Source organism: Terriglobus albidus, from assembly GCF_025685425.1.
Lineage (GTDB): Bacteria > Acidobacteriota > Terriglobia > Terriglobales > Acidobacteriaceae > Terriglobus > Terriglobus albidus.
Map to the genome: position 1 here is coordinate 1 of NZ_JAGTAS010000021.1, position 115,343 is coordinate 115,343.

99 protein-coding genes and 1 riboswitch (1 of these 100 running past the window's edge) are annotated in these 115,343 nt (G+C 59.0%); of the genes, 59 read left to right on the forward strand and 40 right to left on the reverse strand.

The genetic code is table 11. From position 1 onward, the window contains the following. The first annotated feature begins 465 nt into the window (after positions 1-465). From OHL21_RS01510 to OHL21_RS01545, 8 genes are all read left to right on the forward strand, one after another. On the forward strand, positions 466-804 hold the full coding sequence (locus OHL21_RS01510; protein WP_263415483.1) for a PadR family transcriptional regulator: 339 nt from the start codon (positions 466-468) through the stop codon (positions 802-804). Between the two features lie 33 nt (positions 805-837). Then, the gene (locus tag OHL21_RS01515; protein WP_263415484.1) at positions 838-3,690 is read left to right on the forward strand and encodes an ABC transporter permease; all 2,853 of its coding nucleotides are present in this window, start codon (positions 838-840) and stop codon (positions 3,688-3,690) included. 541 nt (positions 3,691-4,231) lie between these two features. Continuing rightward, the gene (locus OHL21_RS01520; protein WP_263415485.1) at positions 4,232-5,116 is read left to right on the forward strand and encodes an STAS domain-containing protein; all 885 of its coding nucleotides are present in this window, start codon (positions 4,232-4,234) and stop codon (positions 5,114-5,116) included. Further along, entirely contained in the window at positions 5,116-5,508 is a 393-nt protein-coding gene (locus tag OHL21_RS01525) for an STAS domain-containing protein (RefSeq protein WP_263415486.1), read from the forward strand. Before OHL21_RS01520 ends, OHL21_RS01525 begins: the two co-directional genes overlap by 1 nt. Beyond that, positions 5,480-5,893 carry an anti-sigma regulatory factor gene (locus tag OHL21_RS01530; RefSeq protein ID WP_263415487.1) on the forward strand — a complete coding sequence of 138 codons (414 nt, stop codon included), beginning with the start codon at positions 5,480-5,482 and terminating at the stop codon, positions 5,891-5,893. The genes OHL21_RS01525 and OHL21_RS01530 overlap by 29 nt, the downstream gene beginning before the upstream one ends. Before the next feature lie 3 nt (positions 5,894-5,896). Beyond that, positions 5,897-6,910 (forward strand): ATP-binding SpoIIE family protein phosphatase, encoded by a 1,014-nt coding sequence (locus OHL21_RS01535; RefSeq protein ID WP_263415488.1) that lies wholly within the window; start codon positions 5,897-5,899, stop codon positions 6,908-6,910. 5 nt (positions 6,911-6,915) lie between these two features. Continuing rightward, entirely contained in the window at positions 6,916-8,037 is a 1,122-nt protein-coding gene (locus OHL21_RS01540; protein WP_263415489.1) for a GGDEF domain-containing protein, read from the forward strand. Positions 8,038-8,133: 96 nt separating this feature from the next. After that, positions 8,134-9,414, forward strand: a complete 1,281-nt coding sequence (locus OHL21_RS01545; protein ID WP_263415490.1) for an NRAMP family divalent metal transporter — start codon at positions 8,134-8,136, stop codon at positions 9,412-9,414. 116 nt (positions 9,415-9,530) lie between these two features. Here the strand turns inward: OHL21_RS01545 and OHL21_RS01550 are convergent, their stop codons facing one another. The 8 genes from OHL21_RS01550 to OHL21_RS01585 all read right to left on the reverse strand — a co-directional run bounded on the left by OHL21_RS01550 (position 9,531) and on the right by OHL21_RS01585 (position 20,421). Beyond that, positions 9,531-11,795, reverse strand: coding sequence for a xanthine dehydrogenase family protein molybdopterin-binding subunit (locus OHL21_RS01550; protein ID WP_263415491.1), 2,265 nt, complete (start codon positions 11,793-11,795; stop codon positions 9,531-9,533). Positions 11,796-11,806: 11 nt separating this feature from the next. After that, complete coding sequence (locus OHL21_RS01555; RefSeq protein WP_263415492.1) at positions 11,807-12,811, reverse strand: FAD binding domain-containing protein; 1,005 nt, start codon at positions 12,809-12,811, stop codon at positions 11,807-11,809. 13 nt (positions 12,812-12,824) lie between these two features. Beyond that, positions 12,825-13,481: a (2Fe-2S)-binding protein gene (locus OHL21_RS01560; protein ID WP_263415493.1), complete on the reverse strand. Its 657-nt coding sequence runs from the start codon at positions 13,479-13,481 to the stop codon at positions 12,825-12,827. A 272-nt stretch (positions 13,482-13,753) separates the two neighbouring features. Next, positions 13,754-16,477, reverse strand: coding sequence for an ABC transporter permease (locus tag OHL21_RS01565; RefSeq protein WP_263415494.1), 2,724 nt, complete (start codon positions 16,475-16,477; stop codon positions 13,754-13,756). Between the two features lie 29 nt (positions 16,478-16,506). After that, positions 16,507-16,836 (reverse strand): PadR family transcriptional regulator, encoded by a 330-nt coding sequence (locus OHL21_RS01570; protein WP_263415495.1) that lies wholly within the window; start codon positions 16,834-16,836, stop codon positions 16,507-16,509. Between the two features lie 584 nt (positions 16,837-17,420). Further along, a complete protein-coding gene (locus tag OHL21_RS01575; RefSeq protein ID WP_263415496.1) occupies positions 17,421-18,482 on the reverse strand; it encodes a threonine aldolase family protein in 1,062 nt (353 codons plus the stop codon). Between the two features lie 48 nt (positions 18,483-18,530). Beyond that, positions 18,531-18,634, reverse strand: a riboswitch (SAM-I-IV-variant riboswitch). Positions 18,635-18,682: 48 nt separating this feature from the next. Beyond that, positions 18,683-19,444 (reverse strand): TIGR03435 family protein, encoded by a 762-nt coding sequence (locus OHL21_RS01580; RefSeq protein ID WP_263415497.1) that lies wholly within the window; start codon positions 19,442-19,444, stop codon positions 18,683-18,685. Positions 19,445-19,539: 95 nt separating this feature from the next. Then, entirely contained in the window at positions 19,540-20,421 is an 882-nt protein-coding gene (locus tag OHL21_RS01585) for a LysR family transcriptional regulator (RefSeq protein WP_263415498.1), read from the reverse strand. Positions 20,422-20,531: 110 nt separating this feature from the next. Between OHL21_RS01585 and OHL21_RS01590 the strand changes: the two genes are divergently transcribed. From OHL21_RS01590 to OHL21_RS01605, 4 genes are all read left to right on the forward strand, one after another. Continuing rightward, entirely contained in the window at positions 20,532-21,944 is a 1,413-nt protein-coding gene (locus OHL21_RS01590; protein ID WP_263415499.1) for a dihydrolipoyl dehydrogenase family protein, read from the forward strand. A gap of 34 nt (positions 21,945-21,978) precedes the next feature. Then, positions 21,979-22,824 carry an MIP/aquaporin family protein gene (locus OHL21_RS01595; protein ID WP_263415500.1) on the forward strand — a complete coding sequence of 282 codons (846 nt, stop codon included), beginning with the start codon at positions 21,979-21,981 and terminating at the stop codon, positions 22,822-22,824. 48 nt (positions 22,825-22,872) lie between these two features. After that, on the forward strand, positions 22,873-23,910 hold the full coding sequence (locus OHL21_RS01600; RefSeq protein WP_263415501.1) for a ThuA domain-containing protein: 1,038 nt from the start codon (positions 22,873-22,875) through the stop codon (positions 23,908-23,910). A 150-nt stretch (positions 23,911-24,060) separates the two neighbouring features. After that, positions 24,061-24,405, forward strand: a complete 345-nt coding sequence (locus OHL21_RS01605) for a histidine triad nucleotide-binding protein (protein WP_263415502.1) — start codon at positions 24,061-24,063, stop codon at positions 24,403-24,405. Positions 24,406-24,591: 186 nt separating this feature from the next. Here OHL21_RS01605 and OHL21_RS01610 read toward each other — a convergent pair whose 3' ends face one another. Both OHL21_RS01610 and OHL21_RS01615 read right to left on the reverse strand, forming a co-directional pair. Then, positions 24,592-25,653 (reverse strand): SurA N-terminal domain-containing protein, encoded by a 1,062-nt coding sequence (locus OHL21_RS01610; protein ID WP_263415503.1) that lies wholly within the window; start codon positions 25,651-25,653, stop codon positions 24,592-24,594. A 20-nt stretch (positions 25,654-25,673) separates the two neighbouring features. Beyond that, the gene (locus OHL21_RS01615; RefSeq protein WP_263415504.1) at positions 25,674-26,648 is read right to left on the reverse strand and encodes a DsbA family protein; all 975 of its coding nucleotides are present in this window, start codon (positions 26,646-26,648) and stop codon (positions 25,674-25,676) included. 504 nt (positions 26,649-27,152) lie between these two features. Between OHL21_RS01615 and OHL21_RS01620 the strand changes: the two genes are divergently transcribed. Beyond that, complete coding sequence (locus OHL21_RS01620; RefSeq protein WP_263415505.1) at positions 27,153-29,249, forward strand: radical SAM protein; 2,097 nt, start codon at positions 27,153-27,155, stop codon at positions 29,247-29,249. A gap of 421 nt (positions 29,250-29,670) precedes the next feature. Beyond that, positions 29,671-32,532, forward strand: coding sequence for an outer membrane protein assembly factor BamA (bamA, locus tag OHL21_RS01625; protein ID WP_263415588.1), 2,862 nt, complete (start codon positions 29,671-29,673; stop codon positions 32,530-32,532). A 149-nt stretch (positions 32,533-32,681) separates the two neighbouring features. Here bamA and OHL21_RS01630 read toward each other — a convergent pair whose 3' ends face one another. Then, positions 32,682-33,938: an RDD family protein gene (locus OHL21_RS01630; protein ID WP_263415506.1), complete on the reverse strand. Its 1,257-nt coding sequence runs from the start codon at positions 33,936-33,938 to the stop codon at positions 32,682-32,684. Between the two features lie 173 nt (positions 33,939-34,111). Between OHL21_RS01630 and OHL21_RS01635 the strand changes: the two genes are divergently transcribed. The 3 genes from OHL21_RS01635 (at position 34,112) to OHL21_RS01645 (ending at position 37,774) form a co-directional block, all read left to right on the forward strand. Continuing rightward, on the forward strand, positions 34,112-36,547 hold the full coding sequence (locus OHL21_RS01635; protein ID WP_263415507.1) for an LPS-assembly protein LptD: 2,436 nt from the start codon (positions 34,112-34,114) through the stop codon (positions 36,545-36,547). Between the two features lie 265 nt (positions 36,548-36,812). Continuing rightward, a complete protein-coding gene (locus tag OHL21_RS01640; RefSeq protein WP_263415508.1) occupies positions 36,813-37,007 on the forward strand; it encodes a hypothetical protein in 195 nt (64 codons plus the stop codon). After that, complete coding sequence (locus OHL21_RS01645) at positions 37,004-37,774, forward strand: septal ring lytic transglycosylase RlpA family protein (RefSeq protein ID WP_263415509.1); 771 nt, start codon at positions 37,004-37,006, stop codon at positions 37,772-37,774. The genes OHL21_RS01640 and OHL21_RS01645 overlap by 4 nt, the downstream gene beginning before the upstream one ends. 71 nt (positions 37,775-37,845) lie before the next feature. Here OHL21_RS01645 and OHL21_RS01650 read toward each other — a convergent pair whose 3' ends face one another. The 5 genes from OHL21_RS01650 to OHL21_RS01670 form a co-directional block, all read right to left on the reverse strand. Continuing rightward, positions 37,846-38,637 (reverse strand): TIGR03435 family protein, encoded by a 792-nt coding sequence (locus OHL21_RS01650; RefSeq protein ID WP_263415510.1) that lies wholly within the window; start codon positions 38,635-38,637, stop codon positions 37,846-37,848. A gap of 309 nt (positions 38,638-38,946) precedes the next feature. After that, entirely contained in the window at positions 38,947-40,083 is a 1,137-nt protein-coding gene (locus OHL21_RS01655; RefSeq protein WP_263415511.1) for a TIGR03435 family protein, read from the reverse strand. Between the two features lie 63 nt (positions 40,084-40,146). Beyond that, positions 40,147-40,650: a hypothetical protein gene (locus OHL21_RS01660; protein WP_263415512.1), complete on the reverse strand. Its 504-nt coding sequence runs from the start codon at positions 40,648-40,650 to the stop codon at positions 40,147-40,149. Between the two features lie 130 nt (positions 40,651-40,780). After that, positions 40,781-42,478, reverse strand: a complete 1,698-nt coding sequence (locus tag OHL21_RS01665) for a metallopeptidase TldD-related protein (protein ID WP_263415513.1) — start codon at positions 42,476-42,478, stop codon at positions 40,781-40,783. Next, positions 42,479-44,185 carry a TldD/PmbA family protein gene (locus OHL21_RS01670; RefSeq protein WP_263415514.1) on the reverse strand — a complete coding sequence of 569 codons (1,707 nt, stop codon included), beginning with the start codon at positions 44,183-44,185 and terminating at the stop codon, positions 42,479-42,481. A gap of 109 nt (positions 44,186-44,294) precedes the next feature. On the opposite strand from OHL21_RS01670, the gene OHL21_RS01675 reads away from it, so the two are divergent. Next, entirely contained in the window at positions 44,295-45,620 is a 1,326-nt protein-coding gene (locus OHL21_RS01675; protein ID WP_263415515.1) for a M48 family metalloprotease, read from the forward strand. 205 nt (positions 45,621-45,825) lie between these two features. Here the strand turns inward: OHL21_RS01675 and OHL21_RS01680 are convergent, their stop codons facing one another. The 4 genes from OHL21_RS01680 to OHL21_RS01695 form a co-directional block, all read right to left on the reverse strand. Then, complete coding sequence (locus OHL21_RS01680) at positions 45,826-46,308, reverse strand: cupin domain-containing protein (protein ID WP_263415516.1); 483 nt, start codon at positions 46,306-46,308, stop codon at positions 45,826-45,828. Then, positions 46,305-47,141: a 3-mercaptopyruvate sulfurtransferase gene (gene sseA, locus OHL21_RS01685; RefSeq protein WP_263415517.1), complete on the reverse strand. Its 837-nt coding sequence runs from the start codon at positions 47,139-47,141 to the stop codon at positions 46,305-46,307. The genes OHL21_RS01680 and sseA overlap by 4 nt, the downstream gene beginning before the upstream one ends. 244 nt (positions 47,142-47,385) lie before the next feature. Continuing rightward, positions 47,386-49,953, reverse strand: coding sequence for a DUF3536 domain-containing protein (locus OHL21_RS01690; RefSeq protein WP_263415518.1), 2,568 nt, complete (start codon positions 49,951-49,953; stop codon positions 47,386-47,388). Between the two features lie 71 nt (positions 49,954-50,024). Further along, the gene (locus OHL21_RS01695; protein ID WP_263415519.1) at positions 50,025-50,423 is read right to left on the reverse strand and encodes a ribosomal maturation YjgA family protein; all 399 of its coding nucleotides are present in this window, start codon (positions 50,421-50,423) and stop codon (positions 50,025-50,027) included. A gap of 316 nt (positions 50,424-50,739) precedes the next feature. Between OHL21_RS01695 and OHL21_RS01700 the strand changes: the two genes are divergently transcribed. After that, positions 50,740-51,501, forward strand: a complete 762-nt coding sequence (locus OHL21_RS01700) for a hypothetical protein (RefSeq protein ID WP_263415520.1) — start codon at positions 50,740-50,742, stop codon at positions 51,499-51,501. A gap of 346 nt (positions 51,502-51,847) precedes the next feature. Here the strand turns inward: OHL21_RS01700 and OHL21_RS01705 are convergent, their stop codons facing one another. Continuing rightward, positions 51,848-52,126: a DUF4242 domain-containing protein gene (locus OHL21_RS01705; RefSeq protein WP_263415521.1), complete on the reverse strand. Its 279-nt coding sequence runs from the start codon at positions 52,124-52,126 to the stop codon at positions 51,848-51,850. A gap of 67 nt (positions 52,127-52,193) precedes the next feature. Here OHL21_RS01705 and OHL21_RS01710 point away from each other — a divergent pair, with 67 nt between their 5' ends. Next, a complete protein-coding gene (locus OHL21_RS01710; protein WP_263415522.1) occupies positions 52,194-53,213 on the forward strand; it encodes a GlxA family transcriptional regulator in 1,020 nt (339 codons plus the stop codon). A 78-nt stretch (positions 53,214-53,291) separates the two neighbouring features. On the opposite strand, the gene OHL21_RS01715 is transcribed toward OHL21_RS01710, so the two are convergent. The 3 genes from OHL21_RS01715 to OHL21_RS01725 all read right to left on the reverse strand — a co-directional run bounded on the left by OHL21_RS01715 (position 53,292) and on the right by OHL21_RS01725 (position 55,056). Then, positions 53,292-53,726: an Rrf2 family transcriptional regulator gene (locus OHL21_RS01715; protein ID WP_263415523.1), complete on the reverse strand. Its 435-nt coding sequence runs from the start codon at positions 53,724-53,726 to the stop codon at positions 53,292-53,294. Between the two features lie 161 nt (positions 53,727-53,887). Beyond that, on the reverse strand, positions 53,888-54,364 hold the full coding sequence (locus OHL21_RS01720) for a globin domain-containing protein (RefSeq protein ID WP_263415524.1): 477 nt from the start codon (positions 54,362-54,364) through the stop codon (positions 53,888-53,890). Between the two features lie 101 nt (positions 54,365-54,465). Then, positions 54,466-55,056, reverse strand: coding sequence for a TetR/AcrR family transcriptional regulator (locus OHL21_RS01725; protein WP_263415525.1), 591 nt, complete (start codon positions 55,054-55,056; stop codon positions 54,466-54,468). Between the two features lie 115 nt (positions 55,057-55,171). On the opposite strand from OHL21_RS01725, the gene OHL21_RS01730 reads away from it, so the two are divergent. Continuing rightward, a complete protein-coding gene (locus OHL21_RS01730) occupies positions 55,172-55,798 on the forward strand; it encodes an FMN-dependent NADH-azoreductase (RefSeq protein WP_263415526.1) in 627 nt (208 codons plus the stop codon). Between the two features lie 129 nt (positions 55,799-55,927). Then, positions 55,928-56,314, forward strand: coding sequence for a hypothetical protein (locus OHL21_RS01735; RefSeq protein ID WP_263415527.1), 387 nt, complete (start codon positions 55,928-55,930; stop codon positions 56,312-56,314). Positions 56,315-56,467: 153 nt separating this feature from the next. Here OHL21_RS01735 and OHL21_RS01740 read toward each other — a convergent pair whose 3' ends face one another. Next, a complete protein-coding gene (locus OHL21_RS01740; protein WP_399256946.1) occupies positions 56,468-57,205 on the reverse strand; it encodes a DNA-3-methyladenine glycosylase family protein in 738 nt (245 codons plus the stop codon). A 637-nt stretch (positions 57,206-57,842) separates the two neighbouring features. On the opposite strand from OHL21_RS01740, the gene OHL21_RS01745 reads away from it, so the two are divergent. The 16 genes from OHL21_RS01745 to OHL21_RS01820 all read left to right on the forward strand — a co-directional run bounded on the left by OHL21_RS01745 (position 57,843) and on the right by OHL21_RS01820 (position 77,814). Further along, positions 57,843-58,754: a cytochrome c3 family protein gene (locus OHL21_RS01745; protein ID WP_263415528.1), complete on the forward strand. Its 912-nt coding sequence runs from the start codon at positions 57,843-57,845 to the stop codon at positions 58,752-58,754. After that, the gene (locus OHL21_RS01750; protein ID WP_263415529.1) at positions 58,751-61,867 is read left to right on the forward strand and encodes a TAT-variant-translocated molybdopterin oxidoreductase; all 3,117 of its coding nucleotides are present in this window, start codon (positions 58,751-58,753) and stop codon (positions 61,865-61,867) included. The genes OHL21_RS01745 and OHL21_RS01750 overlap by 4 nt, the downstream gene beginning before the upstream one ends. After that, the gene (gene nrfD / locus OHL21_RS01755) at positions 61,868-63,292 is read left to right on the forward strand and encodes an NrfD/PsrC family molybdoenzyme membrane anchor subunit (RefSeq protein WP_263415530.1); all 1,425 of its coding nucleotides are present in this window, start codon (positions 61,868-61,870) and stop codon (positions 63,290-63,292) included. After that, positions 63,292-63,834: a DUF3341 domain-containing protein gene (locus tag OHL21_RS01760; RefSeq protein ID WP_263415531.1), complete on the forward strand. Its 543-nt coding sequence runs from the start codon at positions 63,292-63,294 to the stop codon at positions 63,832-63,834. Before nrfD ends, OHL21_RS01760 begins: the two co-directional genes overlap by 1 nt. Further along, complete coding sequence (locus OHL21_RS01765) at positions 63,834-64,910, forward strand: c-type cytochrome (protein WP_263415532.1); 1,077 nt, start codon at positions 63,834-63,836, stop codon at positions 64,908-64,910. Before OHL21_RS01760 ends, OHL21_RS01765 begins: the two co-directional genes overlap by 1 nt. Positions 64,911-64,946: 36 nt before the next feature. Continuing rightward, entirely contained in the window at positions 64,947-66,269 is a 1,323-nt protein-coding gene (locus OHL21_RS01770; protein WP_263415533.1) for a hypothetical protein, read from the forward strand. Further along, positions 66,259-66,930, forward strand: a complete 672-nt coding sequence (locus OHL21_RS01775) for a hypothetical protein (protein ID WP_263415534.1) — start codon at positions 66,259-66,261, stop codon at positions 66,928-66,930. The genes OHL21_RS01770 and OHL21_RS01775 overlap by 11 nt, the downstream gene beginning before the upstream one ends. Before the next feature lie 2 nt (positions 66,931-66,932). Next, a complete protein-coding gene (locus OHL21_RS01780; RefSeq protein WP_263415535.1) occupies positions 66,933-67,835 on the forward strand; it encodes an SCO family protein in 903 nt (300 codons plus the stop codon). A 9-nt stretch (positions 67,836-67,844) separates the two neighbouring features. Next, positions 67,845-68,888, forward strand: a complete 1,044-nt coding sequence (gene coxB / locus OHL21_RS01785) for a cytochrome c oxidase subunit II (protein ID WP_263415536.1) — start codon at positions 67,845-67,847, stop codon at positions 68,886-68,888. Then, the gene (locus tag OHL21_RS01790) at positions 68,885-70,546 is read left to right on the forward strand and encodes a cytochrome c oxidase subunit I (RefSeq protein ID WP_263415537.1); all 1,662 of its coding nucleotides are present in this window, start codon (positions 68,885-68,887) and stop codon (positions 70,544-70,546) included. Before coxB ends, OHL21_RS01790 begins: the two co-directional genes overlap by 4 nt. 4 nt (positions 70,547-70,550) lie before the next feature. After that, positions 70,551-71,264, forward strand: coding sequence for a cytochrome c oxidase subunit 3 family protein (locus OHL21_RS01795; protein ID WP_263415538.1), 714 nt, complete (start codon positions 70,551-70,553; stop codon positions 71,262-71,264). After that, positions 71,264-71,605, forward strand: a complete 342-nt coding sequence (locus tag OHL21_RS01800) for a cytochrome C oxidase subunit IV family protein (protein ID WP_263415539.1) — start codon at positions 71,264-71,266, stop codon at positions 71,603-71,605. The genes OHL21_RS01795 and OHL21_RS01800 overlap by 1 nt, the downstream gene beginning before the upstream one ends. A gap of 173 nt (positions 71,606-71,778) precedes the next feature. Further along, a complete protein-coding gene (locus OHL21_RS01805; RefSeq protein WP_263415540.1) occupies positions 71,779-72,753 on the forward strand; it encodes an SDR family oxidoreductase in 975 nt (324 codons plus the stop codon). 14 nt (positions 72,754-72,767) lie between these two features. Next, positions 72,768-74,171, forward strand: coding sequence for a nucleotide sugar dehydrogenase (locus OHL21_RS01810; protein ID WP_317889950.1), 1,404 nt, complete (start codon positions 72,768-72,770; stop codon positions 74,169-74,171). A 679-nt stretch (positions 74,172-74,850) separates the two neighbouring features. Beyond that, positions 74,851-75,186, forward strand: a complete 336-nt coding sequence (locus OHL21_RS01815; protein WP_263415541.1) for a PadR family transcriptional regulator — start codon at positions 74,851-74,853, stop codon at positions 75,184-75,186. Between the two features lie 3 nt (positions 75,187-75,189). Beyond that, positions 75,190-77,814, forward strand: a complete 2,625-nt coding sequence (locus OHL21_RS01820) for an ABC transporter permease (RefSeq protein WP_263415542.1) — start codon at positions 75,190-75,192, stop codon at positions 77,812-77,814. 311 nt (positions 77,815-78,125) lie between these two features. Here the strand turns inward: OHL21_RS01820 and OHL21_RS01825 are convergent, their stop codons facing one another. From OHL21_RS01825 to OHL21_RS01840, 4 genes are all read right to left on the reverse strand, one after another. Next, positions 78,126-78,845: a M15 family metallopeptidase gene (locus tag OHL21_RS01825; RefSeq protein WP_263415543.1), complete on the reverse strand. Its 720-nt coding sequence runs from the start codon at positions 78,843-78,845 to the stop codon at positions 78,126-78,128. Positions 78,846-78,889: 44 nt separating this feature from the next. Then, on the reverse strand, positions 78,890-80,035 hold the full coding sequence (locus tag OHL21_RS01830) for an acyltransferase family protein (protein WP_263415544.1): 1,146 nt from the start codon (positions 80,033-80,035) through the stop codon (positions 78,890-78,892). A gap of 258 nt (positions 80,036-80,293) precedes the next feature. Then, positions 80,294-81,493, reverse strand: a complete 1,200-nt coding sequence (locus tag OHL21_RS01835; protein WP_317889951.1) for a BaiN/RdsA family NAD(P)/FAD-dependent oxidoreductase — start codon at positions 81,491-81,493, stop codon at positions 80,294-80,296. Next, on the reverse strand, positions 81,454-83,136 hold the full coding sequence (locus OHL21_RS01840) for an NAD-dependent malic enzyme (RefSeq protein WP_263415545.1): 1,683 nt from the start codon (positions 83,134-83,136) through the stop codon (positions 81,454-81,456). Before OHL21_RS01840 ends, OHL21_RS01835 begins: the two co-directional genes overlap by 40 nt. A gap of 151 nt (positions 83,137-83,287) precedes the next feature. On the opposite strand from OHL21_RS01840, the gene OHL21_RS01845 reads away from it, so the two are divergent. From OHL21_RS01845 to OHL21_RS01860, 4 genes are all read left to right on the forward strand, one after another. Then, complete coding sequence (locus OHL21_RS01845) at positions 83,288-84,481, forward strand: class I SAM-dependent rRNA methyltransferase (protein ID WP_263415546.1); 1,194 nt, start codon at positions 83,288-83,290, stop codon at positions 84,479-84,481. Between the two features lie 235 nt (positions 84,482-84,716). Further along, positions 84,717-85,100 (forward strand): BlaI/MecI/CopY family transcriptional regulator, encoded by a 384-nt coding sequence (locus OHL21_RS01850; RefSeq protein WP_263415547.1) that lies wholly within the window; start codon positions 84,717-84,719, stop codon positions 85,098-85,100. A 27-nt stretch (positions 85,101-85,127) separates the two neighbouring features. Beyond that, entirely contained in the window at positions 85,128-87,383 is a 2,256-nt protein-coding gene (locus OHL21_RS01855) for a M56 family metallopeptidase (protein WP_263415548.1), read from the forward strand. Between the two features lie 122 nt (positions 87,384-87,505). Then, complete coding sequence (locus OHL21_RS01860) at positions 87,506-88,273, forward strand: hypothetical protein (protein ID WP_263415549.1); 768 nt, start codon at positions 87,506-87,508, stop codon at positions 88,271-88,273. Positions 88,274-88,590: 317 nt separating this feature from the next. Here OHL21_RS01860 and OHL21_RS01865 read toward each other — a convergent pair whose 3' ends face one another. Then, the gene (locus OHL21_RS01865; protein ID WP_263415550.1) at positions 88,591-89,106 is read right to left on the reverse strand and encodes a GNAT family N-acetyltransferase; all 516 of its coding nucleotides are present in this window, start codon (positions 89,104-89,106) and stop codon (positions 88,591-88,593) included. An 84-nt stretch (positions 89,107-89,190) separates the two neighbouring features. Here OHL21_RS01865 and OHL21_RS01870 point away from each other — a divergent pair, with 84 nt between their 5' ends. Next, positions 89,191-90,090, forward strand: a complete 900-nt coding sequence (locus OHL21_RS01870) for a LysR substrate-binding domain-containing protein (protein WP_263415551.1) — start codon at positions 89,191-89,193, stop codon at positions 90,088-90,090. A gap of 138 nt (positions 90,091-90,228) precedes the next feature. On the opposite strand, the gene OHL21_RS01875 is transcribed toward OHL21_RS01870, so the two are convergent. Continuing rightward, on the reverse strand, positions 90,229-90,819 hold the full coding sequence (locus OHL21_RS01875; RefSeq protein WP_263415552.1) for a YceH family protein: 591 nt from the start codon (positions 90,817-90,819) through the stop codon (positions 90,229-90,231). Between the two features lie 97 nt (positions 90,820-90,916). Between OHL21_RS01875 and OHL21_RS01880 the strand changes: the two genes are divergently transcribed. From OHL21_RS01880 to OHL21_RS01895, 4 genes are all read left to right on the forward strand, one after another. Then, positions 90,917-94,063 carry a ligand-binding sensor domain-containing diguanylate cyclase gene (locus OHL21_RS01880; RefSeq protein ID WP_263415553.1) on the forward strand — a complete coding sequence of 1,049 codons (3,147 nt, stop codon included), beginning with the start codon at positions 90,917-90,919 and terminating at the stop codon, positions 94,061-94,063. A 221-nt stretch (positions 94,064-94,284) separates the two neighbouring features. Beyond that, positions 94,285-94,764, forward strand: a complete 480-nt coding sequence (locus tag OHL21_RS01885) for a MarR family winged helix-turn-helix transcriptional regulator (RefSeq protein WP_263415554.1) — start codon at positions 94,285-94,287, stop codon at positions 94,762-94,764. After that, positions 94,761-95,468, forward strand: coding sequence for a pirin family protein (locus tag OHL21_RS01890; RefSeq protein WP_263415555.1), 708 nt, complete (start codon positions 94,761-94,763; stop codon positions 95,466-95,468). Before OHL21_RS01885 ends, OHL21_RS01890 begins: the two co-directional genes overlap by 4 nt. A gap of 107 nt (positions 95,469-95,575) precedes the next feature. Then, complete coding sequence (locus OHL21_RS01895; RefSeq protein ID WP_263415556.1) at positions 95,576-96,163, forward strand: YceI family protein; 588 nt, start codon at positions 95,576-95,578, stop codon at positions 96,161-96,163. Positions 96,164-96,233: 70 nt separating this feature from the next. On the opposite strand, the gene OHL21_RS01900 is transcribed toward OHL21_RS01895, so the two are convergent. From OHL21_RS01900 to OHL21_RS01910, 3 genes are all read right to left on the reverse strand, one after another. Beyond that, the gene (locus OHL21_RS01900) at positions 96,234-96,503 is read right to left on the reverse strand and encodes a hypothetical protein (protein WP_263415557.1); all 270 of its coding nucleotides are present in this window, start codon (positions 96,501-96,503) and stop codon (positions 96,234-96,236) included. Positions 96,504-96,759: 256 nt separating this feature from the next. Further along, positions 96,760-97,995, reverse strand: coding sequence for a threonine ammonia-lyase (locus OHL21_RS01905; RefSeq protein WP_263415558.1), 1,236 nt, complete (start codon positions 97,993-97,995; stop codon positions 96,760-96,762). 275 nt (positions 97,996-98,270) lie between these two features. Further along, entirely contained in the window at positions 98,271-98,729 is a 459-nt protein-coding gene (locus tag OHL21_RS01910) for a MarR family winged helix-turn-helix transcriptional regulator (protein WP_263415559.1), read from the reverse strand. 41 nt (positions 98,730-98,770) lie between these two features. Between OHL21_RS01910 and OHL21_RS01915 the strand changes: the two genes are divergently transcribed. Beyond that, positions 98,771-100,357 (forward strand): DHA2 family efflux MFS transporter permease subunit, encoded by a 1,587-nt coding sequence (locus tag OHL21_RS01915; RefSeq protein ID WP_263415560.1) that lies wholly within the window; start codon positions 98,771-98,773, stop codon positions 100,355-100,357. Positions 100,358-100,507: 150 nt separating this feature from the next. On the opposite strand, the gene OHL21_RS01920 is transcribed toward OHL21_RS01915, so the two are convergent. Both OHL21_RS01920 and OHL21_RS01925 read right to left on the reverse strand, forming a co-directional pair. Further along, positions 100,508-100,663: a hypothetical protein gene (locus OHL21_RS01920; protein WP_263415561.1), complete on the reverse strand. Its 156-nt coding sequence runs from the start codon at positions 100,661-100,663 to the stop codon at positions 100,508-100,510. Positions 100,664-100,805: 142 nt separating this feature from the next. Then, entirely contained in the window at positions 100,806-101,174 is a 369-nt protein-coding gene (locus OHL21_RS01925) for a hypothetical protein (protein ID WP_263415562.1), read from the reverse strand. Positions 101,175-101,501: 327 nt separating this feature from the next. On the opposite strand from OHL21_RS01925, the gene trpB reads away from it, so the two are divergent. From trpB to OHL21_RS01970, 9 genes are all read left to right on the forward strand, one after another. Continuing rightward, the gene (gene trpB, locus OHL21_RS01930) at positions 101,502-102,722 is read left to right on the forward strand and encodes a tryptophan synthase subunit beta (RefSeq protein ID WP_263415563.1); all 1,221 of its coding nucleotides are present in this window, start codon (positions 101,502-101,504) and stop codon (positions 102,720-102,722) included. Continuing rightward, positions 102,722-103,483, forward strand: a complete 762-nt coding sequence (trpA, locus tag OHL21_RS01935; protein ID WP_263415564.1) for a tryptophan synthase subunit alpha — start codon at positions 102,722-102,724, stop codon at positions 103,481-103,483. The genes trpB and trpA overlap by 1 nt, the downstream gene beginning before the upstream one ends. Positions 103,484-103,528: 45 nt before the next feature. Continuing rightward, complete coding sequence (pheA, locus tag OHL21_RS01940; RefSeq protein WP_263415565.1) at positions 103,529-103,792, forward strand: chorismate mutase; 264 nt, start codon at positions 103,529-103,531, stop codon at positions 103,790-103,792. Positions 103,793-103,824: 32 nt separating this feature from the next. Next, positions 103,825-104,841, forward strand: a complete 1,017-nt coding sequence (gene aroF / locus OHL21_RS01945; RefSeq protein ID WP_263415566.1) for a 3-deoxy-7-phosphoheptulonate synthase — start codon at positions 103,825-103,827, stop codon at positions 104,839-104,841. 648 nt (positions 104,842-105,489) lie between these two features. Further along, on the forward strand, positions 105,490-106,095 hold the full coding sequence (locus OHL21_RS01950; RefSeq protein ID WP_263415567.1) for an RNA polymerase sigma factor: 606 nt from the start codon (positions 105,490-105,492) through the stop codon (positions 106,093-106,095). Beyond that, positions 106,092-106,568 (forward strand): hypothetical protein, encoded by a 477-nt coding sequence (locus OHL21_RS01955; RefSeq protein ID WP_263415568.1) that lies wholly within the window; start codon positions 106,092-106,094, stop codon positions 106,566-106,568. Before OHL21_RS01950 ends, OHL21_RS01955 begins: the two co-directional genes overlap by 4 nt. Positions 106,569-106,622: 54 nt before the next feature. Then, positions 106,623-107,174, forward strand: a complete 552-nt coding sequence (locus OHL21_RS01960; protein WP_263415569.1) for a Spy/CpxP family protein refolding chaperone — start codon at positions 106,623-106,625, stop codon at positions 107,172-107,174. Positions 107,175-107,494: 320 nt separating this feature from the next. Further along, positions 107,495-109,105, forward strand: a complete 1,611-nt coding sequence (locus OHL21_RS01965) for a PQQ-like beta-propeller repeat protein (protein ID WP_263415570.1) — start codon at positions 107,495-107,497, stop codon at positions 109,103-109,105. 24 nt (positions 109,106-109,129) lie between these two features. Next, positions 109,130-110,731: an outer membrane protein assembly factor BamB family protein gene (locus OHL21_RS01970; RefSeq protein ID WP_263415571.1), complete on the forward strand. Its 1,602-nt coding sequence runs from the start codon at positions 109,130-109,132 to the stop codon at positions 110,729-110,731. 369 nt (positions 110,732-111,100) lie between these two features. Here the strand turns inward: OHL21_RS01970 and murJ are convergent, their stop codons facing one another. The 3 genes from murJ to OHL21_RS01985 form a co-directional block, all read right to left on the reverse strand. Further along, a complete protein-coding gene (gene murJ / locus OHL21_RS01975) occupies positions 111,101-112,717 on the reverse strand; it encodes a murein biosynthesis integral membrane protein MurJ (protein WP_263415572.1) in 1,617 nt (538 codons plus the stop codon). A 118-nt stretch (positions 112,718-112,835) separates the two neighbouring features. Further along, positions 112,836-113,306, reverse strand: a complete 471-nt coding sequence (locus tag OHL21_RS01980; RefSeq protein ID WP_263415573.1) for a hypothetical protein — start codon at positions 113,304-113,306, stop codon at positions 112,836-112,838. Positions 113,307-113,312: 6 nt separating this feature from the next. Next, positions 113,313-113,816: a MerR family transcriptional regulator gene (locus OHL21_RS01985; protein WP_263415574.1), complete on the reverse strand. Its 504-nt coding sequence runs from the start codon at positions 113,814-113,816 to the stop codon at positions 113,313-113,315. Between the two features lie 187 nt (positions 113,817-114,003). Between OHL21_RS01985 and iscX the strand changes: the two genes are divergently transcribed. Then, positions 114,004-114,219: a Fe-S cluster assembly protein IscX gene (iscX, locus tag OHL21_RS01990; RefSeq protein ID WP_147645973.1), complete on the forward strand. Its 216-nt coding sequence runs from the start codon at positions 114,004-114,006 to the stop codon at positions 114,217-114,219. Further along, on the forward strand, positions 114,220-115,074 hold the full coding sequence (locus OHL21_RS01995) for a prephenate dehydrogenase (protein ID WP_263415575.1): 855 nt from the start codon (positions 114,220-114,222) through the stop codon (positions 115,072-115,074). 8 nt (positions 115,075-115,082) lie between these two features. On the opposite strand, the gene OHL21_RS02000 is transcribed toward OHL21_RS01995, so the two are convergent. Further along, positions 115,083-115,343: the 3' end of a hypothetical protein gene (locus OHL21_RS02000; RefSeq protein WP_263415576.1), read on the reverse strand. It continues 2,028 nt past the right edge of the window; 261 of the gene's 2,289 nt are visible here — the last part of the coding sequence; the start codon falls outside the window, past its right edge; its stop codon occupies positions 115,083-115,085.

Below are 115,343 nucleotides of genomic sequence, written 5' to 3' on the forward strand. Positions count from 1 at the left end.
TCAGGCCAAGACTTGCACTCCACTCCATCATCCAGCAATGGAATCAAATCGCTCACGCCCTTAGCGAACCAGCCCGAAAGCGAACACTTCAGCTTCGATTGCTAGGTTAGTTAGCGCTTATGGGGCAACGCCCCAGGTAACCTGCGTAATAGAGATAAAGGGCTGAAGGCCCGCTCTATATTTCTGGCGATATCGGTGCGATACATTTCTCTTTTATGGATGTCTGCCGAAGTGCGTCGATCACGCCGGCTCATCGACACCCAATGCCTTGAAGGTGCACGGGTTCTCGTCTCTGCAGAAATATAGATCGGGCCTTCAGCCCTCAGCCTCTCGTTGGCCGAAAACCTGGGGCGTTGCCCCAAGCTGGTATAGAACGCGCCTTCAGCGCTTTATTCTCTCCTCCTCTTGACGAACTAGAGGAAAGGTGTATCTTTATCCTCTAGACGAACTAGAGGAGAGAGCTTCATGTCCGTACTGAAACCGGAGCCAGATGAGCTTGTCCAGGGAACACTCGAGATGCTGATTCTGAAGACACTCGCGCTTGAGCCCATGCATGGCTACGGTGTTGGGTTACGCATTGAGCAGATGAGTGACGGTGTTTTCCGTGTGAATGCAGGCTCTCTGCTGCCTGCTCTGAGCCGTATGGAACGTAGCGGCTATGTGAAGACCCAGTGGCGCCATACGGAGAACAACCGGCGCGCGAAGTTCTACGAGATCACGGCGAAGGGCCGGAAGGCGCTGCAGCAGGAGAAAGAGCAGTGGGGACGCAGGATCTCCGCCATTGCACGCATTCTTGAGGCGTAGTGGGTGAACGTAATTCCATTCAAAGGACTCTCTATGAGTTGGCTGACGAATCTCGGGATGGGAATCAGGGCTCTGTTGCAACGGAGTCGCGTGGAACGCGAGCTGGACGATGAGTTGCAGGCTTATGTCGAGGCCGCGATCCAGGACAAACTGCGCAAGGGAATGAGTGTGGATACGGCACGACGTGCGGCGATGGCGGAGCTGGGCAGCAGCAACGCCGTGAAGCACAAGGTCTGGTCGTCGCGGTGGGAGTCATCTCTCGACAATCTCTTTCAGGATCTGCGTCTCGGTCTGCGCTCCTTGATGCGGAGGCCGGGGTTTACTGCTGTAGCTGTTGTGTCACTTGCTCTCGGCATTGGAGCCAACAGCGCGATCTTTACGCTGATCGATCAGGTTCTTCTCAAGAAGCTGCCGGTAAAGGATCCGCAGCAATTGGTCGCATTCGGCAACTCGATATACGGCGGAGTCGCGGGAGGCATCGATCTTGGGGCCTTCGGAGGCTTCTTCCCGTGGGATTTCTCTCGGCATTTGGAGATGAATCCCGGGCCATTCCAGGGAATTGCGGCCTATGGAAGTTTTTCGAACAAGACGAGTGTTCGTCTTTCAGGTACAGCGAATTCTGGTGCTCCTGCCACCCTTGCCCAGGCGACGCTCGTATCCGGCAACTACTTTCAGGTGCTTGGCGCGCAGCCGCTGCTTGGACGGGCGATTCTTCCCGTGGACGATGCCGTTCCAGGCAGCGGCGCAGTTGTGGTTGTCAGTCATCATTTCTGGCAAAGCGTACTATCATCCGACCCCGCCGCTATTGGCAGGACGCTCACCCTGAATGGCACGCCGTTTGAAGTCGTTGGCGTGATGCCTAAGGCCTTTCACGGATTCCGGCAGGAGCTGGAACCAACCGACCTATGGACCCCGATCAGCATGCAGGTGGTGGTGGTGCAGCATCCATCGATGCTGGCGCCGCAGTCAGGTCTGTACTTCCTACACCTCTTCGGGCGATTGAACGAACGAGCAGCGGCAAGTAAAGCCGGAGTTCTCGAAAGCCAGAACTGGCTGAATCAGCAGGTCCGCCTCGGTATTCTCGCCAGGGAGGGAGGCGTCATTACTCCGGAGCGCCGCAAGGAAATCGAGCAGACCAATGTGCCCCTGGTGCCGTCGGCGACTGGAGTCTCGCCGGTTCGAAGCCGGTATGGCGACTCTCTTAAGATCCTGATGGCCGTGGTCGTCGTTGTGCTTCTGATTGCGTGTGCGAATCTGGCTAACTTTCTGCTCGCGCGCGGAGCTGCGCGGCAGCGTGAGGTTGCAACCCGGCTGGCCCTGGGATCCAGCAGGGCACGCATCGTCAGGCAGAGTCTCCTGGAGGCGATGCTGTTGTCCATGATCGGTGGCGCCATGGGACTTGGCCTGTCGTTCGCGGCAACGCGCGCGCTGATCGCGTTTGTAAGCCAGGGGAGCGGAACAACTGCCATGTGCGCGACGCCAAATATGGCTGTGCTTGGGTTCACCTTCGGCATCTCAATGGCTACGGCACTGTTATTTGGGCTCGCGCCTTCCATCGTTGCGGCGCGCCTTGGGGAGACGGGTTCCCTCAACACGGCGGTACGGACCGTTCAAGGCAGCGGGGGGAGAGCTTCACGATTCTGGCCCAAGATGCTGATTACCGCGCAGGTGATGTTGTCGCTGATTCTCCTTGTGGGGGCCGGGCTGCTGGTCCGTACGTTGCGCAATCTGCAGCAACAGGATTATGGGTTTGAGCGAACGCATCTATTGCTCGCAACCATCGACCCAAAGGTTGCCGGATATCAACCTCATCAGGTACCAGCGCTGCATCAACGTCTTCTCGAGCGGCTCTCCGCAATCCCCGGTGTTCGTTCCGCTGCGTTATCGGCGACACCGCCGATCAGTGAAGATACGTGGAGCTCGAATATCTCGCCGGCGGGCTACACGCCTGCTCCCAAGGAGAATATGGTTTCGGTGCTGAACCGAGTTTCAGGCAGATACTTCGAGACCGCCGGAATTGCGACCATCGCTGGAAGGCCGATTACACCGGAGGATACCGCCGGCGGCCTTAAGGTTGCGGTGATCAGCGAATCGATTGCAAAACGCTACTTTCCGAAGGGCGAGGCGATTGGCCGCACGCTGACCTTGGGGATTGATAGCGTCCGCGGCCCATGGCAGATCGTCGGCATCGTGCGTGATACGAAGTCAGGAAATCCGCGAGAGACCGAACCGGTACGCATGACCTACATCCCGTTGGCGCAGATCGATCCGTATGCGCCTGTCCTATCTGGCGGAACAACAGCTACAGACGCGAGCACTCCCGCTCGGGAGGAGAACCAGGACCGCTACGCCTATACCATCCTGCTTCGAACGACCGCCGATCCGGCAAAGACAATTGCCGATCTCAGAGGCGCGGTTGCATCCATCGATTCCAAACTGCCGCTGGTGAGAGTTACAACGATGGAAGAGCAGGTATCGAGCCTGATGGCGAACGATCAGTTGATCTCAATGCTTACGGGCGCTTTTTCCATTCTTGCGTTGCTGCTGGCTGCGATTGGCCTGTATGGCGTGATGAGTTATCACGTTGTTCAACGCACGACAGAGATTGGCGTTCGCATTGCGCTCGGTGCACAGCTTAAGGCGGTGTTGTGGATGATCCTGCGAGAATCGCTCAGCTTACTGGCGGTAGGCGTGTGTCTCGGATTGCCGCTCACGTTGCTGGCGACCAGAAGCATCCGCAGCCAACTCTTTGGTCTGAGTGCGCTCGACCCACTCACGTTCGCGATCTCGATTGCGGTCGTTACCGGAATGACCGTGTTTGCAACCTGGTTTCCGGCGAGGCGGGCAGCCAGAATCGATCCCTTGACGGCTCTTCGATATGAATAGGGAAGATACCGCCGGGTAACGCGCGTAGTAGAGATAAGCCGAATTGAATAAATGATTGAATAAATTCCTTGCCCCATTCTTGTCTAAGACAAAGTGTGGGGTCTCCAGCGAACTGCGTTCGCTCCATCGCGCTATGCGCGACTGCGTTGATCATGCGTTTCCCTGGGACCCGGGCTTCAGCGCTTCATTCGCGGTTTGATGCAAGGTTGCGGTTGTGGCATGCTTGCTGCGGCCGCTGAAGCGAAAACTCTGGCTGCTGTGCGGGGTTGAACGTGGAGTGCGGAGTTGCGAAGGCTTTTTGTATACCGGTGTATGACACGCAGGTGAATCACTCGTCTTATGCTGGTGTATGGTAGCGGCGGCAGACGAATGGATGCCTTCGAGGTGCTGGTATATCAAACAGATAGCTATGCATTTTCCCCGAAAAATAAGGTAACCTGAAAATCCTTCCGATGAAATGAGTTGTACCAGCGGAACCTTTCATCCACCGCAGCACATAGGCAGAGCAAACATAGACTCCCCTTATTTCGATAGGAACGACATGGTCAAACTTTTGAAGATGATGCGCGAAAATCAGGAGCGACTCCTGACGGACTGGTTAAACGGACTCAAGGCGATCGCACAGCGGCGTGATCTGATAAGCGATGTGGAGGTCAGGGAGCAGGCGAGAAAGATTTTGACCCTGATTTCAAATCCCCCTCCGGACACTGTGCTGGAAGATTTCTCCTCCGAAGGCTGGCAGACGGTGCGAGATCAGTTGATGGCGATCTCCATCTCGCGCGTAGCCCATGGCTCCTCACCTTCTGAGACGGCGCAGTTCCTGTTTTCGCTGAAGCCGCCGATGTTCAAGCTCATCCGTGAGCAACTGACCACGACGCCGGACGAGCTTTTTCGCGAGATTGATGTCACCAATAATTTTATTGACGCCATGGCACTCCATATTGCGGAGAGCTACATCGAGAGCCGGGACAAGGTGATCGCGCGCCAGCAGGAGGAGATGCTTGAGCTATCGACGCCGGTTGTGACGTTATGGGACGGCATTTTGGCCTTGCCTGTTATCGGTACGCTGGACAGTACGCGGGCACAGATGGTGATGGAGTCGCTTTTGCAGGCAATTGTGCAGACAAATTCGCGTTTTGCCATTCTCGACATCACCGGCGTGCCGACCGTGGATACGCTGGTGGCGCAGCATCTGCTGAAGACGATTACGGCCGCCCGGCTGATGGGCGCTGAGTGTATTCTGAGCGGCATCCGTCCGCAGATTGCGCAGACGATCGTGCACCTGGGCATCAACCTGAACGATATAGTTACGCGTTCCAAGCTGGCGGATGCCTTCCGTCTGGCGCTGGACCGTAGCGGACGCACGGTGACGCAAAAGCCCGGCAACCACACGCCGGTTACCGCTCCCGCCGCAGGGGTGTCGTAATGGAACGCATTCCGATTCTTCGTATCGGCACTCTGCTGCTGGTGACGATCCAGGTCGACCTTTATGACGACCTGGCGCTGCGGTTGCAGGACGACCTTTCGAATCGCATTGCGGAACTGGAGGCGACGGGGGTGTTAATCGATATCTCTGGGCTGGAGATTGTCGATTCCTTCATCGGGCGAACGCTTGCTAATATTGCTGCAATTGCGCGCGTTCTGGATGCGGAGACGGTTGTCGTCGGCATGCAGCCTGCGGTCGCAATTACGCTTGTGGAGCTGGGGATGTCATTGCCTGGCATTCGCACAGCCTTGAACGTCGACCTGGGAATGGAGTATCTGCGGCAGGCGGCGACGGGTGAGAACGGTGTCGGAACAGATCATTACGCGGAGTGAGGTCCTGCCGATCAGGACTCAGATCGATCTGGTTCACGTGCGGCAGCGGGTGCGAACCTGGCTGTCGGAAGAGCGTTTTACTCTGATCGATCAGACCAAGATCGTGACGGCCGCCAGCGAGCTGGCGCGGAATGCACTGGAGCATGGCGGGGGCGGTGAGATGGAGATGTCGCTGCTCGCCGTCGGTGCGCGGAAGGGGATACGGCTTAAGTTCTCCGACCATGGGCCCGGAATCGCGGATATCTCCAAGGCCATGAAGGATGGTTACACCACGGCAGGGGGGATGGGGCTCGGCCTGAGCGGCAGCAGGCGGTTGATGAGCGAGTTCGAGATCCAGTCGTCCCCTGAGTCTGGGACGGTCGTGACTGTCACCCGATGGAAATAAGCTATGTCCGTGTTACACCGACGGATTCCGATTCTGATCAATGACCAGAGTTGCATCGGGCACGCACGGCGACAGGCGGCGGCGATCGCGGAGTCGCTCGCCTTCAGTGAAACCGCCGCCGGGAATCTGGGAATTATCGTTACCGAAGCTGCCCGTAACATTGCACTGCACGCCGGCAGTGGGGAGATCGTCCTGGCCCCATGGACGATGGACGGGCATGTAGGGGTGGATGTGCTGGCTCTGGACCGAGGCCCTGGAATCGCCGATATCGCGAGGGCCCTGGAAGATGGTTTCTCCACCGCGGGTACTGCCGGAACGGGACTGGGGGCGATGCGGCGGCTAGCGCAGGAGTTCCAGGTCTACTCCATACTTCGAGCGGGAACGGTTGTCTTTGCTCGCGTCTTTGCCAGACAGAATACGAATATAGCTGCGGTCCGCGGCATCAGCCGTGTAGGTGTCGTGAACCTCGCAATGCAGGGAGAGGAGCATTGCGGCGACGCCTGGAAGGTTGTCCACTCGGGCGGGAGAAGCCTTTACATGGTCGCCGACGGCCTGGGACACGGGAAAGACGCTGCCCTGGCTTCGAGCCGTGCGTGCGAGGTGCTGGAGCAGAATCCGAGCCTTTTTCCGGAACAGCTTCTGGATGAGATGCATCGGGCATTGCGAAAGACACGAGGAGCAGCGATCTCGATTGCGACGCTCAATGTCGGTCAGCGCACCCTGCACTACGCCGGTGCTGGCAATATTGCGGGAGTGCTCCATGCCGGCAGGTTGCACCATAATCTGGTCTCGATGAATGGAACGGTCGGACATGTGGTAGGCCGTGTGCGAGAGTTCCTGTATACATGGGAAGGAGAGGCAATTCTCATTCTGTCTTCCGACGGTCTTAGCTCCCGCTGGACCCCAGAGCAATATCCAGGTCTGCTCGGAAAACACCCTGCCCTGATTGCCGCGGTGCTCTATCGCGATCATTGCAGGGGCCGTGATGATGTCACGGTCCTCGTTGTACGTATTTGACCTGCATGGAAAAAAGTCAGCGGCTACCTATTTATGCCATCCACCTGCGCTATGACCGCAACGTAATGCACGCGCGGCAGTATGCCCGCGATGTTGCAGCACTGCTGGGGTTCAGCTACCAGGAGCAGGTGCGGTTGGCGACTGCAACCTCCGAGCTGTCGCGAAACGCCTTTCGCTATGCCGGGGGAGGGACGGTCACGTTTCTGCTGACCCGGCGGCAGCCACAGATCCTGATGGTGGTGGTGGAAGACAATGGGCCGGGAATTCCGAACCTGGATGAGATTCTGGATGGCCGCTACCAGTCAATGACCGGCCTGGGCAAGGGGATTACAGGGACGAAAAACCTGATGGACCACTTCCGGATCACCTCATCGCGCTCCGGCACCGTGGCGGAGGCCGGCAAGCTGCTGCCTGGACTACAGCCCCTCTATGACGAGGCCGCAGTGCTGAAGATTGCGGGCGAACTGATCCGTAAAAGTATTGCTGACCCGTTCCAGGAGCTGGAACAGAGAAACCAGGAGCTGTTGCGAGCACTTGCAGAACTCCGTGAGAAGCAGACGCAGTTTGTCGAGTTGAACCGCAAGCTGGAAGAGCTTTCGCTACAGGACCCATTGACCGGTGTCGCCAACCGGCGTTCCTTCGACCGCGGACTCGATCGCGAGTGGAGCGGCGCCATGCGTACGCAGCAACCGCTCGCGCTGTTGATGATCGATGTCGATTTCTTCAAGTTATTGAACGATCGGCACGGCCATCGTTATGGAGATGAAGCCCTGATGCTGCTGGCGGAGGCATTGCAAAAGGGTCTGCCGCGCAGCAGCGATCTGGTTGCCCGCTATGGCGGTGAGGAGTTTGCTGCAGTGTTGCCCTTCACCAGCGCCAGCGAGGCTGCCGAAGTGGCTGCCAGAATGCACGCAGCGGTTGCAGCGCAGAAGATCGCACACGAAACTCTAATCGGACCCTTCGTGACCATCAGCATTGGAGCCGCGGTCTGTGAGCCGCCGTATGACGAATCGATTGCGCGGCTGGGATACGGCGTACTGGTAGAGGCTGCTGACCGGGCACTTTATCTGGCGAAGGAGAGAGGCCGTAACCGGACTGAGTTCGGTGAGGTTGTCGCTCCCGCCTGAGGCGGTGTGCACGAGTCCTTCCAGACGGGCTCCAATGTCTCTCAGTCACAAGATGACGCATCATGAAACAGTAGATCGCCTGCATCTAATGCCAGCGTGACGGAGCAGCAGCAAAGGTCAGATCGTCAGCATACTGTTATCAGATCGCTCGGGCTTGGGCTGATTACAGGGGCGGCTGATGACGACTGTTCCGCCATCGGGACTTATGCCCAGGCAGGAGCGCAACTGGGCTACAAAGCCTTGTGGACTGCACCGGTTACCTTCCCCATGATGGTGGCGGTGGTCTACCTTTCGGGCAAGCTGGGACAGGTCACCGGGCAAGGACTCTTTAATGTTCTGCGAACTCATTACTCGCACCGGTTTGTCTACGTGGTGCTTGCAGGGGTAGTGGCAGGGAACACGATTGAAGCCGGGGCTGATATCGGCGGCATGGCTGCAGCGATGGGAATCCTTCTGCATTGGCCTCAGTGGGTTCTGGTTCTTTGTATTACTGCGGCAACGCTCGTTCTTCAGATATGGGGTTCTTATCGGGTCATCCGCAATATCTTCCGCGTGATCGCCCTATCGTTGACCGCCTACATCTTCTCGGCATTTCTGGCTCACCCGCAGGTTGGCGAAGCGGTGCGCGGGACTCTGGTGCCATCGCTTCGCTTCAACAAAGAGACGCTTTCCATTCTCGTCGCCATTGTTGGGACATCGCTCTCTGCCTATCTGTACACCTGGCAGTCGAACCAGGAGGTCGAAGAAAAAGAAGAAGCCGGAAAGCACACCGTTCGCGAGCGCCGGGGCGCATCAGAGGGTGAACTTCGAAGCGGCCTATGGGACGTTGTGTTTGGAATGCTGTTTTCGAATGTCGTTATGTACTTCATCATTCTGGCGACGGCCGCGACACTGTATGCCTCAGGGAAGCACGACATCACAACGGCGGCGGAGGCGGCGCAGTCCCTGACGCCATTGGCGGGACGTGCCGCTGGTCTGTTGTTTACGCTTGGAATTATCGGTGTCGGATTTCTGGCTATCCCGGTGATGACGACCGGAGCCGCGTACGACATCTGCCAGTCGCTTGGCTGGAAGAATGGCCTCGCCTATCCGCCTTCCAAAGCAAAGGGATTCTATGGTGTCATTACGGCGCTGACCCTGGTGGCCATGTCTTTGAACTTCCTCGGGATCAATCCAATGCGGGCGCTGGTCATCTCGGGCATTGTGCAGGGCTTCTCAACGCCTCCCCTGATGATGTTGATCATGATCATGACCAACAAGCCTTCCATCATGGGAGAGCAGGTGAATGGGCGAGTGGCGAATATCTTTGGGTGGGCAACGACACTTGCAATCTTCTCTGCCAGCGCGGGACTCGTTGTCACCTGGTTTCTGCAATAGAGATTTCTCCGCTCCGCTACGAAATGACAAAACGAAAGATTCGCCCTTTTGCGCGAATCCAAAAAGCGTGTCCTTCGCGTTGTCAACAACCAGCAAAGCTGGCTGCGACCGTTCGCTCAGGATGTTTTGTTGCCCGGTGCGACAAGCAGATCCTCGATGCGAACAGGCAGATTTCTGACGCGAATGCCCGTGGCGTGGTGGACGGCGTTGGTGATGGCGGCAGCGATACCGGCGAGACCGATCTCACCGACGCCACGGGCGCCGAGCGGGTTGAGGTTGAAGTCTGGGTAATCGAGGAAGGTTACGTCGATGTTGGGGCAGTCGGCGTTAACGGCGACGATGTAGTCCGCAAGGCTGGCGTTGATGGGGCCGCCGGAGCGGTGATCGTACTCCGTGGCCTCCAGCATGGCCATGCCCACGCCCATCACCACGGCGCCTTCGATCTGGTTGCGTGCGGCACGCGGATTGATCATGCGTCCGGCATCGATGACCGTGACGACACGGCTGACATGCAGGCGAGCGATTTCCGGCTGCCAGGTGACCTCGGCGAACTGCGCGCCGAAGCTATGGAAGGAGAACTTCTGGTTGGGGTCACCGAAAAGGCCTGTGGATTTTCCTGTACCGCTGACGGATCGGACATTGGCCGTTTTGAGAATCTCGGCGAAGGGAACTCCGCCTGAGCTTTGGCCCTTGATGCGGACCACTCCGTCAACGAACTCAAGCTCATCAACGCTCTTGTCTTTGAAGGGGCAGCCATCCGTTTTGGTAGAGAGCGAGAGCAATTGCTTGCGCGCCTGCTGCGCGGCCTGCAAAGCGGCCGGCACAACGGAAGCGGTTGCCCAGGATCCACCGCTGATGGGTCCGGGCGGAAGCCCGGAGTCGCCGATCACGACATCGATCCGTTGCAGGGGCAGCCCGGTTTCGTGAGCAACCATCTGTGCAACGGCGGTGTAGGTGCCGGTGCCGATGTCCTGCGTACCGCAGGCGACGCGTGCGGCGCCATCCTGGCGAAGTTCGACGTTCACTTCAGCGTCGGTGCGGGTAGCGATCCAGGTGCATGCCGCAACGCCCCAACCCAGGGTTCTGCCTTCCGCATCTTTCATGGAGCCAACAGCCGGGTTGCGTTTCGCCCAGCCGAATTTCTCCGCGCCGACGGTGAGGCACTCCTTCAGGTGACGCGAGGAGAAGGGCTGGCCGGTGCTCTCGTCCTTCTCCGGCTCATTAAGAAGGCGAAGCTGTACGGGATCGATGTTGAGCTTGGTGGCGAGCTCGTCCATGGCGGACTCAAGCGCATAGAGGCCGGGCACCGCGCCGGGACCGCGCATGGAAGTAGGCGTACCGACGTTACGGCGGACCAGGCCGGAGGTGGCAAGGACATTCGGGCAGGAATACATGAAGCCCGTGGATTCGGCGCAGCCCTCGTCGTAGTCGTCCAGCATGGAGGTGTGGTTGACGTAGTCGTGCTGGATCGCGAGCAGCTTGCCTGACTTGTCCGCGGCGAGCTGGACGCGCTGGTCGATGGCGGGTCGATGGCCGACGCTCTGGAACATCATCGAGCGGCCGACGACAAGCTTGACCGGGCGATTGAGGTTGCGGGCACTTGCTGCGGCAAGCAGGGCATGCGGCCACGGCCACAGCTTTCCGCCGAAACCGGAGCCGAGGAAGCGAGTGATCACCTGCACATTTTCCGGAGGAACGCCAAGCATGGCGGCCATAACATCGCGATGATTCACGACCGCCTGCGAGGTCTCGTAAAGGGTGAACTTGCCATCCTTGTAGACCGCTACCGATGCGTGCAGCTCGATCGGGTTATGCGTCTCGGTTGGAGTGGAGTAGACGGCATCATGCTTATAAGCCGCGCCGGCCAGAGCCGCGGCGGTGTCGCCGCGCTTGGTCACTTCCTTTAGTTTGCCCGCGATCGTCGGAGTGTCGAGAAGCTTATCGCTGGTATCGTGCGGTGTCTTGTTATAAGTGACCTTTACCGCCTCCGCTGCGGCGCGCGCCTGTTCCACCGTGTGTGCGATGGCGACGGCGACGTACTGACCGTAGTAACGGACGATCTCATCTTCGAGCGGAGGGCGCCGCTCGTCCAGAATCATGCTGAACCCTGCCGACGGTGGTGTGCGATAGAGAGGGCCAATGTTCTTGTGGGTGTAGATGGCCAGAACGCCGGGCATCTTTTCCGCGGAAGATGAGTCGATGCCGCTGATGGTTCCGCTGGCGATTGTTGCAGTGACCGGCCACGCGTAAACCAGACCGGGGAAGTGATGGTCAGAGGAGTACATGGCCGTGCCGGTGGTCTTCAGCGGTCCATCGATGCGCGGCGTGGGTACACCGACGATCTTGCTCTCAGTAATGGGTTGCGGCGTCTGCTGTTCCATCGGGTTCCTCCTTATGCCTGGCGGGTAACTTCGGCGAGTGCGTGGGTGAGGCAGCGTTTTGCAAGCTCTACCTTGAACCCGTTCTGCGACTGTGGGCGAGCCCCGTGCAATGCAGCTTCAGCCGCCGTGCGGAAGTTGGCCGGTGTTGCCACTTTGCCCTGTAGTGCTTTCTCCGCTTCATGGCTACGCCACGGTACGGTACCGACACCGCCCATGGCGACACGGACGAAGTCGATGCGGCCGCCGCTCTGTTTGATCACGACGGCAGCGGAGGCGAGGGCGAACTCGTAGGAGGTGCGATCACGAAGCTTGAGATAGTAGCTCTTCGCGCCCGAGGGCAAAGCTGGAATGGTGATGTGAGTGACGAGGTCGCCGGGCTCGAGAACCGTCTCTCGTTCAGGAGTATTGCCGGGCAGCAGATAGAACTGCGCGATGGGAATGGTGTGCTCGCCCTTTGCTCCGGTGACGTGGATGGTGGCGTCCAGCGCGGCCAGGGCGACGTTCTGATCAGAGGGGTTGGAGGCGATGCATTTATCGCTGGTTCCGAGGATCGCCATTATGCGGTTATGACCGCCAATGGCAGAGCAACCGGTGCCGGGTTGGCGTTTGTTACAGCCGTAGGCGGTGTCGCGATAGTAGACGCAGCGTGTCTTCTGCAGCAGGTTGCCGGCGGTAGTGGCCATGTTGCGAAGCTGGGTGGAGGCTCCGCTGAGAATGGCGAGGGAGAGCACCGGGAACTGGGTCTTTACTGTGTCGTGATAGGCAACGTCAGTGTTGCGGGCGAGCGCGCCGATCTTCAGGCCGCCGTTCGCGGCGGGCTCGATGGCGGTGAGATTGAGTCCGTTGATGTCGACGAGCTTCGCCGGGGTCTCGACATTCAGCTTCATGTAGTCGATGAGGTTAGTGCCGCCGGCGATGTAACGGACAGACGCGCCCTGTTGCGCGGTGGGGGAAGAGGACTGAGCTTTGACCGCGTCCTGAATGCTATCGACAGAGATGAGATCGAAGGGATGCATGCCTGGTTCCTCCTTATGCGTGGCGCCGGACGGACTGTACGGCCGCGACGATGTTGGGGTAAGCGCCGCAGCGGCAGATGTTGCCGCTGAGTGCCTCCTTCACGTCGGTGTCGGCATCGCCCCAGGGTTCGTGCAACATGGCCACGGCGGACATGATCTGTCCGCTGGTGCAGTAGCCGCATTGATAGCCATCGTGCTCGACGAAAGCAGCCTGCATGGGGTGCATCTTCTCCGGTGTGCCCAAGCCCTCGATCGTAGTGATCTCAGCTTTCTGGTGCATGGCGGCAAGCAGAAGACAGCTATTCGCGCGGCGGCCGTCGACGTGGACCGTGCATGCACCACACTGGCCGTGGTCGCAGCCCTTCTTGGTGCCAGTCAGATGCAGTGTCTCGCGCAGGGTGTCGAGCACGGTGGCGCGGGGATCGATTCGGAGTTGATGGGTTTCTCCGTTCACCTTGAGGGTGATGGGAATGGTTCCTGGAATCTCGGGCATGGCGGCTGGGTCGCCCGACGGCTGAGGCCGCTCGGGTTCCGCAGATGCAACCACGGGAGCGACGGTTGCCGCAGCAGTGGCAACGCCCATGGCGCCCGCGCGCGAGAGGAAAGAACGCCGGCTGAGTTTTTCAAGTGAGGTAAGGGGTTTGGATGCGTCATCGGTGTGCTCTGCCATCGTGTGCCTCCTTGGGTGTAATCGTACGGATGGATTCCGCGAACGTATGCTGGACGCCGAGGGAACAGCAGCGACGGCGAGAGCCTCTGCGACGGAAGCCCTTCCTGAACACCGACGACGTACGCGGAGGAACTTTGAGCTGCACCCAGATAGATGCCGTTAAAGTCTCCCAGGGATCGAGGCTATGCCAGAAAAAGCGAAGAGTGTTATCCCGATTCTGCCGTTTCTTTGCCTATTTCTCCGAGGCAGAGCCGTGACCAAGAGCAGTGCTCCTACTCGTAACGCAGAGCCTCCATGGGACTGATGCGGGCTGCGCGGCGGGCGGGTAACCAGGCCGCGGGCAGGGCGATGGCAAGCAGGGCAACAATGGCCAGCAACAGGCTTAGCGGTTCGGTCGGCTTCAGGCCGTAGAGCAGGCTCTGCACAAGCTGATTCGTGGCGAGTGTGAGTGCACCTCCCAAGGCGATGCCGGAGACAACGAGCAGGACGATCTCGCGCATGATCATCCAGCCGACGCTGGAGCGCGCGGCGCCCAGAGCCATGCGGATACCGATCTCGTTGGTGCGGCGGCTGACGAGATAGCTCATCAGGCCGTAGATACCGATGGCGGAGAGAAAGACGGCCAGAAGAGCGAAGAAGGTTGAGAGCTGGGCAACAAGGGTCTGGTTGGTGATGCTGCGTTCGATCACGCGGTCGAGCGTGGTGACGCGATTGATGGGAATGTTGCGGTTGATGGAGTGAATCGTGTTCTGGACATCTTTGGAGACGGCGCCGAACTCACCGGTGTAACGCACGGCGAGTGTGCCGTAGCCCCACGGGTGTTGAGGATTGGGGATGTAATCGATGTATTGATGGTGCTCCTGCAAATTGCCGAATTTCACATCTTTTACTACGCCGATCACTTCGTGATCGTTTCTGGGGCCGGGATCTTTCCCGATGTAGATGTGACGGCCGATGGGATTGACGCCCGGGGGGAAGAGATCGCGGACCATGCTCTCACTCAGGATGATGACCTTGTGCGAGGTCGCGGTGTCCTGCGGGCCGAAGCTGCGGCCTGCGAGCACCCGGATCTGCATGGTATTGAAGTAACCGTTGCTGATTACATTGTGCTTGATGTTGACCGCGTCGTTGTAAGCGGTTCCCGGGATATTGATTGAGGTGTTCCAACTGCCCTGATGAAACGTGAAGGAGGCAAAGCCGGCGCCGTGTACTCCGGGCAAAGCGGCGACGCGCTCCTCAATCTCAGAGAACATCGCGACCATCCGCGGGTCTTCGCCCTTGAGGCCGAGGACCGAGGAATCCATGTTGATCAGCATCACACCGTTGCGGGGGAAGCCGGTATCGACGTGTGTGAGATTGACGAGGCTGCGAAGAAAGAGCACAGAGGCGATGGCAAGCACGAAAGAGATAGCGACCTGCGTGACGATGAGGACCTTACCAAGGACGTTGCGCGTGGCAACGTTGGCGTTGCTGCGACCATCTTTGAGCGCTCCGGTCACTTCGGCATGCGACGCGCGCAGTGCAGGCACGATGCCGAAGAGCACTGCTGTACCGACGGTGACGGCCAGCGAGAAGCCAAGCAAGGGCAGATTGAGCGAGACATCGATGGGGATAAGGTCCGCGTCAGGACCGCCGGAGATCATACGCAGCAACATGCGGTCGGCCACCACGGCAAAGGCGATGCTGAGCAGGCCGCCTGCAAGTGCGAGGATGAGGCTTTCGGTAAGGAGCTGACGAACCAGGCGCAGACGCTGCGCTCCGAGAGCCTGACGTACCGCGAACTCGCGGGCACGTGCGGTGGAACGCGCGAGAAGAAGATTGGCGATATTGGCGCATGCGATCAGCAGCACCAGCGCGGTGACGCCCATCAGGAGCTTCAACGGGTCGGAGAACTGGTGACGAAGCCCGGAGATACCAGTGGCGATCGGTGTGATCGCAACATGGGCCTGCTGTAGGTGTGACAGATTGTAGTCATTGAGTCTGGCGTCTGGAAAGCCGCGAGTGATCTGCTGATAGAGGACGTTGATCTCGGCTTCAGCCCGCGCGTGTGTGACTCCGGGTTTTAAACGGCCGAAGATGAGGTTTGATTGATAGAAGTTGTCTTTGTAGCCGTTGTAATGAGCGGGCAACGACTTCATCATTGCCATCGGTATCCACATATCGGGCGCATGGCCGACGGTGATGCCGAAGAAGCCGGGAGGAGCGACGCCGATGATGGTGAAGGTTGTATCGGCAAATTTGACGGTGTGGTTGAGGACGTCGGGCGATCCGGCAAGGGCGGTCTGCCAGAAGGCGTAGCTGATGACGGTGACGGGATGTGCGCCTTCGGTGTTGTCGTCGTCGGCGGTGAAGAGCCGGCCAACGACGGGTTCTACACCGAGAGTGGAGAAGAAACTGCCGGAGACAAGGTCGGGAGAGAGGTTCTCCATCTGATCGCGGTGATCGATGGTGCCGTGAGCTTCGCCGTTGAAGCTGAGGACAGTGGCGATCTCACAGAAGACGGTATTCTTGGCGCGGAGCTGGGAGAAGAAGGGATAGGAGTAGAGAGTCGTGGACCCGTACCGGTCGGTAACTCCGTCTTCGTCACCATCTCCCAGAATGAAAAGCTGCGAAGGAGCTTTGACGGGCAGCGAGCGCAGCACGATGGCGTCGAGAAAGCTGAAGATCGCGGTATTGGCGCCGATACCGAGAGCCAGCGAGAGCAGGGCGACGCAGGTCAGACCAGGAGAGCGCAGCAGGGAGCGCAGGCCGTAGAGCGTGTCCTGCACGAAGGATTCGAGCCAACCCCATCCCCAGGCGGCGAAGCTTCGTTCGCGCAGATTAGTGTTGTTTCCAAAGCGCCGGCGGGCTTCGCGATGTGCCTGCTCGGGGGCAAGACCTGTGGCGACCTGCTGCTGCTCACGCAGCTCAAGGTGGAGACGCATCTCCTCTTCGAGGTCGGCGTTAAAGCGGGAGCGATGGAAGAGCATGCTGAGGCGGCGGAGAAGCTGGCGCATGGTGGTCTCCTTGCGAGGAAGAGGCACAATCAGGCCGGTTGCAGCACGGCAGTAATTGCACCGTAGATGCGGTGAAAGTGCGAGAGCTCAGCGGTGAGCTGTTTGCGGCCCGCGGCAGTGAGCCGGTAGTAGCGTGCGCGACGATTGCCGGCGGTCGTACCCCACTCGGCGGAGACCCATCCCTGAACCAGAAGCCGCTGCAGTGCGGGATACAGGGAGCCTTCTTCCACCTGCAGCACATCGCCGGAGGCATGCAGGATCGACTCGGCGATCTCATAGCCATGCAATTCGCCGTGGCGCGAAAGTGTGTTGAGGATCAGGAGGGAAAGAGATCCGGGGGGAATGTCGTTGGGCTTCACGAAATGCTCCTTGTTGCCATAGACAAGCTATGGCAGTAAGGATGAATGACATAGGCTGTCTATGTCAACCCCAGTTCCAGGCAAAACATTCGAGCGAAGCTCCAATCGGTGGGAGCCGTGGGCTTCAGCCGACTCCTTAAGACATTCGGACCTTCGATGCGAAATGGTTGCGCGTATGCGCAACGGATGATTCAGCAATCCACAGAACCTTCCATCGCTGTTAGGTCGTATTTCTTACCAATTTCACGGATGGTATTGCTTAAGGGTACGGCTTCAGCCGTGCCGTAAAAAGCCCCGCAATATGCCGGCTTTAGCCGCTGAGGGCAAATTTTATTGGAACCTGACCTCAGCGGCTGAAGCCGCCGTCTTTATGGCCTCTATATGGGACGGCTGAAGCCGTCCCCTTAAGCAAGGCATTCGCACCTCCGGTGCGAAACGGTTGCGCGTACGCGTGACGGATGATTCAGCAATCTCCAGAACCTCTCCATCGCTGTTAGGTCGTACTTCTTATCAATTTCACGGATGGTTTTGCTCAAGGCACGGCTGAAGCCCGCTTCTCCCACCCATTTCGCAATCGGTGGCGGTTACGTCAGAACTGGTGCGCCCGTCTGCTCTGCGCTTACGCTGCGGAAGTCCTCGACCAGTGACTCGAGGCAATCGAGTGCGGTATCCCAGGCAAACATGAAGCGTGCGCCGCCGCCGATGAAGGTGTAGAACTTCCAGTCACGGGCGCGCAATGCTTCGGCGACAGTCGGAGGCATCTTCACAAAGACCCCGTTCGCCTCGACCGGGAACATAAGTTCGATGTTGGGCAGGCCGGCGATCTTCTCCGCAAATGTTCTGGCGCAGGTGTTGGCGTGGGCTGCGCGGTGCAGCCAGGCTCCGGTTTCGAGCATGCGCACCCAGGGAGCAGCGAGGAAGCGCATCTTGGACGCGAGCTGGCCTGCCTGTTTGCAGCGATAATCGAAATCCTGCGAGAGGGCGCGGTCGAAGAAGATTACGGCTTCACCGACAGCCATGCCGTTTTTGGTTCCACCGAAGCAGAGAACATCGACTCCGGCCTCCCAGGTCATGGCCGCGGGGGTACAGCCGAGCGTCGCACAGGCATTGGCAAAGCGCGCTCCATCCATGTGAAGGCGAAGGCCGAGCTCGCGGCAGGCGGCCGCGATGGCGCGGATCTCTTCGAGGGTATAGACCAGGCCGGTCTCTGTCGGCTGGGTGATGGTGACGACGCGCGGCTTGGGATAATGGATATCGGTACGTCGAGATGCGATCAGGCGGATGGCTTCGGGAGTGAGCTTGCCATTTGACGAAGGGGCGACGAGAAGCTTGGCGCCATTGGAGAAGAATTCAGGAGCACCGCACTCGTCGGTCTCGACGTGCGCCAGCTCTGAACAGATGACGCTGTGATAGCTCTGGCTCAGAGCAGCAAGCGCGAGAGAGTTGGCCGCTGTTCCATTGAAGGCGAAGAAGACATCGCAGTCAGTGTTGAAGAGCGTACGAAAGGCGTCGGCCGCCTGGGCCGTCCATGAGTCCGCACCATAGGCGCTTTCATGTCCGATGTTGGCTTCGGCCATGGCGGCCCATGCCTCAGGACAGATTCCGGCGTAGTTATCACTGGCGAACTGCTGTTTTGGTGCACACATGCGTCTCGAACCCTTTCTTACTGGTCCATCAAGAAATCACGGATGTGCGGCTTTTCCCGAAGTTGCCGGACAGGCCACATCTCCCAGACGGGACGCCACCTTGCTCGGGGCAGGTTGGCGTTGAGCAGTGAGCTCAACTCTTGATGTCGCTTTTGATCATAAATGCTGCGGGGGCTGGGAGCAATTCGATGTACCAGGTTCTAGTTCTCTGACGGCTTCTCAGCGCGATCGATCACTAGCACATCGACCGGGGTCTTCTCCGACGAGAGCTTCAAGCCCAACTGCTCACGAAGTGCGGTGATGAGCGAAGGACCCGCGTTCTCGCCGGCCTCCCATTGCAGCGTGAAGTCGTAGTAGCCATTGAGGCCAGTCTTGTTCAGAACCATGCTGCCGCGAAAGGCTTGTTGTTGTGCGATCCGATAGGCAAGAGCGGGCATGTCGACGCCGGAGCCAGTCATGGTTGCCGTGCCAGTGGTACCGCGCTGATTGGTTCCGCTCATGGATTTCTCTGGTGTGCCGGAGGTCTCGTGCAGCTTTGGGCCGCCCTTGTCAACGACGAGAACATAAGCCTTCATCTCGCGGCTCTCATGATGGACCGTGAGATGGAAGCGGTCAGCGAGAAGGCGTTGCAGCATGAGTGGTAGATCCGCAGGCGCGATGGGTTCCCCGTTCTCCGTCGTCGCCTGCAGATCGAACCGGGCGGTCGAAAGCCAGTTTGGGCCGCCGGTCACTTGGAAATCGAGAACACCATAGGCCTGAAGGATGAGCGTGCGCAGCGAGAGGTTCGTGGCGCTGATGCGTGAACCGGAGAGATTCACGCCGCTATCACGATCAAGGCCGCTGAGGTTCTCACGGACGGAGGTGATCTCAAAGGTCTTCTCAGCATGTTGTGCGAAGCCGGGCATCGCGGCGAAGAACACCGCCGTAGTACCTAAGAACAGACAAAGCTGCTTGATGGACATAGCTTTCTCTCCTGGTGAAGCGCTGCATTGGCCAGAATCAGGAATAACTACGCAGAGGAGGAGGTGTTGGTTCTCTGATTCAGCGATTCTTCGCTTCAGCCGATTAGGCGTTGAAACCAGAGAGCGAACGTTCTTGCCTTCGTGCTTGTCAGCCGTCCCGAGGGATACACGATCCAGAGGTCGATCTGCGGCAGCTCCCACTCAGTGAGAATGGGGACGACTTCGCCCGAGGCGATCTCGGGTTGGAACATCCAACGAGAGGCGACGGTGAAGCCCTGGCCGGCGATGACAGCGGCACGCACCCCCTCGGCAGCAGTGAGCGCGAGACGTCCCTGGATGCGTACGCGATGGCTGGAGGAGTGTCGCGTAAACAGCCACTCCTCGCCGCCGGTGCCATGGTTGTAGATCACGGCTTCATGTCTGCGCAAATCGAACGGACGAGAGGGGATACCTCTGCGGCGCAGGTAATCAGGGCTGGCCAGCACCAGGCGATCACCGCTGGCAATCTTCTTGGCCTTGAGTGCGGAGTCGGCGAGCGCACCCATACGAATGGCTACATCGATATTCTCTGCCAGGAGATCGATCGACCGGTCATCCATCACGACTTCGAGATCGAGTTTGGGATGAGCTCCGAGAAATTCGTGGAGCCTGGGAACAAGGTGCAGCCGGGCGAAGGTCACCGGCGCGTACAGGCGAAGCCTTCCGCTTAGTCCTTTGCCCGCGCTCTGTGCCGCAGCCTCTGCTTCATTGGCTTCAGCGAGAGCGCGAAAGGCACGCTCATAAAAGGCCTTGCCCGCTTCGGTCGGCGTAAGCCGGCGGGTGGATCGCGCCAGAAGGCGGATGCCAAGCCGCGTTTCGAGCGAGGTGATGCTCTTTGAGATTGCGGGTTGGCCAACCTTGAAATCGCGTGCGGCGGCGGAGAACGACCCCGTCTCCACGACGCGCACAAATACTTCCATCTCCCGCAGGCGGCTCATATTTATTCCATTCCGGAATAGATGATATTGCCTGAAGCGGTCTATTCGCGAGAGGAACGGCTCCACTAGATTCATCCGTGGACCCCATTTCCCTAAGGAATCAAAGAGCTATGAGCAGCCCTTCCTCGCAACAGCCTGAAGCGTACGACCTGGTGATCATTGGAAGCGGCGCTGGAACAAAGCTATCCGCGTGGACGTTTGCCGGCCGCGGACAACGCGTTGCCGTGATTGAGCGGAAGTACGTCGGCGGGGCGTGCCCGAACATTGCGTGTCTTCCCAGCAAGAACATCATCCACACCGCACAAGTGGTTGCGTATGCGCGAAGAGGCGAAGAGTTCGGCATTCGCATGCGCGGAATGGAAGTCGACATGCCGGCGGTGCGAGAGCGCAAGCGCAGCATGGTCGCGGGCCTTGTGGAGACACATCTCGACTTATACCGGCAGAGCGGCGCTGAGTTAATCATGGGCAACGCCAGTTTTATCGGGCCAAAGACGGTCGAGGTAACTCTGCAGGACGGACGCAAGCGGGTGCTGGTGGGAAAGAACGTCATCATCGGCACCGGGACGCATGCCGCGGTCGATCGTACTCCAGGGCTTGCGGAAGCACAGCCACTCACCCATGTCGAAGCGCTGGAGCTGGATTATGTGCCGGAGCGGCTGATCATCCTTGGCGGCGGATACGTAGGTCTGGAGTTTGCGCAGGCTATGCGCCGGTTTGGCAGCAAGGTGACGGTGATCGACCGCAACAGCCGGGTGCTCCATCGTGAGGATGAGGATGTGACTGAGGCGATCCACGGTATTCTTCGCGATGAGGGAATCGAGTTTGCTCTCGGGACGCCGATTCAAAAAGTGACGGGAGTCTCGGGACAAACGGTAAAGGTCTTTCTCCATCGGCCGGATGGGGAAGCGGTCGTGGAAGGCACACATCTGCTGGTGGCCACGGGAAGAGTTCCTAATACGCAGGGGCTCGGGCTTGAAGCAACCGGTGTGCAGCTTACAAAGAGCGGCTACATCCAGGTGAATGAACGGCTGGAGACAACGGCTCCCGGCGTATGGGCTGTGGGTGAGATCGCCGGAAGTCCGCAGTTTACTCACGTCAGCGAAGACGATTTCCGGGTAGTGAAAGATAATCTCGATGGCCGCAACCGTGTCACCACGGGAAGGCTGGTTCCATTCTGCCTCTTTACCGACCCCGAGTTCGCACGCGTTGGCTTGAGCGAGACCCAGGCGAAGGCGAGCGGTATACGCTACCGCCTCTTCCGGGCGCCGATGGCAGCGGTACTGCGTGCAAGAGCGCTGATGGAGACACAGGGATTCATGAAGGCTCTGGTCGGGGATGACGATCGCATCCTGGGTTTCTCTGGATTAGGGACAGGCGCAGGAGAGGTGATGTCGGCGGTTCAGATCGCGATGCTGGCAGGTCTACCCTATACCGCGCTTCGTGATGCGATGCTGGCGCACCCCACCCTTGTCGAGGGAGTGCACATGCTCTTCGAGTCAGAGCCCACTACTCAAACGCGCTGATCATGCGTTGTTCCCCGTAATGGATCCGCAACGGTTGCCACGTTTTCGGGTTACGGCGTTGCCGCCTGGCGCATCGATCGCGGAGGCGTGGAGGACTCACTGGCGGGAATATCTGATGGAGGCAGCGCAGACCGGGGCACTGCTGTTCTGCATTGGGTTGCTTGCAGCGCTGCTCTATAGCGGAGCGGCATTCCAGCTGCCACAGGCTATACGGCCGTTTGCGATGGGTGCAGGCGTCTCGGCCGCGACCGTTCTGCTGATCCGTTCCCGCTTTGGCCGGCGAACAGGTGCGCATCTCAATCCGGCGGTGACCCTGGCGTACTACTATCTGGGCCGGGTACATCGCTGGGATGCCGTCTTCTATGTGACATTCCAGTTCCTTGGTGCAGTGTCAGGGATGTGGCTCGCGCGCGGTGTGCTGGGCGGTCGGCTTGCGCGCCCTCCTGTCTGTTATGCGGTGACAACGCCGGGAAGTGGAGGCGAGGTCCTTGCCTTTCTTGCGGAGTGGAGCTTATCGGCACTGCTGATGGGTATCGTTCTCTTTACAGCGAACCATAAGACTTTGATTCGGTACGCTCCATTCGCTGTGGGGGTATTGACGATCTTTTACTACGGGTTCTGCGCATCGCTCTCAGGGTTCAGCGTGAACCCGGCACGATCGTTTGCGTCTGCCCTGTTCGCCTGGATATGGAATGGACTATGGATCTACTTTGTCGCTCCGGTGGGTGGTGCGGTAAGTGCCGCGGCGTTGTATGCCGGATGGACAGGAAGGGACCATATCTACTGCGCCAAGGTCTTTCATGACACCCGGTCGACGTGTCCGTTCCGCTGTAATTTTCTGGAGTTGCTACGGAGTGAAGACAACGGGAGCGGAAGATGACACGGAGCTAATGGTAGATTGGGTTGCGAGCAAAGGTGGCTCTTTCTAATGAATTGGAGAATGGCTGGAGCGGGTTTATTGCTCGCACTCCCCTGCATGCTGCACGCACAGACGGTAACGCCGCAAACGGATCGCGGCCTGAAAGATCCACCGCCCGCGAAGCCCCTGTCGGGTGACCGCCCGCAGGCGATCGCCGATGGACGGCAGCTTGAGACACCGAACGCCGGAGATGTAGTAGCGGTGCTGGATGCGCTGCCGGAGCACGCCATTGTGCCGCCGAAGAAACCGCGGCGCATTCTCGTCTACGCCTATGCCGACGGTTGGGTGCATTCGTCGATTCCGCTGGCGGCCCGCATGGTAGAGGAGATGGGAAAGAAGACCGGCGCATGGAGCACCACCATCACCTATAACCCGGTCGACATCACTCCTGAGAACCTGGCGTACTTCGACGGCATCTTCCTGGACCAGACGACTGGCGCTTTTCTCGATGACAAGAATGATCCTGCAGTGACGGAAGCCCGCCGCAAGGCGCTGTTGGAATTTGTGCGCAGCGGAAAGGGAATTGTTGGCGTGCATGCCGCATCGGACTCGTATCACGGCCATGCAGCCGGCGATGGCGGCGCCCCAGCGAAGCTGATCGGCACATGGCCTGAGTGGAATAAGACAATCGGTGGATTCTTCAAGTTCCACTGGCTGTATCCGCAGATGGTGACGGTGAAGATTGACGACCCGAAGAGTCCGTTGACAGCGATGTTTCACGGGAAAGAGTTCACTATCCACGACGAGATCTATACCTACGCGCAGGACTCGTTTTCGCGGAAGAACGTGCATGTACTGACCAGCATCGACTACGCCAAAATGAGCGATGCGGACAAGGCGAAGGAGCCGGCGGCGACGAAGCGCACAGACGGGGACTATGCGCTGAGCTGGATTCGACGCGAGGGCAAAGGCCGCGTGTTCTATGAGGCCCTTGGTCACAACGAACATGTCTACGCCATGCCGGTGTACCTGCAGCACATGTTGGCCGGCATCCAGTATGCGCTGGGAGATCTTGAAGCTGATGACCGGCCGAGTGTAGCGAAGTAAGGGAGCTCTGGGGGAACTCGTTAAAAGTTGAAAGTTAAAAGTTGAGAGGTACTGCATGGGTGAGGTGATCGTTATGCCTCACCCATGCTTATGTCGGGTTTCGCTTTGTCGTACGTTCCTTCCCCTGCTATGCCCGTTACAATTTCCTCCATGGCTTCCGATTGCCTCTTCTGCAAGATCGCCGCCGGCGAGATTCCCGCAAAGAAGGTTTACGAAGATGCGAACCTTCTCGCCTTCCACGACATCGACCCTAAAGCGCCTACTCATGTTCTGCTGATTCCGCGCCGCCATATCAGCTCGCTCGCTGCCGTTTGCGGTGAAGACGCCGGAATTTTAGCCGAGCTGCTCTGTACCGCGCCCACGATCGCCGCGCAGCTTGGACTCGCCAATGGCTTCCGCACCGTAATCAATACAGGCCCCGATGGCGGCCAGACCGTTGGCCATCTCCATCTGCATATCCTCGGCGGCCGTTCGATGCACTGGCCCCCAGGCTAAGGATTATCGATCGCGCCAAGCGCGACGCTATACAGCACAGGTGAGGCACGGACAACGACCCCTCACCGTCGTATCTCTTTAACTTTCAACTTTTAACTTTTAACGAGCAGAACGATCGCTCGGGTGGGGCATGAAGCTCACAAAACAAAAGCCCGGCCATTTGGCCGGGCTTTGTCGTGATCCGATTTACTTCGATTCGTTCTTGAAGACCTGTTCGGCGAAGTAGTTTCTTACCTTGGCTTCGTCGCGCAGCATTTCGAAGTACGCATTCTTCAGGAGCTGGGAGCGGCCGTCTTTCAACTGCTGGCGGATGGCCTGCTGGACAGCGGGGTCGTTCACGTTGCGTTGCCCGGCGGGCTCACGGGAGACCAGTTTGAAGATGGCGTAGCCAATGATCCGCTTCGATCCCTGGCCCTCCGGGACCGGGATGATGTCGGTCATGTGACCCGGCGTCAGCTTCGAGATAGCGTTGAAGAGCTCAGGGTCGGACCTGAGTTGCGATTCGGAGAAGAAGCCCATGTCGCCGCCGTTCGGTGCAGTCTGCGGGCTCTCAGAGAAGTTCATCGCCAGTGTTCCGAAGTCCTCGCCGGAGTCGAGCCGGTTCTTCAGCGCCTGGATCTTCTTCTTGGCCTCAGTGTCGTTAGCGGCCTTGCTGGCCTGCAGGTTCGAGACCTGCTGCGGCTGCTGGGCGGGCTGCGAGGTTACGATGATCTGTGCCAGGTGGTAGTTGGTCTCCACCAGGTTAAATTCGGCCTTGTGCTGGTTGTAGTAGCTGGAGACATCGCTGTCGGAGACGTTAATGCGGGAGTTGATCTCCTTGTTCAGCAGCTTCTCAGAGGTGAGGGAGCGGCGGACATCGCGCTTCAGGTCATCCAGCGTCAGGCCGGAGTCCTTGAGGTGCTGATTGAACTGCTCTTCGCTGACCGGCGCTTTCATCTCGGCCACCTTCGCATCCACCTCTTCATTGGTGGCGGTCAGGTTCATCTTGGCCGCGCGCTGCTGAAAGATCTCCTCGTCAATCAGGCCGCGGAGCACGTTCAGGCGCATGGAGTCGGCCTGTTCCTGTGACGGCGTCTGCTGCGAGTCGCCGAGCTGGCCCTTGTAATATTTCTCCAGTTCAGACTTGGCGATCGGTTTGCCGTTGACGGTGGCGACGACATCGGCCGCCGGCTGACGGTTGCAGCCAACAGCGACGAACGTGAGCAGAAGCATTCCGGCGAGCGTATGTTGCGTGGTAAGACGTGGCACGTTAGACCTTGATCTCCAGCTTAGTTGCCGGCCGGCTTCTGCGCGGCAGGCGGATCGGCAGGCGCCGGAGGCGGAGTGATTCCCGCAGCCAGCAACGCGCCATCGATCATTTTATAGACATATTTGAGAGGAAGCGCGCCGGCAAGACGTTCTCCGTTGATGAATAGTTGCGGTGTCGCGTCGACTCCGAGGGAGTCTCCCTCCTTAACAGAAGCGGTCACGGCAGAGTCGTCCTGTTTTGCGATGCAGGCATTCAGCTTCTCGAGGTTGACCTTCTGCTTCACCGCTTCGTCACGGGTCCACTTGTCGAGGAGTTCAGTTGCAGGCTTCACAGCATCTGCCGCTTTGGCGTCCTTGTCGGCAGAGGGCTTGAGCGGTGGGACGTCGGCGTAGTGCGCATGGACGTTATCAACCAGTGACCAGTAGCCAGGCGTGGACTGCTCGGCCAGGCAGTTGGCGTCAACGGCGGCATGTACGGCCCAGGGATGCTGGCCCAGAGGGAAGTCTTTATAGACGATGTGCACCTTGTCGCCGTAGCGCTCCAGGATGGCGGGGAAGAGTTGCGCATGCATGCGGGCGCAGAAGGGGCACTGCAGATCGTCGTAGATCACGATGTGAACCGGGGCCGATGCCGGGCCGCCGCGCGAGGGCCGATTGCCGTCGCTGATTCCGGCGCCTGGATCTTGCGGGATGTCATAGCGGTTGAGCTGCGCAAACGTCTTGCCATCCTGCGAGATCAGGAAGTCGAAGTTCTTGGTTGCGGCCGCATTCTGTTCCGCCTCGAGATTCGTGAAGGTGACCGTTACCGTATCGAAACCCGGCATCTCCGACTTCCTGCGCTCCCCGATGGTGACGTCGTAATAAGGGGGGACGTTGAACTTGTTGCGGATCAGCACCTCGACGCGCCGGGCGTCGGCAGGCGAGAGCTTCTGCGCGTGACAGCCGAGAGCACCGGCCAGCAGAACGAAGGTGGAGAGGAGACGGAGACGGTTCATAAACGTAGGTATCAGTGTATTGGACGCACGAAGGGTGCGCTTGCGAGTCACGAAGAATCGGTTGAGCCCAGAAGTCAGGGGCAAGCCAGTTAAAAGTTGAAAGTTAAAAGTTGAAGACGTACCGCATGGGAGCGATTGGGTATCGTGCCCCATCCATGTGATGGGTGTCCCGGTTCGGAGGGGTTCCTCCTATATAGGTTGGTCCCTTCAGGGTCGGGAGGATGACTGTTTTTGCCTCCCCATTTCGCCCCTCCATTTCCCCGTTCGCTGCACGATTCTGCCATTCGGGGCAGAAACCTATGCTTCCGGTTCCACAGGTCGTAGCCTGATCGTGCTGTAAACCGCTCAGTGGAAAGGGCCTTGGCCCGGAGCGGAACCAGCTGACGCACTCGCGCGGGATGCGCATTGCGTCTAGACTCAAGGAATTCGCGTCTGGAGAGAGGAAACGCCTCATCCAACGCAGTTTTACCAAGACCAAACCGACCCAATCCGAGAGGGAGCGAAATGGCAAGAGCCACGAAACTGGCAGAAAAGACAATCACTTACGCCGCCAAAGGCGCGTGGGCGATCTTTGAGAAGCTGAACAGCATCAGCCCCAACCCGTCGTTTACACCGAAGTGGAGCGACAAGCCGCTGCTGAAGAGCTACCAGAAGGAGAAGCCCCCCCTAGGCTGGCCTCGTACGACCGATTCTCTCTGCCCGAAGTGCGTTCCTGAGATCCGCCAGCAGATCCTGGACGGCAAGCTGCCCCACGAGATCCTGCTGAACGAGAAGGTGGGCGAGATCAAGGCCCAGATCATCGAGCGCGACGGCAAGATCCTGATGGTGAAGGACTGCCCGAAGCACGGCCACTTTGAAGACGTCATGTCCATTGACCCGGCCATGATGAAGCACCTTGAGGACGTCTTCCCGGGCCGTGACATCCGCGCCCACAATGACGCCAAGCTGCACAATCACGGTACCTCGACCGTGACGCACGGCCGCGGTTCGGTTCTGACCATCGACCTGACAAACCGCTGCAACATGATGTGCGACCCCTGCTTCATGGACGCCAACCAGGTGGGCTTCGTTCACGAACTGACGTGGGACGAGATCAAGACCATGCTGGACAACGCCATCACCATCAAGCCGCGCCGCCAGATGTCGGTGCAGTTCTCCGGTGGTGAGCCGACGCTGTCGCCCTACTTCCTCGACGCGGTCGCCTATGCCCGTAAGGTTGGCTACAACTCGGTGCAGGCCGCGACCAACGGCATCGAGTTCGCCAAGTCCAAGGAGTTCGCCAAGGCTGCCGCCGAGGCCGGTCTGCGTTATGCCTACCTGCAGTTCGACGGTATCGGCAACGCTGCCAACTCGCACCGCAAGGTGGGCAACGCGTTCGACGTAAAGCTCCAGGCCATTCATAACCTGCACGAGGCCGGCGTGGACATCGTTCCCGTAACGACCATTGTCAACGGCATCAACAACGAGCAGGTTGGCCGCATCATCCAGTTCGCCCTGGATAACCCGAAGAAGATCAACTTCCTCTCCTTCCAGCCGGTTTCGTTCACCGGCCGTGACGAAGAGGTCTCCGATGAGCGTCGTCACGCGCAGCGTTATACGCTGAGCCACCTGGCGCACGACATCCGCAACCAGACCGGTCTGGGTGAGAGCACCCGCGACTGGTTCCCGATCAGCTTCATGTCGACCTTCTCGGACTGGGCCGACCTGGTGCACGGACCGGAGCATGAGTGGGGCCAGCTCTCCTGCGGCTGCCACCCGAACTGCGGTATCGGTATGGCGCTGATGATCGACAAGGAAACGAAGGAAGCCGTTCCGGTGACCTCGTTCCTCGATGCGGTTCAGCTCGCTAAGGACGTTGCGAAGGTGAACGACGCCGCACGCGGCAAGTTCCTCTCGATCGTGGGTGTGTCGCTTGCGCTGCTGCGCAACTACGACCCGACTAAGTCGCCCACGCACTTCCGCATCCTTGACCTGCTGCAAAAGTTCGACAAGTGCTTCGGCGCTACCGGCCGCAACTATGGCAAGGTGACCGGCGACCGCACCATGGCCGACATCGAGAAGCGCCGCGCCGACCGCTGGAACTTCCTGTTCATCGCCGGCATGTGGTTCCAGGATCTGTTCAACTACGACTTCCGCCGCACCGAGCAGTGCATCATCCCGTACGCCACCCAGGAAGGCGAGATCTCCTTCTGCGCGTACAACACGGGTATCGGCTGGCGCAACATCATCGAGAAGATGCACATGACCTCCACCCTCACCAAGTGGTACGAGGAGCATGGCCGTCACGAGATCTTCGCCGGTGGTAAGAAGGTCGGTCTGGAGCGTCAGGACAAGTACGATCTGGTCCTGAACCAGGCTCACGTTGACTCTGCCGCGAACGACACCTTCGACAAGCTGGGCATCGCCAAGAACGCCCGCGAAGAGAAGATCCGCGCTCGCGACGCCAAGCTGAAGCAGGATGCGCACAACGCGCAGATGGCTAAGCTCTACCGCAAGGAGATCCTCAAGGAGCAGGAACAGCCCGGCTTCATCTCCCTGGGTGAGATCAAGCCCGCCGCTCCGGTAAAGGTGCAGGACGAAGAAACCGTCGCCGGGGACTAGGACTAGCCGTCCAGGCGTAGGCGCCTTCGGCGCAAAAGTAAAGGCCGCTCGTGAGAGCGGCCTTTGTTCTTCCGGTTACTCCTCGTTCAATGGATGAGTTGTAACCGGAACGGTCGATGCGCCGTCCCATTACTACGTCTGAGGGACAAGTGTGTCGGGTGTGAGGAGTTTTTGGGGGAGCACCAGATATGGTGCAGCTACATTTGTTCTCTGCTTCTGAAACAGGTTCCGCTCTCTTCAGAAGGGAGCGCCCGTCCCATATAATGAAACTTTCCCCTACATGCATTTGGGGAGGTATTTTCCGAGCAGTGAGGACGCGCGTATCTTTTCCGCTAAGTTTCTGAATCAAGCTTTCTCGGATGTGCGTTCGCACTCTGGCCGGAACCGCGCGATTGCTTTTGGCAACCGTGTTCGCGCGGGTATGTTGCTGTTGAGCCTGGGCGCTGTTGCCGCCGGCTCGGCTGCTGCACAAAATGCTGGTTCGACCTTTACCACCGGGCCGGTAGCACAAGGCAATCCAAGGGCGCTTTGCTCGATCCAGGTGATCGGCAACCGTCGCATTCCGAAAGAATCCGTTCTGGCCCGCCTGTTCTCGCATGAGGGCGATATCTACGACGAGTCGATGATCGAGCGCGACTATAACTCGTTGTGGAACACGGGCTACTTTGAAGATCTCCGTGCCGAGAAGCAGGACAAGCCGAACTGCACCCAGATCATCTGGTACGTGCGCGAAAAGCCCACGGTCAACGACATCAACTACAAGGGTGTGAACGCGGTCACCACTTCAGACATCCTGGAGCGTTTCAAGAAGGCCAAGGTTGGCCTGACGGTGGAGAGCCAGTATGACCCCACCAAGGTGAAGCGCGCCGAGGTTGTGCTGAAGGAGTTGCTGGCCGAGCATGGCCACCAGTTCGCCACTATCCGCACGGTAGTGAAGAACCTGCCTCCGGCACGCGTCTCCCTCACCTTCGAGGTGAAGGAAGGCCCAACGGTGAAGGTGGGTCATATCGATTTTGTCGGCAACGACAACGTGAGCTCGCGTACGCTGCGCCAGGCGATGCGCAACCTGCGGCCGATCGGTATTCCGAAGTCGATCATCCTGGAGAACATCTTTGCCCGCACCTTCGACGCATCCAAGCTCGACGAGGATGCGCAGCGCGTTCAGATGGCCTACCGTGACCGCGGCTACTTCAAGGCACTCACCTCGGAGCCCAAGACCCGCGTACGCGACGCCGGCGGCATCAATATCTTCACGCTGCGCCCGTCGAAGGGTAAGCGCATCGACATCCTGATGCCGGTGGAAGAGGGCAAGCGTTACCGTCTGGGCGGCATCACCTTTACCGGCAATAAAGCCATCACCAATATGAAGGCTCTGCGTGCGCAGTTTGCGCAGAAGGATGGCGAGTGGTTTTCGGCGACCCTCTTCGGCAAGGGCCTCGAGAATCTGCGTAAGGCGTACGGCGGGCTTGGCTACATCAACTTCGTCGGATCGCCGACACCGCGCTTTGACGAAGCGAAGAACCTCATCTTCCTGGACATCGATATCGACGAGGGCAAGCAGTTCAAGGTCTCGCGTATCGAGTTTTCCGGCAACAGCATTACCCGCGACCGCGTGATCCGCCGTGAGCTGATGCTGGAAGAAGGCGCGGTGTACAACGCTCAGGCATGGGAGCTGTCACTGCTCCGCCTAAACCAGTTGAACTACTTCGAGGCGCTGAAGGTCGAGCAGGACTCTGAGACCCGCACCAATAACGATGCCGGCACTGTGGATCTGCTCCTGAAGCTGAAGGAGAAGGGCAAGAACTCCATCGGTCTGAACGGCGGTATCTCGGGCGCTTCTGGAAGCTTTATCGGTCTGAACTACGAGACCAACAACTTCCTCGGTCTGGGTGAGACGCTTTCGGTACAGGCGAACGCGGGCGATCTGTCGCGCAATCTGAGTTTCGGCTTTACGGAACCTTACTTCCGCAACAAGCCGCTGTCGCTTGGTTTGCAGGTCTTCCAATCCAAGTTCGACTACAACCCGTCCAAGGCGTACGGCGCTGCCGGCGGTTCGATCTCGCAGAACCTTTCGCAGGCGCAACAGTCGCTTCTGACCAACTACAACCAGGCATCGACAGGTCTGTCGATCTCGGCCAGCTATCCGCTGCGTAAGCTCTTCAACCGCTCGGGTGTGACGCGCGTGGGTATCTCGTACTCGCTGCAGCGGTCGACGATTTCAACCTTCAACGACAACACCCGCAACCTATTCCAGTCGCTGGCTTTCCGTTCCGGTATCCAGGGATCGAACCAGCTTTCGGGCATCATCAGTTCGGTCGTCACCCCGAGCTTCACCTTTTCGTCGATCGACCGTGCAGTCGGACCGCATTCCGGTAAGGACTTCAACGTCGCAATCCAGGTTGCCGGCGCGGGTGGCAACGTGAAGTACTTCTCGCCGGTCGCTACCTGGCGTCAGTTCTTCCCGATGAAGGGCCTGCACATCGACCGCGACGGTCACAATGTGCTCGGCTATCGTATCCAGGTCTCGCACGTTGAGGGCTTCGGCGGCCAGGTGGCGCCGCCCTTCAACCGTGTCTATGGCGGCGGTGAGTCTGACGTTCGCGGCTTCGACATTCGTTCGTCTTCGCCCTATACCTACATTCCGACGAAGGTGGAGTTCAATCTCACCAATCCGGATGGAACGACGGTGCCGCGCGATCCCACAAACCAGGATCTGGGAGCCATCAAGGTTCCACTGCCGGTCTATCGTCTGGTCTCGGTGGGCGCCGATACTGGAGTTACCGCAAACGTGGAGTACCGTATCCCGATCATCAATCAGGTGGTCTTCGCGTTCTTCACGGACTTCGGCTACAACGGCAACGTCCGCGAGTCTCAGCTCCGCCAGTCGGTGCTGGGACAGGCGACCTTCAACAGCACGCTCTATGGTTGCCCCACGATCATCAACGGCTCCTGCTTCGGCGGACAGAAGGTTACCTTCCCGCAGATCCTGAAGGCAGTGCCGGGCACGAACTTCGTACCACGCATGTCGAATGGTGCGGAACTGCAGGTGATTCTGCCGATCGTGAACGCTCCACTGCGTCTCTACTACGCCTATAACCCGCTGCGCCTGTACAAGGACCTGCCGCAGGAACTGGCCGTAGACCAGGCGACCTACCGCAGTATGTTCCCGAACAATGGCGCCGGTTTGTACAGCTATGCGCAGGCAATCCAGTTCTACGGAGCTGCCTATCAGCTTCGGGAACCGAGAAAGACCTTCCGCTTGAGCGTATCGACAACCTTCTAGAAAAAGCCCGGCGAAAGCCGGGCTTTTTCAGTTGCTGGTTGCTAGTTCCTAGTTGCTGGTTTTTGTTCCGAAAAACAAAGCCCCCCAGCTCAAAAGCATGGATGGGGCTTTTGCTTTTCAACTAGGAACGAGGAACTAGCAACCAGCAACTAGTAGGCGCGCATGTACATGCGGGAGATGCGGTCGTGCCAGCCCATGCGATCTTCGTCAAAGAGAGCCCAAAGGTAACCCAGGCCTAACGGAGCCATTGAGAGCGCCATGGCCAGCAGACGGCGGCGCATCTGGCGGCGTGAGGGGTTCTCGTCGGAGAAGGTGCATAGGCCGATGCGGGCGTAGCGCATGCCCGGTGTCTGATCGCTCAGAGAGAAGAAGAGCAGGCGGTAGCCAATGAAGAGCGTCAGCAGCACGCCGATGGCCCAGAGCGCCAGTCCACGGTCGAGAACGACGGTCTTTGCCGTGAGTGCAAAGACGATGGTGAAGATCGCGAAGCTGCCAAGGACAGCCATGGAGTCCACCATACCTGCCATCACGCGCAGCTGCAGCGGCGCAACCTGGGGCGGCAGCGCGAAGCTGATCTCAGAGGCCGGAATGGACTCAAGGAGCGGTGCGGCTACCGGAGCAGCGTCGAGACGGATGTCACTCCACTCCGGCGTGACATGTGGCGGCTCGGGAGTGGTGGCGATCTGCTCGGCGGTTACCTCGAAGATACGAAGCTGAGGAGGCTCGGGAGCATCCTCGCGCAGCGGGCCTTCGGCCAACCGGGGACGAGCCTTTTTCGACGCGACAAGCTGCCGTGGAAACTCGATCAGGTTAGCGCTGAGCGGAGCGATGGGTTCGCTTGACGGCTCCGGGACATACTCGACCACCATCGGCTCGAGCTCAGGCTCAGGCTCGACAACCACTGGCGGGTGGGCGACCGGGGGGTGTTTGACCAGTGGGGCTCTGGTGACATGCTCTGTGACCAACGGTTCGAGCGTAAACGGCTCCAGAACCGGAATCTCCACGATCTCTGCTGAGGCTTCTGCCGAAACGGTTTTGCCGGTGGCCTCCTCGGGCGCGTCCCACTGCTCGAGTTCCTCGAGCAACTGCTGCTGCGCCTGCGCGATCGCCGCGGCATTACGTGCGGCAATCTCGGCTTCGGCGCGAGCCTTCTGCATCGCGGCCTCTGCTTCCGCCTGCAGGTAGTCGCGATAGCTCTGCTGTTGCGCGAACCGGCTGGCGACTGCTTCGGCGACACGACGCTGCTGCCGGGGTCTGGGTTCAGGAAGACCTTCCATCGGCAGGGTCTGCTGCTGGTCCGCTCGTTGTTTCTTCTGCCGATGGGCCGCAAGCCGGGCAGCCACCTGGTCTTTCCAGGCGTCATCGTCGCGGACGGATTCAAGGGGCAGGGGAGAGGTGGTGCTCACAATTCACTTCCGTTTCTCATCGGGCCGTTCTTTCGACAGCCTTCCAGGCAAAAGGGTCCATGGAAACAAACGTCTCGCTTTCCCGTCTGCATACAATGAAGAGGCGAGGGGGCGCGGAGCCGGATTCCGCATAGCAGTTGCAACCATCGAACGAGTACGGACCTACCAGAGCCATGCAGCACAAACGGAGCCGGACATTCCTGCTGCGAAGTGCCTGCGTCTTCTTAAGTACCACGCTGACGGGGGGAATTTATCCGCAGTTGCATGCACAGCAGGTTCCTACTTCGGCACCTCTGCCCGAAAGCCCCACACCTCAGCTCATTTACCCCATCGCTCAGCCGGTGACGCAGCCTGAAGATGCCTCGCACAAACTAACGGTCGAGGCCGACCAGATGACCCGGAACGGCGATGAGTACACGCTGACGGGCAATGTGGAGGTCCACTACAACGGGTATACGGTTACCGCCGAAAAACTGTCGTTTAACCAGGAGACAGGGGATGCGGTCTCGGACGGCCATATCCGGATCACCGGTGGGCCGGACGACGAGTACATTGCCGCGTCGCATGGGCAGGCCAACCTGAAGCAGCAGACAGGGAAGTTCTATGACGTGACGGGTTCCATCGGCGTGCATACGACGGCGAAGGGAACCACGTACACGACCAGCAATCCCTTTCTGTTCACTGGGCGACAGGTGATTCAGCGGGGACCGCACAACTACGAGATCCTGAACGGCACGGTCACGAGCTGCCAGCTTCCGAACCCGGACTGGAGGCTTGCCGCCAAACGCTTTGTGGTGGAAGACGGTCAGGCGCATGGCTATAACAGTGTCTTCCGTCTGCTGAATATGCCGGTACTGTTTCTGCCGTACGTGACGCATCCAACGTCGCCGGAGGAGCGCCAGAGCGGCTTTTTGATCCCCAGCTTCAGCAAAGCAGGCAGCCGCAAGGGATACATCATCGGCGAACAGGTGTATGTGCGTCTGTCGCGGTCGTCAGACATTACGGTTGGTTCAGAGTATTTCTCGGTGCGCGGTTTTTCGCAGCTTGTGACCTTCCGTTACAAAGGCAACGGCCTTAACTTCCTGACGGCACACTACACCGGACTTCTGGACCGCGGATACCACGACAGCAATGGTGTGTATGTCAACCAGGGAGGCCAGGACTTCCTGCTCTCTGCCCGCAACGATCTGGATGAGCATGCGCGCATCGTGGCCAATGTGGAGTACCTGAGCTCTTATGTCTACCGCGAGGCATTCAATGACACCTTCAATCAGGCGGTCTCGACGGATGTCGTCTCGCACGCATTCGCCGCATACCAGAAGAGCGGTCTCTCGGCATCGTTGTTCGGTGACCGCTACCAGGGTCTAAAGAACGTTGTAACTGGGCAACAGGTGCGCATTATCCGGGCTCCGTCTCTGGACCTGGACCTGATTGAGCGCCGGCTGGGGACCTCGCCGCTGGTATGGTCCTTCGATGCCTCGGCCACCGGCCTGAAGCGGGCACAGCAGAACTTCACCACCGACGGTGTGATTGAGCGGCTGGACTTGCATCCGCGGATCTCGGCGCCGGTACACTTCGCCGGGTGGATGGTAAGACCGTCGTTCGGTCTCCGCGATACGTTCTATTCGCGCAGCAGGGTTTCCTCGGTCATTCCCGGTCCAGTACCGGTGCAGGTGAATGCGACGTTGAACCGCACCGCGATGGAGACGGGCTTCGAATTCAAGCCGCCGGTACTGGAGCGTACCTTTGCCGCGAAGGACTTCATCTTCGGCCGTGAGATGAAGCACACCATCGAATCGTTCCTCAACTACCGCTATGTCACCGGTGTGGATGACTATAACCGGACGCTGCGCTTCGACCCGGTTGATGTGGTGACCAATACCAATGAGCTCGAGTACGGTGTGACCCAGCGTCTCTTCTTCCACAAGAAAGATGCGCCGGTGTGCGATGAAGAGTTGGCCGGCAATACCCGTCTGACCTCAGGCTGCGGAGGCATGGGCGAATCGGTGCGCTGGCGGCTGGCACAGAAGCACTTCTTCGACCCGAGCTTCAATGGGTCTATCTCCCAGGGGCGGCGCAATATCTTCGAGAGCACGCTGGACTTCTCCGGCATTGCCTTTATCACGCAGCCGCGCGAGATCTCGCCGCTCATTTCGGAGCTCCGGGTACGCATCTCCGACAAGACCGACGTGGAGTGGGACGTGAACTATGACCTCGGTCAGCACCGGTTCACGGCCTCGAATGTCTTTATCGATGAACACATCGGCCAGTACTTCGGTGGACTCTCGTTTGCGCGATTGAATGCGCCCGGCCGTTTCCTCACCTCGCCGATCTCGGACTTTACGCAGCTTCGTGTGCTGCTGGGTTATGGCGCGCCGAACAAGAAAGGGTTCTCCGCCGCGCTGAACAGCGGTATCGACCTGAATGCAGGCCAGACCCAGTACGGAGCCTTCCAGGTGAGCTACTTCTGGGACTGCTGCGGCTTCTCGGCGGAGTACCGGAAGTTCGAGCTGGGCACCGTGCGTAATGACAACATCTACCGGTTCAACTTCTCGCTGGCGAATATCGGATCTGCTGGGAATCTTAGAAGAGCCGAACGACTCTTCTAAGAGTTGAAAGTTAAAAGTTGAAAGTTGAAGAGGTACTGCATGGGTGAGACAGTTGCCAGTTAACAGTTGCCAGTTGATGAGGTACGTTATGGGCGGCACAAGCACGCCCAACACACCAGATCCAGCCAACCCACTGCAGCATTGTTAGTCAAACTGGCAACTGGCAACCGGGAACTAGAGCCGTACCATCTCAGGTTCCCCCGGCAATTCTGCATTGCCGTGTGACATAAGCCTTTTCTCTAATGAGAGAAGGGAGAGCTACGCCATGGCGAACGACTGGAACGACCGCATTCATGAAGCTGTTGAGCGCATGGAGGCCGAACTCCGCAAAGCCATCGACTACGTCAACGACGAGGTCGTTCCGGAGGCGCGGATGCAGGGCGCTGAGGCGCTGCGCAAGGCGGCGGAGAAGCTTCGGCAGGTGGCGCAGAAGCTGGACGAGAGGACACCTCGCCGTTGATCCGTAGCCGCTCCATTGTCGCAGGCATTACGGTCTTGCTTGCCTTGGTCTTGACCGGATGCCACCACAAGAAGGTGCGTGTGGCGCGCCGTACGCCGCCTCCACCCGTTACTCGCGATCCGCGCAATACGGCAGGGAATTATCCGCCGGTCCGGCCGGTACCGGGGCTGGGCACAGGGCAGCCGCAGGAGCCGCAGCCGGACTACGGCGGGAAGGTGTATTCGACCGAGATAGGTATGTCGAGCTGGTACGGTCCCCCGTATCACAACCGCAATGCTGCCAATGGTCTGCCCTATGACCAGAACGCCATGACGGCCGCGCACCGCACGCTGCCCATGGGCACTGTGGTTCGTGTGACCAATCTGCAAACGAATCAGTCTGCGGTGGTGAAGATTACCGATCGTGGTCCCTTTGTGCCAGGACGCGTGCTGGATCTTTCGATGGCTGCGGCCAAAGCTACGGGTGTCTATCGCGCAGGTGTGGCGAAGGTAAGGATCGATGTGCTGCAGCAGACCGCGAACGCAGCGGTCTCCGGCAAATGGTGTGTGCAGGTCGGCGCATTTACCGAGGAAAAGAACTCGTTGAAGTTGAAAGACCAGATGCAGCGCCGCTATCACACGGCCAAGGTCATCGAGTTCCCCGGACCGACAGGACACTGGGTGCGGATCAATCCCGCAGTGATGGACAAAGCGCACGCGACCGAAGTCGCGGAGAGCATTCATCCCAATGAGCCGAATGCACAGGCGTATCTGGTGAGACTGGACTGAAGAAATTGAATGATTAAATCATTGAATAATGGAATGAAACCGGCTCATTCAATTATTCAATTCTCCATTATTCAATTCTCTGATGGCTTCTCTACCTTATCGACAGCCAACACATCCACTTCTTCTTTGCTGGGTACCAGGCGCATGCCGAGTTGTTCCTGAATGGCGGTATAGAGGTCTGGTTTAGCGGGCTGTCTTGGAGGAAGACTGGCCCAGAGCCCGTCATACTGTGAGGCATCGGGCTGGAAGTCGAGGGTGAAATCGCTTCGTTCGGAGAGTTGTACCTTATCGACGACGGGCCGATCGAGGAGACGCTCCTGCAGGACATTCGCCAGTTCGCGTGAGGTCGCGTTGCGGGCGACCAGAACACCCGGTTGTGTAAAACCAATGGCGGGAACGGGTCTTTCGATGGTGCTCTTTGTAAGTTTGAGTGGGCCTTTACCGCGTTCGAGAACGTAGACCGGGAGCGCCTTCTTCTCGCTATGAGTGGTGAGATGGAAGCGCTCCACGATGAGAAGCTGCATCATGCCCTGGGCCTGAGCTTTGTTGGGCATGCCGGGCAGGTTGGGCGTTGCTTCCACATCCCACTTCTGCGTGCGCGCCCATTCGGGAAGACTTTGAATCTGGCTGGTCTGTACGCCATAGGCCCACTTCATCATGTCGAGCAGTGTGGTGTTGAAGGCCTGAACGCGTCCTCCACCAAGGCGAAACCCGTAGCCGTGTGCGTTGGGATCGCTCATCTTGATGGTGGCCACATCAGCGATGGGATGGGCCTCCGCAGCCATTTGCGGAGGCCCCTGTGTCTGTGCGGAAGTGAAAGAGAGCGAGGCGCCAAGGATGAGAACCGGGGTTAGCTTCATCATGAAAACTCTCGTTCTACCGATGGCATTGAGTGCGATTGAGCATATCGACAATTCAATTTCATTGCGGAGTTGATTTCACCTGCAGAGCTATGGAGCGGGCCTTCAGCCCTTTAACGTCTTGTGGGCACCGAACCTGGGGCGTTGCCCCAGGCTGGTATAGAGCGCGCCTTCAGCGCTCAGAGCTAGGCCCTTTGTTCGCCATTCGGAATGCAACGGAGAAATCTGTTTTCCCCGGTAGCGTGCCCCACCCTCGCAACGCGAGGGTGGGTTCGGAGTACACCAAAATTCCTAACAAACATACAAAACGCGTTAGTTTTCCGAGGGCTTTTCTACTTTCTCGAAGACCATCACCTTGGCTGGGGCTTTTGTGGGTGTCGCTTTCAGGCCGAGCTGCTCCTGCAGAGCGGTGTAGAGATCGGGGCGGGGCGGGTCGAAGACGGGAGCGTTGGCGAAGCGTCCGCCGAACTGCGTTGCGTCAGGTTGCCAGGTCAGTCTGAAGTCATAGCGATTGTCGCTGAGCTCGGTCTTATCCAGCACGGGACGATCGAGCAGCGTCTCCTGCAGCAATCCACAGAAGTCGAGCATGGTCGCATTGCGGGCGACAAAGACGCCCGCTCCCTGGAAGTTGAGCCCCTTCGGTCCATCGGCTGGGGCTTCGCTCTTGAAGAGTTTGGGTCCGCCCTTCGCCTGTTCCAGAAGGTAGACCGGCATCTCACGATCTTCACTATGGAACTTGAGCTGGAAGCGTTCCACCAGCAGCTTTCTGAGGGCGGATTTCCATTGGTCGCCGCTCGGCTGGCCTTCACCATCGGGCCGTGCGTCAATATCCCACTTGATCTCATTCGCCCATGCCGGCATGCCGACGAGTTGCTTGTCCTGCACGCCGTAGGCGAATTTCATGATGTCGATAAGCGTGGTGTTGATGGTGCGGAAGCGGCGCTGCCCGAGTCCGAAGCCGATGCCAGGCTGGTCGGGATTACTGGGCTTGATGGTCGCGATCTCCAGGACCGGGTCGTAGTCCTTTGCCATTGGCTTGATAGGCGCGGGCGGCTTGGGAATCTCCCATGCTGCTTCGGGATTGACCTTGGCGAGGTTCAGCGCCGTAGACCGCTCGGCCTGTGTGAAGGTGCCGGTCATGCTCTTGCCATCAGCGGCGATTTTTCCTTCATACTTCGCGCCGATGCCGGCGATTTCAAAGGTAAACGTATCACCTTTTACCGAGGCTGTATTCGCAGTCATCGGCGCCCCGCCCTGGTCGATGGAATATCCGATAACCTTCAGAACCGCGTCATCCTTGCCGATCTTCAGCAAAATCCGCATCTCGCGGGGAGCGCCCTGAGGCTGCATCGTTCCCTGCCATGTCCCGGTTACATCGACAGGCGCCTGTGCCTGCATGCTCAGCATTCCAGCCAGTACCACGCACAGCCAAAGCCAAAGCCTCTTCATGAACCGCTCTCCTTTTACTCGTAGAAGCAGATACGCAGCCCGTGGTACGAAGTTCGGGTTTGTTTACAACACGACCTTCTTGCCCGTCCTTAGCTCCATCTCCTGACGGAAGGCCTCGGACGCCGAATGATTGGGGGAATGCAGAATCGTGACGCGGTTGGAGCCCATGACGCGGGTGACGCGTCCTGCCTGTGAGACGCTAATGGCCATCACTTCGGTATAGGGAATCTGTTTGTCTTTGAAGAACCAGAAGCGCTGCACCACGGCTGTGGGTGTCAGCACGATGGTTCCGGGCATGCGCAGCACGACCAGAACGCAGACCAGGATCAGCACTATCATGACCCATACCGGTGGAATCTTGCTGACGTGCATGACCGACAGCGCAATGACAAGAGCGACATAGGCCGCCAGCAGGATCCAGCGGGAGAGCGCGAAGAGAGGCTTGATGGGAAAGGCCAGCCCCTCGGGCGTCTGTTTTACAGAGCCCTTGCTCATACGGCTGGACAACACGAGAAAGATAAAGAGTGAGAGAGCAATGGCGCGCAGCAGTTGCGGATCAAGGTGCATGGTGGTCTCTTAGACTCTAGAGCATTTTCCCTGTTACTGGGTATCCCGGAAGAGAAGTGCAGCGGCGTTTTCATTGCGGAAAACGCCCATAGATGCGGATGCTCTGGACTACACCTACAGGGAAAATGCTCTACTGCGGCGGAGGGTAATAAGGCAGCTTCTGCTGCTCATTCTGTGCGCGTTTCACGGCGATGTCACCAAACAGCAGCGATGGCGCGATGGTGGTCTGTGGCAGCGGTGCGAGCGAGTTCTGGATGTACGGATCGTCGCCGGCTGCGATGATGTCGGAGCGCAGGCTGCGCTGGTCGAGCTCATCGAAGACGGCGCCGCGCACCAGCTCGCGTTTGCCGTCAGGGGTGACCCGATAGAGCAGGCGTGGGGTCAGCTCGCCGCCCATCGTCTCCGCAATGTAGACAAAGGGGCGGTTCTGCTCCTTCGCCATGGCCAGGATCTTCTTCTCCATCTCGGCGGCGGGTGTGACCTTCGTGGGAGTGAAGATCATTACGCCGGCGTGCGATTCGGCGCGCCGGCCGAGAGCGGCGCGACCGTGACCGTTGGACTCAGGGAAGTCCTTCACCGGCTCGCGGTCGATGAGGTAGTTCTGCAGGATACCCTTTGAGACCACTTGCACCGTCTGTGCCGGTACGCCTTCATCGTCGATATCGTAGGAGCCGATGAGCGATTTACCGTGGAAGGTCTTCATCCCTGGGTCGTCTTTGACGTCGAGGAAGTCAGGAAGAACGCGCTGCTTCCAGCTCGATGAGAAAGCTCCCTGGGTGCGTGCCAGAGTTCCGGGATCGGGCTTGTCCGCTTCGATGTTGGGAACAAAGAGGCGGTTGAGAACGTCGGTGGAGGCATCGCCGCTGAAGAGCACAGGGCCGTGGTAGTCCTCCGCCATGACAACAGGGGCCTTCTGCAGACCACGCAGGCTCAGGAGATCGTCAATGACGCGCTGCTTGAAGACGGCTGCCGATTCAAGATCTTTTGCCTGCGCGGCCACAGGGCCGTTGTCCCGCGAGAGACGTGTGCCGTCAGGCGCCTGAGTGCCGACACTGATGCCGGCGGAGTAGGCCGTATATCCGCGGCGTACGGCGGTACCGTCTGTATTGACCAGGTAACGGTTGACCGCAAGACCGCGAACACTTGAGTTGGAGTACTGAATCTGCTCTGCGAACCCTTTCACACGGGGGTCGATTGCATAGAGTCCGCTGGCTTCGACGACACGCTGTTTCCAGTCCTCACGATCGAGGTCGAGCTTCACCAGTGGTTCAATTTTCGTCACTGGCTTGGCAGGAGAGAAGTCATCGGCGGTCGGCGTAGTCTCGAAGCGCTTGAGGTCGGCCTGCTTGCGGGAATAGGCATTGAGCGCCGCTTTGTAGGCCTCGTCCGTAGCGAACCAGAGAGCATAGCGCAGAGCTTCGGGATTCTGGTCCATGGGCGCGACCTGCACGGTGCCTTCGCCGCGCGTGCTGGAGTTGTCTGACTTGTAGCTTCCGACCCGGACCTGTACCCGCACAAAGCGCTGGTGGTTCTCCGTTTCGTTGGTCAGGGCGCCGAAGCTTGCATCCGCCTGGTACTCGGTGACGTCTTCGAGGCGGTACTCCATGAAATAGGGACGCAGCATGCCGGGCAGCACCAGTTTCTGGCGGCTACGCTCCATCTCCTGCTGCATGGCAACCAGCATGGGATCGGTCTGTTGTTGCGTAATAGCAGCGACAGGAACTTGTTGCTCTACAGCGGCGACAGGAACTTGTTGCGCCACGGCCGCGACAGGAAGCACGGCAAGACCAATGACGGCGAGTGAGGAGAAGATGCGGCGTGTATTCATTTACTTACCCTCCTCATCCATGCCTGGGGGCGGAAGAATTGGGGGCCGGGCAGTGCCCTGTTGCTGCCGTTGGGTTTCGATCTCGCTCACCAGCATGGCCGGCGCGACGGCAGAGACGGGAATAGAGCCGGACTCTGCGCCGCACTCGCCGTTGAAGATCTCCTGACGGTCGCCCGTAGCGAGGATGCGGTTCAGCGCTGCCTGTGGTGTGCCGACGATGGAAACACCTCGGACCAGCTCGTCCGGACGGCCGTCGACGTAGATGCGATAGACCACCAGCGGAATGACCTGGAAGGCCTGCGGCGAGCGGCGTGTGGTGACGGCAAAGCCGGAAGAGATGTCCTCAAAAAAAAGGCCATAAGGCTTGCCTTGCTTCTTTGCTTCCTCAATCAACATCTTGCGCAGCTCAGCATCGTTGACGGATTTGCTGGAGCTGACGATGAGATTGCCCTGGCGGCCGGCGGGCATGCGGCCTGTCTGCGCGCGTCCGTGACCGTTAGAGGTGGATACGGAGGCGATCGGTAGCCGCGACATCAGAAAGGTCTTCAGAACTCCGTCCCGGATAAGTTCAACGCGCTGAGCGGGCTGGCCTTCGTCGTCATAGCTGTAGTGCCCGTTCAGTGGAACACCGTGAAGCGCCGCGATGGTGGGGTCGTCGACGACGGAGAGGAAGTCGGGAAGGATTGGTTTGCCGAGCGATTTGGTGAAGGTCTGTCCTTCTTCGTCGCCACGCTGCCGCTGGCCTTCCAGACGGTGGCCTAGCACCTCATGGAAGAAGACCGCAGAGGCGCGGCCGGAGAGGATCGCCGGTCCGTTGAAGGGCTGCGTAACGGGAGCGGTGCGTAGAGCCTCGAGGTTCTTCGCGAGCGCCGTCAGCTTCTCAAGGACCGCCTTCTGGTCCGGCAGGTGGTCCAGCGTATCCGCCTCGAAGGTCTCGACACGGAAGAGGTCCATACCGTCGTCGGCACGGGCACGGGCGACCACGACCAGGCGAGCCGTGGTGTAGGGATTGGCGATGCGTGTGCCTTCGCTCGAGGTGAAGTAGTCAGTCTCGTTAGAGGCAGTGAGGGCGGCGTAGTTGAAGAAGATGTTCTTGTAGGGCTTGAAGCTGGCTGAGATCTCGCGAAGCCGCGACTTCCATGCCTCCATGTCGGCAGCGAGCGGAGCCACCGCTTTCGCCTCGGAGTCGGCGGGCTTCTCCACGGAGAAGTCCGGGGAGCCGTCTTCTTCCTTGGCGCGGACCTGTGTCTCCGTTTTCACCTTCAGGTAGCCGTCCAGGGCTTTGCCGTAGCCGCGGTTGGTAGCAAACCAGAGGGAACGGGCGATGGCCTCTCTGTCATCCGTCAAAGGAAGATTGATGGTGGTGAGCGCCGAGGTGCGATGGTCGCCGTGCGTGTTGTCGAGAGCGGGCGAACCGATGCGGACCTGCACATCGGCGACACGGCGATGACCCTGCGATGCAGTGACAATAGCGCCGTACTGCGCGACAAGATTCAATGTGGAGGCATCTGCCACCTCATAGGAGATGAAGTAGGGGGCGGGCTGTTGGTCGCCCTTGGCAAGCGAGTGCATGGCACGGTCGAGCTCGGTGTGCATGGTGTCGAGCAACACAGACGGCGGCGTAGAGGTCGCGCCGGAGGCAGAGACGACAGCAGGTGCAACCGCGGCTGCGATTGCCAGAAGCGTGCAAATTGACTTCAAGGACATAAGAGGCCGTGTGAGAAGCGAGTGTATCGGAATTTGTGCGGCTGCGCTTGCGCCTGAGGCGCGGCGATGCAACAATCGCAGCACTCTGACGGAGATACGCCAACACCCGATGACTTTTCGACGCCTGAGCTGGCTCTTTGTTGTTCTGTTTGCAACAGTTTTCCCCTGCGCCCGGGCAGAGACGCCAGCCGTCGTGGCCGCAGAACAGGCGGCGCGCTCCGGTCCGATGCTTTACAGCCTGCCCCCAGGGAAGATGCAGCAGGCCGTGGCACTGCATCGCCAGCGGACGATGCTCTCCTGGCTCTCTCCGGCGGCCGATATCGCGATCCTTCTGGTGCTGCTGAGTGCGGGCTACTTCCGGCGAGTGCGGGTGTGGATTGAAGGACATGCCTCGCGACGGTGGGTGCAGGGTGTGTTTTTTCTCGGCGTCATGATGGTGACAGTGTCGGTGCTGAAGCTGCCGCTGGCGATGTACGGGCATCGATTGGCGGTGCGCTACGGACTCTCGGTGCAGCACTGGGGAAGCTGGTTTGCCGACTGGAGCAAAGGGCTTGCGCTGCGGACCGGCCTCGTTGTTCTTGTCGGTCTCGGCGTCTATGCGCTGATTCGCCGGTTTCCGCGCACCTGGTGGTGGTGGCTGTGGGCGGCGATGCTTCCCTGCATCGTTTTTATGGTCTTTATTGCGCCGGTGTTCATCGATCCGCTCTTCAACAAGTTCGAGCCGCTTGCGCAGTCGAATCCGGCTTTGGTGGCGCAGCTTGAGAAGGTCGTTGAGCGCAGTGGTGTGGCCATTCCTCCGCATCGCATGTTCCTGATGAAGGCCAGCGAGAAGGTGACCGCGTTGAATGCGTATGTCACCGGTGTCGGTGCGTCGAAGCGTGTGGTGGTGTGGGATACAACGATTGCCCGCGCAACCCCGGATGAGATCGCGTTTGTCTTCGGTCATGAGGCAGGCCACTACGTGATGCAGCATCTCTGGCTGGGCATGGGTGCTACGGCATTGCTGATTCTGGTGCTGTTGCCGTTAGGGGTGTGGGCCGAGCGCACGGTAATCCGGCGTTTTGGCGCCCGCTGGAAAATCTCCAGTGAGGCCGAATGGGCTTCAGCACCGGTGCTGTTGCTGGTGAGCGTGCTGTTGATCCAGCTCTCCGATCCCATCGGAAACACCATCAGCCGCACGCTGGAGCACAACGCCGACATCTATGGGCAGGAAGTGATTCACGGCATCGTCGCCGACCCACAAAAAGCGGCAGTGCACGGTTTCGAGGTGCTGGGCGAGACCTCGCTCAACGATCCACGGCGGCATCCATTCGAGGAGTTCTGGTCAGAAGGGCATCCGCCGATCTGGTTCCGCACCAACTTCGCGAATGCGTACGATCCCTGGAGAGTCGGTAGTGAGCCGAAGTACTTCCCGAAAGTTGAAGACGTACGGTAGTGGTTGATCGGACTTCTGGGCTGGGGTTCAGCTCCAGTGGCGGGCCTTATAAGTTGAAAGTTGAAAACGTACGGCATGGAAAGGGATAAAGCTTAGTCAACCGACGAAGCACGTTTTCAACTTTCAACTTTCGGATATTGCCACAAACGCTCGAAGTAGCCCCAGACCGCAAACCTAAGCAATGCGGTGCATCTCCAACCTGGCGTCACTGACGAGTGAGGCGGGCGATGAGTTCCCCATGCTGCGGAAACTGCCGCAGCAGCATCTCGCGGTTGCCCATTTCGAAATCGGCGAAGTCGAAGCCGGGGGCGACGGTGCAGCCGACCAGAGCGTAGGTGCCGGGCCATTTCAGACGGGCTCCGAACCATGCGCCTGCTGGGACCCAGCCTTGCAGGGTTTCGCCTGCGGGTAGGCTTTGGCCGAGCAGAAGGTCTTCGTGGCGGCCGTCAGGATGAATCACGCTTACGACCAGTGTGTCACCGGCGTAGAAGTGCCACACTTCGTCGGACTGGATGCGGTGCAGCGCAGAGAACTCATTGCCGCTGAGCAGAAAGTAGATTGCGCTGGAAGCAGCCCGCTCGCCGCGAGCGGTTTGTACCTTCTTCGCGGCGAGGTAGGTCTGGCGGTACCATCCGCCTTCGGGATGACGTTCGAGCCCGAGATGGACGATGAGCTCTTCTGCAGTCACTGTGTCTTCTCGATCTGCGCTTCCGGGTGCTGGGCGTATTCGCACCAGGAGCCATCGTAGAGACTGACGTGTTTTGCGCCGATCATCTCCAGACCAAAGGCGAGTACCGCGGCTGTTACGCCGGAGCCACAACTGGTGATGATGGGCTTTTTCCTGTCCACACCCTTCGCCTCGAACAACGCCTTCAGATCGCGCACCGACTTGAAGCGGCCGTTCTCGGTGAGCTCCAGAAAAGGAATGTTGATGGAGCCCGGCATATGGCCGGAAGGGATGGGACGTGGTTCGGGGGCAGTGCCGTCAAAGCGCCCCTTCGCGCGCGCGTCCAGAATGATCTCTCCCGCGGCAATGGCCTGTTGCAGCTCGTCGAAGCTGATGACTGCCTCAGCGTCGAAGCGCGGTGTGAATCTCGCCGGCTTACAGGTGACGAAGCCGGAGTGCGTAGGATACCCCGCTTCCTCCCATGCTTTGAGTCCGCCGTCGAGGATAACGACGTCCTCCGCGCCGAAGGTCTTCAGCATCCACCAAGCACGCGGAGCAGAGAAGACGCCCTCCTGTTCGTAGATGACCACGGTCATATCGGAGCCGACGCCAAGGAAGGAGACAGACTTTGCAAACTCACGCTCATTGGGCAGCATGTGCGGCAGCGGCGTGGTGTGATCGGAAAGCTCGTCGATGTCGAAGAACGCAGCACCGGGAATGTGCTTTGCCAGATAGCGAGCGCGGGTGTCTACAGGAGGTGTAACGCCGACGGGCGGAAGGGTAGCGTCCAGCACAATAGTGCCGGGGTCTTTCAGGCGCGAGTTCAACTGCTGCGGCGTAATCAGAAGGCTCATAGCGAATTCCATCTTAGATGCTTGTAGGGTGCCGGGGGACTCTGAGGTGATTGCGATCTGACAAAGCGGCGCTGGCTGACGTTAAAAGTTGCAAGTTAAAAGTTAAAGCGTTAAGGCCTTGGTGACCGGAACTCCTGGGATGTCACGCATGTGCTCGGGAGCAATCATGTTTCACCCATGCATTAACGCTTTAACTTTCAACTTTTAACTTTTAACGCAGCATCCGGCGCGCAGCCGGATGCTGCTAGGGTTTTCCGACGCCTTCTTCTACAACCAGCTCATCGACAGCGATGCCGAGTGCGATGCCGAGCCGGCGGTAGCCATCTCGCCATGCCTCGTTCAGGCGTGGATCGTTGCGCACCTGGTCGAGGAGATAGTTCCAGAGATTCTGGCTGTCCCAGAACCGTACCTCGAAGGGGAGCTCGCGGAAACACTCGGCCATGGTGGTTGCGAGTTGCAAAATCTCCAGCGAAGGAAACTCCGCCAGAAGCGTATCCCGCAGCTGTTGCATCACTGCGTGCATGCGCTTACCGGCGGAGTAGCCGATGATCTGGCCATCGAGCTGAATCTCGTCCGTCATGGCTTGTTGCAGCAGGCTGGAGAGTGCCGGAGCATCGAAAGGATCAGCCTCGACCGCATTGCGGATGGCTGCGTTGAGCGCAAAGTTAGCGGTGAGGGCCAGGGCAGGCGGCGTTGGCATGTTGCTCTGCCGGATGAAGTGCAGCAGTGAGGCATGGTCCTGGTAGATGCGGCGCAGGCTCTCTTCCACTTCGGAGAGGGTGCTGGTCAGGATGGTCTGCAGGATGCGATGTTGCTCGTCGGAGAAGAGCGAGCGCAGGGAGTAGCTGGTCTGTGAGCGGTCGTGATGGAAGAAGCCATCGATGCTGCGGATGATGTCGGGAAGATTGGCCTGCGCCATGGCTCCGGAGACAGCGGTCACAAAGTTGTTGAAGGCTTCCTGCTCTTCGGGAGAGTAGGAACGTACTGCCGCGGAGAGGTTCTGGTCTCCGCCGAGGTGAAGTACGGCGAAGGCGACCATCTCGCACTCCCCGGTAATTCGTGAGCGGACCGTGGCGGTACCCAGCGCCACGCGTCCACGGCCGGAGGAGAAGACCTTGTATTCGTGCCGGCGGATGTCGTAGCAGAAGATGTAGCCATCTTCCGGATAGGCGCGGAAGATCGAGGAGATGGCATAGTGCGCGCCCACCTGCTCCAGGCCGACACGCATGCCCAGCACCCAGCGGCGATAGACCTGAGCGCCATCGCTCATCTCAGCGATGTTGGATTTTGCGTTCTTGAGAATATCGAGGAACTTTCCTTCGAGCTCTTTGCCCTTTTCCCCGAAGAGCTGATAGGCAAGCTGCAGCACGCGGCCCGCGTAGGCGATGATCTGCACGGTCTCAATACCGGAGATCTCATCGAAGAACCAGCCGCAGGAGGTGTACATCAGCTGTGTATGCCGCTGCAGTTCCAGCAGCTCGAGCAGGCGGATTCGTTCTTGAGCGGTCAGCTGGCGTGTGGCGTGCTCAGCGAAGAACGCCTGAATATTTTCAGGATTGCGATTCAGAATGACGTGGACATACGCATCGCGCGCAGCCCACAGGTCCTTGAGGAAGGGTTTCGCAAATTCTTCCGAGAGCGGAGTGACGTTGTCGCGGACATAGTCGAGAGCTTCACGAAGCGGTGCGCGCCACTCCTGGTTCCAGCCTGCGCGTCCGGTGTTGCAGCCGCAGTTGGAGCGCCAGCGCTCCACCCCGTGCACGCAGCTCCAGGAGGTATTGTCGAAGATCTCGGCTTCCCAGGAAGATGGAAACTTCTCCAGGAATTCACCATAGTTCGTCAGCTTCGCCAGACCCTGCTGCTCGATGAAATGAAAGGCGTAAGTCAGCGCCATTTCACCGTGACGATGATGATGTCCATAGCTCTCGCCATCGGTCGCAATGTGTGCCAGTTGGGGGGCAGGTCCATCGTTCTCGCGTGGAGAGAGAGAACCGACGATGCGGTTGGCGAGATATTCGCCGGAGTTCAGCAGACCTTCGAAAGCGACAGCACGCGAAACCGGACCATCGTAAAAGAAAACAGTGATGGTGCGACCTTCATCGAGTTTCACAAGATAGGGCCGTGAAGGATCAACCTTCGAGTCGCTGGTGTCAATCCACTCGCCGGGCGCCTGGCCTTCTTTGGGAAGAGGGCGGATGCGGGCGCACTGTGCGGGAGCAAGGATGGTGAACTTGATGCCTTCCTTGGCCAGCAGATCGAGCACGCGACGGCTGGCTGCAGTCTCGGCAAGCCACATACCTTCCGGGTCGCGGCCAAAACGGAAGCGGAAGTCTGCCTTACCCCAGCGGATTTGCGTCAGGCAATCGCGGTCATTGGCCAGGGGCATGATGATGTGGTTGTAGACCTGCGCCATGGCGGAGCCATGACCGCTGAATCGTTGTGCCGAGATGCGATCGGCATCGAGGATGGTGCGATACGTGACGGGTGCGAATTCAGCAAGCCAGCTTAACAGCGTGGGGCCGAAGTTGAAGCTCATGCGCGAATAGTTGTTGGAGATGCGCACGATCTGATTGGCGGAGTTAACAATCCTCGAGGCTCCGTTGGTGGAGTAACACTCGGCAGTGATGCGCTCATTCCAGTCGTGATATGGATGCGCGGACTCCTGTACCTCCACGGTCTCAAGCCATGGGTTCTCGCGCGGAGGCTGATAGAAGTGGCCATGTACGCAGACGTAGCGCTTATGCTGCTCCGGCGAAGGGGAGACGGGACCGCTGGGCTCAGGCATGATCGCGATTTTTTTCGTCTTAGACATTGCTCTCCGTATTTCTGCTGTGCCCCATTAGCCGGGCAGGTGACTCGTGACGAGGGGGTGCGGCACCATTTCTAGTGTGCCTCAGCATTGGATGCGCCGGGACGGAAGAGCGTGTCTGCCCAGGCTGTACATGCAATGGCCAGAAGATATGCGGCGATATTTTTTACAGAGAAAAAACGGCCAAGCAGAAATCTTCCGGCAAGCGTAAGGCGAAAAGCATCAATATGCGGCTCCGGAAAAATCCGGGAGAGTTCAACCAGGGTCGCGGCAATGCCGGAGATGCAGAAGAGCGCGAGCGATCGCAGCCGCGGTAACAAGGCTGCAATAAACCAGTAAAGCGCAACCGCCCAGAGGGCAGAGCCGAGATATTTCGCCCAGAACCATGAGAGATGCAGTGGAGCAAAACGAGCCGCCAGGCCGACAGGAATAGTGGCCAGCAGTAAAAGAAGGCAGGCGATGGAGCGAGGCATGGTGCACCCACTTTATCGCACAACTTTCCCAGGATCTGTCTCGCACGAGCGGCTGACGTCCTGTGCTTCCCTGGTGGGAGCCGTGGGCTTCAGCCAACGGTCTATTGGCTCTCCAAGGAATGGGCTTTTATTTTGACATGCAGAAAAGCCCAGGGCTAAAGCCAGTCTCTTTAGAGCCCGCTGCTCCCACCGGCACCTCAGAGAGTCTTCTGCCGCCAACTGGCTCGTATGATGACAGGCGCCAGTCTCTCGTAGCGGGAACTGCAGGTCGTCATGCACCGTATCCAAGCAGCAATGTGCTGGACGGAGGAATGCGATGCAGGCGGTAAGCTCGACTAAATCTCAATGGAGTGACCGGACGTTACCGGTGCGCGAAGAGTTCTGGTTCCCAGGGCGCTGGCTGGGTGGCGTGTCGTTGATGGCCGGACCACTCCTTTTTCTGACAGGAATTCTTCTCCGTCTTCCATTTCGTTTCTTCTTTCCCTACCAGTTGGCGGCCTTCGATCAGCATCCGGTGCTGATGACGATGTCTTACAACTGCTTCTGGGCGGGAAATATTCTGCTCTGGCCGGCGGTATTGACGATCACACAGAAGATCGGCAGATCCAAACCGCTCTGGGCTGCTTGGGGAGGGGCATTCGTCCTCTTCGGCCTGTTCGCACGTACCTTTCACGCTGGAGCGGATCATCTCGCCTTCCAGCTTGTCCGCATCGAAGGCGTGGATCGCGCGACAAAGACGATCGCAGCCTCCTACGGTGCTTTTCATATCGTCAGCGCGCTTTCGGCCACGATCATGATCGGCTGGATTTTGTTGGCAATCGGAGCGTATCTCTCCGGCACCTTCGGTCTGTTGAGAGCTGTTGGATTGGGATTGATGTCAGCTCTGATGCTTGGGATTCTGAAAGGCAGTTCGATCACGTCAGTGGTTGCAGCCACAGGACTTTGTTTGGCGATGTTGCCTCTCGGGATCCACGTGTTGCTGGCGCCGCCGAGGCCTGGCCTCCGTTCTGTCTTTACGACGATCGCAATTGGAACTGTCCTTCTGGTTCTTTTGTTTGTCTCAGGACGGCTCGGTTGACCTGTGGAGGGAACCAGGCCGCATCGACGAAATCGACCTCGGAGTTATAGAGCGGGCCTTCAGCTCTTTAGGATCTTGTGGGCGCCGAAACCTGGGGCGTTGCCCCAGGCTGGCATAGAACGCGCCTTTCCACCCCAATGAACAAGTTCATTTGGGGATCCCGGCCTTCAGCGCTTAGAACGGGGCACCTTTCGTTTGTCATCCTGAGCACAGCGAAGGACCTGCTTTTTACTACAGCTTCCTAACCTCGGGTGCCCCATCCTCACGGAGTCAGGGTGGGTAAGGAAATCCAACCTCCCTGACCGAAACCGCGAAACGAATCCCTTTAGTTTCCGTTAGGGAACCGCTACTTCGGTGTCCCCGTCGATGGATCGATGATGGTTGAGATCTCGGTGATCTTGGTTGCCGGGAATCCGCTGATTTCTGCGTGACGGCGAATCACTGCTTCGTCCTTGGCCAGATAGATGCAAAAGGTCTTGTCAGCGGTGACGTAGGAGTGTACCCATTGAATGTCCGGACCGAGCTGCGCCAGCGCGGCGTTGGAGGTAGCCGCCGCATCGCAGAGCTGCCCGGAATTCAGGGAACCGACCTTGGGAATATCGCGTTCTATCAGATAGCGCTTCATGTTTTTGTTGCTCCTATTGTTGATTGGTTCTTGTCCGAATCCAATCCTAGGCAATGGAGTACGGCGTATGAAGTGGCAGATAGGCCAATGTGCGGCGGTGAAACAGCCAATGATTGACGTCACTATCTACTTTCCGCAAGGGATGTTTTCTTCCACGGCGATTGGGCCGATGGAGGTGTTTCGCCATAGCGGAAGTCTGTGGAACCTGTGTAGCGGTACAGCCGTAGAGACTCGGTTCCAGGTAACGACGGTATCGATGGATGGCCGGGCAGTGGAGTGTGATGGCCCGCTGCGCATTGAGCCGATGGGATCGATCCACGATGTCTCGAAGGCCGATGTGATTCTGATTCCATCCACCGGACTTGGTTTGGAAGATGTTGTCGAACGTAACCGTGATGTGGTGCCATGGCTGCACCGTTGGCGCGAGCGCGGTGCTGCGATTGCCAGCGTGTGTTCCGGCGTGGGGCTGGTGGCGGCGACAGGTCTGCTGGATGGAAGGCGGGCGACTACGCACTGGGGGCTGGCGGCGAAGCTCCGCACCCTGTATCCCCGCGTGTTGTGGATGCCGGAGTATATGGTCACGGAAGATGACAACCTCTTCTGCGGTGGAGGCGTGCATGCCTCTCTGGATCTGAGCCTGTACCTGGTGGAGCGTTTCTGCGGGCACGAGATTGCGCTGCAGAGCGCACGGGCAATGTCGATTGAGACCAGACGTGCATGGCAGGCCGGTTTTGCCATCGCTCCTCTCAAACTGGAGCATGGGGATGCCGGTGTGCAGCGGGCGCAGGAATGGATGCACAGCCACTTCCACCATGGATCGACGGTGGAGGCGGCGCATCACGCAGGCATGAGCGAACGCAACTTTGCCAGGCGCTTCAAGCAGGCGACGGGTGACTCTCCGCTCGAGTATCAGCAGAAGCTGCGCGTGGCTGCGGCCAAGCGATTGCTCGAGAATCCTTCGCAGACGATCGAGGAGGTCAGCCAGGCGGTGGGTTATGGCGATGTCGCTTTCTTCCGGACGGTCTTCCAGCGACACGCGGGATGCTCGCCTGCGGCGTATCGTCGGCGATTCGATATCGCGTCGTGAGCGATTCGAGCTTCGCTCGAACGTCCCAACCATCGCTGGTGCGATGGATGGGGCACCCGGCGTAGGGGCGCTCAGAATTCAGAGCGAGATCTGGATGAGTTGCTGCAGCACGGGCATGGCGGCGACGTCGGCCAGCGTGTACTGGTCGAGCTCGCGGAAGAAAGCCTCATACGCGCGGTCCAGCGCTTCTTTCAGCGTGCATGCGGAGCGTAGCGGGCAGGCCTGCGTAAAGCAGTCGATGACGTCGTGCGAGGGCTCGGTGGTGCGCAGAATCTCGCCAATGCGGACGTCTTCGGGGCGCCGTGAGAGGCGAAGTCCGCCTCCCTTGCCCTTGGTGGTAGTTAGCCAGCCCTTGCGGCCGAGCTGGTGCGTGACCTTCACCATGTGGGTGTAGGGCACGTTGAAGAGTTCGGAGACGGCGCGGACGGTTGCCGTCGTCTCCATCGGTTTGTCATGGCCGGCAAGGTAGAGCAGCAGACGTAGTGCGAGATCGGAAAATCGGGTCAGTTGCATCGAGTTCGACTCTCGTCATAAAGAATTTTCCCTGTAGGGGTAGAGTAGGGCTTCCGCATCTATGGGCGTTTTCCGCTATTAAACGCCGCTGCACGCCCTCTCCGGGATACCTGGTAACAGGGAAAATGCTCTAGTACTGCTGCTCCTGGGCTTGCCTGAAGTTAGACAGCAGCGACTTCTTCTTCTTGTTCCTGTTCTTCTTCCTGCTCTGCGTAGATGGCTGCTTCGTGCCCGATCATGATCTGCGCCAGCTCGTTGTAGGCCACGCTCCAGGCTTCCAGAATCTCCGGTGTAGCGGCGTCACCGAGAACTTCCTGGATGGCTACGAGCAGATACTTTCCGACGATGGGATAGTGCTCCGGGCGGACCTTGGTCGCGACGTGACGGTGCTCGATCCTGGAGACTGCGGGACCAAGCAGGTCGAGCCGGTCAAGGTTGCCGGCGTAGGCAAGAATCGCGCCTGCCAGACGCTTGTGCTGGGCTCCGTTCTTCTGATCGTCCTGGTTGAACATGGGAGCGACCTCGGGATGCGCGGCGAACATGCGCTGGTAGAAGACGCGGGTGATCTCTTCGCCGTGTTTCGTGAGTGCCGGAATGGTGGACTGGACAAGCAGCTTCTGGTGATCGAGCAAAGTCATCTCTCCTATGAATTTAATATAACTTTCAAATCTATATTCAGGTCGAGAAAAGCTCGATGCGGCAAAATTTCGCGTTCCGAATGGGGACGAGGACGTCTCGTCTAATGAGCCTCTGGGATAACCGGAAAGATCGGCTTGACCAGGGTTTCTATGGTCGCTGCCACTTCTTCGGCAGGCGGGCGATTCGGTGTCTGGATCCACTGTTTGGCGGCGCCGAAGATAGCCCAGGCGACGGTCGCGGCGATCAGAGTTGTTGGCGTCTCCGGTGGGACCGGGTGCTCCTGAAACCCGTGAAGGATCATGCCTTCGACGACTGGGATGATCGAGGTCTCAAGCGGCATGGAGGCCAGTTGCTCGGGGCACCCGCCGGTCTGGGAGAGAAAGTCGCAGACACCCAGCGCAAGAGAGCGGAAAACACCTTCGCAGGAGAAAACGACGCCACGGCGATCAAGCAACTCTCGGAAGCGGGACTCGGTCATGGCCTGTAGCAGGGCATGCTTATCCGTGTAGTGGAGATAGAACGTGGCCCGGTTCACACCTGCCTGCGCCGCGATATCGCTGATGGAGATGTCGTTGAAGTGCTTTCTAGTCAGCAGGTTGACGAGAGCTCCCTGCAGCATCTGGCGGGTGCGGCGGATGCGCGGATCAGTCGGTTGGTTCGAGCAAGGCGCGGCTTGGGTGGCCGGTTCCATCTGAATTGAGGATAACTCCTTTCTCCTCGCCCGTTGCTTTTGCGACAGATGTCGATTATTTAAGAGTCAACAAGTGTTGCTTAATCATCATTTGTCGTAAAGGAGATTCCTGGCTATGCCTACCCTCTTGCGTGTCGACTCCAGCCCCCTGTACGGAGCATCTGTTTCACGCCAACTGACTGAAACCTTTGAAGCGACCTGGAAGGCGACCCATCCGGGGGGCCAGGTGATCGTGCGCGACCTGACTGCGACGGTAATGTGGCCCATCACGGCAGAGTGGGTCGGCGCCGCATTTACGCCCGAGGACCAGCGCAACGCTGAGCAGGTGGAGCTGCTGAAGCTCTCCGACTCGTTGATCGCTGAGCTGGAGAAGGCCGACGAGTTTGTCTTTGGCGTGCCGATGCACAACTTCGGGGTGCCTGCCTCGTTGAAGCTCTGGATCGATCAGGTTGTGCGCGTCGGCAAGACCTTTTCGTATGGAGAAGGCGGACCTAAGGGCCTGCTTGCCGGAAAGAAGGCGACCTTTCTGATCGCGACGGGCGGTGTTTATGATGCCGGAACGGCGATGGCTTCGCTAAACTTCGTTGAGCCGTATCTACGTTCCGTCTTCGGTTTTATCGGTGTGACCGATACGACCTTCCTCACCGCCGGCGGCACCGCTGCGCTGCGGTACGGTAAGGACCGGGCAACATTCCTGCAGCCACACCTGGAAGCCGTGCAGCTTCATGCCCAGAGCGCCTGAGCATTTTTCACTGTAGGTGTAGTGCAGGGCTTCCACATTTATGGGCGTTTTCCGCAATGAAAACGCCGCTGCACGTCTTTTCCGGGATACCCAGCAACAGTGAAAATGCTCTAAGGAGAGAAGAGATCGATGAAGATTGTATCCACCATTGCACGTTATCTGCTTGGCCTGATGTTCACCGTCTTTGGCCTGAACGGTTTCCTTAACTTCATCCCAGCGCCGCCTCCGGCAAATCCGCTGGCGCTGCAATTCTTCGGCGCTGTGAGCATGTCACATTTCGCTGCCTTCTTCTTCGCGGTGCAGCTGATCGGAGGGCTGTTGTTGTTGTCTGGTTTCTTTGTGCCTCTGGCGCTCACGCTGCTGGCGGCGGAGCTGTATAACATCCTGGCCTTCCATCTGACGCTCTCGCCCGGCATCGCTCCGGCCCTGGTTGCGGTGGTGTTATGGATCCTGGTCTTCCTGCAATACCGTGAAAGCTTCCGCGGCATTCTTGCAGCGAAGCCTGCGCAAAGCTAAATTCGCGGTTGCCCCATTCTTCGCGGTGATGTCGCGAAAGATGGGGTAATCGCGCGGAGTAGAGTTCGCCTGTCTCCAGGATCGTATCGAGAATTCGAGCTTCGCTCGAACGTCCCATGTCCCTAAGGGACATGGAGCATCCAGTGTATGGGCTTACTCCGCCGGCAACTTGCCGGCCGCCAGATCGCAGGCGCGCCACATGTACCAGCTTGCAACCGAGCACCATGGGCGCCACTTCTTTGCGCGGCGCAACATCTGCTCTTTGGTGGCGAGCAGGTCCGGTGTGACCTTCTGCGTTGGCTTCAGGCCGAGAAAGGTAAGCGCGAAGCCTTTACGTACGCCGTAATCATCCAGCGGCAAAACATCAGGACGGCCGAGACGGAAGATCAAGAGCATCTCGGCGGTCCATTTGCCGATGCCGCGCACCTGGATGAGATGTTCGATAATTTCCTCATCCGGCATCTTCTTAATCTTTGCCAGTGTGGGAACGGTGCCGTCGATGGTTTTTGCTGCCAGGTCACGCAGCGCGAGTGTCTTGTTATGCGATAGGCCGGCTTTGCGGAGCTGATCGTTTGGGCAGTCGAGGATGTGCTCGGGTGAAGGATGATTGCCAATGCCGCAGACGTGATGAAAGCTCTCGATCATTCGGCTGTGAATAGCGCGCGCGGCGTTGGCATGCACCTGCTGGTAGATGATGCTTTCGGCCAGTGCTTCAAAGGGCGACTGGCTCGCTGGCAGACGCATGGTGAAGGGGCCCCAGCGCTCAATCAGCCGGCCGAGCTTCGGGTCAGCGGCAGAGAGTTCGGCGATGGCGCGTGCAGCATCATACGGGGGCTTGTGAGTGCGGCCGGAGCGGGAGCTGGGCATGCTGGAGAGTGTATCGAAAAGCATGGCCTGTCTTGGAGCATTCTGCCTGTTGCTTGGCTGCTGATTCTTCCTGATGCCTGCTCCACCGCATGCCGATCTTCATAGCTTCATGGCGCACGACAGTTGAAACAGTAGCGGGCAGAGGCGCCGACCGGTTTCGAGTGCGAACCGAGGCGCGAAAGCATAGGCTTGCGCCGACCGCTGGCCGGTTTATGCGGCAAACAGAAGAGCGAAAGACCTTCTAAGCGGGAGGCTACGGTTTAGGGGTCAGGCAAAGCCCGAAGTTACGTCATCGGTAAATCTCGTTCGGATATCGACAAATTGTGGCCGAATATCAAACTAAGACCATTTAAGTACGCATTTCAGAGGTTAATCGATGACCGGGGAGTCAGATGTTGTGTCTTTTCTGCCGCTTTACCCACAGGCTGCACGAGATGTTGTGCAGTGGGGGTGGATGGAATGTTGTCGATTATCGAAGTTATAGATAGAAATGAGGGTTGCCGTGATGGGGGTCACTTGAAGGGGTCCTGACCCGCTGCTTATACTCAAACTTTCCGAGGCAGGTTTTTCCTGGACAGCACGCTACCCCAAGTCCTGGATGGTCTTCTTCAAAACATCAGCAACGACTTCTCTTTGACGCAGAGGAAACAGGAACGCACTCATGGCGCAAGTTTTTGACCGCAGTTCGAACGCGCTGGCCCGGGCAAGTCTGGTTATTACGGGTCTGATCGTGATCGCACTGGGCGTTGCGCTGAACCAGTTGCAGCGCTCTCCGTGGGTAACACGGCAGGGCCAGCGACCGGATCAGCCCGTCCCGTTCAGTCACAGGCATCACGTTGAGGGTCTTGGCGTGCAGTGCCAGTACTGCCACACCAGTGTGGAGAAGTCGATGTACGCCGGCATTCCGCCGACCAAGACGTGTATGAACTGCCATGCGCAGATCTGGACGAACGCCGAGATGCTCGAGCCCGTTCGCCAGAGTTGGGCAACCGGCGAGTCCATCAAGTGGACCCGTGTACATGACCTTCCGGACTATGTGTACTTCAACCACGAGATCCACGTGAACAAGGGTATCGGCTGCGCAAGCTGCCATGGCCGTGTGGATGAGATGCCGTTGATGTACCAGGAGAACACCCTCCAGATGGAGTGGTGCTTGAACTGCCACCGCAATCCTGGCAAGAACCTCCGCCCGACTAGCGAGATTTACAACATGGCCTGGGCTGGCCCCTCTGCCGACAAGCCGGTCTACTGCGCCGACACCGGCGTCAGCGGCCCGACCTCGCAGGGTGTGGTCTGCACCACCGAGAAGCCAAACGGTGTGAATGTCGCCATGCTGCAGGCTGCGGTTCCGAGTGAGAAGAACTCCTCGGCCGGCTACGGCCAGAGTGGAACACAGCTTCAGCCGCGAGCGCTGAGCGGCGTGGGCGAGACGATGACCTCGACCCCTGTGATCAAGCTTCCGCTCAACTATGTGAAGTTCACCAGCCAGGAAGATCTTGGCAAGTTCCTGACGGACAAGTACCACATCCGCACTCCGAATGAGCTCTCAAGCTGCGAGGTGTGCCACAGATGAGTACGGAGATGAATCAACCGATGCAGCCCGAGGTAGTAAGCACCATTGCTCCGGCCAAGCCGAAGCGTATGACGCTGGCAGAGGTGCAGGCCAAGCTGGCCAATAAGACCGGCCGCCGCTTCTGGACCAGCCTGGATGAATTGGCTGAGCAGCCTGGATTCGACGAGATGCTCCGTGAGGAGTTTCCGCGCCAGGCCAGCGAGATGACCTCCGGTGTCTCGCGCCGCGGCTTCATGAAGGTGATGGGCGCCAGCTTCGCGCTCGCCGGTCTTAGCGGTTGCACCAAGCAGCCCGATGAACCGATCTATCCCTATGTGAAGGCTCCTGAGGACCTGGTTCTCGGTAAGCCGATGTACTTCGCGACGGCGCATCCTTTCCCGACCGGTTCAGTGCCGGTACTGGTGAAGTCCGATGCCTTCCGTCCGATCAAGGTCGACGGCAATCCGGAGCACCCGGTAACGAAGGGTAGGAGCGATGCCTTTACGCAGGCGTCGGTACTCGATCTGTACGATCCGGACCGCTCGCAGCACGTTCTTTTTGAAGGCAACAACAAGAGCTGGGGAGATTTTCAGGATGCCCTCGCAAAGGGATTGGATGGTCTCCGCCAGGGCGCCGGACTGTACATCCTGAGCGAGACGGTGACCTCGCCGACTCTCGCTGCGCAGTGGAAAGCCGCGCAGGCGAAGTATCCGGCCGCCAAGCTGATCCAGTGGGAGCCGGTAAACCGCGACGCCGCCCGCGCCGGATCGATGGCTGCGTTCGGCGAGTACGTCGATGCGCAGTACAAGCTGGAAGAAGCCGATGTAATTCTGTCGCTCGACGCTGACTTCCTTGGCGGAGCTCACTTCCCCGGCTTCCTGCCGCTGGCGGCCGGTTATGCTGAGCGCCATCGCTTCGAAAAGGATAAAGAGCAGAACCGCCTGTACGTCGTCGAGTCGATGCCGTCGGTAACCGGTTTCAAGGCGGAGCATCGTCTCTCCCTGAAGCCCTCGGATGTAGAGAAGTTCGCTCTGGCGCTGGCTGGACAGGGAGCTGCTCCGGCTGAAGCCGCGAAGTTCCTGGAGGCGGTCAAGAAGGATCTGACCAAGGCCGGCGGTAAGGCTGTCGTGATTCCGGGCGAGGCCACCTCGCCGGCGGTACACGCCGCCGCTGCCCTGATCAACGCGCAGATCGGCGCCGTGGGCAAGACGGTGGTCTACACCGAGACCGTGAACCCGATTCCGAGCCAGCAGAATGCTGACCTGAAGGCATTGGTCGCTGACCTGAACGCCGGTAAGGTGTCATGGCTGGTGATCCTGGGTGTGAACCCGGTCTACTCGGCTCCGGCTGACCTTAACTTTGCTGATGCAGTCAAGAAGGCTAAGGTAATCGTCCATTTCGGTTCCCATGTCGACGAGACGGCGCTGATCGCTCACTGGCACATCAATAAGGCTCACTATCTGGAGAGCTGGTCGGATGCGCGTGCGTACGACGGCACGATCTCGATCATCCAACCGATGATCGATCCGCTGTATGGCGGAAAGACGGCGCATGATCTTCTGGCGCAGTTCACTGACAATCCGCAGAGCTCGGGTTACGACGCTGTGTTGGCCAACGCGAAGACCGTGATCAAGGGGAACTTTGAGGCGGGCTGGCGCAAGGCGCTGCACGATGGCTGGGTGGCGGACACTGCCTTCTCGCCCAAGTCGGTTTCGGCGAAGGCCGGAAGCATCACGCCAAGCTCTGTACCCTCGGGGGAGTATGAGATCTCGTTCAAGCCGGACGCTTCCCTGTATGACGGACGCTATGCCAACAATGGCTGGCTGCAGGAGCTTCCCAAGCAGGTCACGCACCTGAGCTGGGACAACGCGGCGCTGATGTCGATGGAGACCATGAAGAAGCTCGGTGTGGAAGAGACCGAGATGGTCGAGCTCACCGTAGGCGGCAGCAAGGTCAAGGCTCCGGTCCTGATGGTTCCGGGTCATCCTCAGGGTTCCATTACGGTGCACCTCGGTTTCGGCCGCACTGTGGGCCGTGTGGCGACAGGCGTGGGGTTCAACGCCTATGCCGTGAACACCTCTTCGGCAGCTTCCTGGACCGGTGGATCGGCCAAGAAGACTGACGGAACCTACGACATCTGCGTCACCACCGTGCACTCGCTCGACAACCGCGGAAGCTTCGCGCAGTCGACGGTTGCCAGCGTTGGTATGGCGAAGGACTTCTCCAAGACGCACTCGCTGGCCGGTAATGAAGCCATGACCCGCGGCATCATTCGTTATGCCACGGCGGAAGAGGCGAAGAAGAATCCTGGTTTTGCGCACGAAGGCCCGGGTCTGAAGGAGACCCCGGAGAAGGACATGAGCTTCTTCCCGGATGATTGGCGCTATGACCATATCGATAAGTCGAGCGGCAAGATCCAGAACGCCTGGGGCATGTCGATCGATCTGAACTCCTGTGTCGGTTGCAACGCCTGCGTCGTGAGCTGCTATGCGGAGAACAACATTCCGGTGGTTGGCCGTGAGCAGGTGAAGGTCGGCCGCAACATGCAGTGGCTCCGCATCGATACCTACTTCGAAGGCGACCTGCATGCTCCCAAGGCGCACTTCCAGCCGATGCTGTGCCAGCACTGCGAGAACGCGGGCTGCGAACAGGTCTGCCCGGTAGGTGCGACGCTGCACACGCCCGAGGGCCTGAACACGATGGTGTACAACCGTTGCGTCGGCACTCGCTACTGCTCGAACAACTGCCCGTACAAGGTCCGCCGCTTCAACTTCCTGCTGTACTCAGACTATGAGACCGAGAGCCTGAAGCTGGGCCGTAATCCGGATGTTTCGGTTCGCTCGCGCGGCGTGATGGAGAAGTGCTCCTACTGCGTGCAGCGTATCCAGTCGGCGAAGATTCAGGCCGACAAGGAAAACCGCGAAATTCGCGACGGCGATATCGTGACGGCTTGCCAGCAGGCCTGCCCGACCGACGCCATCGTCTTCGGCAATATCAACGACAAGGCGAGCAAGGTGGCCAAGCGCAAAGCGGAAGAGCGCGAATACGCTGTACTCGCCGACCTGAACTACCGTCCGCGTACGACCTACACGGCCGGTGTCATCAACCCGAATCCTGAGCTGGAGCTGGCATAAATGGCGACCAAGGGACAAATCAGCGATCCGATGATCGACCCGAAGACTGGCGAATTCGCCGTCATCGCGCCGGGCCATAATTTCAAATCGGTAACCGAGAAGATTGCCGGCGTCGTGCTGACGTCGAACACACCGCTGGGCTGGTTCTTTGGCCTGATCGTAGCGTCTGGTGTGGCAACCTTCCTGGTGATTGCCGTTACCTGGCTCTTCCTGAAGGGCGTTGGTATCTGGGGTGTAACGATCCCGGGCGCCTGGGGTTTCGCCATCATCAACTTCGTCTGGTGGATCGGTATCGGTCACGCCGGAACGTTGATCTCGGCGATCCTTCTGCTCTTCAAGCAGACCTGGCGTAACTCGATCAATCGCTTCGCGGAAGCGATGACGATCTTCGCCGTATGCTGCGCCGGTCTGTTCCCGGTCCTGCACGTCGGCCGTCCGTGGCTCGGTTACTGGCTGTTCCCGTACCCGAACACGATGAACATCTGGCCGCAGTTCCGGTCGCCGCTGTGCTGGGACGTGTTCGCCGTATCGACATACGCGACCATCTCGGTGGTGTTCTGGTATATCGGCATGGTTCCCGACTTTGGAACCCTGCGCGATAAGGCGCAGTCTCCGCTGGCCAAGTTCGTTTATGGTCTGCTCTCGCTGGGCTGGCGCGGATCGACCCGCCACTGGATGCGGTATGAGACGGCTTCGCTGCTTCTGGCCGGTCTTTCAACGCCGCTGGTGCTCTCGGTACACACGGTCATCAGCTTCGACTTCGCGGTCGCGGCTCTGCCTGGCTGGCATACGACGATCTTCCCGCCGTACTTCGTCGCCGGCGCCATCTACTCCGGTTTCGCCATGGTGCTCACGCTGGCGATTCCGATCCGCAAGTTCTACCACATGGAAGATCTGGTCACGCTGCGCCACCTGGACAACATGGCCAAGGTCATGCTCGGTACCGGTCTGATTGTGGCCTACGGCTATGGCATGGAAGTCTTCATGGCCTGGTACTCGGCCAGCCACTGGGAGTTCTTCATGATGTGGAACCGTATGTTCGGGCCGATGGGCTGGGGCTACTGGATCCTGATCGCGACGAACATCGCCATCCCGCTGACCACTCTGTGGTCCCGCAAGCTGCGGGTGAACGTAACGTATCTGTTCATCCTGTCGCTGATCGTGAACACGGGTATGTGGTTCGAGCGTTTCGTCATCGTCGTCACTTCGCTCTACCGTGACTTTCTGCCCTCGAGCTGGGGTACGTACAAGGCGACCAAGTGGGACTACATGCTCTACGTTGGAACGCTCGGCATGTTCTCGTTCCTGTTCCTGCTCTTCGTCCGTCTGGCTCCGATGATCCCGATGAACGAAATCAAGATGATGCTGCCTCAGACCAAGATCAAGGGTCTGGACGCTGAAACCACCATAGAGGAGACCGCCTGATGCCGGTAAAAGAAGGAATCTACGGACTTCTTGCGGAGTTCGACACTCCGGGGGCCCTGGTGGATGCCACCGAGGCCGCACGGGATGCCGGTTACCGCCGCATGGAATGCTACACACCGTATCCGGTGGAAGAGGCTGCGGAGGCTCTGGGCGCGGTGCGTAACCGCGTTCCGCTGCTGACCCTGATGGGCGGCATCATGGGTCTGACGACGGCGTTTCTGATGCAGACCTGGATCTCGCGTTGGGGTTACCCGATGAACTTTGCCGGACGTCCGCTGTTCTCGTGGCCGGCGTTCATTATCCCGACCTATGAGTGGACGATTCTGTTCAGCGGTCTGTCGGCTGCCTTCGGCATGCTGGCGCTGAACGGTCTGCCGCAGCCGTATCACCCGCTGTTCAACGCTCCCAACTTCCGTCAGGGAGCGACCGACCACAAGTTCTTCCTGTGCCTGGAAGCGATCGATCCTAAGTTCGATGTGAACGAGACGCGCGCCTTCCTCGAGCAGTTCCATGCGGTAAGCGTGGTGGAGGTGGATCTCTAATGCAGGGCGCAAGCTTCAAGGTTCAAGGCGCACGCCTCATCCTGTCAGCCACCCTGGCCAGCGTTGCTGTGCTGACAGGTTGCCGTCAGGATATGCACGACCAGCCGAAGATGTTTCCGCAGCGTTCGACGACGATCTTCGCCGACGGCCGCTCCGCACGTCCGCAGGTGATCAATACCGTAGCTCGTGGCCAGTTGCACGAGGACAGCTACTTCTACACCGGTCTGGTGGACGGCAAGGAAGCTGACGGCATGCCTTTCCCGGCAACGCTTGATGTACTGAAGCGCGGCCAGGAACGGTTCAACGTGTACTGCACGCCGTGTCACTCGCGTGTGGGCAATGGCGCCGGCGAGATCGTCGAGCGCGGCTACCGTCTGGCGGGCAACTTCCATACCGAGCGTCTGCGCAGCGCGCCGCTGGGACACTTCTTCAGCGTGATGACCAACGGTTATGGCGCGATGCCTGATTACTCGGCGCAGATTACGCCGGCTGACCGCTGGGCGATTGCCGCGTATATCCGCGCACTTGAGCTGAGCCAGAACGCTAAGCCGAGCGATGTCCCGGCAGGTGTTGAGGTAAAGCCGCTGTCGAAGCTGGCGGAAGAGCAGGGCATGCCGCCGGGTTTCGCGGCTGACTGGTCGGTGCCGAATACCGCGGCTCCTTCAGCTCCTGAAGTGGCGAAGCCGGTTGAGTCTGCCACGCCGACGCCCACCACGACGCCAGGCGTAGCTCCGGCGACCACGGAGAATCAGAAGGCGACTACTCCCGCGGTGACCAAGGAGCCAGTCCCGGGGACCGCCAAGACCGCTGCCCTCGCTAAGCCCAAGCCCGAGGACATCGCTGCGGGGAAGGCTACGTATATGGCGAACTGCAGTGTCTGCCATCAGGCGGCGCGCACCGGACTTCCGCCGAACATTCCCTCGCTGGTGGGCATCGTGGGACGGGTTGGTCCGGATCGTATCCGGCAGGTCGTCACGCAGGGTATTCCGACGGGAAAGATTCAGATGCCGTCATTTTCCGCGAAGCTCTCTTCCACGGATATCGATCACCTGATCGCATATCTGGGTACCGAATGATTTTTCGAGATCTGAAGAAGGATTAGGCCGTAACGAATGGCACACGGACACGAACAACACGGACACGGAGCTCTCACCGAGCCGAAGACGCTGCCGGCATCGCTGCAGGCGCCTGAGGTTGTTGCCGCATGGCGTACGCGGGCTCTGATTGTGGCGGCGGTCGCGGCGATCGCCTCGCTGCTCTTCCTTTTCGCCGGCGGCGCAGACCATGTCATGCGCGGTTACCTGCTGGGCTGGATGATGACCTTCTCTCTCTGCGGCGGCGGCCTCTGCCTGCTGATGCTGCAGTATGTTTCGGGCGGCAAGTGGGGTCTTCTGCTGCGCCGTCCGCTGGAGGCGATGACCCGTACGCTTCCTCTGGTCATCATTCTGTTGATCCCGATCCTGGTCTTCGCCAAAAAGCTGTATCTCTGGGCTGCTTTTCCGACCTTTGAGTCGGTAGAAGAAGGTCTGAAGTCCAAGCTGCTCACCGAAGCCCAGGCACATGCCCTGAATTTCAAGCGGCCGATGCTCTCGCCGGTCAGTGTGATCGTGCAGATGGTTGTGGTTTTTGCCATCATGGGCGCCTTTACTTACTTCCTGAACAAGTGGTCGCTCGAGCGCGAGGCCGATCCTGAGAGAGGTTCGCAGGGCAGCTACGATCGCTGGCGTATCAAGTTCGAGAACCTGTCGGGTATCGGTGTTCTGATCTATTGCGGTCTGCTGACGATCGTAGCCATCGACTTCATCATGGCGCTCGACGTGACCTGGTACTCGTCGGTGTGGGGCCTGCTCTTCCTGGTGGGTCAGGGTTATGTTGTGCTGGCGGCTGCAGTCCATTCGTCGATCCGGCTCGCGAAGTATGAGCCGATGGCGACGATCCTGCGCAAGACTGAGCAGTACGACCTCGGTAAGTTCATGCTTGGCTTTGTCATGCTGAACATCTACCTGGCGTTTGCCCAGTTCCTGATCATCTGGTCGGGCAACGTGCCGGAAGAGCTTCCCTGGTACCTGAACCGTATCCGCGGCGGATGGTGGGTGATCTGTACCTGCGACTTTATCTTCCACTGGGTGATTCCGTTCGTTCTGCTGCTGTCGCGTGATCTGAAGCGTTCGAGGTCGAAGATGCTGGCACTGACCGGCTGGATGATCTTCGCTCGCGGCTTCGACCTGTTCTGGCTGATCGAGCCGAACTTCCCGGATGCAGCCCGCAATCTGCATCTGAGCGGCAACCTCAGCATCCTGGCCTACATCACGGTACCGGTAGCGATCCTTGGCATCTGGATGGCGTTCTACCTGACGACACTGATGTCGCGTCCGCTGGTTGTTGTGAACGACCCGCACACCGAAGAGATTCTGGAGCCCGAGCATGCACATTAAGCCCAATCAGAACGATGGGGATACCCTGAATCCGAATCCGCATCCTCAGGTGAACGATCCTGAGCATCCGGGTTATGAAGTTACCGACGTCAACGTTAGCGGCGTTCTGGTCTTCGTCGGCGGTCTGGCCGGCTTCGTAGCGGTGTTCTTCGTGGTCTGCTTCTTCATCGGCCGTCTGGTGAACAGCCAGATCGCGAAGGATGATGGTCCGCTGGATAAGTGGCATCAGCAGTACGCGCCTGCGAAGACGGGTGACGGTCTGACTTCGAACCCGGTCTTCGAGCAGCGTTCGGCGTCACAGATCGTGAAGACCTTCCCCGGACCGCGTCTCGATCCGGACGACGGCAACCAGAGCTCGAGCGATCTGCACGCCAGGGAAGACCTGCTGCTGGAGAACTACTCGCAGGTGCAGGGCATGCCGAACTCCGTTCGCATTCCGATCGATCGTGCGATTGAACTGATTGCCGAGCGCGGACTTCCGCTGGCTGCCGATGCCAAGGCTGCAACGGCCGCGACGAAGATGGTCGGCGCGGATACTCCGGTTGTGACGGCTCCGCTGACCAACGGATTTGCCCGCAGCGGCTTCGAGCAGGATCGCATTGCAGAGCGTGAGCAGAAGCTCGAGTTTGCCAAGGAAGCAAGTAAGGAAGAGAAGAAGTAACCATGACGACGATGCACCCAATCCGGAAGACCCGCCTCGCCGCCCTGTTGGGATGCGCGCTGGTGTGCGCCTCCGCAATGGGGCAGGTCAGCGGTTATGGTGACAAACAGACTGGCGAAGTCAGCGGCGGGCAACTGCCGACCGTGCTGCAGCGCGTAGGCGTGGAGCAGCACCTGAATACGCCGTTGCCGTTGCATGTTCCGTTCACGGACGAGACCGGAAAGGCCGTTACGCTGAACGACTACTTCGACGGCAAGAAGCCCGGGCTCTTTGCTCTGGTGTACTACCGTTGCCCGATGCTTTGCTCTGAGGAGATGGATGGTATGGCCTCCGCTCTTCAGATGGTGAAGCTGAAGCCGGGCAGCGACTTCAACATCGTGATGGTCTCGATCGATCCGCGGGAGACTCCGCAGGACGCGGCCGAGAAGAAGGCGATGTATGTGAAGCGGTATGGACATCCGGAGACAGCGAACGGCTGGCATTTCCTGGTTGGACCGAAGACCTCGATCGATGCGGTCTCTCAGGCCACCGGATATGGCTATGTCGAGGTGAAGAGCCCGGATGGGCAGACCTCACAGTTCGCGCATGCCTCGGCGCTGGAAGTAGTGACACCTGAGGGACGGCTGGCGCAGTACTACATGGGCGTGGAGTACTCGCCCAAGGATCTGCTGCTCGGCCTGATCGAAGCTTCCGGCAATAAGATCGGTTCGCCGGTCGCCAACATTTTGACGTACTGCTACCACTACGACCCGCAGCAGAATAAGCACAGCCTGATCGTGTCGCGTGTGGTGCAACTGGGCGGCATGGTTACCGTGGCCGGCCTGGGTGGGTTCATGTTCTTGATGTTCCGGCGGGATATAAAGCTGGGACGTGATCATTCTTTGACGAAGCGACAGAACGGATAAAGGGAAACGATGGGAATCAGTCCGGTACTTTGGCAATTTCTAAACAAGTGGCTCACCTCTTCGGCGTTGTTTCCGAAGGAGGCGTCGACCATTGCTCCCTATGCCGACGCTCTTTACTTCTTCCTGCTGATGATGACGCTTGTCGGCGTCGTTATCGTCGGCCTGCTGGTCTTCGGTTTCTCGATCCGCTACCGCAAGGAGCGCAACCCCGAGGCGACGCAGATCGAGGGCTCCACGCTGCTGGAAGCGACCTGGACCATCATTCCGCTGGTCATCTTCCTTGTGGCCTTCGTCTGGGGCGCTCTGCTGTACTTCCGCATCTACAACCCGCCTGCCAACTCGATGAACATCTATATCGTCGGCAAGCAGTGGATGTGGAAGGCCGAGCATCCAGGCGGCCAGCACGAGATCAACACGCTGCATGTGCCCACGGGACGTCCGGTGCAGTTGACCATGATCTCGCAGGATGTCTTCCACTCCTACTCGATCCCCGAGTTCCGCGTGAAGCGTGAGGTGATCCCCGGCCGTTACTCGACGGTGTGGTTCAATGCCACCGAGCCGGGTGTCTACCATCTGTTCTGCACCCAGTACTGCGGTACGCTGCACTCGGGAATGATCGGCACGGTGACGGCTCTGTCGCCGGACGATTACCAGAAGTGGACCGAAGCCTCGAATAGCGGCATGAGCCTGGCGCAGAACGGTGAGCGCCTGTTTGCCAGCCTGGGCTGCAATCAGTGCCATACCGGTCAGGCGGGCGCCCGCGGACCTAATCTCGCCGGTCTGTACGGCACCAGAGTTCAGATGGAAGACGGATCGACGCAGCTTGCCAACGAAGCATTTCTGCGCGACACGATCCTGAATCCGTCATCGCATGTTCCGGCCGGCTATAAGCCGATTATGCCGACCTATCAGGGCCAGATCAGCGAAGAAGGCCTGATTGATCTGGTGGAATACCTCAAGTCTCTGAAGACCAACTATCGTGTGCAGCAAACGCTGACCACAGCAACGTCCACAGAAGCGGCGCCGACCACGCCGGGGATGGTGAAGCCATGAGCACTATCGTTAGCCTTCCGGATCAGAGCACTGCTGCTCTGCCGAAGCGGAATTACCTGAATGCCGAGCACGGCCTGCTGAGCTGGCTCCTGACCGGAGACCACAAGCGGATCGCCATGCTGTACCTGATCTCGATCACCGGCTTCTTCTTCCTGGGTGGAGCATTTGCCGGCCTGGTGCGTCTGGAACTGCTGACGCCAGCAGGTGATCTGCTGGCCGCCGACACCTACAACAAGATGTTCACGATGCACGGCATCGTAATGGTCTTCCTGTTCCTGGTGCCCTCGGTTCCGGCAACACTCGGCAACTTCCTGATCCCGATCATGATCGGAGCAAAAGATCTTGCCTTCCCGAAGATCAACCTGCTGAGCTGGTACCTGTACCTGGTCGGCGGCACTTTCACGCTGACCGCGCTGGTTCTGGGTGGTGTGGATACGGGCTGGACCTTCACGACGCCGCTGTCGACGCACTATCTGAACACGCACGTGATTACGACCGGTCTGGCGATCTTCGTCGCCGGCTTCAGCTCGATCTTCACGGGTCTGAACTTCATCGTGACGATTCACCGTATGCGTGCACCGGGCATGACCTGGTTCCGTATGCCGCTGTTCGTGTGGTCGAACTACGCTGCCTCCATCCTGATGGTGTTGGGAACGCCGGTTCTGGCTATCGCGATCGTCCTGGTGGTTCTGGAGCGCACGATCGGCCTGGGAGTTTTCGACCCGGCCAAGGGTGGCGATCCGCTGCTCTTCCAGCACCTGTTCTGGTTCTACTCGCACCCCGCCGTGTACATCATGATTCTGCCGGGCATGGGTGTAATCTCCGAGGTCATTGCGAACTTCAGCCGTAAGCGGGTCTTCGGTTATACGGCCGTCGCCTTCTCTTCGGTGGCCATCGCGGTCTTCGGCTTCTTCGTATGGGCGCACCACATGTTCATCATGGGTGTTTCCAACTACTCGGCTCTGGTCTTCTCGCTGCTGACCATGCTGGTTGCCGTGCCTTCGGCCATCAAGATCTTCAACTGGTCGGCGACGCTGTATAAGGGTTCGATCACCTTCGAGACCCCGATGCTGTATGCCTTCGGCTTCATCGGCCTGTTCACCATCGGCGGTCTGACGGGCGTCTTCCTTGGTTCGCTGGGTATGGACATCCACCTGACCGAGACCTACTTCATCGTGGCGCACTTCCACTTCGTGATGGTGGGCGGCATGCTGATGGCCTTCCTCGCCGGTATCCACTTCTGGTGGCCGAAGATGACGGGCCGCATGTACCCCGAATCTCTCTCGAAGCTGGCTGCGGTGACGACCTTTATCGGGTTCATCCTGACCTTCTTCCCGCAGTTCATCCTTGGTTATCTCGGCATGCCGCGCCGCTACCATGCATATCCGGCTGACTACCAGGTGCTGAATGTGCTGTCGACCGCGGGCGCAACGGTTCTGGGCGTCGGCTATCTGCTGCCGATCCTGTACCTGGCGTGGTCGCTGAAGTACGGTGAGATCGCCGGTCCCAATCCCTGGCAGGCCACCGGTCTGGAGTGGCAGTTGCAGTCGCCGCCGGTGACCGAGAACTTCACGGAGATCCCGTATGTCGATTACGAGGCGTACGATTTTGAGTGGCTGGCCCACAAGCAGAAACAAGAGGTGACGACCGTTGGATAACACGATGGTAGCAACGCAACCCTCCGACCTGCACGAAGAGCACGAGCACGAACACGTGCATCTGCCGCAGCACCGGCATCATTTCGAGACGGAGGAGCAGCAGCGCGAGGCAGCCAGCTTCGGCATGTGGCTCTTCCTCCTGACCGAAATCATGTTCTTCGGCGGTCTGTTCATGGCCTACCTGTTGTATCGCAACTGGTACAACCCAGCCTTTGTCGCGGCGAGCCATACACTTTCCATCAAGCTGGGTGCACTGAATACGGCCATCCTGATTACGTCGGGCTTCTGCATGGCGCTGGCGGTGTGGGCGGCGGAGACGCGCAGACGCAAGGCGCTGGTCAACCTTCTGGGCCTGACTAACCTGTTCGGTATCGCGTTCCTTGTGGTGAAGTACTTTGAGTACGCCGAGAAATGGCAAGATAGCCACGTTCCGGGCCTCAAGTTCTCTATTGCCGACTTCGGCAAGCTCGGCGTGGACATGGCGCAGAAGACGCAGGTCTACTACTCGCTCTACTTCGCCATGACCGGCATGCACGCCCTGCACATGATCATCGGTATCGTGCTGATCTTCTGGTACATGGTGCGCGCTAACCGCGGCGAGTTCACCGAGGGCTATGTTGCGCCGATCGAGAACTTCGGACTGTACTGGCACTTCGTCGATATCGTCTGGATCTTCCTCTTCCCGCTGCTGTACCTCATCGACCTGGGAGCCAAGTAATGTCGGATCATCTCCATCACGACCCTGCAAACGTCACGAATCCCGAGCATCATGACCATCACATCGTCGGGCCCTCGACCTACCTGGTGATCTACGGCACCCTGCTGGCGCTTACCGGCATCACGGTGGCCGCCGCTTATGTGGAGATGGGTGCTCTAAACCCGATCGTGGCTGTCCTCATCGCTGTCATCAAAGCGACGGTGGTGGTCCTCTGGTTCATGCACATGAAGTACCAGTCCAAGCTGCTGAAGTTGACCATCGGCGCCGGCGTCTTCACCTTCCTCATCCTGATTGCGATGACGCTAAGTGACTATATGAGCCGTGCCTGGGGACTTTGGTAGGACAAAGCTAACTGAAATTGCAGCACACGAATGCGGCCTGCGGGCCGCATTCCTTTTGGTGTAACTGGTTTGCAGGGTCTCGATCCCCTCAGATGAGGTAGAAAATTCGGACCGGGGCTACTCATGACCGAGTCCAAACGGCAATAATTGCGTCTAAGGGTTTATCGGTCATTATGGCGAAGTATCTGGTTACAGGAGCAGCCGGCTTTATCGGATCGCATCTGACGGAAGCGTTAGTTGCCCGCGGAGAGCAGGTCCGGGCGCTCGACAATTTTGCTACGGGACGTCGCGAGAATCTCGCGGCGGTGATGGATGGGATCGACCTGGTCGAAGCCGATCTTTGTGATGTGGATGCCGTGATGAAGGCGTGCGAGGGCGTCGACTACATCTTTCACGAGGGAGCTTTGCCTTCGGTGCCGCGTTCGGTCAAGAAGCCGCGGCCAAGCCACGAAACCAATATCAACGGCACCTTCAATGTGTTGGAAGCGGCACGTGCGAACGGAGTGAAGCGGGTGGTTTATGCCGCCTCGTCCTCCGCGTATGGCAATCAGCCCGGATTCCCGCGGGTTGAGACCATGAAGCCGCAGCCGATTGCACCGTATCCGGTGCAAAAACTGGCAGGTGAGCTCTACATGCAGAGCTACTGGCAGGTCTATGGCCTCGAGACGGTGTGCCTGCGTTACTTCAACATCTTCGGTCCGCGTCAGGTGCCGGACTCGCCGTACTCCGGTGTGATGGCGAAGTTTACGCTGCAAATGATGCAGGGCGAGCGTCCGGTGATCTTTGGTGATGGCGAGCAGGGCCGTGACTTTACCTATATTGATAACGCCGTCCATGCCAATCTACTGGCAATGTCGGCGCCGGCGGAGCATGTAGCTGGCCGTGTTTTCAACGTGGCATGTGGAGAACGGCACACTCTCAATGAGACTTATGCCGTGATCGCGCATCTATTGAACTATGCTGAGCCCCCTCAGTACGGGCCGGAGCGCACCGGTGATGTCCGTGACTCATTGGCAGATATCACCGCTGCCCATGAAGCTTTTGGCTACACCCCGATCATCGGGTTTGAAGAGGGACTGCGACGCACCGTTGCCTGGTACTTGAGCAGTGCATACTCCTCAAATACAGAGGAACTGGTAAGAGGTTAGAGGAGATTCTGGTAGTGACTCCACTTCACATCATCCGCAAGGCGGTCGCACCCGAAGCTGCGACACTCGATGCATGGAAAGATCGTATTGCCAGCCGCGAAGCGAAGATAGGAATTGTAGGTCTTGGCTATGTTGGTCTGCCGCTGGCCCTGCTGTTCAGTGAGGAACGTTTTGCCGTTACGGGGTTCGATGTCGATCCGCTGAAGGTCGACTTTCTCAACAAGGGCAAATCGTACATTCACCGTATTGAGGTGGAGAGCATTCAGGCCGCACAGAAGAGCGGCTTTGTCGCGACTGCCGATTTCTCTGAAGCGCGTTACCTCGACGCAATTCTGATCTGCGTTCCGACACCGATTGACGATCACAGTGCTCCGGACATGAGCTACGTGGTCAATACCATTGAGGCATTGGCGCCGCATCTGCGCGCCGGTCAGCTGGTGGTGCTGGAAAGCACAACCTATCCGGGAACGACAGAGGAGATTATCGCGACCACCATCGACCGGATCGGTGAGGAGACCGGTGTTCAGGTTCTGCGCGACCGGCACTCGCAAGAGGCGGAGACTCCGCAGGAGTTGGATGGCGTAATGGTTGCTTTCTCGCCTGAGCGCGAGGATCCAGGCAATACCGATGTGGCGCGGCACGATATCCCCAAGGTGATCGGCGGTATCGATCGCCGTGCCTCTGAAGCAGCCGAGGTTCTCTATGCCAGCATCTTCCGCCGAACGGTGCGCGTTTCTACGCCGGCAACGGCCGAGATGACCAAACTGCTCGAGAATATCTACCGTTGCGTGAACATCGCCATGGTGAACGAGCTTAAGCAGCTTTGCATGCGCATGGGCATCGACATCTGGGAGGTGATCGATGCGGCGGCCACCAAGCCCTTCGGCTTCCAGGCCTTCTATCCCGGACCTGGTATCGGCGGTCATTGCATTCCTGTCGATCCGTTCTACCTTTCGTGGAAGGCGAAGGAGTATCACTTCGCCACGCGCTTTATCGAGCTTGCCGGTGAGGTAAACCGAAGCATGCCGGAGCATGTGATCCGCAGCGTGGTGAATGCGCTGAACGATCAGGGCAAGTCCATCAAGGGCGCAAAGGTGCTGATGCTCGGCCTGGCATATAAGAGAGACATCGACGACCTGCGGGAGTCGCCATCGCTGCCCATCTACGAGATGCTCGAGAAGAAGGGCGCCGAGGTACGGTATAACGACCCCTACTTCCCACGTGTTGGGTCAGGTCGTAAGTACTGGCTGCACACCGAGAGCGCTCCACTGGAGAATCTCGGCCAGTATGATTGCGTGGTGATCGTGACAGATCACTCCGCTTACGACTTCGAGAAGATCGTCGCTGAGTCCCGGTTGGTGGTGGATACACGCAATGCAACACGCGGCATCCGCTCCCCGAAGATCTATCACTGCTAGTACGCAGCAAGTTGAAATACGAGATGCGACGGCGAAGGCCGTCGCGTTTTCTTGCATCGGCCTGCTCAGGGTGATGTGTATCTCCGGCGAGGCAAAGCCAAGCCTCGCGATCACATCCCCGGCATGTCGATAGGAGTTTCGTATCTGTTACCACCGGGGGAAGCGCTGAAGGCGCGTTCTATATCAGCCTGGGGCCAACGCCCCAGGTTTTGTCGCCCAAAAGATGTTAAAGGGCTGAAGGCCCGTCCTATATAAGAGTCTTCAATCAGACCGTATCGTTTCGATAGAGCATTTTCCCTGTAGGTGTAGAGTAGGGTTTTCCGCATCTATGGGTGTTTTCCGCAGATAAAAACGCCACTCCTCTTGCAGGATACCCAGCAACAGGAAAGATGCCGTAGGCATACAACGGTTTCAGGAACCGTTTCGTTTGTGACGATTGGGGATTATAGATCGGGCCTTCAGCCCTCATGCCTGTTAGCTATCCGTAACCTGGGGCGTTGCCCCAGGCTGGTATAGGTCGCGCCTTCAGCGCTCAAAACATCTTTCTTGCCCAATCAAGAATGGGCTGAAGCCTTGCCCTTAAGCAAAACAGAGCAGACTTCGGCATAACACATTCAATCTGCTCCTTATGGTCGTCACATGTTGACAATCATGATGTACGGGCCTAGAGTTCTGATCTATGACCGATGTGAATACCGATGTGATTCAGGGCACGCTGGACATGCTGATCCTGAAGACTCTGAGCCTTCAGCCTCTACATGGATTTGGGATTGCGCGCCGAGTCGAGCAGATCTCGGATGGAGTCTTCAAGGTAAATCCAGGGTCGTTGCTTACGGCATTGCAGCGGCTGGAGCGGGCTGGATGGCTGGATTCAGAGTGGCGTCAGACGGAAAACTCGCGGCGGGCTAAGTTTTATCGGCTGACAACGGCTGGTAAAAAGCAGCTCAAGGCCGAGACCGCGGACTGGCGACGTAGAGCCGGCGCGATTGCGCGGCTGCTGGAGATGGAGGCCTAAGCCATGTCATTGCTGCGGCAGATCATGTATGGAGTGCGAGCGCTGTTGCAGCGGGGACGCCGCGAGCGAGACGTGGCCGATGAGGTCGCACAGTTTTTCGAAGATGCCGAGGCAGAGTGGCGAGAGCGCGGGCTATCACGCGAAGAGGCGCGACGCGCTGCGCGACAGCAGGCTGGAGATATGGCGGTCGCACGGGAACGAGTGAGCGAATACGGATGGGAGAACAGCGTGAAGATACTGATCGATGATCTCCGGTTCGCGTTGCGTCAGCTTTGGAAACATCCCGCGTTTACCGCAACGGCTGTGCTAACTCTCGCGCTTGGCATCGGAGCGAACACGGCAATCTTCACTGTGGTGGAGCGGGTACTGCTTACACCGCTTCCCTATAACAATGCAGATCGGCTGGCACTGTTGAAGACGTACCGCAGCCAGTCGGGGAGAGCCATTCCACGGGTCACGGGGCCGGACGGCGCAGACATTCGGGAACAGGCAAAGAGCCTGGAAGCCGTGAGCCTGTACAGTGGTGGCAATCTCGGAGTGCAGCTGGCGGACCATGCAGCGTTTGCGATGGTGACGATGGCCGATGCGGAGTTCAGCCGGGTCTTCGGCCTGAAGCCGGTGGCAGGGCGGGTGTATGGCGATAGTGAGGCAAAGCGTTCCGCAATGGTGAGCGAGCGTTTCGCCGCTGACAACTTCGGCACGGTGCAGAGGGCGGTGGGTAAGATTCTGCGCGTAGAGGGCGAGCCGGCAGAGATTGTGGGAGTTCTTCCTGCCGGATTTGATTACCCAAACGGAACACAGGTTTGGGTGGCATCGTCACTGAATCCAGAGTCAAAGTCGCGGACCGCCTTCAATTACAGGGCTGTGGCGCTGCTGCACGAAGGAACCGGACTGCGCCAGGTGCAGGCAGAGCTGCAGGGGATCAGCAAACAGTTGGAAGCGGCCTACCCGAAAGAGAACAAGGGGAAGGTGCTGACGGTGCTTCCGCTGAAGGAGGCGTTGACCGGCGATGCGAAGACGACACTGATCTTTCTGTGGGGCGCTGCGGGATTGATCCTGCTGATCGCATGTGTCAACGTGATGCACCTGGAGCTTGTGCGAGGAATGGAACGGCAGAGAGAGTTGGCCATACGTCGCGCCCTTGGCTCTTCGCGGTGGCGTGTGATGCGACCCGTCTTCCTGGAAAGTCTTCTGGTGGCATTGATGGGTGGCGCGGCGGGTGTGGCATTGACGTTTCCGGCGTTGAGAGTGCTGATCGCTCTCGCTCCAAAGGATCTGCCGCGCGCAGCAGAGATTGCACCGGATGGATGGGTGCTGGGCTTCGCCCTGGTGCTGTCAGCAGGGACAGCGCTGGCTTCGGCCATGCTGCCTGCGCTGCGTGCAGCCAAAGTGGATCCCGCCGAGGCGCTGAAGTGTGACACATCACGAGGAATGACACGCAAGAGCGCAGGCCGGTTGCGGGATGGTCTGGTCGTGGCAGAAGTAGCAGCAACGTTCGTGCTGGCAGTAGGAGCAAGCCTGCTGCTGCGGACGGTGATGACTCTCAATGCACGTGACATGGGATATGAAACCCGCCAGATACTGGTTGTGGATGCGGACGCTCCGGCAAAAAGCGAACAGGATCACCTACGAGCCGCCGCCATGTTTGAACAGCTCTTCGGAGAGTTGCGTCAATTACCGGGAGTGCAGCGAGTGGCAGGAGTCATGGGCTTGCCTACGGGGGCTTATGGGTCGAATGGATACTACGAAACCACCGGGGGATTGCCGGTCGATAAGGAGCATCAGCCCTGGGCGAACTTTAGTGTGGTGAGTCCGGGATACTTCGACGCGATGGGAGTTTCTCTCAAACGAGGTCGGGAGTTCAGGCAGGAGGATACGCATGAGAGTGGCATGGTTGCAGTGATCAGCGAAGCCATCGCAAAGCAGAGCTTTGGAGATGCCGATCCCATCGGTAAACAGATCCGCTGCGGACTGGACTCCGACAAGTGGATGACCGTGGTTGGAGTGGTGGGAGACGTCAGGCAAGAGTCCCCGGCAGAGCGTCCAGGACCGGCACTCTATATGCCGCTGACACAGCATCCGTCGCGTGCGAACACGATTCATATCGTGCTGCGAACCGGTGTGAAGCCACTGTCGCTGATGAATGCCGTGGACGCAAAGATCGCACAGGCGAATCCATTGATTGCTCGTCGTTACACGACGATGGACTCCATGCTGGATCAGTCGATGGCGACGGAGACCTTTCGGGCAGTATTGCTTAGTACCTTTGCGGGCGTAGGACTGCTTCTGGCAATGCTGGGGATCTATGGCACCGTGGCCTACTCCGTAGCGCAGCGACGGTTTGAGTTCGGCGTCAGAATGGCATTCGGTGCTGAACGCGGAACGATCTTATGGTCGGTGTTGAAGCATGCATCCCGCATGGCGTCTATCGGCATTGTGCTGGGTGGTGTGCTGAGTGTGGTGTCGGCGCGGCTGGTAGAGAGCATGCTGGTGGGTGTGCGGCCAACAGACTCGGTGAGCCTGATAGCAGTCTCTGTGCTGCTCTTGATGACAGCATTGGCAGCAGCTCTGGCGCCGGGATGGAGTGCTACCCGCGTAAGTCCGGTTGAGGCGTTGCGAGCGGAATAGGGATATAAACTACGATACGGTAGGCACCCAGGCGTATCCACAAATTCGATTTGTGCCTAGTTTGGAATTTGAGGTATTCCTAACTCCGTTAGGGTGGGGCACCCGGCTCTATAGATTTCAGGGAAAATCGAATTTCTCGACACGCCCAGGTTGCTGTCTGAGGAGTTCTTGCCATAAATGTTGTCATCCTGAGCGAACGGGGTCCCCAGCCAGCTTTGCTGGCTGGGGTGGTGAAGCGAAGGACCTGCTTTTTCAACGCCTCGGATGGCAAGGCTCTTCATGATTTATGGCGCGAACTTAGATACGACACACTAGTTATCGAGGCTTTCGAATGGGCGATTCAGGATTGGATATTGCTTCCAGTCCTTGTAATCGAAGTGCCACCATTCCGTCGGATTCACCTGGAATCCCTGCTTCTCCATGGCGTTCCGTAGGATGCTTCGCCGGTCGCGTTCCTCCTCGGTTCCTCCGGTGTAGTTGGCATAGGCGCGTTGGGTCATCTCGTCATAGCCGCTGGGCATGGCGACCTCGGTTCCGGTCTTGAGATCGTAGAGCGAGAGGTCGACGGCGCAGCCGCGATTATGCTTTGAGCCGGCTTTGGGATCGGCGACAAAGATCTTCAGGTTATCCGGCGTGGCGTCCCAGAAGATGCGGGTGATGTACCAGGGGCGGTAGGCATCGTGGATGATGAGGCCATAACCAAGCGGTCGCAACTCCTGGTTTGCCCGCACTAAGGCCTCCGCAGCGGGTTTCTGAAGGAAGGCGCGCGCCTGCGTGTAAACGGGTGTGCCCAGAAAGTTATTCGCGGTGGCATAGCGAATGTCGAGCTTGATTGTCGGGTCGAGCCTAACTAATTCGGCAAGGTCCGGCTGCAGGAAGGCGCCTTCCTCGTGGGGAGGTTGGGCCGCCAATGCCTCCTTGCGTAATTCCTCGACTGGATGCAGAGGCGTGATCTTGAAGACAGGCGATTGTGCCAGCACCGAGGTGAACGTCAGTGCACAACAGGCAGCCCACCAAAGAGAGCGTTTCATGATTCATGATGGTGTCATGGCGTAAGCATGAGAGCAATACCGGTTCAAGCCTTTGCGAGGAAACGGCGGCTAAGCCAACGGCGGGCCGGTTCATCATAGAACTTTAAGCAGGCGTACGCGATGGAGACCGCAGCGATCAAGAGCACTACGCCCCAAATTGCACCACGGGCGGGCGGGATTCTCTCCTGCACCACCCATGCGGTGTAGATGTAGATCAACGGATAGTGCGTGATGTAGAGCGGGTAGGAGAGATCCCCGAAAAAGCGGGCGATGCGGATGGAGGTGCCATCGACGCGCTTTTCTCCGGCCCCAATCGCGACGATGATGGGGAACAGGACGATGACGCACAGGAGGTCATAGATCCCGTTGATCCAGAGATGTTGTGCTCCGCCGAATCGCGGTAAGGCAAGCGCCGCTACCAGAAGCAGCGTGCAGATACCGAAGGGAGCGCGAGTATGAATGCGCTTGCCGATTCGCATCAGCAGCATGCCGGCCAGGAATGGAAATAGTAGACGCGCGAAGCCGATGTGAAGCTGTGCGGCATTGATGGACCAACCTCCGATCAGATCGCCGCGCGGTCCGAAGATTGCGAGCTGCCCAAGAAAGATTCCAGCGAGCAATACCAACACCCACAGAACTCGATTCGAAAGCCTGCGAAGACCGACCGCATACAAGATGTTTGCGATGTACTCGAAGAAGAGTGACCATGCCGGACCATCGAGCGGGTGCATCTCACTCCAGCCGCGAATATCCAAAGACACCGGCAACGGTAGCAGCGTGCAGCCAAGCAGCATGACGAGCAGCATCTTGGAGACCGGCGTTGCGGCCACGAGTGGAAACATGCTGCCTTTCTGGAAGTAGAAGAGCGCAGCGCCGATCAGGCTACCCATCACAACCATCGGCTGCAACCGGATCAGGCGCCGCTTATAGAACTCGCACTTGGACATGCGGCTCCAGCGATCGTCGTAGGCATAGGCGATGACGAAGCCGGAGAGCAGGAAGAAGAAGTCGACCGCCAGATAGCCATGATTGATGATCTGCTTGATCGGATTCCCGTCGGCGTACGCCTCGAAGGTGTGGAAGATCACGACCATCAGGGACGCGACACCGCGTAGGCCGTCAAGGACGACGTAATGGCTCTTCGCAGGTGCGATGGTAGCTGTGGAAGTTGCGGTTAAAGTGGTGTTCATTCGGCGCGTCCATCGTTACACAAGCAGCCAGGCTTCGGCTAGAACAAGCACGAGGCTCCTCTTCAAGCGAGGCAATTATTTGCGATGAATCGAGAGATTTGTGGCGGGACTTCATCGTTGTTAACCGCAAAGCTGGAGATGATGGACGGCTCCCATGAAGACTATGATTCGCTGAGAGTGGTTGACACCCTCGGCGATGCAGCGAAGCTTGACTTGTCATTTCGCAGCGAAGCAGAGAATCTGCTTTTGAGATCGAATTTACAAAGCATGTCCTGCCGCTGCGCCTGAGGCCCAGGCCCATTGGAAGTTATAGCCGCCGAGCCAGCCTGTCACATCAACAACCTCACCCACGAAGAACAGGCCGCGCACGTTGCGTGCCTGCATGGTCTTTGCATCGAGATCGTCGGTGTCGATACCCCCTGCTGTGACTTCGGCCTTCTCGTAGCCTTCAGTGCCGGCGGGCACAATCTCCCACTGATGCAGTGCCTGCTCACTTGCTTCCAGAGCGGCGTTGCTCCACTTCTGCTGCGGATGCGTTGTTATCCACCGATCTGCCAAGCGCTGTGGAAGAGCGGCATAGAGTGCCTGACGCAGTGCAGTAACATCGCGTCCGCTTGGCGAGGCCTGCAATGCATTGAATACTTTCTTGCCTGGGGCAATGTCGAAGCGCAACACACCGCCAGGTTGCCAGTATGAACTGATCTGTAACACTGCCGGCCCGCTGATGCCGCGATGCGTGATCAATAGCTTCTCGCGGAAGCTGCGTTTGCCGGCATAGGCGATTACTTCGGTGGAGAGGCCGGTAAGATCGCACCAACGCTTCGTATCGTCCGGGTTGAAGACCAGCGGTACAAGGCCGGGACGGAGATCGCGCACACGTAGGCCGAACTGACGAGCAATGTCGTAGCCGAAGCCGGTGGCGCCGATCTTCGGAATGGAAAGGCCACCGGTGGCGATGACCAAGGCGGATGCGTGGAACTCTCCCCGGTTGGTACGCAGCGTAAAGGAATCGCTGTGCTGTACCTCCCGCACCGCCGTATCGGCCTGTATGGTGACTCCGGCATCTGCGGCTTCGCGTTCCAGCAAGGTAACGATCTGCTGTGCGGAGCCATCGCAGAAGAGCTGACCCAGCGTCTTCTCGTGATAAGCGATGCGATGCTTCTCTACCAGCGCGATGAAGTCACGCGGTGTATAACGCGCAAGGACAGATTTGGCGAAGTGTGGGTTCGCCGAGAGATAGTTCTCCGCACGTGCGCCGATGTTGGTGAAGTTGCAGCGCCCGCCGCCGGAGATCAGAATCTTGCGGCCGATGCGTTGCGAGTGGTCGAGTACAAGTACACGTCGCCCCCGTTTTCCGGCTTCGATGGCCGCCATCATACCGGCGGCTCCGGCGCCGACGACGATGGCATCCCAGGCGGCTATTTGCGCCTCCGGTAAGGCACATAGAGGGGTTCCCAGACCTGTTCGCGCAGCGCTTTCTCGAAGGCATCGCCTTTGACGGCTGCCAGACCTTCCTGGCTGGCCTGCATACCGACAGCATGGGCGATGGTGGTAGAGACCTCACGGATGCGGCTCATCTCGGGCAGCAGGCAAGCACTCTGATCGCTGCAGGAGGGAGTTACGGAGGCCAATGCTTTCGCAGAGGCCATGATCATGCCGTCGCTCACTTGTTTGGCGCGCGACATGATGATGCCAAGCGCGAGGCCGGGGAAGATGTACGAGTTGTTGGTCTGCGCAACGCGATACGGGCCTCCGTTGTACTCCACCGTGCCCCATGGGCTGCCGGTGCCGATGATGGCGCGTCCCTCCGTCCAATGCAGCAGGTCGAGAGGCGTGGCTTCCGCGCGTGAGGTCGGGTTCGAGAGCGGAAAGATCGCGGGCCGCGCGACATGCCTCGCCATCTCACGCACGATGGTCTCGTTGAACGCGCCGAACTGGCCCGAGACGCCGATCAAAACCGTGGGCTTCGCATTGCGGACGACATCTTCCAGGCTGATAAAGCCGGAATCGTTGAGCTGCCAGCCGGCGAGAGCGGAGCGCGATTGTGCGAAGACCTTCTGGTCATCACGCAGGCTGGGTGTGTCTTCCAGGACGAGGCCGCCGATATCGACCGGGAAGAAGCGGCTGCGTGCCTCGGCTTGCGAGAGACCCTGATCCTGCATGGCCTTCGCCAGCAGTTGTGCAATACCGGTGCCTGCGGAGCCGAAGCCGAAGATGGCGACTCGCTGATCGCGCAATGGAATGCCGGTGAGCGAGGAGCTGGCAAGGATGGTGGCCGTGGAAACAGCCGCGGTGCCCTGGATATCGTCGTTGAAGCTGCAGACCGTGGTGCGATAGCGCTCGAGCAGACGACTGGCGTTGGCTCCGGCAAAGTCTTCCCACTGCAGCAGAACATGCGGCCAGCGGCGCCGCACGGCACGTACAAACTCTTCGACGAATTCGTCGTACTCCTTCCCGCGAATGCGACGGTTCTTCCATCCGATGTAAAGCGGGTTATCGAGGCGGTCCTGGTTATCGGTACCCACGTCGAGAAAGACAGGCAGACACCACATGGGATGGATGCCGGCGAGTGCGGTGTAAAGCGCCAGCTTACCGATAGGGATGCCCATGCCGCCCGCTCCCTGGTCTCCCAGGCCGAGGATGCGCTCACCATCGGAGACGACGATGCAACGGATGTGATCGTAGCGCGGGTGAGAGAGGATCTGGGCGATGCGATGCTTGTTGGGATAGCTGAGATAGACCCCGCGCGGCGTGTGATAGTGCTCCGAAAAGCGCTGGCAACCCTCGCCTACGGTCGGGGTATAGACGATGGGAAGCATCTCCTCGATATGGCGAGAGACCAGAGCGTAGAAGATGGTTTCGCTATGGTCCTGCAGGTCGCGCATGAAGACGTACTTCTCGAGGTTGCTGCCCAAGGCACGAAAGGCTTTGATGCGGCGCTCGACCTGCTGGTCCAGGGTCCCGATTTGAGGCGGCAAAAGGCCATGAAGAAAGAACTCGTCACGCTCGGCCTCAGTAAAAGCGGTGCCTTTGTTCAACAGCGGGCTGTTCAGCAAACCGAAGCCGGTGAGGGAGGTGTAGATCGTTTTGTCCTGCGCCATAGGTGCTGGGCTTGATTTTAGAGTGTTTCCCTGTTGCCGGGTATCCCGCAACGGGCGTGAAGCGGCGTATTCATTGCGGAAATGCCTACAGACGCGGAAGCCCTACATTGCACCCGCAGGGAGCTCCATGCCTGTGTGCGACGATTAAGGAGTGAAGCAGCAGTCGTTTATCGCTATCTCCCGCCGCGCCGCCGATCGCATTCGCGAAGGCCACGTGTGGGTCTACAGCTCTGATCTACAGTCTGTGCCTGAGGGCATCGCGCCCGGTGCTGTGGTCGCCGTGGCCGATAATCGCGGTATCCCGCTCGGATCGGCCATCTACAGTGCTGCCTCGCAGATTGCGTTGCGCATGGTCTCTACCGATCCGGCACTGGACCGCGCCGGATACCTAGTGCTGGTGCGTGAACGTGTGCGTGCCTCGATTGAGCGCCGCGGGAACCAGGCTGCTTGCCGGTTGATCTTCAGTGAGGCAGATGAGCTGCCCGGCATTGTGCTCGACCGCTACAACGATCTTGCGGTGTTGCAATTGCTGACGCAGGGAACGGCACAGGCGGATGTGCGTGATGCTGTGGTGGAAGTGTTGCGTGAGGTCGAGGGTATTGAGACGCTCGTTGAGCGCCCTGATCCGCGCGTGCGTGAGCTGGAGAAACTCGCGCCGGCTCCGGCAGAGGCGATCTTCAGCCGCGGCGAAGCGAAGCTGGCGACAGTGTTTGATCTGAATGGACTGAAGTTTCACTACGATGCAAATGCCGGGCAGAAGACCGGGGCCTTTCTCGATCAGCGTTTGAACTATGCGGCAGCGGCAAGCTATGCGCGCGGCCGCGCGCTGGACGTCTGTACCTATCAGGGCGGGTTTGCCTTGCATCTGGCGCGGGTGTGCGATGAGGTGACGGCTGTGGATCAAAGCCGCGCAGCTCTGGAGGTTGCCGACCGCAATCTGGAGTTGAATGCATCGCAGATAAAGAAGCCTGTCGAATGGATCGAAGGGGACGCCTTTGCGCTGTTGCGCGAGTACGATGCCGGGAACGAGCGTTTTGACACTATCGTGCTCGATCCGCCGGCGTTTGCGAAGACGCGGCGTGCGGCCGAGGGAGCGATGCGCGGTTACAAGGAGCTGAATCTGCGGGCACTGCGGATGTTGAAACCTGGTGGAGTGCTGGTGACATGTTCGTGCTCGCACCATGTCCATCTGGAGGACTTTGTAGCTACGGTCGCGGCAGCTTCTGCTGACGCAAAACGGAGGGTACGGCTGCTGGAGACGCGGGCCGCGGCTCCGGATCATCCGGAGGTGTTGACGCTGCCGGAGACGCGGTATTTGAAGTGTTTGATTACGCGGGTCGACTAGGAAACAGCCTCGTTAAAAGTTAAAAGGTGAAAGTTAAAGCGTTAAGGCATGGGTGAAATAACCGTGTTCTCCCACGCCCGAAAGACGCTTCGAGCTTCGCTCGAATACCCAGGTCCCCGAGGGACCTGGGGCACCCGGTGCATGGATATCCTTGGACTGCACCATTTCTCGTGCAGAAATTTCGTACGAAGTTTTTCGTTGACATATACGAACGAGTTCGTATAACGTTCCTCCCATGATGAAGAACAGGGAGACACCCAAACCGACCGAAGGCGAGCTTGAATTGCTGACGATTCTCTGGGATCGTGGTCAGGCTACGGTCCGCGACATCTTTGAGGCCGTGAACGCACAGCGTCCTGTGGTCTACACTGGCGTGCTGAAGCTGATGCAGATCATGACCGAGAAGGGTCTGGTCACACGGGACGAGAGCGAGCGCGCTCACGTCTATCGCGCAGCGATTAAGCGGGAGGATGCGCAGCGCCGTTTTATGCGGGAGCTGAGCGAGCGCTTCTTCGCCGGAAGCGCAGCTCAGCTCGCACTGCACGCACTGGAGATGGAACAGGCCAGTGAAGAAGAGCTGGATGAGATTCGCAAACTTCTGAAGCGCCGTAAAAAGTAGCGCAGAGCAACGGCAGGAGGGCGACCGATGAGATTGATCGACAACGGAACCATGGTGGCGTTGGGCTGGACTCTGCTGCACTTCTGCTGGCAGGGAACAGCAATTGCAATGTTCTACAGCATTGCCGACCGCCTGACGCATAAGGCTGGAGCAAATACGCGTTATCTGATTGCACTTGTTGCGACGCTGCTGATGCCGCTGGCCGCCATCGCAACCTATGTCGACCAGTCACGGCTGGTGGTGCACATCTCGCACGACGGACAGACTGTGGCCGCGTCGCAGCTTGGAGCGTTTCACGAAGCGATTGTGAAAGAGATTCCAGTCGCTGCACCGGTCGTACAGGAGAGCGAGCTGTGGATCGCCTGGAATGCCGATCGCATCCTGCCTTGGGTCGATGGCATCTGGATCGGTGGTGTGCTGCTGCTCGCATTGCGTGCCGCGGGTGGATGGTGGCAGTTGGAGCGGGTTCGGCGGCGTGCCATCGGGGTGGTCCCGGCGGAGCTGGAGCGTATGTTCCAGCGTATCAACCGGCAGCTTCGCACCGGGCGGAACGTCGCCCTGCGTTTCTCCGATGAGGTGCTGTCGCCGCTGGCAATGGGCGTGTGGCGTACGGCAGTGATTCTGCCGGCGAGCATTCTGACTCAGCTTGAGCCGGAGGAGCTTGAGTCGGTACTGGCGCATGAATTGGCGCATATCCGCCGGTGGGACTACGCTGCAAACCTGCTGCAGACGGCGATCGAGAGCCTGCTCTTCTTCCATCCGGCGGTGTGGTGGATCAACCGCCGCGCGCGCGATCTGCGCGAGGTATGCTGCGATGCCGTAGCGGCGCAGACCTGTGCCGATCCGGTGGTTTACGCGCAGGCGTTGCTGCGCCTGGAAGAACAGCGTACGGAGCGGCTGCGGCTGGCCGTGGCGCTCAATAACGGACACACGCCGCTGCTCGGCAGGGTGAAACAGATTTTAGGAGAGGGTCGACAGATGGAGACAGGAATGAAGAGTGGCGTACAGGCTGCAGTAGCCGGGGCGGTAGTTGTAGGACTCATGCTGGCGCCGAAGATGGCGCAGGGATTGAAGCAGCATGCGAAGATCGTGCCAATTCCAGCTCCGCTGATGGCCGAAAACATCGCGGCTCCGCAGGCTGCGCCCGCACCAGCCCTGGCTCCCGTGGCTGTTGAGCAGCAGCGCCCCGCACCACTGGCGCAGCCACAACCTGAGCCGGCAGCAACGCCGTTGGCGAACCCGGAACCCGAAGCAATGACCAACATCGCTCCGCAAGTTAACTCTTCGATTCAGGTTGCAGTGGCTCCGGCCGTCAATGTCGCGGTTGCAGCGAATGTGGCTCCGGTCATCTCCGCGTCTCGTAGGGCCATGTTTCAGGATGCCGCCAAAGGCAGTGGCGCTGCATACCTGCAGCAGATGAAGGATGCGGGCTATCCCCTGGATCTGGATAAGGACCTCGATCAGATCATTGCGATGCGCTCGGTTGGAGTCACGCCGGATTACGCCAAGAAGATGGCGGAAGCCGGCTACGGCACTCCTTCGCTGCATGATCTGGTAAGCATGAAGTCGGTTGGCGTGACGCCGGAGTACGCAAAGTTAGTGGCTGAGGCCGGTTATGGCAAACCCACGCTGCACGATCTGGTCGGCATGAAATCCGTGGGTGTGACACCGGAGTACGCAAAGTCCATCTCTCAACTTGGAATCGGCACACCGAATCTGCATGACCTGGTTGCCCTGAAGTCGATGGGCGTCACACCGGAGTATGTGGCTGAGCTGAAGAACTCCGGTATTGCCCCTGCATCGCTGCACGACGTGATATCGGAGAAGAGTCTGGGCATTACCGGCGATTATGCCAAGCAGATCGCCGGCATGGGTTATGGCTCGCCTTCAGTGCATGACCTCGTCAGTTTGAAGTCCATGGGGATTACTCCTGAGTACGCAGCAGGCCTGAAGAGCTCGGGGATTCCGGTGCAGAACCTGCATGACCTGGTCAGTATCAAGTCCGTCGGAGTAACGCCGGAGTATGCGAAGAGCATGGCTGCGGCAGGTTTCACCGATCTGGATGCGCACCAACTGGTCTCACTCAAAGCCCAGGGCGTGACGCCGGAGTACACGCGCTGGGTGAAACAAACCTTCCCCAACGCGGATATGAAGACGATTCGCGAGGCCGCAACCTTCCATATCGATGACGCCTTTATTGCCAAGGCCAAGTCGCACGGCTTCAATAACACCTCGCTGGACAAGCTGGTGAAGCTGAAGATCAGCGGCCTGTTGGAAGACTAAGGGAGTTTTCCCTGACGGAGTAGTCCAGAGCTTCTACATCTATGGGCGTTCCTCAATGAAAATGCCCCAGTACGCCCTTTTTCTGGGATACCCACGAATAGGGAAAACTCTAAGGAGAAACCATGAAGACGCTTACATTCACGCTCCTCGTTCTGGGGCTGACGGCGGCGCACGCCCAAACACGGACTGGTGTGTGCATGCTTTCACCTTCAGAGAAGCATCCCGAGCAGGTTTCCCTGCTAATCAACCGGACCGATTGCGATGGCGACGGCGGCTGCGGTACTTCGAACTCGAACATGGGCTGGGAACGTTGGGGGATCACACGTGATCTGCTGACGAAGGAAGGTACGCAGGTGGATGCGCGATTGCATGCGGATGCCGGAGAGATGCGGTGCAACGGTGTCGTGCATGATGGCATGTTGACGGGCCGCTACTCCTTCACTCCCAACATGGATTATGCGCGCCAGGTGCGCTCCCTTGGTCTGGAAGGGGAGATCCCCGACAAGCGCCTGGAAGGCTTTGCCATGCTGGATGTATCGATCGCGTGGATCAAGCAGATGCAGGCTACCGGCGTTAAGGATCTTACTGCCAACCACCTGATGGGCCTGCGCGCCTTGCACGTCGATCCTGAGTACATCCGCGCCATTGCGGCCGAGGGCTATCCCGAGCTTCGTGCTAACAAGCTGACGGAGATGAAGGCTGTGGGTGTCACACCCGAGCGTATCCGCGAGATCAAGTCGATGGGGTTGAATCCCAATGACAGGGAATTGATCGAGATGTGTGTCTTCCATATCGATAAGGCATTTATCGAAAAGATGAAGGCGAGAGGATTGAAAGATCTGACGGTTGCCAAGCTGGTGAAGATCAAGACGTTCAAGCTGGATGAGTAAGGTGGGAGCCGTGGCCTTCAGGCCACGGTTAAACAGCTGCAGAGAGCTGGGCTTTTAGCCCTGGGTCTCTACTGTCTGATAGGAGAAGGCCCAGGGCTAAAGCCCAGCTCTTTTTGGGGTCATCAGTCATCGGGCTGAAGCCCGCTGCTCCCACCTGATTCGCGCTGCGCTCGAATACAAAAATAGGGCTCCAGCTTTGCGCTGAAGCCCCTCAGGAAGGTTCGAGTAGAGGAGCAGTCATTCCCCTCTACTCTCAACCCCGGCGAACAAGTTCACCGGGATGCCGGTCACCTTGTGTCATTCCTGCCAAATTCTGATTAGAAGACGAGCTCCATGTGCACGTCCGCGCGCGCATAGGGTGATGTCTTCACGCGTTCCGGGGGAAGATGGCGGAAGCCAACCGCTTCATACAGATGCACAGCGTTCTCCAGCTTCGCGTTGCTCTCGAGAAAGAGCTTCTTTGCTTTCAGCACATCGCGCGCATATCCCACGGTTGCGGTGAGCAGTCTGCGCCCCATGCCGCGTCCCTGCCAGCAGTCATCGATCGCCATCTTTGCCAGCTCGTAGGTGCGCGCCTCCTGCATAGGTATAAGAGCTACGCAGCCGAAGACCGCCCCATCCTCTTCCACGCATAGAATCTGTCCGCCTGGTTTCAGGATGTGCGTGTGTGGATCGTCCAGCGTCTCGTAGTCGTGTTCTTCCATCGTGAAGTGTTTGCTGATCCAGTTCTCGTTCAGAGAGCGGAAGGCAGCTTCGTCTCCAGGTTGGAAGGTACGGATGGTTACTCGCCCGCTTTCGACGGGGAGATCGGCCAGCAGCAAAGCGCCCTGCATGGGTCACCTCCAGTACGTCTGAGTCTTTCGTCCTCCGGGCGATATGTCCAATATCCTGTTTATCCACATTAGGATGTTAAAGATATGGATATCGAGCTGCGTCATCTGCGCTACTTCGTTGCCGTCGCGGACGAGCTCCACTTCGGACGCGCTGCGCGACGCCTTCATCTCGCCCAGCCACCGCTCTCACAACAGATTCGCAAGCTGGAAGAGATCCTCGGTTGCCAGCTCTTTCTACGAACATCCCGAGCCGTGCGTCTGACCGCTGCCGGCGAGGCTTTTCTGGAACGAGCTCGCCGCACGCTAAGCAACGTGCAGGATGACATGCAGGAGGCCCGCAGTATCGGCCGTGGCGAACAGGGCCTGCTGCGTGTGGGTTTTATCAGCTCCGCCATGCTGACGGTTGTGCCTCGGACTTTTGGTACCTATCGCCGCCGGTTTCCTAAAGTGCAGCTTCAGCTCTTCGAGAGCTATACGTCATCGGTGATGCGCTCTCTCATGAACGGAGAGGTTGACGTAGGCATTCTGCGCGATGGTGGTCCCGCCAATGGTCTGCATGTAGAGCCATTGCTCAGCGAGCCTTATGTTGCCGTGCTTCCGAAGCGGCATCCGCTTGCCGCCAGCAGCAGTATCTCAGCTGCGGCGCTGCGTGATGAGCCATTTGTCTTTCATGCTGTTTCAGCCGGAACACGGGCGTACGAAAAGCCGATGTCCATCTTTGAGGAGCATGGCTTTCGGCCGCAGATTGTGCAGGAGGCTCCGCAATGGCTGACGCTGCTGAGGCTGGTTGGGGCAGGGCTTGGGGTTACGGTGGCGCCCGCGTGTGTCGAGAAGATCGTGCTGAACGATGTGGTGTGCGTACGTCTGCGGGGAGTTAAAGTACGCAGCGACCTGGAGTTGGCGTATCGCGAGGGAGAACATCGAGCCATTGTTAAAGGGTTTGCGGAGATTCTGAGAAGTGGAGTCGGAAGAGTTAAAAGTTAAAGCGTTAAGGCATGGGCAGCCTCGGGTCTGGGTGCCCCATCCATTGCAAAGCAATGGGTGGGATGTTCGAGCGGAGCTCGAATCCGGTTGATTCAAGAGCTCGCGAGAGTATGGGCGTGCCCGAAGAGGTCGACATGCCTAGCTCTGTTTCGTCTCGAGCTCGGCGAGGCGGGCTTCGAGAGCGGCGATGCGGGCTTCCAGCTCTTCTATGCGGCTGGGTGAAGATGTTTTGGCAGGAGCAGCCGCTTCACTGATCTCTGGCATCCCACACAGCAGATGTGCGTAACGGGCCTCCCTTGCTCCCGGCTGGCGGGGCAGCAGGGCAACGAGAGGCGTCTCTCGTTCCATCATGCGTGTCAGCGTGCTTTGTACAGCCGCCGGGTCATCGAAGGTGTACATGCGGTCAGCGCGTGTACGCAGCTCTCCCGGAGTCTGGGGCCCGCGCAGCAGCAGTAGACACAAAACAGCGGTCTCGTCGCGACGCAGGTTCAGCACCGTGCGGACGCGGTGTTCAAACTTCAGCACGCGGCTGTCGTGCACCGTGGAGGTGTAATTGATGTCTTCCAGATGGCGAAGTGCGGCACGCACCTCTTCTTCACTGAGCTCCATGACAGGTTCGCGCGATGATTTCTGGTTACACGCGGCAATCAATGCATTCAGAGACAGGGGATAGTACTCCGGGGTGTTGATCTCTTTCTCGATCAACGCCCCGAGTACGCGCGCTTCCATGGCAGAGAGTTCCATATGCATCAGCATAGTCCGCTGTGACAAAAAGCCTGGGGAAGATACCTCGGGGCATGATATTTTTCCCTTTGGACGAGGAGTCGTGACGCGGCGGTCTTGGGTGAAAGCGGAGCAGTGGATTCTCCGTCCGGCGCTATGGTTCCTGGCGCTGGCCGGGCTTTTTTATTGTGGAGGGAACGCCGGCGCACAGGGTGGTCCGGCCTCCGGGTTGGATGGGGATAAGCTCCAGGCTATCTCCGAGATGAACTTTGATGTGATGACCATGAAACAGGGTCTGCCCCATGACTCCGTTTATGGTTTCGCGCAGGACACCACCGGCTATGTCTGGATCGCGAGCTTCGGCGGGCTCTCCCGGTTCGACGGCTACCAGATGTACAACTACACGCACGACGCTCATGATCCGGGCTCTCTGCCGGATAACAATGTGCGGGTGTTGTTGTCGCGGGCCGATGGCGGGCTTTATGTCGGCACAGGAAGCGCCGGTCTTGTCATCTATCAGCCGGCGACGGACAGCTTTGTCACTCCGGTAAAAACCCCCGCAGTGTTGCGAAAGGCGCGTGTCTTCTGTATGGCCGACGATGGAGAGGGCGGTGTCTGGATTGGGACACAGAACGGATTCGCCCACTATCACGACAAGACCGGTGAGTTCGATCTCTACGGTGGACTTACGGGCAAGCCGGTTACCGGGAGAACGCCATCCGGCGGCATCTTCGCGTTGCTGCAGGATAAGGATCACGATCTTTGGGTTGGATCCGGTACCGGACTCTACATGTTGGCGAAGGGCGCCAAAGAGTTTGAGTTCTTCGCCGGCGACGACAAGCTGGGACTGAGGCCAGCAGTCTGGTCGATCTTCCAAGACCATGTCGGAGAAATCTGGGTAGGAACAGACACTACCGGGATAGGGACGGTTGACCAAAGGTCCGGGACGATACACGGATATCCCGGGCTTGCCGGAGAGGGATCGTTGATCGGGCCTCATACAGTACGTGTCTTTCTGGAGATGCAGCCCGGCCAGCTGTGGTTTGCGACCTATGGAGCCGGTTTGTTCTCGGTCGATACGACGACAGGGCAAACGCTGCACTGGGCTAAAGATCCAACCGCATCGGCGCCGCTGAGCAATGACTTCATTCGCGGTATGCTGCGTGACCGCTCCGGGGTGGTGTGGCTTGGGACCGACAGTGGCCTTTCTTCCATCACGGTGAATGGGCGCGGCATTTTCAACATTCGCAGCTCGCCACTGAGGCCGGACCGTCTCTTTGGCTCGGAGGTGCGAAGCGTCTGTGCCGGGTATGGCCGGGTATGGGTTGGCTTCGACCAAGGCGGGTTTGCAGAGATTGACCGGGATGGAAGCATCCATCGCATTAAGCCCGCACCGGGAGTGAACGGAGACCAGATCTCCCATCGCGAGGTGCTGGCGATGAAGCCGGTGGACGAGAAGACTGTGGTTGCCGGAGGCATCGGCCTGTACCTGATCGATGTCGCAACGCGGACCTATCGTCCTATTGAAGATGCCTTCCTTCGCAAGCAGATTGTGAACACGGTGCTGGTCGACGGCGACGATCTGTGGGCGGGAAGCTACAACGGTCTGGCGCGCTATAACCGCCGGACCCGGCAACTCAAGGTCTTCGCTCACGATCAGAATAATGCCGCCAGCATCTCAGACGACTATGTCCGCGACATGGTGAAGGATTCTCACGGACGGTTGTGGGTGACAACTCGGCTGGGGCTGGATCTCTTCGATCCCGCGACCGAAGGCTTCCGTCATGTACGTCATGACAAGAACAACCCGGCTTCGATTGCGACCGACAATATCCAGCCGATTGCGGAAGATGCCCAGGGCCGGATCTGGATCGGTTCCATCGGCTCAGGCATTCAGGTGATGGAAGAGTTGAAGCCGGATGGAACGGCACGATTCCGTACGATCGATCACGACCATAATGGCCTGCCCGATGACATCATCCTCGTCATCCGTCGCGGACTTGATGGAACGATGTGGATCAATACACCCCGGGGACTCGCAGCCGTGGACCCGAAGAGCTTTGCCGTCCGGCGGTACGGAGTTCCGGATGGATTGCAGGCGACGGCGCAGAACCTGTTCAGCTCCGCCATGCTGGATGATGGAACCGTTCTCTTTCCGGGGAACTCCTCGGTGGTCATCGTCCGGCCGCAGAAGCTGCACCCGTGGACCTTTGCTGCGCCGCTGGTAGCGACCGAGGTGACGGTGCAGGGAATGGCACAGTCGCCGGTGCTGCTGGCCCGCCAGGCAGGAGCAGGGCAACTGAGCTTTCCGTCCCATCGCGGTTTTGAGGTGAACTTCGCCCTGCTGGATTACACCTCCCCCGACGACACGCTCTACTCCTATCAACTGGAAGGCTTCGACGATGGCTGGAGCGTGCCAAGCGCCAGCCGCCGTTCCGCGACCTACACCAACCTCCCTGGAGGTCAGTATGTCTTCCATATCCGTGCCGTCAGCCGCAACGGCGCGGGACCATCGCAGGAGATCAGCTTTCCTATTCACATTCGCAATGGTGTGACAGAGACCCTGTGGTTCCAGATTCTGCTGATCCTGCTGACGATTGGTGTCGTACTGTTGCTGGTCCGCATTCGGCTTGCCTATATGGCGCGCCGCCAGCGGGAGCTGGAGGCCGTGATCGCCACGCGAACCAGTGAGCTGGAGTCGAGCCGTCAGGAGTTGATACGCGTCAATGAGCGGCTGGCGCGGATCGCCCTCCATGATGAGCTGACCGGAACACTGAACCGCCGCGGTTTCTTTGATCGTGCTTCTTTGGAGGTCTCGCGCTCCCTCAGGTCAGGCCGCGGCTATAGCCTGTTGCTGGCCGATCTCGATAACTTCAAGCAGACCAACGACACCATGGGCCATAGTGCCGGCGATGCTACGCTGCGCGCCATCGCCACGATGTTTGCCTCCTCTATCCGTACCTCGGACATCCTGAGCCGTTACGGAGGCGAGGAGTTCATCCTTCTGCTGCCGGAGACCGACGAGGCCCAGGCCTTCCAAATGGCAGAGCGGCTTCGCCAGATGGTGGAGTCAGCTCCCATCGAATACGCTGGAATCGTCTTTTACACGACGACCAGCATCGGTCTGGCGACCTCGATGGGAGAAGAGGAGTCGCTCGAGGCTCTCATCTCGCGCGCGGATCAGGCGCTTTACCAGGCCAAACGCTCCGGAAAGAACTGTGTCCAGATTGCTTCCGGACAGACGGCGTAGGCCGGTTGCAAGATTGGGGTATTCCCCGCCCACCCTAACGTTGTGAGGGTGGGGCACCCAAGTGGGAGAAATTTCCCCTGTCGGGTGCCCCACTCTCGCGGAGCTAGGGTGGGCAAGGATGCCACAGATCTCTTACGAGAGTTGGAAATCCATAACAGAACTCTCGTTGAATCTATTTCGATATCGAAACATCTGATGTAGTAGAAAGGAGCAGGACAGGCATGAGCGAGCAGAAAGCACTCTCGGCAACCCGCCTCTGGTTGGTAATGATGAAGGCCTACGACGCTGTCCGGACCTTTGCCGAAGATTCGATCGTCGGTACGGGCCTGGGGCTGAGTGACTTCATTGTGCTGGAGATGCTGCTGCACAAAGGCCCTCTCTCGATGACGCAGATTGCTGAAAAGGCAAGGCTTGCGAACGCCTCCACGACGGCCGCAATTGACCGGCTGGAGCGCCGCAACTTGGTTCGCCGCGGGTTTCACGCGACCGACCGGCGGGTGCGGGTCGTCGAGTTGACGGACGAGGGAGAGAAGCTCATCCGCTGCACCTTCTCGGCGCACAGCCGCGATCTGGAGGAGATGATGCGACCGCTTTCGGCCGCTGACCGCCAGGCGCTGCATGACGGCCTGAAGAAGCTGGGCCAGACCGCCGCCGCCAGTAACAAGGCAAAGTCCCAGCGGCAGGAAGGGGAAAAAGCATGATTACCGTACGCAAGAGCAAAGAGCGTGGACACGCCAACCATGGCTGGCTGGATACGTACCATACGTTTTCGTTCGCCAACTACTATGACGCCCGCCATATGGGCTTCGGTCCGCTGCGGGTGATCAATGAGGATGTGGTCGCTGCCGGCCGTGGCTTCGGCTCGCACCCGCACCGCGATATGGAGATTCTGACCTACGTCATCTCCGGCAAGCTGGCGCATAAGGACAGCATGGGTCATACGGAAGAGCTTGGGCCCAATGAGATCCAGCGTATGTCCGCGGGGTCGGGTGTCGTACACAGCGAATTCAACGGATCGAATACAGAGCCGGTACACCTCTTCCAGATCTGGATCGAGCCGCGTACGCGCGGCGAGAAGCCCAGCTATGAACAACTGGCCTTCGATCCGGCGGAGAAGAAGAACCGTTTCCGCGTGCTCGCCTCCTCGACGCGGGTCGCCGGCGCGGCGACTATCAACCAGGACGCGGCGGTTGCCGTGGCGGAACTGGAGCCGGGTAAGGAACTGGACTATGAACTCACCGAGGGGCGGTCGGCATGGGTGCACGTGGTAAAGGGTGACGTTCAGGTGAATGGAACGTCCCTTCAAGCAGGTGATGCCGCTGCTCTGCGGCAGGAATCAAAGATTCATTTGCAGTCGGGAAGCACAGGCAACAGCGAGGTGCTGGTTTTTGAGCTCGTAGCCTGAGCCGATATGGTCGCGCGGACCAGTCGCAGTCCGTGCGCTTCCTGCCACCATCAACATTAACCCGAGCGCCTGGGGCGCTCCCCAACCAGGATCTTTTGGAGACACAAATGAAAGTCACTCGTACGTTCGTTGCATCACTTCTTGGAGGCCTGCTTCTGGTTGGATCGCAGGCATTTGCTCAGACCTCGACATGGAAGATCGACCCGAACCACTCGGAGGCCGGCTTCCAGGTGAAGCACCTCTCGGTGTCCAATGTCCGCGGCTCGCTTGGCGCCGTGAACGGCACCGTGACCTGGGATGAGAAGGATCCCACCAAGTCGACCGTGACCGCTGTGGTTGAGACCAAGGGTCTCGACACCCGCGTACAGAAGCGTAACGACCACCTGAAGTCAGCTGACTTCTTCGACGTGGAGAAGTATCCGACGCTGACCTTCAAGTCGACGGAGGTGAAGCGCTCTGGTGAAGGCTTCCTGGTGACCGGTGATCTGACACTGAACGGTGTAACTAAGCCTGTGACCCTGACGGTGGATGGACCGACGCCCCCGCAGAAGAATCAGCAAGGCAAGCTGGTGACCGGCTTCTCGGCAACCGGCAGCATCAAGCGTTCTGACTTCAATTTCGGCGGCAAGTTCCCGGATGCCGTTGTCAGCGACCTGGTGAAGATCACCATCGACGTTGAGGCGGACAAGGACTAATCCAAAGCGGTAAAGAAACAGGAAAGGGCCTCCCAAACGGAGGCCCTTTCCTGTTGAAGCGAACTTGAATCTATTCCTCTGGCGCGCTTTCCTCTTTGCCCTGCATGCGCCACACGCGTGCGGCCAGAAAAAGCAGGGTAACCACGACAGAGACGACAAGAGCGGAGACTAAGTTGATCTCTACGACTTCGCCAAGGGGATTGCCTCCCTTATGGAAGCCGCCAAACTTCAGAGCAAGAAAACACAGGGCAGCGACAATGCCGCATTCAAGTGCAAGCCGCTGAGGTGTAGGTCCAGTGCTGATCTCTTCTTCGGTTGCATATTGCAGGTTTGGAGCCATCGTACTTTTCTCCACAATAAAGATGCCTGGTACCGCAAATAACGCGGCAAATAGAAAGTATGCACGTTTTCAAACATGCACGCACGGGTGTCTCTTCCGAAGGCACCACAGTATGAACGAACATTTGTAATGTTGAACAAAGTTTATGGGGACGGATTAGGACCGGCAATAACACAATGGTTTGCCGGCCAGGTTACTGGGACCTGTCATCAAACTCCTGCTTGGCGGCGCCGGGAGCTCGACGAGACGCCCAGCGTTACTGGACGCGCTGGTGACGGAAACCCCGCTCGGTCAGCGCTGCCAGCAGCTCCGCCACATGCTCCGGCCCGCGGGCTTCCATGGTGATGTCGATGGCAGTGTCGCCAAGGTTCACATCGTAGTAAGCCCGGTTGTAGAGGGTGTCCACGATGTTGATGCGGTGGGCCGCGATCAGCTCGGTGAGCTCGGCGAGTGCGCCGGGTTTGTCCAGCAGATGAATGCGCAAGCGGATCAGACGGCCATCCTTGACCAGACCGCGTTCGATGATGCGCGAGAGCAGGGTGACGTCGATATTGCCGCCACTGACCAGAACTGCAGTCCTGGTGCCGGGCGGAAGACCGGTCTTATGCTGCATCACGGCGGCGAGGGCAGTCGCGCCTGCGCCTTCAGCCAGGGTCTTCTCTCGTTCAAGTAGAACCAGGATGGCGGATGCGATCTCGTCTTCTTCTACGGTGACGATGCGATCGACATACTGTTCCGCGATCGGCAGGGTGACGTCGCCGGCGCGGCGTACGGCGATGCCGTCAGCGATCGTCGTGGCGGCATCGAGCGTTACATGATGGCCCGCTTCCACGGCTGCCTTCATGCTGGCCAGCCGGGCTGTTTGCACACCGACGACCTGGATCTTCGGGTTGGTCTCTTTCAACGCAACGGCAATGCCGCTGGTCAGTCCTCCGCCGCCGATCGGGATGACGACTGCTTCCAGACCAGGGACCTGGTCCAGCATCTCCAGGCCGATGACACCCTGTCCGGCGATAACAGCGGGATCGTCAAACGGATGCACAAAGGTCATGCCCTTCAGCTCACACAGCCGCTTGGCCTCCGCATAGGCTTCGTCGTAGTTGGCACCATGCAGTACAACTTCGGCGCCGAAGTTGCGAGTCGCGGTGACTTTCACCAGAGGGGTCTGCACCGGCATGACGATGGTGGCGGGAATGCCGCGCTTGGTGGCGTGATAGGCGACTCCTTGCGCGTGATTGCCTGCGCTGGCGGCAATGACGCCGCGGCTGGCCTGCTCCGGTGTGAGTGTGGCGATCTTGTTCAGAGCGCCGCGCTCTTTGAAGCTGCCGGTCATCTGCAGGTTTTCGAGCTTGAGATAGATCTCGAGTCCGGTGGTTTTGGACAGCCTCTCCGAACGGGAACACGGAGATTCGTAGACACTGCCGCGCATCCGCTCGCGGGCGGCTCGCACATCCGCAAGGGAAACGCTCGGGGTCGCTGTCTCGGTCGCCATATGACACTAGGGTAAATGAGGTGGACCCCGGAGACTCTAACCGAGCTAAGGACGGGTGCCCCATATATGCGAAGCATATGTGGGACATTCGAGCGAAGCTCGAACCGCTCTTCAGTCTTTCCTGCTCCTGCTTCCTGATTCTCGATTCTATGGAGTTGAAGGCAGATCGAGCTCGCGCTCGATACACCCACATATGCTTGCACCCCAACGAACGAAGTTCGTCGGGGACCCCGCGGCGCATATATGGGCACCCAGGTTATCGGGAGTATTGAGTGCTACAGCCGCTCGGCGGCCATCTCCAGCAGGTCGTTCATGGCTTTCAGGTCTGAGCGTTTTACGCCTTCCCACAGGTCCATCTCGATCTTCTGTACAACCACATCGGTCTCCTGGAGCAACTTTTCACCGGCTGCCGTGAGGCTGGCAATGCGCCTGCGTTCGTTGGTGGCATCCTGCTGACGGACGATCCAGCCATTCTTCTCTGCACGCAAAATCAGGCCATGTGCGGTCTGCGGAGTAATGCTGCACTCCCGCGCCACCTGAGCGCCGCTGGCTGTGGCCTCGGACTTGATGGCGTGCAGCACCCGGATCTGTGCCAGCGTGATCCCCAGCGGCCGCAGATCTTCGTCCAGCCGCGCGCGGAAACCCAATGTCAGCCGCTTCAGCAGCTTGAGGGTCCTACGAGCCTCCGATTGTTTCCGGGAGGTTTTTTCTGCGTTCCTGTCGCTTTCGATCATCAGCTAGCTGATATTCTATCGCAGCTAGCTGATATTCCATCATGTCGTACGACCACAACTGGAAGCCCCGGCACAATCCCTGGGCCATTGCTCTTACGGTCACGCTGGCCACCTTTATGGAGGTGCTCGATACCTCCATCGCAAATGTCGCTCTTCCGCATATCGCCGGTTCGCTTGGCGCCAGCCAGGAAGAGGCGACATGGGTGCTGACCAGCTATCTGGTCGCCTCGGCCATCATTCTGCCTATCTCGGGCTGGCTTTCCAACCGCTTCGGCCGCAAGCGCTTCTACATGGCCTGCGTCATTCTGTTCACGGCGTGCTCCTTCCTCTGCGGCATCGCGCCGTCGATGCCGATCCTGATCCTTGCGCGCGTTCTGCAGGGACTTGGAGGAGGTGGCCTGGCGCCGTCGGAACAGGCGATTCTGGCCGATACCTTTCCGGTCGAGAAGCGCGGGCAGGCCTTCGCGGTGTATGGCATGGCCGTGGTAGTCGCGCCAGCCATCGGACCTACGCTTGGCGGTTGGATTACGGATAACTACAACTGGCACTGGATCTTCTTCATCAACATCCCCGTCGGCCTGCTCTCGCTCTGGCTATCAAACCAGATGGTGGAAGACCCGCCTTATCTGAAGGCGCGCGCGGAAGAGGCGCACCGTCAGCCGGTGGACTTCATGGGACTCGGCCTGGTGGCAGTGGGCGTTGGCCTGCTGGAGTTCACACTCGATAAGGGCCAGGAGAAGGACTGGTTCTCCGATCCGATGATCCGTGCGGCCGGAATCACCGCAGCCGCATTGCTGCTGTTCTTCGCCTGGTGGGAGTGGCGGCACCCTGACCCGATCGTCGATCTGAAGCTTTTGAAGAACCGCAACTTCGGTACCGCTGTGTTTCTGCAGCTTGTACTGGGCATGGTGCTCTTCGGATCTACCGTGCTGATTCCGCAATACCTGCAGGTGCTGCTGGGATATACGGCAGAGCGTGCGGGGTTGGTGCTATCGCCGGCGGGCTTCGTCATGATGGTGGGTATGGCAGTTGCGGGCCGGTCGCTGGGCAAGATCGATCCGCGCGCCCTTGTCGTTATGGGGTATGTGGCGACAGCGGCAGGGATCTACAATCTCACCCGTTTGGACCTGAATGCGGCTTACGGGACAGTGACGTTATGGCGCATGGCGCAGGTCATCGGTCTGCCGTTCATCTTCATTCCCATCTCCACGCTGAACTATGTGGGTGTACCGCAGGCAAAGATGAACCAGATCTCGTCACTCTCAAATTTTGCCCGCAATCTGGGCGGAAGTGCGGGCACTGCACTGCTGACCACGTTTCTTGCACGTACCGCCCAGACACACCAGGCGCAGCTTGCCATGAATACCGTGCCCGGTTCACCCGGATATGAGAACTACATCACCAGGGTCGCTACCATCCTGCGCGATCATGGCACGAGTGCGGCTCAGGCGGCGCAGATGTCAATGGGTCGCGCCTATCAGGAGATGTTGCGGCAGGCACAGATGCTTAGCTACAAGAACGCCTTCTTTGTACTGGCTGTTGTGATTCTGATGCTGTCGCCGTTGCCGCTGATGATGCGCTTGCCGCCGAAGAAACAGAAGCCGGCGCCAGAGGCGATGGGACATTAGGGAGCGCCTTTGGCGCTCGTTAAAAGTTGAAAGTTAAAAGTTGAAGAGGTACGACTTCGGCGACCGGAACGAGTTGCCACCTTCCATAGCCCTGCAACGAGAAAGGACGCCGCGAGGGGCGTCCTTTCGTGTCGTCTAAGAAGAGAACTTCTACGCGCGGCGGCCGGCTTGAGTGCCGCGGACGTGCGGCGTCCGATCTTTTACACGCGGAGTATGATCACGAACCTTCGATGCCGAAGTGCGGGCATGGGCCACGCCCAGAGCAAGGAAGGCAACTACAGCAGCGAGAACTGTCTTTCGCAGCATAATCACCAGCTTTCTGCATATCTAGATGCAGTAAGCGCGGCGACGGGTTCAAAAACCCGCCGCCCTCAAGCCAGCTAGTACGCCACAAAAGACGGTACGTTTCAAGGGAATTTTAGTGCCGTTACCGGCGGCATTAATGCTGTTACCTTGGGTTGCTCTGGTTGTACTCCTTCTCGCGTTTCTCCGTGCCTTTCTTCTTGCGGATCTTGTCGGCAATATAGCCGCCACCGGCGCCTACGCCGGCTCCCAGCACGGCTCCTTTACCGCCTCCCATCGCTCCGCCCAACACCGCACCGCCGGCTGTGGAACCGCCTACGACTTTGGCCGTGGTGTGGTGACGTTTATCTTTGGCATCCTGCGCGGCTTTGGCGCGATCATGGTTCTGTTGCTCCTCATAGGTGCGGTCTCGCGTGGAGTCCTGGGAGACTGCCGTAAATGGAGTCGACAGTAACCCCGCCAAGATGAAAGCGGAACTGAATCTGCTGAAATTTCTGACGTTCTTCTGAATCATGACGTCCTCCTCTGCGCCACCGGGCGCATGCATGGAGGTCTTAGAGAGGCAGGAAAGGAAAGTGTTTGCCAGGGGAGAAAAAGAAAAATCCGGCATTTCGGCCAATTGGTTGCCTGAACCGGCGAAATCCGTGTATGGTCAAAAGTGCAATGACGCATTCCCGCCAGTTTTTCAGCTTTACCTTCCGCTACTGGTACACAGTAGCGGCTCCGGCGGTTTAGCGTCGAACGACCAGTAGTATCAGCAGCACACGACGAGATTCCAACCGAAGCCGCGAACCCTAAGGGTCGCGGCTTTTGTTTTTTGCACCAGAAAAGGACTCTACCGATGGAACACAGCATCATCGACCCTGTCCGTACCCTCGGCAATGGCCGCTTCGGCGCTTACGGCGGCCGTTACGTGCCGGAGACGCTGATGGCCGCCCTGCAGGAGCTGGAGCGCGCCTATGCCGCAGTCCGCGAAGACCAGGCCTTTCAGGGCGAGCTTGCGGCGCTGCTGAAGGACTATGTCGGCCGCCCGACACCGCTCTACTTCGCCAAACGCCTCTCGGAAAGCCTGGGGGGAGCAAAGATCTACCTCAAGCGCGAAGACCTGCTGCACACCGGAGCGCACAAGATCAACAACGCTCTCGGTCAGGCGCTGTTGGCGAAGCGCATGGGCAAGCAGCGCATCATCGCTGAGACCGGCGCCGGGCAGCATGGTGTCGCGACGGCGACGGTCTGCGCCCTCTTCGGCATGGAGTGCGTGATCTACATGGGCGAAGAAGATATGCGCCGCCAGGAGCTGAACGTTTACCGCATGCGCCTTTTGGGCGCGGAGGTACGCGGCGTCGGCTCAGGCTCGGCCACACTGAAGGACGCCATCAATGAGGCGATGCGTGACTGGGTCACGAACGTGCGCACGACCTTCTACATCCTCGGCTCGGCGCTCGGAGCCCACCCGTATCCCACGATGGTGCGTGACTTCCACCGCGTGATCTCGCGTGAGGCGAAGCAGCAGATTCTGGAGCACGAGGGCAAGCTGCCCAATGCGGTGATCGCCTGTGTCGGCGGAGGCTCGAACGCCATCGGCGCGTTCTATGAGTTCATCCCTGAGGCGAATGTACGGCTGATCGGCGTCGAGGCCGGCGGCCGTGGCACGGCACTGGGTGAGCATGCCGCGCGCTTCTCCGGCGGTCTGCCGGGTGTGCTGCAGGGAACGTACAGCTATGTCCTGCAGAATGACGCAGGACAGGTCGCGACGACGCATTCCGTTTCGGCGGGTCTGGATTATGCGTCGGTAGGTCCGGAGCACGCCATGCTGCACGATCAGGGCCGCGCCACCTATACGTCGGCAACGGATGCTGAGGCTCTGGACGCGGTAAAGGTGCTGTCACGGACCGAAGGCATTCTGCCGGCGCTGGAGTCGGCGCATGCCGTGGCCGAGGCAACCAAACAGGCGCCGAAGCTGGCGAAGAGCGACGTGATCCTCGTCAATGTGAGCGGACGTGGCGACAAGGATATGGGCATCCTGGCCCGTGAGATGGAGCTGAAGGGAGCCGGAGCATAATGCCGATTCAATTTCCCAAGAAACCCGGTCTGGTGATCTACCTCACCGCAGGCGATCCCGATCTGGCGACGACCAAGCAGATTGCCATCGCAGCCATTGATGCCGGCGCAGATGTTCTCGAGCTCGGTGTTCCCTTCAGCGATCCTTTGGCCGATGGGCCAGTGATCCAGCGTGCGATGGAGCGTGCCGTAGGACGCGGTGTTCGCCTGACGGATGTGCTCACTGTTTGCAGGGAGATTCGCAACGAGCGTCCACAGGCGGGGCTGATCCTGTTCAGCTATCTGAATCCTGTTCTCCGCATGGGGTTGGAGCCCTTCTGTGCGGCGGCAAAGTCCGCGGGTGCGGACGGCGTGTTGTTGACCGACATGATCGTGGAAGAGGCTGCCGACTATATGGCTGCCATGAAGAACCACGGTCTCGCGCCGGTCTTCCTGGCCGCGCCGACCTCACCGGATGAGCGTTTGAAGGCCATCGCGGAGCACACCGGGGGCTTCCTCTATGCCATCTCGCGTACCGGCATTACCGGTGTCTCGTCGACGCTCTCAGATGACGCCTCAAAGCTGGTGCAACGGATCCGTCAATTCACCGACAAACCGATTGCGCTGGGCTTTGGCGTCTCGAACGCAGAGCATGTGCGGACCGTCGGCGAGTACGCCGATGCGGCAGTGATCGGGTCGGCGATTGTAGCCATCATCGAGAAGTCCGCGCCGCAGGAAGCTCCGGCGGCGGTGGCAGAGTTTGTTCGAGGACTGCGCAAGTAAAGCGCCAAATACCATGAAAGGAAACGACAAGGAGAGGCAGCAACGATGGAAATAGCAGACTGGCGCAAGCGCATTGACGAGCTCGACGAGCAGATTGTCCGCCTTATCAGCCAGAGGGCGGAAGCAGCAGAAGCCATCGGGCGGTTGAAGGCGCAGCAGGCCATGCCGGTGTACGAACCAGGCCGTGAACAACAGGTATTTGACCACGTGAAGCGTTGTAATCCCGGTCCGTTGCCGGACACGGAGATTCAGAAGATTTACGAGCGCATTGTGGACGTGATGCGAGCGCTCCAGAAGAAAGACAACTAGCCCATAAGGCAGGACCGAAAAGGAAAACAGCAATGATCGTCGCAATGCAGGATGCAGCAACCGAAGAACATATCCAGTCAGTCATCGAACGCATGGTGGAGCTCGGTTTCGCCGTCCACCGTACCACCGGGGCGGCGCAGACCATTCTTGCCGGTGTAGGCACTCCCCAGGCCTTTGATGTGGCTGAGTTCACCGTGTTGCCGGGCGTTCAGGACGCCTACCGCATCTCCTCACCGTACAAACTTGCCGGCCGCAACTTCCGCCCTGAGGGAACGAAGATCAAGTTCGCCAATGGCGTGGTTGTCGGCGGCGAGCAGGTTGTGCTGATGGCTGGCCCGTGCTCGGTGGAATCGAAGGAGCAGATCAATCTGTCAGCAAAGCAGGTGGCGGAGTCCGGTTGCAAGTTCCTGCGTGGCGGCGCCTTCAAGCCCCGCAGCTCGCCGTACAGCTTCCAGGGCATGGGTATCGAGGGGCTGAAGATCATGCGCGAGGCCGCGGACAAGAATGGCCTCCTGGTAATTACCGAGGTGATGGAGATCTCGCAGATCGAGCCCATGCTGCCGTACATCGACGTCTTCCAGATCGGCGCGCGCAACATGCAGAACTTCAACCTGCTGCGCGAACTTGGCCACGTGCGTAAGCCATGCCTGCTGAAGCGCGGCATCGCGGCCACGATTGAAGAGGTGTTGCTCTCTGCCGAGTACATCCTGTCAGGCGGCAACTATGACCTGATGTTATGCGAACGCGGTATCCGCACCTTCGAGACCTATACCCGCAATACCATGGACGTTTCGGCAATTCCGGTGCTGAAGAAGCTGACCCACCTGCCGGTCTTTGGTGATCCCTCTCATGGCGTGGGCAAGCGTGATTTGGTACCGGCCCTGGCGTTGGCGTCGGTCGCCGCCGGAGCCGACGGTCTGCTGATGGAGATGCATCCGAATCCGGACAAGGCGATGAGTGACGGTGCGCAGTCGTTGTTTCCGGAGCAGCTGAATAAGCTGAATGCCCAGCTCAAGCAGTTGGCGCCAATCGTTGGCCGCACGCTGTAGCTGTCATCCCAATAAGTCAACTGATAACCGGAGATTGCATCGCCTATCGGCTTCCAGTCCAACCGCGTTTGGAGAGTTATTGCTTGTAGTCTTTCCCATGTGTAAAGGGTGGGAGAAGCGGGCTTCACCGCCCGCTGATAAGTCAGGAAAGTTAATGGGATTTACCCTGGCTGTTTCCGAGAATCGGAACAAAAATACCCAAGGCTATAAAGCCCAACTTTTTTGGATTCGGTAAACCGTGGGCTAAAACCCACGGCTCCCACCCGGTTCGAGCTGCGCTCGAACACCATGCCCCTGAGGGATATGGGATACCCAGAATCAGAAATTGCGCTAAGCTCACAACGTCATCGAGTAGTTGGGCAGGTAACTCCAGATTCAGGTCGTTCCAATTCAATTGCCAACGGATAGCAATTGAGTGACACCCTCAGGACAAAATCCGGTACAAAGGTAACTAAAGCACTTTCCCTGTTGCTGGGTATCCCGGAAGAGCAATGGAGCGGCGTTTTCATTGCGGAAAACGCCCATAGATCCGGAATCCCTACTCTGCACCTACAGGGAAATGCTCTCGGGCCGCATTTGCGGCCCTTTAGTCTTCGCTTTGATGGTGGTCGATGTACTCTCCTCCGGCAGAATCCCGTCCAAACGGGTATGTCAGCTACAGCCAGCACCGCGATACTCTCATTTGCCGCCCGGCAGGAGGCCCGCACGCACGAGCTTGAGGACATTGACGGTCTCGTACGGCTCTATCGCGCCAAGGTCTACCGCTACGTTGCTTACTCCATCAACGACGCCGACCTCGCTGAGTCCATCACCCAGGACTGCTTCGTTAAGGCCTATGCCAACCGGGCCAGCTTCCGGGGCGACTGCTCTGTCTCGACGTGGCTGATGTCGATTGCCACCAATCTGGTGCGCGACCATGTCCGCACGCAGAAGTTCAAGTTCTGGCGCAACTTCCGTGCGACCGCCGCTGATGTCACCGACATGTCGCACCAGATCAGTTCGCGCGCCAGCTCGCCGGAGATCGCGTTGATCGCCCGGGAACGCGTCCAGGGAGTGCATGCCGCCCTGGCAACTCTCTCTGAACGTCAGCGTTCAGTCTTCGTCATGCGGTTTCTGGAAGAGATGGACCTGGCGGAGATTGCCCAGGCAACCGGTATGCCGGTCAACACCGTCAAGACTCACCTGCACCGGGCCGTCACTGCCATTCGCGCACAGCTGGGTCCAAACGCGTCTACACTGGGAGGTACACGATGAACCGGCACCTCACCGACGAACAGTTCACCGATCTTCTGCTGGGACTGGATGACGGCACTGCCACAGCCCATCTGAACGCATGTGAACACTGTCGCCAGGAGATGGCTCGGGTAGAAGAGACGATGGGCATGCTGCGCGAGGCATCCATGGACTGGAGCCGCCAGCGTGTGGCCGAAATGCCGACGCCTCAGCCCGGCTTCTTCGAGCGTCTGGGACTTTCTTTCCGTCCGGCCGCGGGGATGGCTATGGCCGCGGTGCTTGCGCTTGCAGTCGCCGTGCCGTTTCTGATTCGCGATACCGATGCGCCGGAGCGGGCGTCGGTACAGCACATGTCACCGGTGCCTACGGCGGAACAGATTGCCGCAGACAATGAACTGATGTCCGCTATCAACCAGGAAATTGCGCAGCCCGCTGCCCAGCACGAGGCGGCCTTTGCCGGCGAGTCCGGTAAAGCCAGGACAACGAAGCGCTAATCTCCTTTATTATTCTTTTTTCTTTGCCAAATGACGTACCGATTCAAACTCGCCTTGGCCTTGCTTGCCCTCCTCCTTGGTGGCTCGGCCGCTCTTGCGCAAGGCCCCGGAGGTCACGGTGGCGGTAGCATGGGCGGCGGCCGGCCCCCGATGGGCAATGGCGGCGGCTTTGGCGGTGGTTTTCCCGACCGGCGTAATTCGCCTCCTCCGTATAGCGGTGGCATGCCCGGCACGGTAAGTACGATGCACGGCGGTTTGCAGGTAGGTCCTCCAGGACGCTGGTGGGATGATAAGAAGTTCGCCGAGTCCATCGGAATCCAGAAGGAACAGCGGGCACGTATGGACGCGATTATGGACGCCAATCGCGGCACACTGGCTACCCTCTACCGGTCGCTGCGGAAGGAAGAAGACGCCTTGGGACCTTTGGTCTCGGCGGAGCAGCCCGATGAGAGCCGGATCCTGGCGCAAATCGATCGTGTCGCTCAGGCCCGCGCCGAGCTGGAAAAAGCAAATGCCAGGATGTTGTTAGGAATCCGGCGCGAACTCACGCTGGATCAGTGGCATAAGCTGGAGACCCACCGCGATCAGCAACCGCCCATCGAATAACTTCATTTCAGATTTACCGCAGGCTCGCCGAACAAAGGCGGGCCTTGCTGTTTCTCTGGAAAACACAGGCCGGGTTGCGACTTTTGGAGCTCCGTTTCCGTCTCACTTGCGCTGCATTGTTTGGCGGGTTGCAGGTAAGGAAACATGCGTTTGAGACGTTGACAACGGTGTTTTCGATGTGGTCTAACGTCATCGGCTTAAGACGTCTCAAATTCGTGTCATTGAATCCGTCTGACGCCACAATTTCACGGTTCATTCGTATTGTTATCGCTGCAGCAAATGTCCAGCACGCTCTGGATTCTGGAGGGGAGGTCTTCCACATGCGTAGGAAATTTCTTTGGTCGGCATGCATCGCTGTCACGGCGTGCGCCAGTCTTTGGGCCGCGGACTGGCCAAGCGTCGGCGGTAATCCGCAGCGCGACGGCTGGGCCCGTAACGACAAGTACCTGAGCAAGGAGAACATCACCAGGGACCAGGTGAAGCTCCTGTACAAGTTCAAGTTCCCGAATACGGCTGTAGGCTTGGATGCGCTTTCGACACCCATCGATCTGACAAACCTTATCGGCTGGGCCGGATTCAAGGAGCTGCTCTTTGTCGGCGGAAGCAGCAATGCTCTCTACGCGATCGACTCGGACCTGGGTGAAAAGTACTTCGAGACGAAGTTCGATGTGAAGCCTAGCGGAACACCGACAGCGTTGTGCTCGGGTGGTCAGACGGCCTCGGTCGTAATGCCGGGCAACAGCAGTGGACGGCGCGGCTTTGGCGGTGGCGGCTTCCAGCGCCCGCAGCCCTATGTGTGGGCGGTCTCGAGCGACGGGATGCTTCGCGCTGCGCGTCAGCAGGATGGTGATGCGAAGTACATCGCTCCGGTGCAGTTTGTTCCTGCCGGATCGAAGGTCAGCGGCCTGAATACCAACAGCAATGTCATCTACGCCTCAACGGTCGATGGTTGTGCCGGGCCGAATGGCCTGTATGCTGCGACGCTGACGCCGCCGGTGCTTCCGGATATGCCGGACAAGCCACTGGTGAAGCCGGCCGAATATGCGGTGACCTCGTTCATGACCAATGGCAGTGGATTCTCCGGCCCGGGTGGGGTCACCATTGGCTCCAAGGGAATGGTCTACGGCATGATCGCCGCAGGCAAAGGTGATGTTGCGGGTGAGTACAACGACACGGTCGTAGCGCTCGACCCGAAGACACTTGAAGTGAAGGACTACTTCACGCCGTCCTCGAAGGCGCCTGCGCTGAAGAAGGGCATTGCTGCTCCCGGCGTGACCCCCGCGCTCTTCCAGTGGAAGGGGAAGGACGTCCTGTTGGCCGGCGGCCGCGACGGCAAGCTTTATCTGCTGGATGGTGACTCACTCGGCGGATCGGATCACAAGACGCCGCTGGCGGTTTCAGACGTTATCGTCGCGCCGGACACGGACTTTGGCGGGAACGGCATCTACGGTACCTTCTCGACCTGGGAAGATGAAGCGAACGGCAATGCTCGCTGGGTCTATGCCTCCATCCGTGGAGCGGCTGCTGCAAAGACCGGAGCCAACGGTCCGGCTCCGACCGGCTCAATCGTCGCCTTCAAGATCGAAGAGAAAAACGGTAAACCCACGTTTGTGCAGCAGTGGGTCTCGCGTGACATGGTTTCGCCTGCCGGGCCGGTGACCTCGAATGGTCTGGTGCTCGCGCTCTCGACCGGTGAGACTCCGCGGCTGGCGAAGAAGGATGGCTCGCCTTATTCGGTGGCGGAAGTGGAGAAAGCGTCCAAGCCCGCGACGCTGTACATTCTCGACGCCGCCACCGGCAAGGAGCTTTGGTCCAGCGGAACGCAGATCACCAGCTTCTCGCATGTCGAGCTTGGCTACGCCAATGGCCGAGCCTATGTTTCGACCCATGACAACAGCGTGTACGCCTTTGGCGTGCCGACCGAGCGGTAATGCGCTCTTTGAGGAGATAAGAGTATGAAGAAGCTCATCACACTCGCTGCCGTCGCACTCGCTGCCGTCGCCTTGAGTTGCGGCGCCGCTCTTGCGCAGAACTGGACGATGGACGGTGGTGACAACGCCCGCTCCGGTTGGGCCAAGGACGAAACCGTCCTGAACAAGGACAATGTGAAAGACCTTACGCTGCTGTGGTCGATCCAGACCGATGTGAAGCCGCATGCGCTGCACGCTCTGATGACACCACTCGCGATTCACGGATTGAAGACGGCCTCGGGTGACAAGAACATGATCTATGTTCTGGGCGTCTCCGATGTGATCTACGCCTTCGACGCGGATACCGGCGCGGAGGTGTGGCGCAAGACCTTCGAACCTGCTCCACCGCAGCAGCAGGGACCTCCGGGAATGCAGCGGAGCGGACCGTCGGATCCGCGGCACCTGAACTTCCTCGGGCCCGGCGGTACGACTGGCGTTCCCGCGATCTCTGATGCTGACGCTTCCGGCAAGCGCACACTGTACATGGTCGATGGGAAAGGCAACGTCGTCGGTCTGGATGCAGCGACGGGTGAGGTGGTTTTTGGTCCGGTGGCAACCGGTGTCATCAATAAGTTTGGTGTGCAGCTCTACAAGGACCAGGTGATCTTCGCCGACTATCGCGGACGCGGCGGCATTATCTCCGTCGATCTGAAGACCAAGGCTGTGCACAAGACAGTCGGTTTCGCAGGTGGCGGCGGTCTGTGGGGACGTCGTGGCCCGGTGATTACCGATGACGGCACAGTGTGGACCACGACCGGTGACGGCATTTACGACGTGACCACCGATCCGAAGAATCCTCTGATAGGCAATTCGGTAGTTGGTTTCGAGCTGCAGGCTGACGGCAACTGGCACGTGAAAGACTGGTTCACGCCGCCGAACTGGGACTGGTTGCGCAAGCGTGACCTCGATCCAAATAACACGCCGACGGTCTTCCACTACAAGGGCCGGGAGCTGATGGCGGCTTCGGGCAAGGAGTGCAAGGTCTATCTACTCGACCCGAAGAATCTGGGTGGAACGCCGGATCACCACACACCGCTCTATCGCACGGAGCTGTTCTGCAACTTTGCCGCCGACTTCCAGAATGCCGGAAGCTGGGGTGCGGTCTCCTCATGGGAAGACAAGGCAGGTACGCGCTGGGTCGTGGTTCCGTTCTGGGGCCCTGCGGCGCCGGAACAGACCAAGTTCCCCATCACACAGACGCCCGCAGCCAAAGAGGGGGGCGTGGCTTCCTTCAAGCTGGTGGACAAGGCCGGCAAGCTCTCACTGGAGCCCGCATGGATCTCGCGTGACATGTTCCGCGGCGATCCTCCGGTGATTGCCAACGGCCTGGTCATCACGCATGGCAGCGGCGACAACACGCAGCAGGCGTGGCCTGACATCGGTTTGAACTTCGACTCTACGATTCGTGCGGCGAAGTCCAACCATGCGACCGTCTATGTACTGGATGGCGAGACCGGCAAGGAGTTGTGGTCGAGCGGCGACACGATCACCGGCTTCAATCACTTCACCGATGTGACCATCTCGAACGGAAAGCTCTACATCGGAACCTACGACGGCAAGCTCTACTGCTTCGGCCTGAAGAAGTAGTTGCGGATCAGGCAAGGGCCACCCGGGAGGGTGGCCTTTATCCTTTAACTCTCAATGTTTCGTACGACCGCTCACGAAGTTCTTTTGAGAGCTCCACTGCAATTTAGAGCAATTCTCCTAACACTGTAGTGTCGGACAAATCTGTGAGTGCCGTTTTCTTGGAGGAAAACGGCGCAAACTGCCAAAACTTCACCCCCAGCGAACTCGTTTGCTGGGAACCCCGATGCTCGCACTACTCCCCTTACGAGAACTGTTCTAGAGCATTTTCCCTGTTGCTGGGTATTCCGGAAGGGCGTGCACCGGCGTTTTCATTGCGGAAAACGTCCATTGATGCGGATGCTCTGGACTACACCTACAGGAAAAATGGCTCTATCGCGCAAACTTTCCGAGAATCTGTCCTGGCAGGCGAGAGCCAGTTGCCTTCAGGACAACGAGTACGATACCAAGCCATACGGCGCTGGCTCCAGCGATTGCAGAGAGATTTTGAGTGTGGCCGTGCAGCGTGGGCAGCGAGCGTAAACCGGCAGTAATAGCGCCCCAGCCGATGATAGAAGCCAAGAGGGCTCGTCCCAGTTCGCCAAACTCGAGGCCTGAGATGGGGGTGAGTCGATTGCGTTGCAGCAGCACGACCAGCGCAGTGGTATGCAGCAGAATGCCGGCATTTGACGCCCACGCCAGGCCTTCGACACCCAGACGGTGAAAGAGCAGCCAGTACACTGGTATGGAGACCGCCGTGACGATCGTGCCGGCAAGCATAGGCGTGAACGTATTACCGGCAGCAAAAAATGCGCGGGCATACAGGTTCTGCGAGGTCCACAGAAAGAGCGAGAGGCAGAAGATGGTGAAGAACCACGCCGTCATCTGTGCACTGGCCTCATCCATGTGTCCGCCGCGCAGGGTGACGTCTACCAGAGGGCCGGCCAGGGCGATCATCCATCCGGCGGCCAGCAGAGAGGCGGCCATCAGGCGAGTCACGGCGCGATTGACTGCCTGACCGAACTCATCGAGTTTTCCCTTGCTGTAGAGCGATGCAAAGAAGGGAAGGGAAGCCGCACCGGCCGCTGGTCCAAGGATGTTCATCGGCGAGTTGAAGAGCTGTTTCGCAAACGCCAGACGCGTAATGTCGCCGACTCCCTGAGAGGCGAAGTAGGTGCGGATCCACTGGTCCCAGGTTGTAAGGGACTGGCCGATCATGAGCGGCGCGGCAAGCTTGAGCCACTGCAGCAGAGCCGGGTGGCGGAAATCGAGTACCGGCTGCCAGCGCATGCCCTCCCGCCACGCTCCGAAGATATTGAGTAGAAACATGCCACAAAAGGCGCCCGTGAGCGCGCCAACCGCCAGCGAGTACACCCCGATGCGGCTGTGCAGCACGAGAACTCCACCGATAATGCCCAGGTTGTAGATGCTGGGTGTCAGCGCCTGGAAGAGAAAGACCTTCCGCACCATCAGCCTCGAACCAAAGACACCGCCCGCAAAGAAGAAGAGCTGTGCCGGTAGAAGGATGCGGGTCAGGCTGACGCATAAGGCAGCCGTGGGAGCATCGAAGTGCGGAAACTTGACCGAGACATACCAGGGTGCAAAGAACTCGGCGGCAAGAATGGCAGCGCCCAGCGCCAGGATCATGGTGTTCAGAATCACAGACAAGGCGCGATCGCCTTCGGCCTCTTCGCCGCGTTCTCTGTATCCGCTGAGCAGGCTGACGAAGGTAGAAGAGGCAACGCCCCCGATCAGGAAGTAGTACACCATGTCAGGGAGCTCGAAGGCGCCGATGTACGCATCGGTGGCATTGGTGGCGCCGAAGAGATGAGCGATGAGCTTCTGCCGAATCAGAGCAAGAACGCCGCTGCTCATTATGCTGCCGGCCATGAGCAGCAGTGACGCGGAGAAAGCTGAGTGCGTGGCGCCCGGTCTCAGCCACTGCAGCCACCGGAGCAGCTTGGGCTGGTTGTGGCGGCTCTGCTCCGGCTGTTCCTGACTGTTTTGCATGCGTACGCTTGTGATGATTTTATGGGCGCGCCGTGTCGAGCCCGTCCTCGTAAGACGGATTCTATTTATCCACAGAGAGCAATAACGGAGTGGAAACGGTGGAAAACAAAGCCGCGATCTACCAGATAGCGTCGTCTTCTTCGGGGCGTTTCTGTGTTTTAACGGCAGCTGCGTTCTTGGGGGCTTTCCCCTGAGCGACCTTCACTGTCGTGTAGGGGGCGTACGACGGCGTCTTCGCCTTCTGTTCCGCAGGATCGTCCGCCGATCCGTTGGTCCAGCTCTTCCAGGTCTCTTTTGGCCCGGGCGTGCGGGAGTGACGGACACTAGCGGGGACAGAGAGGCCGGCAACGGGAATACTGGCGAACTGTCGTTGGCTGCAGGTCAGGCAGCGCACGGGATAGCGCAGGAAAAGAATATGCAGCAGATCGTTGGTGCGCAGTTTGGAACGGCGAAACGATGTTCCAGGACAGAAGAGGCAGCGAACGCCGTGTTCATCTTCGCGGACACGTCGAATGCTGGTCGCAGCCGCGGCCTGACGGCGAATTTCGCGACGCTCGTCTTGCGATAGCTTGTGATGGGATTCGTGCATCTTCTCTCAGAATAAACGTTCCGTTGTGTCGGGTTTCTCAGAATCCTCAGGATTCTTCGAGGCTTTACGTCCGGGAGCACGGCGTTTGGTGGTCGTTGGAGGGGCTCCCGGGGGCTGTGAGAGCATCTCCACCAGGGAGCGGACCTCGCGCCGGATACCGTCCATCTTGTTTCGGTCGGTGTTCTCTTCCATGCGGAACAGCGTTGCCGGAGCATCCTTCTGGCGCTGCTCAGTCTTGAAGGCCTGCCGGGCGCCGGCGATGGTGTAGCCCTCATCGTAGAGGAGCTGCTTAATGCGCAGCGCCATCTCAACATCGCGGCGGCGGTAGAGGCGCTGGCCGGTGCCGCCCTTATTGGGCTTCAGGTTAGGGAACTCGCTCTCCCAGAAACGCAGGACATAGGCCGGCACGCCACACAGGCGCGCAACCTCGCCGATGCGGAAGTACAGCTTGTCCGGAATCTTGTCCGGCTTTCCCGGCATCGTCTTCTTTCGCGCTTCACCCAGGGCCATGGCTGCGTCTTCCCCGTATCGGACTGATTATAGGCCCGGAAAAGTTGCAAGTTAAAAGTTGAAAACTTTATGTAGAGACGCCGAGGGGCAGAAGGGGTTGCCCGGTCCACCGGACGGAGCCGGATACACTAGGGGCATGTCAATGATGCTTATTCATTGCCATGCCCTAGCTACTGGAGAGTGATGCATGCCTCGCGAAATTGAATGGTCTGACGCAGAAGAGATCGGTATCCAGCTTCAGGAGAAGTTTCCCGACCTGGACCCCCTCACCGTCCGCTTCACGGACCTGCACAAGTTTGTCACGGAGCTGCCGGACTTTGTGGGCGATCCGATGAAGTCGACCGAGGGCCTGCTGGAGGCGATCCAGATGGCCTGGTACGAGGAGTACAAGGACGCCCAGTAAGTGAACTCCCTGCTCATTGTCGGTACCGGCTTGATCGGCGCATCCACGGGGTTGGCGCTGAAGGCTGCGGGATTTTCCGGACGTATCACCGGCTTCGATCTCAGTCCTGCGGAGCTTCTCATCGCTCACGAGACCGGTGCGATCGACGAGGTCGTCTCCACCAGAGAGGCCGCGCTGGAGGCTGCACGGAAGAGCGATGTGGTGCTGCTGGCCGTGCCGGTGCTCGCCATTCTGGACTGGATGACGACTTTGGCTCCCGTGCTGAGGCCGGGCCAGCTTTTAACTGACACAGGAAGCACGAAGGTACAGATCGCTGATGTCGCTCAGAGGCTGTATCCCAGCTCTGCTGGGCCGCGCTTCCTGCCCGGGCATCCGATGGCAGGCAAGGAGTCCGGCGGAGCTGCGATTGCGGAGGCAGGACTCTTTCAGGGGGCGGTGTGGATCTTTACGCCGGCCGATGCGGAGTCGACGGCGGAGGAGACGGAGTGGCGCGAGTGGATGTCGGCGATCGGAAGCAAGGTGATGGACCTGGAACCGGCGCGGCACGATCAGTTGCTGGCATGGGTCTCGCATCTGCCCCAGATGGTGTCGACCGCGCTGTCGGCGCTGCTGGAGGATACCTTCGGTGACGATCCGGATCTGCGGGCTATCGGCGGCCGTGCGCTTCGCGAGATGACGCGGCTGGGAAGTTCGCCGTACAGCATGTGGCGCGATGTGGCCATGACCAATACGGCCCCGCTGGCGAACTCGCTATTGGCGCTGGAGCAGCGGCTGCAGCATCTGAGGGAGCATCTGCGGACCCCGGAGCTGCGGGAAGAGTTCCAGCGAGCGAACAAGTTTCGCGAGCCGCGATAAAGGGTCGATCAGTACCTGCTCCAGGTTGTGTAGCGTTTCGCCCAGGCGGAATTCGGGTAGCGGCTGTGCAGTAGTTGGAAGACCTGATACTCCAGATAGTCTTCGTCTTTTGGCGTCGGCTTGCTGGGGTCCCGCCAGGGCGGGAGGGTGGTGCAACCGTTTCGTAGCATGCGGAAGGTGAAGCCAAGCAAGTTCTCTCCACGAGGATCGGAAGGATGAGCCTTCACCCATGCAATTGCTTCGGTCGCAAGGCGATCGCTTCCTGAATT

Coding starts and splice junctions, on each gene's coding strand:
- OHL21_RS01510 (WP_263415483.1), top strand. CDS start 466: ATGTCCGTACTGAAACCGGAGCCAGATGAGCTTGTCCAGGGAACACTC.
- OHL21_RS01515 (WP_263415484.1), top strand. CDS start 838: ATGAGTTGGCTGACGAATCTCGGGATGGGAATCAGGGCTCTGTTGCAA.
- OHL21_RS01520 (WP_263415485.1), top strand. CDS start 4,232: ATGGTCAAACTTTTGAAGATGATGCGCGAAAATCAGGAGCGACTCCTG.
- OHL21_RS01525 (WP_263415486.1), top strand. CDS start 5,116: ATGGAACGCATTCCGATTCTTCGTATCGGCACTCTGCTGCTGGTGACG.
- OHL21_RS01535 (WP_263415488.1), top strand. CDS start 5,897: ATGTCCGTGTTACACCGACGGATTCCGATTCTGATCAATGACCAGAGT.
- OHL21_RS01540 (WP_263415489.1), top strand. CDS start 6,916: ATGGAAAAAAGTCAGCGGCTACCTATTTATGCCATCCACCTGCGCTAT.
- OHL21_RS01550 (WP_263415491.1), bottom strand. CDS start 11,795: ATGGAACAGCAGACGCCGCAACCCATTACTGAGAGCAAGATCGTCGGT.
- OHL21_RS01555 (WP_263415492.1), bottom strand. CDS start 12,811: ATGCATCCCTTCGATCTCATCTCTGTCGATAGCATTCAGGACGCGGTC.
- OHL21_RS01560 (WP_263415493.1), bottom strand. CDS start 13,481: ATGGCAGAGCACACCGATGACGCATCCAAACCCCTTACCTCACTTGAA.
- OHL21_RS01565 (WP_263415494.1), bottom strand. CDS start 16,477: ATGCGCCAGCTTCTCCGCCGCCTCAGCATGCTCTTCCATCGCTCCCGC.
- OHL21_RS01575 (WP_263415496.1), bottom strand. CDS start 18,482: ATGTGTGCACCAAAACAGCAGTTCGCCAGTGATAACTACGCCGGAATC.
- OHL21_RS01580 (WP_263415497.1), bottom strand. CDS start 19,444: ATGTCCATCAAGCAGCTTTGTCTGTTCTTAGGTACTACGGCGGTGTTC.
- OHL21_RS01585 (WP_263415498.1), bottom strand. CDS start 20,421: ATGAGCCGCCTGCGGGAGATGGAAGTATTTGTGCGCGTCGTGGAGACG.
- OHL21_RS01590 (WP_263415499.1), top strand. CDS start 20,532: ATGAGCAGCCCTTCCTCGCAACAGCCTGAAGCGTACGACCTGGTGATC.
- OHL21_RS01600 (WP_263415501.1), top strand. CDS start 22,873: ATGAATTGGAGAATGGCTGGAGCGGGTTTATTGCTCGCACTCCCCTGC.
- OHL21_RS01605 (WP_263415502.1), top strand. CDS start 24,061: ATGGCTTCCGATTGCCTCTTCTGCAAGATCGCCGCCGGCGAGATTCCC.
- OHL21_RS01615 (WP_263415504.1), bottom strand. CDS start 26,648: ATGAACCGTCTCCGTCTCCTCTCCACCTTCGTTCTGCTGGCCGGTGCT.
- OHL21_RS01620 (WP_263415505.1), top strand. CDS start 27,153: ATGGCAAGAGCCACGAAACTGGCAGAAAAGACAATCACTTACGCCGCC.
- bamA (WP_263415588.1), top strand. CDS start 29,671: ATGTTGCTGTTGAGCCTGGGCGCTGTTGCCGCCGGCTCGGCTGCTGCA.
- OHL21_RS01635 (WP_263415507.1), top strand. CDS start 34,112: ATGCAGCACAAACGGAGCCGGACATTCCTGCTGCGAAGTGCCTGCGTC.
- OHL21_RS01640 (WP_263415508.1), top strand. CDS start 36,813: ATGGCGAACGACTGGAACGACCGCATTCATGAAGCTGTTGAGCGCATG.
- OHL21_RS01650 (WP_263415510.1), bottom strand. CDS start 38,637: ATGATGAAGCTAACCCCGGTTCTCATCCTTGGCGCCTCGCTCTCTTTC.
- OHL21_RS01655 (WP_263415511.1), bottom strand. CDS start 40,083: ATGAAGAGGCTTTGGCTTTGGCTGTGCGTGGTACTGGCTGGAATGCTG.
- OHL21_RS01660 (WP_263415512.1), bottom strand. CDS start 40,650: ATGCACCTTGATCCGCAACTGCTGCGCGCCATTGCTCTCTCACTCTTT.
- OHL21_RS01665 (WP_263415513.1), bottom strand. CDS start 42,478: ATGAATACACGCCGCATCTTCTCCTCACTCGCCGTCATTGGTCTTGCC.
- OHL21_RS01670 (WP_263415514.1), bottom strand. CDS start 44,185: ATGTCCTTGAAGTCAATTTGCACGCTTCTGGCAATCGCAGCCGCGGTT.
- OHL21_RS01675 (WP_263415515.1), top strand. CDS start 44,295: ATGACTTTTCGACGCCTGAGCTGGCTCTTTGTTGTTCTGTTTGCAACA.
- sseA (WP_263415517.1), bottom strand. CDS start 47,141: ATGAGCCTTCTGATTACGCCGCAGCAGTTGAACTCGCGCCTGAAAGAC.
- OHL21_RS01690 (WP_263415518.1), bottom strand. CDS start 49,953: ATGTCTAAGACGAAAAAAATCGCGATCATGCCTGAGCCCAGCGGTCCC.
- OHL21_RS01695 (WP_263415519.1), bottom strand. CDS start 50,423: ATGCCTCGCTCCATCGCCTGCCTTCTTTTACTGCTGGCCACTATTCCT.
- OHL21_RS01700 (WP_263415520.1), top strand. CDS start 50,740: ATGCAGGCGGTAAGCTCGACTAAATCTCAATGGAGTGACCGGACGTTA.
- OHL21_RS01705 (WP_263415521.1), bottom strand. CDS start 52,126: ATGAAGCGCTATCTGATAGAACGCGATATTCCCAAGGTCGGTTCCCTG.
- OHL21_RS01710 (WP_263415522.1), top strand. CDS start 52,194: ATGAAGTGGCAGATAGGCCAATGTGCGGCGGTGAAACAGCCAATGATT.
- OHL21_RS01715 (WP_263415523.1), bottom strand. CDS start 53,726: ATGCAACTGACCCGATTTTCCGATCTCGCACTACGTCTGCTGCTCTAC.
- OHL21_RS01720 (WP_263415524.1), bottom strand. CDS start 54,364: ATGACTTTGCTCGATCACCAGAAGCTGCTTGTCCAGTCCACCATTCCG.
- OHL21_RS01725 (WP_263415525.1), bottom strand. CDS start 55,056: ATGGAACCGGCCACCCAAGCCGCGCCTTGCTCGAACCAACCGACTGAT.
- OHL21_RS01730 (WP_263415526.1), top strand. CDS start 55,172: ATGCCTACCCTCTTGCGTGTCGACTCCAGCCCCCTGTACGGAGCATCT.
- OHL21_RS01735 (WP_263415527.1), top strand. CDS start 55,928: ATGAAGATTGTATCCACCATTGCACGTTATCTGCTTGGCCTGATGTTC.
- OHL21_RS01740 (WP_399256946.1), bottom strand. CDS start 57,205: ATGCTTTTCGATACACTCTCCAGCATGCCCAGCTCCCGCTCCGGCCGC.
- OHL21_RS01745 (WP_263415528.1), top strand. CDS start 57,843: ATGGCGCAAGTTTTTGACCGCAGTTCGAACGCGCTGGCCCGGGCAAGT.
- OHL21_RS01750 (WP_263415529.1), top strand. CDS start 58,751: ATGAGTACGGAGATGAATCAACCGATGCAGCCCGAGGTAGTAAGCACC.
- nrfD (WP_263415530.1), top strand. CDS start 61,868: ATGGCGACCAAGGGACAAATCAGCGATCCGATGATCGACCCGAAGACT.
- OHL21_RS01760 (WP_263415531.1), top strand. CDS start 63,292: ATGCCGGTAAAAGAAGGAATCTACGGACTTCTTGCGGAGTTCGACACT.
- OHL21_RS01765 (WP_263415532.1), top strand. CDS start 63,834: ATGCAGGGCGCAAGCTTCAAGGTTCAAGGCGCACGCCTCATCCTGTCA.
- OHL21_RS01770 (WP_263415533.1), top strand. CDS start 64,947: ATGGCACACGGACACGAACAACACGGACACGGAGCTCTCACCGAGCCG.
- OHL21_RS01775 (WP_263415534.1), top strand. CDS start 66,259: ATGCACATTAAGCCCAATCAGAACGATGGGGATACCCTGAATCCGAAT.
- OHL21_RS01780 (WP_263415535.1), top strand. CDS start 66,933: ATGACGACGATGCACCCAATCCGGAAGACCCGCCTCGCCGCCCTGTTG.
- coxB (WP_263415536.1), top strand. CDS start 67,845: ATGGGAATCAGTCCGGTACTTTGGCAATTTCTAAACAAGTGGCTCACC.
- OHL21_RS01790 (WP_263415537.1), top strand. CDS start 68,885: ATGAGCACTATCGTTAGCCTTCCGGATCAGAGCACTGCTGCTCTGCCG.
- OHL21_RS01795 (WP_263415538.1), top strand. CDS start 70,551: ATGGTAGCAACGCAACCCTCCGACCTGCACGAAGAGCACGAGCACGAA.
- OHL21_RS01800 (WP_263415539.1), top strand. CDS start 71,264: ATGTCGGATCATCTCCATCACGACCCTGCAAACGTCACGAATCCCGAG.
- OHL21_RS01805 (WP_263415540.1), top strand. CDS start 71,779: ATGGCGAAGTATCTGGTTACAGGAGCAGCCGGCTTTATCGGATCGCAT.
- OHL21_RS01815 (WP_263415541.1), top strand. CDS start 74,851: ATGACCGATGTGAATACCGATGTGATTCAGGGCACGCTGGACATGCTG.
- OHL21_RS01820 (WP_263415542.1), top strand. CDS start 75,190: ATGTCATTGCTGCGGCAGATCATGTATGGAGTGCGAGCGCTGTTGCAG.
- OHL21_RS01825 (WP_263415543.1), bottom strand. CDS start 78,845: ATGAAACGCTCTCTTTGGTGGGCTGCCTGTTGTGCACTGACGTTCACC.
- OHL21_RS01830 (WP_263415544.1), bottom strand. CDS start 80,035: ATGAACACCACTTTAACCGCAACTTCCACAGCTACCATCGCACCTGCG.
- OHL21_RS01840 (WP_263415545.1), bottom strand. CDS start 83,136: ATGGCGCAGGACAAAACGATCTACACCTCCCTCACCGGCTTCGGTTTG.
- OHL21_RS01850 (WP_263415547.1), top strand. CDS start 84,717: ATGATGAAGAACAGGGAGACACCCAAACCGACCGAAGGCGAGCTTGAA.
- OHL21_RS01855 (WP_263415548.1), top strand. CDS start 85,128: ATGAGATTGATCGACAACGGAACCATGGTGGCGTTGGGCTGGACTCTG.
- OHL21_RS01860 (WP_263415549.1), top strand. CDS start 87,506: ATGAAGACGCTTACATTCACGCTCCTCGTTCTGGGGCTGACGGCGGCG.
- OHL21_RS01865 (WP_263415550.1), bottom strand. CDS start 89,106: ATGCAGGGCGCTTTGCTGCTGGCCGATCTCCCCGTCGAAAGCGGGCGA.
- OHL21_RS01870 (WP_263415551.1), top strand. CDS start 89,191: ATGGATATCGAGCTGCGTCATCTGCGCTACTTCGTTGCCGTCGCGGAC.
- OHL21_RS01875 (WP_263415552.1), bottom strand. CDS start 90,819: ATGGAAGCGCGCGTACTCGGGGCGTTGATCGAGAAAGAGATCAACACC.
- OHL21_RS01885 (WP_263415554.1), top strand. CDS start 94,285: ATGAGCGAGCAGAAAGCACTCTCGGCAACCCGCCTCTGGTTGGTAATG.
- OHL21_RS01890 (WP_263415555.1), top strand. CDS start 94,761: ATGATTACCGTACGCAAGAGCAAAGAGCGTGGACACGCCAACCATGGC.
- OHL21_RS01895 (WP_263415556.1), top strand. CDS start 95,576: ATGAAAGTCACTCGTACGTTCGTTGCATCACTTCTTGGAGGCCTGCTT.
- OHL21_RS01900 (WP_263415557.1), bottom strand. CDS start 96,503: ATGGCTCCAAACCTGCAATATGCAACCGAAGAAGAGATCAGCACTGGA.
- OHL21_RS01905 (WP_263415558.1), bottom strand. CDS start 97,995: ATGGCGACCGAGACAGCGACCCCGAGCGTTTCCCTTGCGGATGTGCGA.
- OHL21_RS01910 (WP_263415559.1), bottom strand. CDS start 98,729: ATGATCGAAAGCGACAGGAACGCAGAAAAAACCTCCCGGAAACAATCG.
- OHL21_RS01915 (WP_263415560.1), top strand. CDS start 98,771: ATGTCGTACGACCACAACTGGAAGCCCCGGCACAATCCCTGGGCCATT.
- OHL21_RS01920 (WP_263415561.1), bottom strand. CDS start 100,663: ATGCTGCGAAAGACAGTTCTCGCTGCTGTAGTTGCCTTCCTTGCTCTG.
- OHL21_RS01925 (WP_263415562.1), bottom strand. CDS start 101,174: ATGATTCAGAAGAACGTCAGAAATTTCAGCAGATTCAGTTCCGCTTTC.
- trpB (WP_263415563.1), top strand. CDS start 101,502: ATGGAACACAGCATCATCGACCCTGTCCGTACCCTCGGCAATGGCCGC.
- trpA (WP_263415564.1), top strand. CDS start 102,722: ATGCCGATTCAATTTCCCAAGAAACCCGGTCTGGTGATCTACCTCACC.
- pheA (WP_263415565.1), top strand. CDS start 103,529: ATGGAAATAGCAGACTGGCGCAAGCGCATTGACGAGCTCGACGAGCAG.
- aroF (WP_263415566.1), top strand. CDS start 103,825: ATGATCGTCGCAATGCAGGATGCAGCAACCGAAGAACATATCCAGTCA.
- OHL21_RS01950 (WP_263415567.1), top strand. CDS start 105,490: ATGTCAGCTACAGCCAGCACCGCGATACTCTCATTTGCCGCCCGGCAG.
- OHL21_RS01955 (WP_263415568.1), top strand. CDS start 106,092: ATGAACCGGCACCTCACCGACGAACAGTTCACCGATCTTCTGCTGGGA.
- OHL21_RS01965 (WP_263415570.1), top strand. CDS start 107,495: ATGCGTAGGAAATTTCTTTGGTCGGCATGCATCGCTGTCACGGCGTGC.
- OHL21_RS01970 (WP_263415571.1), top strand. CDS start 109,130: ATGAAGAAGCTCATCACACTCGCTGCCGTCGCACTCGCTGCCGTCGCC.
- murJ (WP_263415572.1), bottom strand. CDS start 112,717: ATGCAAAACAGTCAGGAACAGCCGGAGCAGAGCCGCCACAACCAGCCC.
- OHL21_RS01980 (WP_263415573.1), bottom strand. CDS start 113,306: ATGCACGAATCCCATCACAAGCTATCGCAAGACGAGCGTCGCGAAATT.
- OHL21_RS01985 (WP_263415574.1), bottom strand. CDS start 113,816: ATGGCCCTGGGTGAAGCGCGAAAGAAGACGATGCCGGGAAAGCCGGAC.
- iscX (WP_147645973.1), top strand. CDS start 114,004: ATGCCTCGCGAAATTGAATGGTCTGACGCAGAAGAGATCGGTATCCAG.